We start from the raw sequence: 115,343 nt of genomic DNA on the forward strand, positions 1-115,343 counted from the left end.
AGAAATCATTAAAGCTTCAGCTGGTGATGCATCTAAAGCAGGTATTTTCAACAATGCTGCTCAAGTTTGGAACCACACTTTCTATTGGAACTGTATGGCTAAAAATGGTGGCGGTAAAGCAACTGGTGCTTTAGCTGCTAAAATTGATGAAGCATTTGGTTCTTATGAAAAATTTGCTGAAGAGTTTGCTGCTGCTGCAACAACTCAATTCGGTTCAGGTTGGGCTTGGTTAGTTGCTGACAAAGTAAATGGTAACCTTTCTATTCTTAAAACTTCAAATGCTGATACTCCACTTGCTCATGGCAAAGTTGCTGTATTAACAATTGACGTATGGGAACACGCTTACTACATCGACTTCCGTAATGCTCGTCCTAAATACATCACAACTTTCTTAGAAAGCCTTGTGAACTGGGATTATGCAAACGCTAAATATGCAGGTCTTGCTGCTGGCGTTGAAAAATAAGATCTAACGATTTTATTTTATCTCAAAAGAACCATCCTTATCGGATGGTTTTTTTATATTTGAATCGTCATGAAGTAAAATTTGATCTATTTCAAGTGTTCTACTCATCACTTCATCCTAGCTTTAAAGCATAAAAACTATCTAATTATTATTTTTCAATCATTTAATAAATTTTCATTTTTTATATTTCTCTTTTATAAATTAGTCAAAATCAATCAATATATAAACATTTTTTTAGAAATTGGCTAATAAAAAACATTTGGTTATCTTTTCTTGTATTTTTGCTTGACCAGTTCTGATTTCATCCCTAAAATGCGCTTCAGATTCTCCAATAGCTCAGTCGGTAGAGCGACGGACTGTTAATCCGCAGGTCCCTGGTTCGAGCCAGGTTGGAGAGCCATTCTTCCATAGCTCAGTCGGTAGAGCGACGGACTGTTAATCCGCAGGTCCCTGGTTCGAGCCCAGGTGGAAGAGCCAAATTCTTAAAAAACCCACTCATTGCGAAGTGGGTTTTTTATTGTCTTAATTTTATTTAGTACAAAAAAATATTTCTTAGATTCTATCCCCTTATTCTAAGACCACATACACTCTTCCTTTAGTTTATGGTTCTAGATCTTATTTCAATTTCTAAAAAACTTAGATCTATCATTTTTAGCAATATGACTAAATTTTGTTACAATTTAATCTTAATCGAATTTTATGCATCATTTAATAGAATAAAACGCTGATATTTACTTACTTTACATAGCAACTGCGTAAAAATTAACTTAGCTAATACGTCCCTCGTATCTCTAGAGTCTTATCTAATTTTATTTTGCCGATCAGCCTTAGATCAGCTTTTGGAGTGTTCAATGAAAAAATATCAATGCATCGTTTGTGGATGGATTTATGATGAGGCGGAAGGTTGGCCACAAGATGGCATCGTTGCTGAACAAAATGGGAAGATATTCCAGATGACTGGACTTGCCCTGACTGTGGCGTAACGAAAGATGATTTTGAAATGGTAGAAATCTAATTTTATAAAAGACCATCCTATATGGTCTTTTTTATGTTTTTAAAAAATTTATACGGAGAAATACACATGCATCCTATCGTCATCATTGGTTCTGGCATGGCGGGTTATACAGTCGCTCGAGAATTTCGTAAATTAAATGCGGAACAAGAACTTGTCATGATTTGTGCAGATGATGCGATAAATTATGCAAACCAACTTTATCTAATGCATTAACAGGAAAAAAAGCACCTGAACAAATTGCCTTAGGCGATGCGACTAAAATGAGCTCACAGCTCAATATGCAGATTAAAAGTAATACTTGGGTAAAAGCCATTGATTCAGTAAACCAAACGCTTACATTAGAAAATGCTGACGGACAATCAACTCAAGTATATTCAAAACTTGTATTGGCATTAGGTGCAACACCTATTCGTTTAGCTCTTGATGGTGATGCGAATAATGATATTCATGTTGTAAATAACTTATCTGATTATCAAGCTTTCCGTCTACAATTAGATGCCAAACAAGAAAAACGAGTTGTTATTTAGGTGCAGGACTCATTGGTTGTGAGTTTGCAAATGACTTAAAAAATACAGATCATCAAGTTTCTGTTATAGATTAGCTGAACAACCTTCGACGCTGCTACCAGCTCATGTAGCACATCAATTTAAACAAAACTATCCAATACAGTATTATGTTTGAACTGGTACAACTGTAGAAAAAATTACAAAAACTTCAAACAATGACTATGTTATTTCTTTAGCTAATGGTCAGTCTCTTCATGCAGATGTTGTATTATCGGCAATTGGTTTACAAGCAAATATCACTTTAGCTAAAACAGCTAACATTAATACTGGTCGTGGTATTATCACCAATAGCCTATTAGAAACAAATCAACCTCATATTTATGCAGTTGGTGATTGTGCAGAAGTGAATGGTATGCTCCTTCCATATGTCATGCCAATCATGCAACAAGCTCGTGCTTAGCAAAAACGTTGAATGGCGAGATAACTCACGTTCATTATCCAGCAATGCCTGTGGCTGTTAAAACACCATCGTCCCCTCTTACTGTATTACCCGTTCCTACTGAAATAGAAGTCAATTGGGAAACAGAAGAATTAGAAGATGGCATGATTGCAAAAGCGATTGATGCAAACCATACTTTACGTGGCTTTGTCCTACTTGGTTCTACTGCCAACAAACAAAGACTTACATTAACAAAACAAGTTCCAGACTTGATTCCTATTAAGAATTAAGGTTTTAATAGAAAGGACGCTAATACCGTCCTTTTTTAGAGACATTAAAATGAATAGTGCCTTAAAGTTTAAGGATTCTCCTTATACACCATTTATGCAAGAGACACGGATTACTCTTTCTAATGGTATAGAACTGCATGTTGAAATAGGCGGTAAAAGTACAGACCCTACAATTTGTTAATTATGGTTTAGGTGCTCAAGTGCTTTTTTGGCCTGATTTTTTTGTAAATCTCTTATAGATCAAGGTTATCGTGTTATCCGTTTGATAATCGAGACATTGGATTATCAAGTAAAATTAAACATGATGGACCTAAACTTAATGCCATTAAAATGATGGGTCGCTTTACATTAGGTCTTAAAAATGAAGGTGCACCATATACTCTATATGATATGGCTGAAGACTGGCACTCATGATTGATGCTTTGAGCTTAGAAAAAGTTCATGTAATTGGCGCTTCCATGGGCGGAATGATTGCACAAATTCTTGCTGCACAATATCCAACTAAAGTTCAAAGTTTAGGCTTATTATTTACAAGTAATATTCAACCTTTTTACCTATTCCAAGACCCAAACAACTCTTTAGTTTAATTGGAAAACCCAAATCTAGAGATGAAAATGCTATTATTGACCATACGTTAAAAGTATTCCAAACCATTGGGTCACCAGGTTTGGTAAATCCTTTGGAAACTATGCAAACTGCTAAAAACTATATGAGCGGAGCTACTATCCAAAAGGTGTACTTCAACAATTTTTAGCAATATTATGTACAGGTTCTCTGCTACAATTAGATAAGCAGATTCATCACCCCACTCTTGTTGTTCATGGGGCATGTGATCGCTTGTTACCACCTGGACATGGTAAAGCTGTTGCGAAAGCAATACCGGGCGCTAAATTTGAATTAATTGAAGGAATGGGGCATGATATCCCACCGCAATTTGTTCCATATCTTAGCGGACTTTTTGCACATCATTTTACATCATAAATATTAGGACACTATGGCTGCATTACCATCCCTAAGACAGCTGTCATATTTAGTAACACTGTCTGAAACGCTGCATTTCACCGAAGCAGCTCGCCGATCTTTTGTAACCCAGTCAACTTTGTCTGGCGGTATCATGGAATTGGAGCGACTTTTGGGTGGCGTACTCGTTGAACGTGATCGCCAAAACGTACGCTTAACTCCACTAGGTGAGCAAGTTGTTGCACGGGCCCGTGTTCTTTTAGCGGATGCTCAAGACTTGATGCGCTTAAGCCGTGAAATGAGTGAACCCCTTACAGGTGATTTACATTTAGGTATCATTCCAACAATTGCGCCTTTTATTTTGGCTCAACTCTTAGATGAAGTGCATAAACAATTACCTAAAATTCAATTGCATTTGCATGAGGCTCAAAGCGAGAAAATCGTAGAGCGCCTTGAGCACGGCAACCTAGATATGATTGTTCTTGCATTACCATTCGATACGCGTGGCTTAAAAGTTGCAGAAATCGAAAAAGAAAATTTATTCTTGGTTTGCCATAAAGCTGATCCAATTGCAATGAAAGCAAACTCATTAGATCAATTAGATCTTTCACGTTTAATGTTATTGGAAGAAGGTCACTGCTTACGTGATCATACACTTAGTGCTTGCCCAATTGGTGAACGTAAAAATGATCATCGTTTAAAAGCAAGTTCACTTCCAACATTGGTTGAGATGGTTTCTGCAAATCTTGGTTTTACTCTATTACCAGAAATTGCACTTCATACCAATATGATTAAAGCAAATCCAGATTTAGTTGTTAAGCCTATTGAGGCAGCACCAAATCGCACTTTAGCTTTAGTTACACGTAAAAGCACACCTCTTCAAAGTGAATTTGATGTTCTATTGCAAATTTTGCAAAAAATCACAAAAAAAGCTTAAGCAATAAACAAAAAAGGAGCCTAAAAAGACTCCTTTTTTTACTTTATATCAGGTAATCGTACTCAATAAAATACGTTGAGCATTATGTGGCTTCTGACCCTCATCAACCTCTGCACGAACCCACGTACCATCACCTTTCAACAACCAAGCCTGTTGATTATCTTCTAAATAATTAACTAAACCTTGCTGATAAATACGTTTTTTCAAAGCAATATCTTCAATTGGGAAACAAGCTTCAACTCGATTAAATAAATTACGATCCATCCAATCCGCACTTGAACAATAAATACGAGCATCGCCATTATTGCTAAAATAATATACACGTGTATGCTCTAAGAATCTTCCAACGATTGATCTCACGCGAATATTTTCAGATAAACCAGGTAAACCTGGACGCAAGCAACAAATTGAGCGAATAATTAAATCAATTTGCACACCAGCCTGTGATGCTTCATATAATTTATTAATTAACTGAACTTCAGTTAAAGCATTCACTTTCACAATAATTCTTGCTAATTTTCCAGCTTTTGCATTTGCAATTTCTTCATCAATGAAGTTAATAAGCTGTGCATGTAAAGTAAATGGAGCATGAAGAAGTTTCTTCAATTTCGCCATTTTACCCATACCAGTAAGCTCTTGGAAAATACGATGCACATCTTCACACAAATCTTTTTCAGTCGTTAATAAACCATAGTCTGTGTAAATACGTGCATTACCTGCATGATAATTTCCTGTTCCCAAATGCACATAACGCACTAACTTATTATTTTCACGGCGTACAACCAAAATCATTTTTGCATGTGTTTTATAGCCAACAATACCATAAACAACAACAGCGCCTGCTTCTTGCAATACGTTCGCCACTTCAATATTTGATTCTTCATCAAAACGTGCACGAAGTTCAATGACAGCTGTAACTTCTTTACCATTTCGTGCAGCTTCAGCCAAAACTTGAACAATTTCAGAATCTGGTCCACTACGATATAAAGTTTGCTTAATGGCTAAAACTTGCGGATCTCTTGCAGCTTCACGTAATAGATTAATAACAGGTGCAAAAGATTCAAATGGATGATGCAATAAAATATCCTGCTTCTTCATCGCACTAAAAATATTTTCAGACTTTTTCAATACTTTCGGAATAACAGGAATATGTGCATCATAACGTAAATGAGGTCGCTTAAAATTTGACAGTAATCGTGCAAGATTTACAGGACCATTCACCTTATAAAGCTGATCTTCATCTAACTCAAATTCATCTAATAGATATTTATAAATATGTTCAGGACAATTTTCTGTTACTTCTAAACGTACAGCTCGCCCAAAACGTCGCGAACTCAACTCACCTTTCAACGCTTTTGCTAAATCTTCCACATCTTCATTTAATGCTAAATCTGCATTACGTGTAACGCGGAATTGATAACAACCTGTTGCTTTCATTCCAGGGAATAAATCTGACACATGCTCATGAATAATGGCAGATAACATCACATGATGCTCTTTACCATCTGTTAACTCATCTGGTAAACGTACAACACGTGGTAAAGAACGTGGTGCAGGAACGACTGCTAAATCTATTTGACGTCCAAATGCATCTTTACCTTCCAAAGTCACAATAAAGTTTAAACTTTTGTTGGCAAGTCTAGGAAATGGATGTGCAGGATCTAAACTAATTGGTGTAAGTACAGGTGCAACTTGTTCTTGAAAATATTTTTTTACCCAAACAGATTGTGCAGGAGTAAGCTCCCCACGTCTTAAAAAACAAATATCCTCTTCTCGTAACTTCGGCAATATTTGTTCATTCAAAATTCGATATTGTCGTTCAATTGCAATATGTGCTTTCTTTGAAATTTTTTCTAAAATTTGTTTTGGTGTTAATCCATCAGGTGTACGACTTTCATTTCCAAGACCTAATTGCTCCATAACCCCAGCAACGCGAATTTCAAAAAACTCATCTAAATTTCTAGAAAAAATAAGTAAGAAGTTCATCCTTTCAAGAACAGGATGTAATGGATCTACGGCTTGTTCTAATACACGCAAATGGAAATTTAAAATTGATAATTCACGATTAATATAACGATCGTTATAGGTATATTCCGTTTGTGTTGGAAGTGTACTAATTGCCGTATTCATATTTCACCTATGAAAAATTCCTTATGACTTTAAGTATGCTTTAAATTTATTTAAATTTCATAAAAAAAGCTCAATTTAATGAGCTTTTTATCTTTTTTAATTTGGAATATGGCTATAACGCATATATTTTTGAATCATACGCTTTTTATAATTTAAGCGTCGATCATTTCTATTATTCTGATAATATTTAGGATTCGTCAAAATAGCTGCTAAAAATGAGGCTTGTTCACGCGTTAAGCTTTTTGCAGATTTACCGAAATAATATCGAGCGGCAGCTTCTGCACCATAAATATGATTACCAAACTCAACTGAATTTAAATAAACCTCTAAAATTCGTTGTTTAGACCACATACGCTCCATCATCCATGTCGCGATGGCTTCCTCACCTTTACGAATAAATGAACGCTTATTATATAAAAATAAGTTTTTTGCTAATTGCTGTGAAATGGTAGATCCGCCTGCAACGACTTTTCCTTTATCTTTATTTCGCTCTAAAGCAAATTGCATTCCAGCCCAATCAAAGCCTTTATGCTGTAAAAATTTTCCATCTTCAGCAGCAACCACCGCTTTTTTCAAATTATCACTAATTTGATCATAATCGAGCCATTCATGTTGAATAGGCTGAGATCGATCTGAATAGTAAGCAATACGCATAAACATTGTCGTATCTACAGGATGCGTCCGCCACCATGCTAAACTTGCAAATATCCAGATTTGAACCAAAAGGAATAAACTAACAAGTATTAATAAGACACGAACAATAAAAGCCTTCATATGGGAGACTGACCCTTAATTAATTTTTGCCTGCTCATGTTAAAATTTACACGGCAAGAAAAAAAGCATTTTCCTTTAATTTTTTAACATAAATATCTAATCAGCCCAATTATGACGAATTCAACACCCACTTTTGTAAAATCTAAATTTGATCTACAGCTATGGTGGATGACTGCCATTCTAATCGCGATTAATGTTGGATTATTTTTCTGGCAAGTTTTAAATGGTATGGATATTAGTTCTCCTAGCACTCAAGATGCCATTCGATGGGGTGCCGATTTTGCACCTTTAACATTTTTAGAAGAACCACAACGCTTATTTACTAGCATGTTTTTCCATTTTGGTTTTGTTCATCTCATGCTAAACATGTGGGCACTTTATCTTTTTGGTAGCATAGCTGAACAACTTTTTGGTCGAATTTATTTTATTTTTCTTTATATTCTTGCTGGCTTAATGGGAAGTTTACTCAGTGGCTATCTTGCCATTCAAGACAGCTATGAAATTCTTTATTTAGGGCAGGTCGAGCAACATTTACTACCTAGTGTTGGCGCTGGTGCTTCAGGTGCAGTAATGGGTTTAGGTGCAGCTTTAACTGTTTTAGCACTGCTTCCTCAGCTCCCTAACCAACATTTTTTCCTTGATCGTAAAACACTTGTGATTGTAATGGGCTTAAACCTTGCTATTGGCTTTACTATTAGTGGAATTAATAATGCCGCTCATGTTGGCGGCATTATCATGGGAATTATCTTAACGCTGATTTGGTATATTGGCGAAAAAGTAAAACTTCCTTTTATATTCAAAGTAATTGGTATTATTACAGGAATAATCACATGTTACTTTTTCTATCAATATTGCCAAAATCAAATTATTGAACTTCAACCACTTTGGCAAGAATTGGTTCAATGGATGATGTCAGACGACTAAAACCTCTAAATGGGCTTTTAAAAAGATGAATCAAGACTGATTCATCTCTCTTAAGCTCTTTAATGGTGGAATATGACTTAAGTATCCCAGACGATAACGTCCAATTAACATACACAATATGGTCATGCTTAAAGGTAAAATCAACCAAATTTCCCAATGTAATTGCATGACCAAATCCATACGTGAACTCGCAATAGCACTAACTACTTCAGCAAAAATACAAGAGACAATTCCTGCAATAAAGCCCATAAAACCAATTTCAAGAGTTAACATATTTTTTAATTGGCGCTTCGAACCTCCAAAAGAACGCAACAAAGCAACTTCTCTTTTTCGCTCATCCATTAATAAATTTAAGCAAGCAATGAGGACCAAAATACCAGAAACACTAACAAGCAATGCCAGTAAGCTAATAATTTGAATCAGTACACGTACTAAATTTTTAATTTCATCTAAAATTAAACTAACATCAATAAATACAGTATTCGAAAACTGCTGAATAATAGGAATCAGTTTTGCCTTACTTTGCTCAGGCACATAAAAACTACCTAAATAACTTCCCGCATTTTCATCCATTGTTTCAGGTGAAAAGATAAAAAAGAAATTGGGGCTAAAACTTTCCCATTCTACTGTTCTTAGATTAATTACCGTTGCATGAAGCACTCCTTCAGGCAAACTAAAACTAAGCTTATCTCCAACCTTAATACCAAGTTCTTTTGCCGTTTTAGCTTCAACAGAAACTTCATTCAATGCATTAAACTGCGAACGCCCTTCTACAATTTGATTATTTTCAGGATATCCATTCGCTTGTGTAAGATTTAATTCACGGCGTAATGAATTGTTTTCCTTCACCAATTGCTCTGAAAATGGTTGATCATTTTTCGCAATTAATCGCCCCTTTACATTTGGATATAAAGGCGTACTTTTCCAACCTTGTTGTGCAATTTGCGCTTTAAATTCAGGCATATCAAATGGTGGAAGCCCATACACAAATTGATTTGGTGTTTGCGCTGGAAGTTGTTGTTGCCAACGATCCATTAAGTCTGTGCGTAATACCATTAATACCGTAATTAGACTTAGTCCCAATGCCAAAGCCGTAATTTGAAATGCTGTTTGATATGGCACGCGAATATACGTAGATAATCGAGATTTACTCGCTCTGATTGCTTTTAAAATTACCCAAATTACAGCATATAAAGCAGTACATAACAGGATAATTGAACCAATCACCAATACGCTTAAAGTTAAATTTTCAGTCAATACCACACTAAAAACCACAAGACTTAAAGTTCCTGTAAGCAACATCCAAAGCCATGAGCTTACTGACTTTTCTTGTTGACGAATCACACGAATTGGTGGCGTATTTAAAAGTTGCAATAGACTTGGCAATACAAAACCAAGTAATACCAATGTGCTGGTGAGCATTGCAATTGGTAATGGCCCTAAAAGCAAAGCCATTGCTGAAAATTGAAGCTGTAAATGAGGGATTAACTGCAACATCAATTGCAATAAGGCATAACCCAAACCAACACCAATAACTGAACCAATCAACATTGAAATAACTAAAACAACAGCTAACAATACTAAATATGCCATCAAAATATTGGATTTTTTGGCACCAATACAACGTAGCAGTGCAATATGATCTTGGTTTTGTTGTACATATCTTTGCGCAGTTAAAGCAATTGCAATACCACACAATAAAATGGTGAGAATATTTGCCAATTGCAAGAATGTATCTAAATTAGATACAGGTTTCATTAACCGTGTATTACCTTGACTTGCATTTCTTATTTTTAAACTACTTTGCTCTTCAATATCTTGCCCTTCAACTTGAGCTGTTGGAGGATGATCCTTAATATATTGCTTAAATGCTCGCTCATATTTTTTGATTTGATCTGCTTCACCCGCAAGTAATAATCTATATTCAATACGACTTCCCACTTGAATTGCATTCGTAGCAGCGACATCATCTTGAGAAATTAAAACGGTCGGAGAAAAAGCAGAAAAACCTAATTCTTGATTTGAATCTTGCTCAATTACAGCAGCAACTTTAAATTTTCCATCAGCGATATGGATGGTATCTCCCACCTTTACATGCAACAAATCCATTGCACGCTGACTTAACCAAACATCTCCCTTTTTCACAGAAGATTGCTGCGGATTTACTGTCATTTGCCCACGTAATGGAAACGCTTGATCAACTGCTTTGACATTCACCATTACAAAGTTTTCATCTGTATGTGCCATAGAGCCAAATACAGTAACTTTAGATTGCTGTAATGATGCTTTTTTAGCTCTATTTTCCCAAGATGAATCAATAGGTTGATTATCATTTAATACCAGATCTGCTGCTAACATTTCAGAAGCTTGCAACGCAACAGCTTGCTTAATTTGTTCATTACTAAATTTCAATGCAGTCGTTGCACTAATTGCAAGTGTTAAAGCAATAATGAGTAAATAAATGCCTGTTGTTTTAAAGCTTTGTGTAAAGATCGGACGAAATAAATGATTCACTTCATCCTCCTTGTGGATGCTCAATGAGCTGACCATTGAGCAATTCAAAATGACGATGACATTGTTTTGCTAACTGCTGATCATGTGTCACCAAAACTAAAGTTGTTCCCAATTCACGATTAAGCTGAAATAATAATTGTTCAATTTCTTTTGCTGTTTCACCATCTAAATTTCCAGTAGGTTCATCTGCAAAAATAATTTGCGGCTGGCTAATCAAAGCACGTGCAATTGCAACACGTTGCTGCTCACCACCCGATAAAACTTTGGGCGTTTGATGAATTTGTCTTTCTAAGCCAACTTTTATTAATAACTCAATTGCTGCTTTTTCAGCATTTTTATATTGGAAATTTTGCTGCAACCGTAAAGGAAGCATGACATTTTCTAAAGCACTTAAATGTGGAAGTAACTGAAAAGATTGAAATACAAATCCAATATATTTTAAGCGAATAAGTGCTCTTTGCTCTTCACCTAAATCATGTACAGCTTCACCACAGACTGCTAACTGCCCACCACTAGGTTGATCTAATGTTGCTAAAATCCCCAATAATGTAGACTTCCCTGAACCAGAACGCCCAGTAATCGCAACTTGATCACCTGCTTGAATTTCTAAATTCAAATTTTCAAAAATAACTAATTCTTTATGTGCAAGTGGAATCTTTTGTGTCAATTGCTGTGCAGAAATTATTGCTTGTGGCATGATTAAGTTATCGTCATTAAATGTGGTCATAGCATCCTTATGCAAAAAAGCAATCTCATTAAAATAAAATTCGTGTGTTGTCTTTTATTCAGCATAGGTTTTTTGCCAATGCTTGCTTCAGCTAAAACTATCATGATTTTAGGTGATAGTTTAAGTGCTGGTTATGGGATTCAAAAACAACAAGGTTGGGTGAATCTTCTACAAAATAAACTAAACCAACAGTATCCCAAACAACATAAAGTGGTCAATGCAAGTGCAAGTGGTGAAACAACAAGTGGCGCCCTTGCTCGTCTACCAAAATTATTACAAACCCATCAACCCGATATTGTTGTCATTGAACTGGGAGGAAATGATGGTTTGAGAGGTCAACCGCCTCAAATGATTCAAAAAAATTTAGCGCAATTAATACAGCAAAGCCAAAAAAGTAAAGCGACTGTTATTCTTTTAGGAATGAAAATTCCACCGAATCTGGGCACAGCATACAGTAAAGCTTTTGAAAATACATATAAAACAGTAAGCCAACAATATAAAGTAAAACTACAGCCGTTCTTTTTAGATGGTGTAGCTGGAAATAAATCTTTAATGCAACAAGATCAAATTCATCCTAATGCAAAAGCACAACCTATTTTACTAAATAATACTTATCCATATATCAACAGTGCTTTATAGGCACCTTTGATTTTATAAACTAAGCTCTATATAGATATGAGCCTTACTTTAAAGTAGGTTTTTTTCGCATTGGGTACTGCTGTTCAAATGAATATGCTATTTCTAATAATTGCGGTTCACTTAAAGGCAATCCAAATATTTCAATACCAACAGGAACTCCAATCGGTGCTGTTTCTGTTTTTGGGCTAAATCCTGCAGGAACTACAATTGAAGGGAATCCCGTTACTGAACCCAATACACCATTACGTTCAATTTGAGTTTCACCAATTGGTACAACTAAGCGTTTTTGATGAGGAAAAACCAAAGCATCCAACTGATTATTTTTCATCAATTTTTCAACATCTTTTTGCAATTTTTCTCTCGCTATTAAGCGCTTCTTATATTCTTCTGAATCTTTTTTTAAAGTCACTGCTTTTTCAATATTTGCTTTAATTCCATCATCAAACTCTCCTGATTGAATTAAGTTAGCTAAATTACCAATTGGTTTTTGTTTTGGATGACTTATTAAATATGTACTTAAATCTTCATCCAAATCATATAAATGAACACTTGTATCTCTCACTAGAGCATCTGCATTAATTGGCTCATCTATCTGAATAATCGTTGCCCCACTCTTTTCCATTTGTAAAATTGCTTGGTTTACAACATCATTTGTTGTTTTATGAATATCTTCTTTTCCAAAAAAGCTATTTAGAACTCCTATTCTTTTATTTTCCAATCCATTTAATTTCAATGATTGAGTGTAATCTACGGAATAATTATTAGCTAAACTTGTTATAGAATCTGTCGGATCATATCCTACAATAACATTTAACGTTCTCGCAGCATCTGTAACCGTTCTTGTAATTGGACCTGCGGTATCTTGTGTAAATGAATATGGAATAATACCTGATCGACTCACCAAACCAATCGTTGGTCGGAGTCCTACTAAACTATTTGCTGACGCAGGTGATCGAATTGAATTAATAGTATCTGTTCCAATACCAATAATACCGAAATTTGCTGCAACACTCGCACCAGTACCACCACTAGACCCCCCTGGTGTTCTGGTTAAATCATAAGGATTATGTGTTTGCCCTTGCATTGAACTTTTTGTTTCACCCCAAACTGCAAACTCATGTAAATTAGTTTTAGCAATAACAATTGCTCCAGCATCTTTCAGCTTTTGAGCAATAAATGCATTTTCTGTTGTAATATTATTTTTTAAGCTAATAGAGCCACCTGTAGTTAATAAATTTTCAGTATCTACATTATCTTTTAATAATACAGGCACACCCTGTAATGGCTTTAATTTTCCTATTTTTTTATATTCTAAATCTGCTTGCTCAGCTGCAATTAATGCTTCTGGATTAATGACAATAATACTATTAAGATGCGCTCCCTTCTGATCATTTTTAGCAATCGCATTTAAATAATCTTGCATTGTTTCTTTAAAAGTCGTTTTATTTTCAATGATTAATTTATGCAATTGATCTACCGTCAATTCAGCTGTATCAATATTTGCATATGTACCACTTGATATCATAAGCATCAATATCGCGACTTTTAAATTAAGATTTTTCACACAATTTCCCCAAACTAAACTAGTAATTCAATATTTAGAGCAAATCACATGCCAAATTTAGCTTTAAAGCCCCTAAATACAAAAAAGCCAGCAATTTTGCTGGCTTTATACTTCAATTTTTAATTAAAAATCGTAGAATTGTACTTCACCTGTTTCAAGTGAATATTCTGCACCTACAATTTGTAGTTTACCTTGCGCAATTAAGTTTTCCAAAACAGCAGAACCATGTCGTAATTGATTCACAGATGCAAATACATTTGAACGCACAGCATGCTTAGATAATTTATCTAAATCATCTTTTAATTCAGTTTGCATTAAAATTTCAACCGAAGGTCTTACGCGATTTACAATAGACATTAAATTTGCAGATGATGGTTGTGTAGGATTCATTAATGCACTAATAGTTGAATGAATCGCACCACAATGTGTATGCCCAAGAACAACTACTATAGGGCAACCAAAACTTTCAGCCGCAAATTCAACACTGCCAACTTGAGATGGCGCAACAATATTTCCTGCTACACGAATAACAAATAAATCTCCCAAACCTTGATCGAATACCATTTCAGCTGGTACACGAGAATCTGAACAGCCCAAAACAATTGCAAACGGTTCTTGGCTTTCTGCCATTTCTGCACGTTGAGCATGAGTTAAAAGCTTTGGATGATTCGTCTGACCATTTACAAAACGTTGATTTCCATTTTTTAAACGTTCTAAAGCTTCTTCTGCTGTAAGCATTTTATTCACCATGATTTGAAGTCTGAATATTTTAATCTCTGTCTAATCGAATGTCACTTGCAAATAAATTAAGGTTTATCTCTTTTTACCAAACTAAAAGTATTGAAAACAACTCAAAATATTGTGATATAATTCACAAAATATATATTTGTGTTTAAATACAACATAAAAAGACTTAGTGACAAGTCAAATAAAATATTTAGAATAGAATCAATAACATTTGAATCAGAGACTAAGTTTTTTTTAATAAATTTAGACTTTAGATCAAAATGAATTTAAGGTAATCGGGAAAGCAAAATATGTATTCATTCACTCGAAGACTTAGTGTTTTTGGCAAAACATTATGTTTTGGACTTGCTTTATTGCTTTCCTCATCTCTTCAAGCGATTGATAAAAGTATCGATGCTTCATCAACTAATTTTTCAGTTATTCAAAATTTTATCGAACACGAAAGACAATCAGCTGGATTACAAAACAAAACTTTAAAAGTTGGTGACCTTACATGGCACTATAGTGAAGGTGGCTTGTCTCAGAAGCCTTCTATTTTATTGCTTCATGGATTAGCGGGAAATCGTGACAACTGGAATAAAGTTGCTCAATATTTAACACCGTACTATCATGTTATTATTCCTGATTTACCCACAAATTTTGATGCCCAAATTCCTAAAAAGTTTGATATTTCTGTTCCAAATGTATCTTCTGAACTTCGACAATTTATAGAAGCACTACATATTGAAAATAATTTAAATATTGCAGGACATTCTCTAGGAGGCTCTATTGCGACCTACTATGCTTCTCAATATCCATTTGATACCCAAAGTTTATTTTTATTAAGTAGTGCTGGTATTTATAAAGATGCAAAAACATCTTATGCACTAAATCCAGCGCAATTAAAATCTTTAGTCATTACTAAACCGGGCGATTTAGATCAAATCCTTTCAAAATTAATGCAATCTCCACCACCTATTCCATCAAACATTAAAATTGCTCAAGAAAATTTATTAATCTCACAGGCATTTCAGACTACACAGTTAATTGATCAAGTCATCAAACTCAATCAAATTTACACACCTGAAACTTTTGCTCGTTTAGCTCGTTCTGTAGAAGCGCCTACTTTAATTTTATGGGGCAAACAAGATCAAATTATTAACTATGAAGTAGCAACTGAATTACAACAGCTTATTAAAAGAGCCGAAACTCCTATTATTTTAAATAATGTTGGTCATATGCCAATTTTAGAAGCTGAAAATTTAGTTGCTCAATCTTATTTACCATTTCTAGCCAAAACACAAAACCTAAAAAATCCACTTGCTGATAAACTAATACCTTTAAATTAAAGTCGAGCTGATATGTTGAAAGTAGATATGATTGAGCAGCTCATAGAAGCTCACTTAAATTTTCTAGATCAAGAATTGTCTAATACAAACAATATTAAAACTGAGTTTGTTTGTTTTTATCAATGGTTTCGCAAACAAACACTACAAGATATTTGGACATTCGAACAAATTAATCAGCTATTACAACAACAAATTTTAGCAACATCTTTAAGTGATTTCTTCCTTCAGCAACTCGTTGAGCATATTCATTTTGCTCTTGTACACGATTTAAATGAAACAACTAAAATTTCGGATCTTATCCCTGTTTTAGCCGTTGATAAAATTGCGCAATATGTCTCAAGTAAAAGTGAACACCGTCAACACTTAATTAAAACTATCGTCAATAATCCTGCTTTTTCTGCAATGATTACACAATTAATTCAGCATTCAATTCAAGATTATTTAGATAATTCAGTTATGGTTAAACATGTTCCTGGTGTTTCTAAATTTATGAAAATGGGGAAATCAGTTCTAGAAACTGTCACAGATTCTAACTTAGATCAGACAATTCAAAACTATTTGCAAAAAAACATTTTAAAACTCAGCCAAATGAGTGAACATGTTTTAAATCAACATTTTGATGATCAAAAACTTTATCATTTTCAAGCAAATTTATGGCATAAAATTAAAGATTTACCTGTTTCTGTAATTAAAAACTACATTGAAATACAAGATTTACCACAAACAATAAATTTAGGTCATGAAATTTGGGATCATTTAAGACAAACAGATTATCTAAAGCAACAAATACATGATGGTATTTATACTTGGTACATCCGTAATCAGGAACGCTCTTTTGATTTATTACTTCGTGACTTAAATATTGAAGAAAGTTTAGTGCAAAATGAACTGCAAAACTTGCTTGCCCCTCTCGTTCAGCAACTTATTTCTAATCAATATTTGCATGCACGTGCACGTGTTTATCTAGAAAAATTTTATTATTCAGCACATGTGAAATCTATTTTAAATATATAAATTAAATCAAGGGAAATCAGATATATTTCTAATTTCCCTTTAAGTCCTTTTAATTTTGAATTGTTAGAAATAAAAATTTAAAAATGCATAATTGTATTATCAAGCATCTTTAAACGACTGCCTTCTTCTTGCATTTTATGATTAAATTTTTGAATTATTTTAGCATCCACCAATTTCGATTTAGTTCCGACTGGCTGTAAATAATGTTCATTCATCAATAAAAAAATCGTTTCAATTAAAAACATAGGATTCTGCTTAAAGTAATTTAATTTCAGTAAATCATAAAAATACGCTTCATTTTTTACAAATAATCCAAATACTTCAGAAATAATCTCTTTCGGTGCTTTTATTTCACCTATATTTGTATGAAAGGTGATAGCACTATTTTTAGGTACATGCGGCAGCAACTTAAATTTTAAATTACCAATTTCATGAACATGCTCAGTACTCGTTAATGCTTCAGGTTTTTTTTGAAAAATATCAACTCTTTGTTTTGAATTCCTTGCTAAATCCTTTAAATATTCTTTTAATTCAGGTGCTTGTTGATTCTGAACAATTTGTTGCATATTTCTTGGAATACTCAAACTTTCAACATTTTCAACTGGATTTGCACTTCCTATATAATTCATCTGTGTCGCGCTAAAAACTTTTTGATGCAAGTCCACACTATATAACGGTTGCCAATAATCTGTTAAAAACTCATGTACCAAATACGAATTACTATTTTCTAATGACTTTATTATTGCTTCAATTTGAGGATGATCTACAAATGTTCCAGCTTGATGCAAAGCTGAAAATAGTGTTTTACCTATTTCAATATTTTTTAAAGAAGATTCATTGTTTTGTTGATCTACCAAATGGAGTAGTTTTTGTATCGGTTGTAAGGCACTAGAACCTGGATAACACATGTAATGCAAATAAAATACCCCTAAATTTTTTAGAAATTTAGCGACTATTTGCAAAATATAATCTTGTTCTTGAGCTGAAACCCACGTAAATGTTCCATGATTCACAATAAAATCAAACTGATTCTGATTTGTTTCTAAAAAAGTTTGAAAATCACCATGTATAAATTCAATATTTTCAATCTCTAAATATGCTGCTAACCCTTTTGCTTTTTCAATATGTTGCTGATTAAAATCAACTCCTATAAATTGTCCATGAGGATTTAATATTGCACAAACCAGTAAATTAATTCCTGTTGCACAACCAAGTTCTAAATATGAAAATTTTTTATCAATATCAATAGTATTAAATCCTGAAAACTTTAATACTGTATTCAACCATAACGGCTGCATTTCCTTATAAAAAAATATGGGATAAGGTGCATCCAATACATAGCCATTTTGCTTTTTCATGTAATACCCATAATAATTTAGATTTAAATCAAATGTGAAAATGGGGCTATTCGCCCCATTTTTATTTAAAATTTAATGTTCATTGCAACACTATATCGTCTACCATCTAAAACATAGCTGTTCCCATCATCAACTACATTTTTATTGGCAACATTATAAACACCTGTAGCAAACTCCAGATTATCGGTATATTTATAAACGGCACCTAAATCAACAAAAGTATATGATGGTGTTGGTATACCATTATTACTTCCGCTTGTCTCACCTCTATAATTTAACTGTGTCCATAAAAAGATTTGATCTGTAACATCCCAATCTAAGCCAGCATTAAACATATGTTTAGGAATATCATTTAATGGCTTACCTTCATACTGACCAGATTTTTGCTCACTATGGGTATATGTGTACGACTGTCTATACTTCACCGTATCTGTAATATGATAATCGGTTGTTAATTCAATTCCACGAATTTCTGCTTTATCAACATTATAATTTGATGTATAGCCGTTCGAAATATAAGGCAAGTTAGGATTATCTAAATAGAATTGACTTCCCTCTTCTTGACTTCCTGTAATACGTGATGATCTCGTAATTTTATTTTTAAAATCTGTTTGGAAGAACATTAAGCTTCCCTCAAGCCCCCAATCTTGATTGTTATAAGCAAAACCACCTTCATATGTTAAACTTTTTTCTGGTTTTAAATCTGGGTTTGGAATAATTGCTCCCCCCATTGAATTCAACATATACTCAGGAGATGAATTTCTCAAGCTTGGAGCTTTATAACCAGAAATTACGCCACCTTTAACAATTAAATTATCCGTTGCGTTATAAACTGCATAAGCTTTGGGACTAAAATTACTACCAAAGAATTCATTATGATCATATCTTCCACTGAAAGTTAAAGCTAAATCATTTGTTGCATTCCATGTATCTTCAGCAAAAAGTGACCATTGGTATCTTTCTAAATTAGTGACTTTACCAGCCATATCTGTTTTTTGATTGGTAGTACCATCTTTAAGTTTTTCTTTTTTATAAGTTGCACCTAAAGTCAAAGTATTATTATCAAAGAAATAAGCACCTTGAGAGTTTGCTGTCAAAGTTTCAAATCTAATTCCCCCAGGATTTGTCACATCAACTTTAGTTCCATCTGGATTTGTTATCGTGATTGTTCTCCCTGTAATAGAGGTGTTTTTATCTTTGTCGTACTGTAAATATGAGTTAACTACAAGCTTGTCATATTTCCCTTCGTGCGTAAGGCTATAATTATTTTTATCTAATTTTGAATACGTTCTTGATGCTGTAGGCAATAGACTTAGGCCCGGATTATGCTCACGTTCTTGTTGAGTATTTGAATATTCCGCTGTAATTGTATTGTTTTCATTTGGCGTGAATACAAACTTTGTACCAATATCCTTTTTAGTAAATTTTGGGTCACTTTCCCCAGATTCTGTTGTTGTTCTCTGCAAATGACTTTCATCAATATTTTGAAAACCGCCTGTGACTTGTAATGATAAAAGTTTATCAATTAAAGGGGTATTAACATAAACACTTGTATTAAACTCATCACTATTGACATCATTTGAACTTGCGGCTTTTACATATTCTGTCCGAACACTTGCAGTCATTTTATCCTGATGTTTTTTAGTAATAATATTAATTACTCCTCCCATCGCATCAGAACCATATAACGATGATGCAGAACCTCGAATGACTTCAATTCGTTCAATTGCTTCTAGAGGTGGTAAGAAATTAACAGAGGCACCTTGTACTCCACCATTTGTCGTCAATAAACTCCCATCATTCATTGGTTTACCATCTACCAAATACAACGTATACGACGACCCCATTCCACGAATGGATACAGTTTGATTTGTTCCACCCCCCTGTACAAATACACCTGGTACATTTTTTAAAGCGTCAGTGACATTACTATAAGATTTTTTTGCAAGTTCTTCTGCTGTAATTACAGAAATTGTTGCGGCTGCATCTGCAATATTTTGTTCATAACCACCCGCAGTCGTTACAACAATTGTATCCAACTGCATAATAGATTCTGTTGAATTATCCGTATTCTGCTCATTTGCATATACGGAAATAGTCATTGCAGAAAGTACTGCTAAAGTGAGTGTACTTTTAAAAAATTGCTTATTCATAAGATGCTTAGCCCCAACCCCAATTGAAAACTTTGTTTAAATTTTGACGCACATTTTATATATTAATAAGAATAATGCAATAGATAATAATAACTATTCTCATTATTATTTATGAGTGATCTATGTAATAAAATTTATAACAAAAAAATAGCCTCTTAAAAGAGGCTATTTTGATCATTAAAAATATCGAATTATTTAAAGTATGCACCATCTGCTTGACTATGATCAGTTTGATCAACCACACGTTTTAATTCAGGAATATGCTGTTGAAGCGTAGTTTCAACACCCTGTTTCAACGTAACATCAATGGCAGAACACCCTTGACAACCACCACCAAATTTAAGTACAGCAGTTAGACCATGTTCAGGATCATCAAGTACTTCAACTAATGCACAATTTCCACCATGTCCAGCCAGACCTGGATTAATTTCTGATTGCAGAACATAAGTAATACGTTCTTCAATAGATGCATCTGGTCCTACACGTGGCACTTTAGAGTTTGGTGCACGGAATGTTAACTGACCACCAAAACGATCTTTGTTGTAATCAATCACTGCATCCAACAAATATGGAATTGATGGTGAATCAATAAATGCAGGAAAATCTGGATAATCTTGTTTATAGTCAGTAGGTACTACTTCGTCTGGAGCACTGTAGGCCATACAACATTCAGCACGTGGCGTACCTGGATTTTCAACAAAAACACGAACACCAATACCTGGTGTATTCTGTTTTTCCAATAAATCTTTCAAATACTCTTGTGCAGTTGGTGTAATGAGTAAGTTAGGAATTTCTCCTGCAACTGCAGTGCTGGTGTTTTCAGTCGACATAACAAATTTTCCTCAATCTGAAGTTCCTATTCTAACTGAAGATGCGTCTATATAAAAAAAAATCAACTAAATTTGTTGGAATTAATTATAAAGTTTGAAAACTATCATCAAATTAATGGCATTATTGGACACATGAATATAATTTTATGATTTCCTACTTATGCTTGATTTACCTTTTAACCATACTGTAACGATTATCATTATTACAGTTATTATTTCATTTTTAGCCTTTTCAAATCAGCGCTTAATGAATCGTTTAATATTTTGGCCACCGGCAATGCAAAAAGGCCAATATGATCGTTTTATTACTCATGGCTTTATTCATGCCGATGGTATGCATTTACTCTTTAATATGTTCACCCTTTTCTTCTTTGGAAGCATTATTGAAAGTTTCTACCGTCAGTATGCCTATGACATGGGCTTTGTACTTTTTTATTTAGGTGGGCTTATTTTTGCGATTTTACCCAGTTATTTAAAACATAAAAATGATACTCAATGGGCAAGTCTAGGAGCTTCAGGCGCTGTTTCTGCCGTTTTATTTGCATATATTCTTTTTCAGCCTTGGAAACTTATTTTTGTTTTCTTCATTCCAGTGCCTGCCATTATTTTTGCTATTTTATACGTTGCTTATAGTATTTGGTCTGGTAAAAAAGGAAATTCAAATATCAACCACAGTGCTCACTTATGGGGGGCTGCTTATGGAGTTATAATAACAATTTTAATTGAACCAAAGGTTCTGCCTCATTTCTTTAAAGCACTTTCTCAACTTCCTTTCTAAATATTTCAAAACTCAGGGCTTTAATTTCAAAGCCCTTTTAAAATACGATCAAATAATTACAATTAGACTATATTATTGATTGATCATAATTACAAATTTTGAAACACCTCTTATAAAAGTTGGTATCTATTGCCACCGCATTTCTAAAGTTTGTAGCGATAATGTATACATCTGTACATTAATTACATTTGTAGACGAGCTATTTTGCAATGACATCATCTTTAGAAGGCTTACAGTTTCCTATTCATTCAAAAACGAATAAAGCCAGCACATCACAAATGGGAAAAGATATTATAGCTGCGGCATTAGCTAATATTGATCCTGCAATAAGTTTAGAAATAAAAAATGAAAAAAACTGGCGTAAGCAATATCCCAAATACTTTAAAGCGCTGGTTAAACATGGCATTAAAGATAGCAAATACACCTTAGAAATTGCTAAAAATGGATTAACAAAGGCTCATCAATCTTTTGATTTCTATCACAATCAAAATAAACATTCCTTTTCCGATGTCATGACGCTTCCTCACAATGCTTTACATACTTTTAAATTTACTGGTAAAAATGACAAACAACCTGAATGGTACGTTCCATATCAAGGTAAAAATTTACAAGGAAGTGAGTTACTTACACAAATCCAAATTTGGGAAAATTTGGGTACGATTGAACCTAGCCATGCAGATGCTTTACGTGAAGTCATTGCACATCCTGAATGGCTTGATTTATCTGATCGAACAATGGTTTTATTTGGCGCTGCATCTGAAGCAGGGCCACTCACCTGGCTTTCAAAATGGAAAGCAAATATTGTCGCTGTAGACTTACAAAATGAACGAGTATGGGAAAAAATTCTCACAACAATTCAAAATGGTAATGCCACACTTTATGCACCTTCAAAAGAAAATGTAAATCATATAACTGATATGGCAACATTAAAAACCAAGTTAGGTGCTAATCTTTTAACACAAACACAAGATATCGCTCATTGGCTATTAGAAAATCCAAATCATTTAGATCTTGCTGCAATTGCTTATTTAGATGGTGAAAAACATGTCCGTGTCGCATTGGCAATGGACGCTATTATGGAATATATAAGCCAGCACAAAGTAAATACTAGCCTCATGTTTATGTGTACACCTACTGATGTATATGCTGTACCTGAAGAAGTCATTTCCTCAGCACATGAAAAATTCAAAAACCGCTCAGCACTAAATAAATTATTAACAAAGAGTATTTCAACAGTAAGTTTCAAACATTTCTTTAATGAAAATAATGATGCACTTATTCAATCAAATGACCAAAAATCGTATGGTATAGCAGATTGCTTAGTTGTAGAACAAGGACCTAATTATGCGCTTGCAAAACGCTTACAACAATGGCGCGCAATACTTGCACGTGCAGAAGGTCAAACGGTAAGCATCAATATCGCACCTTCAACAACAACACATTCTGTTACTAAAAACCCTCTACTTAAAGCTGCATTTAATGGTGCATCTCTATTTGATGTAGAGGCATTCAAACCAGAAACCACAAATGCGTTAATGGCTGCTCTTTGGATTCATGATTTACGTAATTCAAAATCAGTCGCGCACCCTCAAACAAAACTTAATCATCCTCTCGAACTTATGATGAGTGGTGCAAATCATGGTGGTTTGTGGCGTGTAGCATATTTAGCAAGAACTGCATTACCTTTTGCAGCACTTTATGGTTTTGCTAATGAAAAACTCCCCTTAAAGAATTTATTTTCTACAAAAAAATAAAATTCTACAGCATAAAAAACGCTGCGATTGCAGCGTTTTTTAACATCTAAGCATTAAATTTCAACATTAGAAAACTTTTAGCAGTAACCAATATAAAACACCAGATAAACAAATTGTTGCTGGCAATGTGAAAATCCAAGCAGACAAAATTGTTTTAACCATCTGTAAATTTAAACCAGATTTATTTGCAACCATCGTACCGGCAACAGCAGAGTTTAAAACATGTGTTGTTGAGACAGGCATACCGAAACCATCAGCAGCAGCGATAGTAGACATCGCAACTAGTTCAGCTGACATACCTTGACCATAAGTCATATGTTGCTTACCAATACGTTCCCCCACTGTCACTACAATACGCTTCCAACCTACCATTGTACCCAAGCCTAGAGCAAGCGCTGTCGCAACTTTAACCCATGTTGGAATATATTGAAGGAATGAATCTAAGCTATTACGATACTCCTTCACAACTTTTACATCATCCTTAGACATTGCAGGCAATTGCTCTGCTTTATCTAAACGCTTAAAAGCTGTAACACTTAAGTACATATCATTACGTAAATTTGAAACTTCATGCTCAGGAATATTTTTCAAATCACCATAATGACCAATTTTATCACCTACATGCTGAGTCAAGCTTGCTAAAGCAGGAACAACTTCTGGTGTAATGTCCTTAGTTTGAATATATTTAGTGATGATATCTCTTGCTTGAGGATCTGGCATTTCTTCATGCTTCGGATAAATAATCGTCGCGGTTTGCGCAGATAGACTCTCAAAAGTCTGCAAGTGCTGTTGATCTAGATTTTTATTTAATGAATAAGCAAGTGGCACAATACCAATCAGAATTAACATGATTAGTCCCATACCCTTTTGACCATCATTTGAACCATGTGCAAAACTTACACCCGTACAAGTAAAAATCAAAATCGCACGAATTAATGGTGGTGGTGGCTTATTCCCTTCAGGTGGCTTAAAAAGCTCTAATTGTTTCTTAAATATTTTTTTCACTAAAAGAAATAAAACAGCAGCAAAAGCAAAACCAATTAAAGGAGAAAACAATAATGCCTTACCAACTTTAATCACTTGTTCTAGGTCAACACCTGATGCACCCAAATCTGAATGCAAAATGTAATTCATAATTCCGACGCCTAAGATCGAACCTATTAAGGTATGTGAACTTGAAGCTGGAATTCCTAGAAACCAAGTTCCTAAATTCCACAGAATTGCAGCTATAAGCATTGCAAAAACCATTGCAAAGCCAGAGCCATCACCTGAACCAACCCCCATAATCAGCTCTACAGGCAATAATGCAATAATACCGTAAGCAACAGCACCACTAGCAACCATTACCCCAATAAAATTACAAAATCCTGCCCACATCACAGCAACAGGAGCAGATAATGCATTTGTATAAATAACCGTAGCTACAGCATTTGCAGTGTCATGGAAACCATTTACAAACTCAAAACCAAGAGCAATAAATAAAGCTGTTCCTAATAATACTAAAGAATACAAACTTAATGCTGGTACATGTGCTAAATCACTAGATAATTGAATACCTATATAGATTAACGTAGAGAAAATCAGTGTAAGAAACACTGGAAGAAAAAACTTTGGCGTTGGCACATGAACATTTGTCGACTTCATTTCGGTCGACTGATGCGCTGAATCAACTGGGTTTTGATTAGAATTCATGCAAGCAAAAAAAGAGGATAACGAATCCACTTATTGTTCAATTTAATTATGACAATTATATGACAATTGCACGCTTAATAAAGTATTTCCTTCTACTTCTTATCAATTTAACTACTTAATGCTTAAACATTGAGTAAAAAATCAATAAGTTTCAAATAAATAATTTTATATAAAATAATTTTTCATTATTACTTTATTTTGAAACATTACAAATTATATTTCTTCAAAAAAAGATCTAATCTATTTTCTATGACATATCATTACTTTTAATTATTACAATTTTATGAATTAAGATAAAATAGTCTGCAATTAAAATTAAACCCATGTGTTTGAAAATAGATCACATTTATTTAACTTACTGTCTTTTATATCTTTTTTGTAAAAGCAGTCGATAAATCTCTTCATTTTCATTTTGAATATTTTTGAGTTTTTCATTCATTTCAATAATCATTCTATAAAGCTTTTTTAATTCTTCTTGATTAACAGAAATTTGAGCATTTTTTTTCTCCAAATAGTCAACCATAAAAAATAACCTCTTATTTTTATTCAAAATTTATTAAAAACCAAACATCATATATTAGTGATATATCAAGTATTATTATATATTCTTACACCTTATTTAATATTTACTTATTCTTTTGTTATCTCATTTATAATATAGAAATCCCCACAAAATGTGGGGATTTTTTTATGCTTTATACTTCAGTATTACTTACCACCAAATACATAAGAAACACCTAAACGACCGCCAACTTCATTACCACCTGCAAAACCTACAGCAGCACTAAAAGATGTACGCCCATCGGCAAACACATTCGCAATACCGACAGCACCAGCACTTTCACCTTTATAATGACCAGCACCACCAAAAACTGCAAATTGCCCAGCTCCAATATTTGGAATTTGTTGCTGCGCAGCTAAAGCAATTGCAACACCACGATATGAAGTCTTCTCAACTTCATCCATACGATTATTTAATTGTGTAGCTGTTGTATTAAACTGTGTTAAACGTTGATCAACTTCTGCAATTTTATTATCCAATTGCTTCGTAGCATTTCCTACTTCTTTATTAATATTTTCAACAATACTTACACCACCAATTTGGTAGTCCGCGGCATTAATAACACCTGTTGTTGTAATTCCTGAAGCAGTAACTTCTGTTGACTCTTTTTTATCACCATCAGTTTTTACAACTTCCAAACCATATTTGTTTGACTTATCTTCATTTGTACCAATTATACCAGTTGATACGTATTGTTCAGTCGTTTTAATAGGATTTTGATTAAACTGCTGATTAAGAATTGTCGTAGAACCATCTGGATTAGTAATCGCAGCCTGAACAACTTGTTGATTTACAGTTTGTACTGACTCTTTATAAGTAACATTTTTATTAGTTACAGTATTATGGACTTTTGCAATATCATAAACACCTTCAGTATATTCTCCTGTACCTGTACGAATATGCGTACCTGCTGTTGGAGTTGTACCAGAATAAGCAGTCAATGAACCATTCGTAGCAACTTCATAATACTTAGATGCTAATTCACGACCAGCATCATCATTATAAATTTCAATGATAGTTTTACCATTGATCGTATACTCACGTGTTTTTTGAACACCACCGAGTGTACTACTGACTAACTTACGATCCACAACACTACCGTCAGTTTGTAAAACACCTTTGTTCGATAAATCTGCTAATGCAACACCATTACCAGTCATCATTACGACATTATCATTGTCTCGAGCACTAACACCATAAATATTTTTAGATGGATCTAATGCTTGACCTGCAAGGTAAGTACCTGTATTTGCTAAAATACCAGATTGTACATAACGCACATCAGTAACTGTATTTGCACCATTAACAAAATCACCAGATACTCGTGTTAATGATCCATCTGGATTTGTAATATAACCATCAACTCCACCATTAGAAGTTAAGCTTGTTCCTTGATATCCATAAAGTACATGCTCACCATTAACTACTTTGTTTTCATAGCCTGTGACTGCAGTTGCACCTGTTCTACCATCAATCTGACCACCTTTTTGTAAAGTACTAGCATCAACACTGCCAGTATATGGAACTAAATTATTTCCATCTTTTACAAAGTAACCCGTATATTCACCTGTGATCGGATTTTGAAAACGATATACATCAGTCCCATTTGGACCCGTATATCTAAAAACATCATATTTAATATTATTACCTTGCTGACCTGTTGCAACTAATTGCTGTGAGCCCAAATCAATACCAATCCAGCGAGTACCATCAGTTGTATTAATATTTGCTAATGTTGGTAAATAGTTATTTGCATAATACTGAACAGTGGTTGTTGAATTTGCTGTAGCTAGCTCACCATACACAGGAGCTTGTACTAAATTTGCAACATTATTAGCACCAACCACAGGATTATAAATAATATTTTTATTATGTAGACCTTCGGTTACTTGTACTGGATTTGCAGTTTGAACCACAACTGCTGCTTGTAAAGAAAAAGTAATAAGCCCTAAACTTATTGCCAACACTGTCTGCTGAACCTTCATAAATCACTCCAATTTTTTATATAAATACTGACTTACTCAACTAAAATGTAAATCAGCGATTTTAAAAGGACTCTTTATTTATTATTTAGATTCTCTTCAAAGTCGACCTTTTTGGTGGTTTGGCAAATAATAATCAAACAGCACTCATTAAATCAATCTAAATTTGATTTATTTTTTAATTAAACTTAACATTATATTTTTTTAACATGAAAAGTATTTAATTAATTATCAATAACTTAAATAAAAATAAAATGTAATTTAAGTTAATCATATTTTTATTTTTAATACTTCAAAATCCAAATATCATTAGATTTTATTTACAATCTATATCAACAATCACTTGCTCTTTAAGCATATTAAATAAAATTAGAACACATCATTATTTAGAAAATATTTCATATAAATCACCACCACAAAAAAATCAAACTAATTATCTTATTTAAATTATTATATAAAATAGATCACATTATTTTATTAATTTTATTTCCCAAAAAAAATCCTCACAAAAGTGAGGATTTTTACACATTAACTGTAAATATTATTTACCGCCAAATACGTAAGCAACACCTAGACGACCACCAACTTCATTACCGCCAGAGAAACCTACAGCAGCACTTACAGAAGTACGACCATCTGCAAATACACTTGCAACACCTACAGCACCAGCACTTTCACCTTTATAATGACCAGCGCCACCAAATACAGCAAATTGACCTGCACCAATATTAGGAATTTGTTGTTGTGTTGCTAATGCTACTGCGATACCACGATAAGAAGTTTTTTCAACATCATCAACACGGCGGTTTAATTCAGAAACATTATTACTTAAACCAGCAAAACCAGATTCTAAGCGATTCAAACTATCACTTACACTCTTGTTACCATTAATCACAACATCACCAGTAGTTTTAATACCAGTTGCAACAACAGTAGTCTGGTCAACAATATTACCATTTACAGTATTTGTTGCTTGTAGACCGTAAGTATTACTACCATTTTCATCAGTAGCAAGAATACCAGTAACTACATTTTTAGAAGATGAAGTTCTATCACCAACATTACCAAAATTGTATTCTTTACCAGCTTCTAAAACTGCATCTGGATCTGCGCTACCAACAGTTACTGTATTTGCATTACTGTACGAAGATTTTTCTTCACCATAAACAGTTTGAGCTGAACCTACAAATGCTTGAGTTGTAGAAGTTTCAGTTTTAGCATCATTTAAACCAGTTGCGACACCAGCACCAAGATCAACCAGTTTATCAGTTGAACCTGTGTATTCAGTTAATTGATTATTTGCATCAACTGAATAGTATTTACCGTTAAACTGAAGTACATCAATAGCAGTACTATCTTCTTTAGAACTATATGCTTTTAATTCTTTATTACCAGTAGATGTCCCACCAGTAGTTTTAGTAACAGTTACTTTACCAGTGTTGTAGTCAATCTCAGCTTGTGGATCGATTTTACCAAATAAAGTTAAACCTTTGTTAGTAAGTGCTGTACCCGAAACAATACCTGTTACTTTCTCAACACCATCTGTAATTACTTTTTCGCTAAGTATATTTGACACACCAATTTGATCATTAGCAATTAAGCCATTTTTCAAATCTGCTTGTTGTACTGTTTGAACTAATGATGCAGGTGTACTAAAACCTGCATTAATATCTTGTGCATTACCTGTTGCATTTGTGATAACACCATTAATATTTGTGTTAACAGCAGATGTTTCAGTTTGCGTACCAGTTGTTAATGTATAACCCTTGTATGAAGGATCTGCATTATTTACTGCAACACCTTCAGTAATTGTAAGTACTGAATCAATTTTTGAAGTTACTGGCTTACCATCACCTTGGATATCTGTATCCAATTGACCACCACGAACTAACTCATAACCACTTTTGCTTAAGTCAACTGTATTTGAAACTTCTACAAAAATATCTGGTTCAGCTGTATCTTCAGATTTTTCTAAAACATATTGTTTACCATTAATCGTATAGATAGTTTCAACAGTGCCATCTACTTCTTTTTGATATTGATAAACATCTGATTTTGCAGATGTACTAATTTCTGCATTTGCTGTAATTGTTGCTAATGCCAATGATACTGCTAATAAAGTTTTTTGAAACTTCATAAAATACTCCAATATTATTTTTAAGTCAGACTTACCCAACTGACTCCATAAACCTGTAAAGATTTAAATAATTCTTTATCTGACCCTGACGGATAGCAGAATCATATACAAAATTTATAGTCTAAATCAATCAATATTTGATTTAATTTATCAATTAATATTTGACGTTTTTATGTTAGATAGATAAATATCTATCATCAGCCTTTAAAAAATAGAATATTCACAAGAAAAAAAACACTCACACAAAAATATACAACAAACTAATTTTTATATATTTTTCTAAAAATAAAACTTCATTCATATTCATACTTTTATTTAAAAATAAATTTATTAAATAATGATACTCAATTTGTTATTTTGTAACTTTAATTTACCAACAAAAATAATCCACATATCAAATAAACTAAAATATAATATTTATTAAATAGTTATATTAAAAAATCACCAATCTTAAAATCACAAAAAAAAACAATTATTCACAATTCAATACTTCAACTGTCTTTTTTATCCTATCTTTACTATATATATATGATAAAATTGCGTATTTAAAGATCTGAAATTTCTTTAAATTTAGATGTTTGTAAATTAAGTATTGAGTTAAGTTATGAGTAGTCACAGAGAAGAAAAACAATTCTTTGCACAAAGGTTAAAAAGTGCATTACAAGATCGTAATCACCCCATTAGCCCAACCTACTTATCTAATGAATTTAACAATAGATATGATGGCCAACCTATTAGTGTACAATCAGCAAACAATTGGCTGTTAGGTAAAGCTATACCTAATCAAGATAAACTTAGCATATTATCTCTGTGGTTAAATGTATCTGCACAATGGCTCAGATTTGGTGAAGAAACAGAACCATCTCAGCAAATAATTGCACGGAGCAGCTCAGATCAGTTAGATCTGGATTACTTTATGAAATATAAAAGACTGCCATTATCCCAAAAAAAGTTAATTCAAAGTTTAATTGATGAATTATCTAGTTTAGATCGACACAAATAATAATTTAATTTTAAATTTTCTGCTCTTAATTGAACTAACTCTTGCTCCTTTTCTCGAATTACACGGTATAGCCTCTGTAATTTAGCTTTTGTAATTAAAACAGCCCCTCCAGGCTCTTCCAAAATATTTTTATTAACCATGCTGATCTTTTTATACCCCATTATAAATCAATCAAATTTTAATTTATTAAGTATATACTTTTAGTTGAATAATTATCAATAATTTTTAACTTCACGATAAATCAATGTTTTATTTTTCCTTTTACAAAAAAATATCCTCGCAAAAATGCGAGGATATTTTATATAAAATAAGCAGTAATTAAATTACATCATACCGCCCATACCCCCCATACCACCCATATCTGGCATCGCTGGTTTTTCTTCTGGAATTTCAGTAATCATACATTCTGTTGTAAGCATTAAACCTGCAACAGATGCTGCATGCTCAAGTGCAGAACGAGTTACTTTAGCTGGATCAAGGATACCCATTTCCAACATATCACCATATTCTGAAGTCGCAGCATTATAGCCAAAGTTGCCTTCACCATTTTTCACAGCATTGATCACTACAGATGGCTCATCACCAGAGTTAGACACAATTTGACGAAGTGGAGCTTCAATAGCACGACGTAGAATATTGATACCTACATCCTGATCATCATTCGCACCTTTAACACCATCAAGTGCTTTTGCAGCACGTACAAGTGCAACGCCACCACCAGCAACAACCCCCTCTTCAACTGCAGCACGAGTTGCATGAAGTGCATCATCTACACGGTCTTTCTTCTCTTTCATTTCAACTTCTGTTGCAGCACCAATTTTGATTACAGCAACACCGCCTGCTAATTTAGCAACACGTTCTTGAAGTTTTTCTTTGTCGTATTCAGAAGTTGATTCTTCAATTTGAGCACGAATTTGTTGAACACGTTCAGAGATTTGAGCTGCATCACCTGCACCATCAACAATCACTGTATTTTCTTTAGAAACTGTCACTTTATGTGCAGTACCTAAATGATCAAGTGTTGTTTGATCTAACTGCATGCCAATTTCTTCAGAAATAACAGTACCACCAGTTAAAATCGCAATATCTTGAAGCATCGCTTTACGGCGATCACCAAAACCTGGAGCCTTAACAGCACATACTTTAATAATGCCACGCATGTTATTTACAACAAGCGTTGCTAAAGCCTCACCTTCAACATCTTCAGAAATAATAAGAAGTGGTTTACCTGTTTTAGCAACAGCTTCTAATACTGTAATTAATTCACGAATATTGCTGATTTTCTTATCAACAAGAAGAATGAATGGGTTTTCAAGTTCAGCAGTTAAAGTATCTTGCTTATTTGCAAAATAGGGTGAAATATAACCACGATCAAACTGCATACCCTCAACAACATCAAGAGAATCTTCAAAGCCTGAGCCTTCTTCTACAGTGATTACGCCTTCTTTACCTACTTTTTCCATTGCTTGAGCAATAAGTTTACCCACAGTAGTATCTGAGTTTGCAGAAATAGAACCAACTTGTTCGATTGCTTTAAAATCTGAAGCAGGCTTTGCCGTTGCTTTAATATTTTCAACTACCGCTTTAACCGCAATATCAATACCACGTTTTAAGTCCATTGGGTTCATACCCGCTGTAACGGATTTGATACCTTCGTTCAAGATTGCTTGAGCAAGCACTGTTGCAGTTGTTGTACCATCACCAGCAATATCATTTGTTTTTGAAGAAACTTCACGAACAAGTTGAGCACCCATGTTCTCAAACTTATCTTTTAATGTGATTTCTTTTGCTACAGTTACACCATCTTTAGTAATATGTGGTGCGCCAAAAGAACGATCAATAACAACATTACGACCTTTAGGGCCTAAAGTTACTTTAACCGCATCTGCAAGAATATTCACGCCTGCAATCATTTTTGAACGAGCTGAATCACCAAATTTTACATCTTTAGCTGACATATTTAACTCCGAATAATTTTAATGTTTTCACAAAATCTGATTTAGATTGAGTAGTGATTAATTAGCCTTCTAATACTGCTAAAATATCAGACTCTTTCATGATTAAAAGCTCTTCACCATTTACTTTTACAGTTGTTCCTGCATAAGTTCCAAATAAAACTTTATCACCTACTTTTACATCTAAAGCACGTACGCCATTGTCAGTAATCTGACCATTACCTACTGCAATTACTTCACCTTGAGCAGGTTTTTCTGCAGCAGAACCTGGCAATAAAATGCCGCCAGCTGTTTTTGTTTCTTCTTCAACACGACGGATTACTACACGGTCATGTAATGGACGAATATTGCTCATAAAATTACTCCATCAGACTAAGTCTTTGTGATTAAAGATAATGACTAGTTAATCCTTATGTCACTATCAATTTTTATAGATGTCACTTTTGTGGGGATGGAAATAAATGCTTCAAGGGTGAATTGAATTTTTTTTTCATTTTTTTATCTTTATTTTCATCAAACAGATGAAATATTCACCTACTAACTTTACTTTTCAAGTTACTTTTGTACTTTTAATAAGCATGAATATTAACTTAATCCGATTTAGCCTTTTTTATAAACCTATTTCTCTAGCTAAAGTTTTTATATTTTATGTACTTAATGGAAATTTTAAAACATACTATTCATTTATTTGATAATATTTTTATGCTCAAGCCTAGCAAATAAATTCTTATTTTACATAAATATATCTTAAATAAATAGTACACATTTATTTAAAAAATACTAAAAATAAAATAATCTTACATGATATATACATGTTTTTTATAAATATTTATACAACCATATAAAAAACTAACATTATTTAGCGATATATCCTTTAGTCTTATTTTTTTCCCGAAATTATGCTTTAATACAGCCACTTTTTTTACATTATTGATCTGAGTCTAATGCTGCTCATTACTCAGATTAAACTTTGTACTTTTTGTACACATTTGAGATAGGCCTCATCATGACCCAAGTGAACGCACCAGAATTCGTTCGTCACCCAAAGCTTATTGCTTGGGTAGAAGAAATTGCAAAATTAACGAAACCAGCGAAAATTGAATGGTGTGACGGAAGCGAAGAAGAATATCAACGTTATATTGATTTAATGATCGCTAACGGCACTATGCAAGCGCTTAATCAAGAAAAACATCCTGGTTCTTACCTTGCTAATTCTGATCCTTCTGACGTTGCTCGTGTTGAAGGTCGTACTTTTATTTGTTCAGAAAACAAAGAAGATGCTGGTGCAACAAATAACTGGGAAGCACCTGCCGAAATGCGTGCTCGCCTTAATGGTTTATTTGATGGTTGCATGAAAGGTCGTACATTATATGTTGTTCCTTTCTCTATGGGTCCTTTAGGTTCTCATATTGCACATATTGGTATTGAATTAACAGATTCTCCTTACGTTGCTGTAAGCATGCGCAAAATGGCTCGTATGGGCAAAGCTGTTTATGACGTTCTTGGTACTGATGGTGAATATGTACCATGCGTACACACTGTTGGCGCACCTTTAGAAGAAGGTCAAAAAGACGTTGCTTGGCCTTGCAATCCTGAAAAATACATCGTTCATTACCCTGAGACTCGTGAAATTTGGTCTTACGGTTCTGGCTACGGTGGTAACGCATTGCTTGGTAAAAAATGCTTAGCTTTACGCATTGCATCTTATATGGGTCGTCAACAAGGCTGGTTAGCTGAACACATGCTCATCCTTGGCGTAACAAGCCCTAAAGGTGAAAAGCACTATATCGCAGCCGCATTCCCATCGGCTTGTGGTAAAACAAACTTTGCCATGTTGATTCCACCAGCAGGCTATGAAGGTTGGAAAATTGAAACTGTAGGTGATGATATTGCTTGGATTAAACCAGGTGAAGATGGTCGCTTATATGCAATTAACCCTGAAGCAGGTTTCTTCGGTGTAGCTCCTGGTACAAATACCAAGACCAACCCAAACTGTATGGCGACTCTTCACAAAGATGTTATCTATACAAACGTTGCTGTTACTGATAATGGCGAAATCTGGTGGGAAGGTCTTACTAAAGAAGCTCCTGCAAACCTTACTAACTGGAAAGGTCAACCACACACTGGCGAAGAAAAAGCAGCTCACCCGAATGCTCGTTTCACAGTTGCAGCTGGTCAATGTCCTTCTATTGACGCTGATTGGGAAAATCCAGCAGGTGTTCCAATTTCTGCGTTCATCTTCGGTGGTCGTCGTGCAGACACAGTGCCTCTAATTTCAGAAGCATTTGACTGGGTTGATGGTGTTTATAAAGCTGCAACTATGGGCTCTGAAACAACTGCTGCTGCTGTTGGTCAACAAGGTGTTGTACGTCGTGACCCATTCGCGATGCTTCCATTTGCTGGCTACAACATGGCTGACTACTTCACTCACTGGTTAGAAATGGGTAAAAAAGTTGGTGCTAAAGCAGAAGCTGCAGGCAACAAACTTCCTGGTATCTACAATGTCAACTGGTTCCGTCGTGATGCTGAAGGCAACTTCGTATGGCCTGGTTTCGGTCAAAACATGCGTGTTCTTGAGTGGATCATTGATCGTTGTGAAGGTCGTGCTACTGCTGTTGAAACTCCAATCGGTTTAGTTCCAACTTACGAACAATTAAACTGGACTGGTTCTGACTTCACTAAAGAACAATTTGATTTAGTAACTTCTCAAGATAAAGATCAATGGATCAAAGAACTTGAAAGCCACACTGAATTGTTTGAAAAACTTGGTGATCGCATGCCAGAAGCGTTGAAAAAACGCCAAGCTGAATTACTTAAAGCTGTTAAATCTGTATAATTATTGATTGAATAAAAAAGACCGCATATGCGGTCTTTTTTATTATCAATTTCAAGACTTAATTTATCTTCAAATAAGAAAAAATAAATGTTTATTTAGAACATTTAAATAACAATTAAACACAACAAAATGCTTTTATTTTAACCATACAAGTTTTTAAATAAATTCAATCATAGTTAACACATTGATTAAAACTTAATTTATCTGTTAGCATCCGGCAGAATTTTTAAGCCTATTCACAAATAGTAAATAGCAAGATTTCAAGAAAACAGAGATATATAAGTCAATTATTTAGCACAAATTAATAATTATATAAACATAATTTTCCGTGCTTTTTAATTGATATGCCTAATCCATGGAGGAAAATATGGCAAATAATGTCGTGACTCAGCCAGAGTCAACCCCTCTTGATCGTAAAACACGTGTTAAGTCTATTATTGGTGGTTCAGCAGGGAATTTAGTTGAATGGTATGACTGGTATGTCTACGCTGCCTTCACTCTTTATTTTGCTCCAAAGTTTTTCCCAGAAGGTGATAGTACAGTAAAACTATTACAGGCTGCTGCTGTCTTTGCACTTGGTTTCCTTATGCGACCAATTGGTGCATGGGTTATGGGAATTTACGCAGATCGCAAAGGTCGTAAAGCTGGCTTATCAATGTCAGTTTCATTAATGTGTGTTGGCTCACTTATAATTGCATGCACACCGACCTATGAAACAATTGGCATGTTTGCCCCAGCAATGCTTTTATTTGCTCGACTACTTCAAGGTTTAAGTGTTGGTGGTGAATATGGCTCTAGCGCAACATACCTAAGTGAAATGGCAGGTAAAAACCATCGCGGATTTTTCTCGAGCTTCCAATATGTAACCCTTATTTCAGGACAACTACTTGCACTATGTACACTTATCGTATTGCAACGCACATTGACTGAACAGGCATTAGGTGACTGGGGATGGCGTATTCCATTCTTCATTGGCGCAATTCTAGCGATAGTTGTTTTCTGGATTCGTCGCGGACTTGTTGAAAGTGAGTCTTCAAAGCAAGCCCAAAAACAAGCAAAAGAAGGCGGTCCAAAATCTGGTGCAGTTGAATTATTTACAAAACATCCTAAGGCAGCTTTCACCGTAATTATGCTTACTGCTGGTGGTACATTAGCATTTAATACATTCACAACATATTTGCAAAAGTACCTAGTAAATACTTCTGGTTTTGAAAAAACTACAGCTACCGAAATTACTACTGCTGCAATCTTCATTTTTATGCTTATTCAGCCTGCAATCGGTGCGCTATCAGATAAAATTGGTCGTAAGCCAATTATGATTGCTTTTGGTGTGCTTGGTGTAATCTTCACTATTCCAATTTTCAACCATATTGGTGCGACCAATAATGCCATGACAGCATTTATGCTTTGTATGAGTGGTATGATTATTGTTTCAGGCTATACTGCAATTAATGCTGTTGTTAAAGCAGAGTTATTCCCTGCTCATATTCGTGCACTTGGTGTCGCTTTACCATATGCAATTGCCAATACACTCTTTGGTGGTACTGCTGAGCTCGTTGCTCTCAGCTTTAAAAATGCAGGACATGAAAGCTACTTCTTCTATTACATTACTTTCATGATTGGTTTATCTCTCATAACTTATATCTTTATGAAAGATACTAAGAAAAACTCTCTAATTACTGATAATTAATCAAAATTATCATTTATAAAAAACCCATCTTATTTGATGGGTTTTTATTCAAACATAACCCATTGTTTATAATAAGTATTTTAAAACTATTAGACTAAAGTCGTATAATTTACAAATTCTCACAAGAGTATAACGGAAACATAAATTTACATTTCCCATTTACATCAAAATATATATTTTAAGTTTTGCATTTTCTTAATAAAAGCGAAGTTTAAAAGTATGTATTTTGCCAACATTCTTGCGGAGAATTGTTGTGACAAATTCAGATTCTCAAATTGCTCCAGAGCAGTTTGACAGAAAGACTCGTGTCAAATCTATCCTTGGTGGCTCAGCCGGTAACTTAGTTGAATGGTTTGACTGGTATGTTTACGCAGCTTTTACGCTTTACTTTGCACACCAATTCTTCCCGGAAGGTGATGACACTGTAAAACTATTACAAGCCGCAGCAGTTTTTGCTCTTGGTTTTTTAATGCGCCCAATCGGTGCTTGGATTATGGGAATCTATGCAGACCGAAAAGGACGTAAAGCTGGTCTTACACTTTCTGTTTCATTGATGTGTATTGGCTCTCTCACCATTGCTTTCGCACCAACTTACGATTCTGTTGGTATGCTTGCCCCCGCAATCTTACTTTTTGCTCGTCTAATTCAAGGTCTAAGTGTAGGCGGTGAATATGGATCAAGTGCAACTTACTTAACTGAAATGGCAGGAAAGAATCATCGTGGTTTCTTCTCTAGTTTCCAATATGTAACATTAATTTCAGGTCAACTCCTCGCACTTTGTACACTCATCGTATTACAACATACCCTTACAGAAGATCAACTCTATGCTTGGGGATGGCGTATTCCATTCTTTATGGGTGCTCTTTTAGCCATCGTTGTTTTTTGGATTCGTCGTGGGTTGGTTGAAACACAATCATCAAAAGAAGCACAAGAACAAGCAAAAAATGGTGGCCCAAAGTCAAGTGCATTAGCTTTATTTACCAAATATCCTAAGCAGGCATTTACAGTAATCATGCTTACTGCTGGTGGTACGCTTGCATTTAATACATTTACCACATATTTACAAAAATATTTAGTGAATACATCTGGTTTTGAAAAAACAACTGCCACAGAAATCACCACTGCTGCCATTTTTATTTTTATGCTTATTCAACCTGCTGTAGGTGCTCTATCAGATAAAATTGGCCGTAAACCTATTATGATTGCCTTTGGTGTTCTAGGTGTAATTTTCACTATTCCTATTTTTAACGGTATTGGAAATACAACCAGTCCAACAATAGCATTTATGCTTTGTATGAGTGGTATGATGATTGTAACAGGCTATACTGCAATTAATGCTGTTGTTAAAGCTGAATTATTTCCTGCACATATTCGCGCATTGGGCGTTGCTTTACCGTATGCAATTGCAAATACGCTCTTTGGTGGTACTGCTGAACTGATTGCTCTAAGCTTTAAAAATGCTGGACATGAAAACTATTTCTTCTACTACATTACTTTCATGATTGGTTTATCCCTCATTACGTATATCTTCATGAAAGATACCAAGAAAAATAGTTTAATTACAGATAATTAATTTTTTGTAAAAAGCCCTATATGGGCTTTTTTATTTTCATTAATTTACAAATCACTCTATATTTTTTTGATTTAGAGGCATATTCAACCATCGAGAAATAAAGAGCCTTATGGCATACTAAAAACACATCATGCTAGGAAGTATAGAATGAAAAATATTTATATAGTGTTAGGTGCTACAATTCTTACACTAGGCTTAACTGCTTGCCAAAGTACAGCACGCCAATACAATGGAACAGTCGGATATAAAATTGAACAGCAAACAGCAAACACAGCAACGATCTCTTACACGCTAGCAGCACGTAAAAATCAAGCTGCAAATGAAGCTAAACTTCAGCATGCATGTGGAAAAGTCTTAGGTGACAAAAAACAATATACAATTAAAATTTTAAGTATAAATGAAATCATCAATCCGAATAAAGATGTTGAATTTGGTCGCCAAATTGGGAACTCCCGCACAACTGTCGGATTATCAAATACCCCAAGTTTATATAACAGCGAAGACTATGCAACCAAACAAGCTCTAGATAGCCACCCTTCTACACTACATGTTGTTCGCTATACTTGTTCTTAAGAACATAAAAACAAAAGGGCTATTCAGCCCTTTTTATAGAAATTTGAAAATTAAAAGTAAAAACACTCACTTTCCATTCCCACTATAATGTCTTATAAAAACTCACGTTTCTGAACTCAGGTGATTCATCCAAATCTGGCCAAGTTGTTGCACTTCGCTCATCCAATTTTATATATTTAGAATGGCTAAAATTCTTTACACGGCTATCCGCAACCCACACTTCGGGAGCAAACTTTAAAAACTCATCTAAGAAAAAGCGATTAGATTGATCATAAAGCACATCTGCTGCGAGCAATACATCAACCTGCTCTGCTTTATACAAATCTTCAAGGTATTCAAGCTCTACATTATTCAATTCTGCATTAGCACGACATGCATCAAGACTTACTTTATCAATATCACAACAAATCACTCGCTTCGCACCTGCCATTTTTGCTGCAATTGCTACCACACCTGAACCTGCACCAAAATCAAGTACTACTTTATCTTTGACATGCTGAGGCTCTGCAAGTAACCACTGTGCCATCGCTAGCCCCGATGCCCAGCAAAAAATCCAATATGGCGTATCATTCCAAATACGGCGAATCACTTCATCATCCAATTTATCCGTTGGAAAAACTGGAGGAATCAACCAAAGTGAAATTGAAGTTTCAGGCAATTGCTGCGCATGTAATTCACAATATGGAATCACATCATGTAAGGCTTGAATTAAGTGTTCAGGGACTTTAGGGATTTGGAAGGTACAGCTCATTTAGATTCTTTTAATTGATATTTTTTGAAGAATTTCCCCAATCCTTCTTTAAAAAAGAGGGAAAACTAAAGTTCCCTCTTTTGAAACTGGAGGATTAAGGAGGATTAAATTAACCTAAAGCTTTCTCAGCAGCTTCAACTGTTTGACGAATTAAAGTCGTAATTGTCATTGGGCCAACACCACCTGGAACTGGTGTATATGCAGAAGCAATTTCTTCAATACCAACAAGTTGGATATCACCTACACCACCACCATCACGTGGATGGAAACCAGCATCAACAACAACAGCACCTTGCTTAATCCAATCTTTTTGAATTAACTCTGCTTTACCTACCGCACCTACAATGATGTCAGCTTGTTTTACAAAACTTGCTAAATCTTGTGTACGTGAATGGCAAATTGTTACTGTTGCATTTGCTTCAAGAAGCATTGCAGCCATAGGTTTACCCAAAATTGCAGAACGACCAACAACAACAGCATGTTTACCTGCGATTTCAATATTATTTTCTTTTAAAATCGTCATAATACCAGCTGGAGTTGCAGAACCATATGCTGCTTCACCCATTGCCATACGACCATAACCAAGGCAAGTTACACCATCTACATCTTTTGCGAGTGAAATTGCATCAAAACAAGCACGTTCATCAATTTGAGCAGGTACTGGATGCTGTAAAAGAATACCGTGAACATCAGGATTAGCATTTAATTTTTCAATTTCAGCCAATAACTCTTCAGTTGTAGTTTCTTTTGGAAGCTCTACTTTTAATGAATCCATACCGACACGGCGGCAAGCATTTCCTTTCATACGTACATAAGTTGCAGATGCACCATCGTCACCTACCAAAATAGTCGCAAGAATTGGAGTACGACCTGACTTTGCTTTTAACGCTTCTACGCGAGTCAACAAGTCAGCTTCAATTTGTTTTGCCAATGCACGACCATCTAAAACTAATGCCACGGCACATCTCCCATGTGTTGATATGAATCAATTTTGCACATTCTACATCAATATTTTAATTATTTTTCGTTATATGCTGTTTTTATGCACATACAAGCATGTTCTACTATTGTTTTTTTTTCAGAGCTTGATAATATACGCATCAACAAGACGCGGCGGGGTGGCAGAGTGGTCATGCAGCGGACTGCAACTCCGTGGACGCCGGTTCGATTCCGACCTCCGCCTCCAATCTTGTAAATGCCCGAGTGGTGAAATCGGTAGACACAGGGGATTTAAAATCCCCCGCCCACAAAGCGTGCCAGTTCGAGTCTGGCCTCGGGCACCACTTTAATACTTCTTAAAGTGGTGCAATAAAAGACCCAGCGAAAGCTGGTTTTTTTATGCCTAAAATTCACAATACCCTAAAAATACCTTTTAAATTTTTATGATTACTCAAAAACAAGCTCTTCAGTACTTGCATCAAGTAAAAGAAAATCACCCTCAAGCATTTAAAAGAAATTTTTTATTCTATGGTTTTGTTCAAACTAAAGGTGCACTAGATGAGCTCAAAGAAGTTTTCCCATGGGTTATTGCACTAACCACCTTCATCCCTCTTATCTATTTTATAAGTTTAAGCATCAATTACACATTTTCTAACCTTTCTCATTTTCAAGCTCAAGCAATAGCTATCATATGCATTATGCTTTTATTTATGCTTATTCTACCCATTGTTATCTATCAAATTCGCAATAGCTCTACCCGCCTATATACAAGCATTAAAAACCTTCCATTCAAACTTGCTCTACTCATCATCTTTCAAGCAATTAATTTAAAGTTTTTTGAAAGTGTTCTACTTCAAGGTATTTTATTCTTTTTAAGCCTGAGCTATGGTTTTATTGCATGCTATAAAGAAAATCTTTTTAGATCACACTCCACTACACATGATCAAATTTTACTTAATCAGCTACGTAAAGCATGCTTTTGGTCCCACATACAAACAGTAAAGTATTCAATAAAGCTAATACCTATTTCAAAATCATCAAAAAATTATCAAAAATTACTTAATCAAAAAAATTATTATGAATCTCTACATAAAGAACTTATGCAGTTTGAAGATAAATTTTATCAATTTACCAAGTATATTGATCTGGAAAGTTATGTTGATGAACTCATGAAATAATAATTTTTATTGAATTTAACTTATTTTTTAACCATAAAAGCAACATTTGAACGAAAAGAAAGCAAATAAATGGAAATATACTTGCCAAGTTTTTATTAGTCCTCTATTATTGCGCACATGCCCGAGTGGTGAAATCGGTAGACACAGGGGATTTAAAATCCCCCGCCCACAAAGCGTGCCAGTTCGAGTCTGGCCTCGGGCACCACTTTAATACTTCTTAAAGTGGTGCAATAAAAGATCCAGCGAAAGCTGGTTTTTTTATGTCTAAAATTTATAAATAATTAGATAAAAAAAAGAGAGTGAATTACCACTCTCTATTTGCAACCAACTCTTCCATTTCTATATCCATATAACCATGCTCCTGTACAACCATCATCATGGCTTCTGCAATATAGTCAGCGGCAGTATCATCTAAGGATGAATCTAGATCTTCAAACTGTGGCTTCATTTCATTAATTTGAGATATCAATTTATCTGCAATACGATAAATATCAGATTCAGAAACATTTTTTTCAATGCTTTTTGAAAACTTCTCTATTAATTGCTTTATTTCAGCAACCAAAATATCTGGGTAATATTCATCATCAAACATTGGAAGGAGTAAATCATTAAACATAGAAAGCAAATAACATCAAAACTACAAGCACGTGCTTATAACACAAAAGATTCATCAAACCAATAAAAAAGGCACAGCAGAATAGCTATGCCCTTCATAAACAAAATAATTATTCAATTGATTTTGATGACAAACTTTCTGCAATTTTAACAAGTTCTATAAATTCAGATTTCATTCCATAAGGATCTGGTTGTTTATTACGATTTGCTAAATTTAAAACATCTGACCATTTCATATTTCCAGTATATTGACTATTACTCAACAATTGCCCATAACTTGCAACAGCAACAGCCCACTGGGTATCACTAGATGCCTTATTTAATGCTTTATTTGAAATAAGTAATGGTTCTGTAATTAAAATACTTTCACTTGATGATGGTAATTTATATCGCAATTTCAAATAACCATATTCATTACTTTTATCAACTAAATTATTAGTATTTTGATAACGAGACTCCTCCAACCATCCTTTACGACCTGTTGGAATAACTTCATATAATGCTGTTACCGTATGACCTGCTCCAATATCTCCAGCATCCACCTTGTCATTATTAAAATCTTCTTTCTTTAAAATTCTATTTTCATATCCAACTAAACGATATTCCTTTACAGTCATCGGATTAAATTCAACTTGAATTTTTACATCCTTAGCAATCGTTGCAAGCGTCGATGATAATTGACGTTGCACAACTTTTTTAGCCTCATTTTCATTATCAATATAACTATAATTTCCATCCCCAGCGTCAGCAAGTTGCTCCATTAGTTTTTCATTATAATTTCCCGTACCAAAGCCAAGACTTGTAAATGAAATACCTGTTTTTCTTTTCTCTGCAACAATACCTTTTAGTGCATCAAAATTTGTAATACCCACATTAAAATCACCATCGGTTGCAATAATGATTCGATTTATTCCATTCTGTTTAAATGCCTTTTCTGCTTGTTCATAAGCAAGTTCAATCGCTCGTTGACCTGAAGTTGCTCCACTTGCATACAAGCTATTAATGACCTTAAGAATTTGATCCTTATTCTTTCCTGATGTTGGCTGTAATGCTACTTTCTCACCGCTTGCATAAGTCACAATTGTCACAGTATCTTGTGGTCTAAGCTGTTCTGTTAATATTCTCAATGTTGTTTTAACAAGCCCCAACTTATCATCACTATTCATACTTCCAGAAACATCTACCAAGAATACCAAATTGGCAGGTGGCAACTCTTTCATCTCAATATCATTTGCTTTAATACCAATGCGAATTAATTGTGCATCTGTTTTCCATGGTGATGAAACAATCTCTGTATTTAATGAAAATGGATGGCTATTCTTTGAGTTCGGATAATCATAATTAAAGTAATTAATCATCTCCTCCACACGCACAGCATTTACAGGAGGTAAATGACCATTTCGTTTCAAATAGCGACGAACATTGGTATAACTCCCCGTATCCACATCAATACTAAATGTGGAAACTGGCTCTATTTGCGTACTCTTTATTGAGTTTGTTTCTAGCGTTTGATATTGCTCTGTATTTACAGATGGTTGTTGATGCTCAGCACCTCTAAAGTCAAATGAATTTCCTGTAACTATAGATCTATCTGATAGCTTTCGTGGTGGCACTGCCCTTGATGGTTGCGATTTTCGTATAGCAACTTCCTTTATAATTTGATTTGGAGCCTCTACAAGTTGTATCGGCTCTTCTACCAATGGCTGCACCTGATGCTCCATTGAAGACAACTCTTGTATGCCTTTATGGGTACTACATGCAACTATCAATAAACTTAAAGAGCTATAAGCCAAGATTTTAGTTTTCATCATTTAATAACCTTCTTCATAAAATTATTTTTGTTAAATTCACATTTAATTTTTGAATAAAATTTTTCTAGATCATAAGTTTTATCTTGTATAAAAATCACTAGACTTAACTTTCGATTGATTAGTATAGTAGTTTTAATTTATTTATCATTACTTAATAAAATTCATAGATATTTTAAAAATATTTATAACCAAACTATAAATCTTAGATCTCCTAATATTAAAAAAGAGCAAATTTGCTCTTTTTTAATATCTTATTTACGCTGCAATCATCGCCTTCCAAACAGCAATAGCATCAGCCATAGCTTTTACGTCATGTGCACGCACCATACATGCTCCTTGCTGAATACTCAGCAAATGTGCAGCAACAGAACCAACTGCTCGTTGCTGAGCATCTACGCCACCTAAAGCTTCACCAATAAAACGTTTACGCGATAATGCAGATAAAATTGGATACCCCATTTCATTCAATTTATAAAATTCTTTTAATAACTTTAAATTTTGTTGTGCATTTTTTGCAAAGCCAAACCCTGGATCAATCATTATATTTTCAGGTCGCACCCCTGCACTTAATGCATCAGAAACACTTAGCTTAAGCTCAGCAATCACATCCTCCGTAACATCATTATATTGATCCAAATTATTCATTGTGGTCGGTTCACCACGCATATGCATAATAATGACTGGAATATTGAGCTCTGCAGCCGTTTTTAGCGCATTTGGACGAGTTAAAGCACGAACATCATTCCAAATATGTGCACCCGCTTTTACAGCCGCTTTAATCACTTCTGGCTGAGAAGTATCAATCGAAATAACAACATTATATTTAGATAATGCTTGCACTACAGGTACTACACGCTGAATTTCCTCCTCAACACTAACTTCTGTAGCTCCTGGACGAGTTGATTCTCCCCCAACATCAATAACGGTTGCTCCTTCCTGCATCATTTTCAAAGCATGAGCAATTGCTGCTTCTTGGCTATTATGCTTTCCTCCATCACTAAATGAATCTGGTGTTACATTTAAAATACCCATTATATGTGGCTGAGATAAATCTAAACTTAATTGCCCACACCTTAAAACTGTCTTAGGTAAATCCACTAAATTCATCTTGACCAAGCTCCTTCAAACATCAATCATATTCTAGCTTAAAGCGCTACTATATTAACCTCATATCCATGAAAATAATCTTCCATAAAAAAACCACCCGAAGGTGGTTTAGTTTTAAACTTTTGGTAAAGATGGTAATGGTGGTGGAGAAGTTGGACCCTCTTCAACCACATCAATAACAGGATTTTCTGCTACATATACTTTAGGTGGTTGTGGTTCACGACCTTCCATAATGTCACGAATTTGCTCGCGATCAATCGTTTCCCATTCCAATAAAGCTTTTACCATTGCATGAGCAATATCTTTATTATTTTCTAAGATATCTCGTGCAACACGATATTGTTCATCAATAATACGACGTACTTCTGCATCAACTTGTTGTTGAGTTGCTTCAGAAATAGTACGACTACCAATGCTACCCATGAATGATTGTTGCGAATCATCTTCGTAAACCATTACACCAAGCTTGTCAGACATACCATATTTAGTCACCATTGCTCGTGCCATTTTCGTAGCACGTTCAAAGTCATTTGAAGCACCTGTCGACATTTGATTAATGAAGACTTCTTCTGCAATACGACCACCAAACAAGATAGAAAGCTCATTGAGCATTTTATGCTTATAGTGACTAGTTTGGTCGTGCTCTGGCAATTGCCAAGTCACTCCCAATGCCCAACCGCGTGGCATGATTGTTACTTTATGAACAGGATCTGTACCTGGTAGCATTTCAGCAACAATCGCATGACCTGCTTCATGGTAAGCGGTTGCACGACGCTCTTCTTCACGAATAACCATCGATTTACGTTCAGGTCCCATGTAAAGCTTATCTTTTGCATCTTCAAAGTCATGCATATCGACCGTATTTTTGTTACGGCGTGCAGCAAATAATGCAGCTTCATTTACAAGGTTTGCAATTTGCGCACCTGAGAAACCTGGTGTACCACGAGCCAAGACTTTAACATCCACTCCCGTTGTAGAAGGTAGTTTCTTCAAGTGAACATTTAAGATTTGCTCGCGACCTTTAATATCAGGCAAACCTACCATCACTTGACGGTCAAAACGACCTGGGCGAAGTAATGCTTTATCAAGTACATCAGCACGGTTTGTAGCAGCAATGACAATAATACCCTCATTGCCTTCAAAACCATCCATCTCAACTAACATTTGGTTCAGCGTTTGCTCACGTTCATCATGACCACCACCAGTACCTGAACCACGATGACGACCAACAGCATCAATCTCATCAATAAAGATAATACATGGCGCATGACGTTTTGCCTGTTCAAACATGTCACGCACACGAGATGCACCAACACCAACAAACATTTCAACAAAGTCAGAACCAGAAATACTGAAGAATGGTACTTTTGCTTCACCAGCAATTGCTTTTGCAAGCAATGTTTTACCTGTACCTGGAGGACCAACCATTAATACGCCTTTAGGAATTGTTGCACCTAAACGCTTAAACTTAGCCGGATCCTTTAAGAAATCTACAATTTCAACAACTTCTTGTTTTGCTTCATCACAACCCGCAACATCTGTAAATGTTACTTTGATTTGGTCTTCTGAAAGCATTTTTGCTTTCGATTTACCAAAACTCATTGGGCCATTTTTACCACCTGCACCACCACCCATGTTGCGCATAAAGAACATGAATAACAAAATGATTAAGAGTACAGGGAAGCTTGCAATCAGAAGTTGCATCAACAAACCTTGACGTTGCGGTGCTGTACCTTCAACGATTACGTTATGTTTGATGAGGTTCGGCATGAGTTCAGGATCTTGAACTGCTGGACGAATACTTTCAAATGCTGTTCCATTTGCTTTTTCGCCACTAATTCTTTCGCCATCAATTGTAACTTTTTTAATCTGCCCAGCATTCACCTCTGCAACAAACTGCGAATAGTTCATTGCTGTTGGCTTATCGCTGCCATTGATGTTACTGAAGATTAAAATCAGCACACCAAGTATAATGAGCCACAATACGGCATTCTTGAAGAGATCGCTCAAAGCTTTATTCCCATATCAATCTAATTTGATCATGCCCTATTCGGGTGACCTTTTAATTCAAAAAAGCTGAAAAACCAGCTGTGCAATATATTAAAAACTTACAAAATGCACAATTTTTAACAAGTTGGCAAGTAAAGTTTATTTTGACGCTTTTTTACGCCCCTGTCCTATGAGAAAAACTTCTTTAGAACGTGCACGTGAAGCAGCAGGTTTTGCCGTCTTCAAAACATCAAAAGTATCTACAACTTGCTTGCGAAACTCATCAAACCCTGTACCTTGGAACACTTTTACAACAAATTGTCCATTTGGACCAAGTACTCGCTGTGCAAAATCTAGTGCAAGTTCACATAAATAAATCTGACGAGGTTGATCTACAGCCTTATTACCTGAAGTATTGGGGGCCATATCTGAAATTACAACGTCAACTTTACGTTCATTTAAAATATTTAACAATTTTTCGAAAACTTCTTCTTCTCGAAAATCGCCTTGCAAGAAAGTTACATCTGGAAGTGCATCCATTTCCAAAATATCTGAAGCAATAACCAAACCATTTGATCCGACTAGTTTTCCAGCAATTTGCGACCAACTTCCAGGAGCAGCGCCCAAATCAACAACTGTCATACCAGGTTTGATAATTTTATATTTTTCTTGAATTTCAAGTAATTTATAAGCAGCACGGGCACGATAACCCTCTTTTTGCGCTTTTTTTACAAATGGATCATCCAAATGCTCTCTCATCCACGCACGGCTACTTTTAGATAACTTTTGGTTAGTAATGCGTGTTGCCATAAATCTCTAATAACTTTAAACCTTATTACAGAACATTGTACGTTAAAATACACTTACATGCAGTATACAAGTGTATCTAAATCTCATCTTTATTGATGATTTTTTCAATAAATTCTATCGAATATTTGCACAGTTTTTAAAGCGTTTGAGTTCTCATTTTGCTATACTAAGCTGTTTTTAAAATTAGGTTATTTTTATGGCGGCTTTATCTATTCAGGAACGCAAGCGTTTACGTCAAATTGGACATGCGCTAAATCCAGTTGTAATGATTGGTGATAAAGGCTTTACTGAAAATGTCATTGAAGAATTAAACCGTGCACTGAACGACCACGAACTCATTAAAGTCAAAGTAGGCGGTGAAGACCGTGTTGCTCGCGCTGCCCTCATTACAGAGATTGCAGAAGTGACTGGTTCTGAAGTTGTACAAACGATTGGTAAAATTGCTTTGCTTTACAAAAAAGCTACAAAGCAAAATCAAAAATTATCAAACTTAGTTCGCCACGCACACTTATCAAATTAAGTTTAAGTAGACTTTATGGCAAGTTATGAACTCAATGCTTTTGATAGACGATTTCAATCGATTTCGCTTGTCGGAGCAATCGAACAGCAAAGCCCATATACACTTAACGTAGGATATTGGTTACGTGACCCCAACCAATACATTCTATGGCCCGACATGGTTGCCTCGCATCCTCGTCAGGATTTTTTATGGGAAAACACCTGTTTTGAAATCTTTATCGGCGTTCAAGGTGAAGATTATTATCGCGAGATAAACCTCTCCCCATCTCAAGCTTGGCAAGCATATGAGTTTGAAGAGTATCGTTATCCTGAAAATATGCCACCCAAAGTTGCATATGATATTGAGTTAAATCAATTAAAAAAAATGCACTATGGTTTAAACGTGAGCTTAGATCTCACTGAGTTTATGTTAATTCATAAACTCAAATGGACAGACTTATTTATAGGTTTGACAGCCATTCTTAAAACTTCTCAAGGCGATCACTATTTTGCAATGCAACATAGTAGCCCACATGCAGACTTTCACAATAAGCGAGATTGGTTGCATCTGTTTTAAAACAAAAAAGCAAAAGGACATCCTTTTGCTTTTTTATTATCTACTGAAACAAACCCAGCAATACTAATCAAATATTAGCTATTTATTTGAGTAGAATTTTTCGTAGGTAAAACTTTTTTACATGCCTCTAAAGTACTATCCTTAGAACGTTTAAATGTTTCACTCAAACTTTCTTTATGCTTAGTTGATAATTGACTAACATCTTCTTTTATTTCTTTTGTTAATTTAGAAAGATCTTCAATTACTAAATTCATTTCTGCTTTTACAAACTCTTTTAACTCAACATAATCTTTTTGAGAGATTCCTAGTTTCTCTTTTAATGCATCTATTTTTTGTAATAGATCCTGCTTTAGTTGTTGTAATTTACTTTGCACCTTAACATTTGTTTCTTCTGTTTCTACTTTTAATTTCTCAACCTCTTCTTTAACTTCTTGACTAAATTCAATCACTTTATTTTTAGTTTCTATTGCTGTGTGCTCTGCAGATTCTAAACTGTTTTCAACAGCTTCTTTAAAGCCTGCCTTTGCAGTTGTTTGACTTTTTCTTGTTGTCATTTTTTACACCTCTAGTTATGTCTATCAAAAAGAGATTAATCTATTTTGATAAAATTTAATTTTTGATTTGTCTAACAATTATTATCTGCTTACATTTATACACAAATATAGGCATACAAACTTTAAAGCAAAAATCAAGCCATTTATCTTATATATTCATCACATTTTTCATGGACTTTTGGCCATTGTGTGCGTATAATACTCTGTTAGTTCAAGCGAGCAGACATAAGGAGGGTGGGTTTAAATAATAGCCTTCCTTTTTTTTCGTCTTCTCGCTTTTTTACAGCCTAAATTTCAGGAGCTTTGGTTTGAGCACCCCAGCAATTTTAGCCCTAGCCGACGGTACAATCTTTAAAGGAACGTCAATCGGTGCATCGGGTAGTACGACTGGTGAAGTCGTTTTCAACACTGCCATGACTGGCTATCAAGAAATTTTGACTGACCCAAGTTATGCACAGCAACTTGTGACATTAACTTACCCACATATCGGTAATACAGGTTGCAATGATGAAGACGCTGAGTCAGGTCGAATTCACAAAGTATGGGCAAATGGACTCATTATTCGAGATCTACCTTTACTCCACAGTAACTTCCGATCAACGCAATCTTTAGGTGAATACTTAAAAGAACATAATGTCGTTGCGATTGCGGACATTGACACTCGACGATTAACACGTATTTTACGTGATAAAGGTGCACAAAACGGTTGTATTCTTGCTGGTGAAAATATCACGGAAGAAGAAGCTTTAGAAAAAGCACGTGCATTTGGTGGCTTAAACGGTCTAGATCTTGCGAAAGAATGCTGTGATCCTAACGGTTTTGAATGGACTGAAGGTTCTTGGACGCTTGGTCAAGGTTTCTCTCAACCAGAACTAAAATATCATGTTGTTGCATACGATTACGGTGTCAAAACCAACATCTTACGTATGATCGCAGACCGCGGTTGTAAATTAACTGTAGTTCCTGCACAAACTCCTGCTGAAAAAGTGCTTGCTTTGAATCCAGATGGCGTTTTCTTATCAAACGGTCCTGGCGATCCAGCAGCATGTGATTATGCAATTGAAGCTGTAAAAACAATTGTAGAAGATGCACGCAATGTACCAGTATTTGGTATTTGCTTAGGGCACCAAATTCTTGCTTTAGCATCCGGTGCTAAAACCGTAAAAATGCCTCATGGTCATCACGGTGCAAACCATCCTGTACAAAATATCGAAACTGGTACAGTGATGATTACTTCTCAGAACCATGGTTTCGCTGTAGATGCAGAAACTCTTCCTGTTCACCTTAAAGCAACGCATAAATCTTTATTCGATCAAACTCTTCAAGGGATTCATCGTACAGACAAGCCTGCGTTCAGCTTCCAAGGTCACCCTGAAGCAAGCCCTGGTCCACATGACTGCGCACCATTGTTCGATCATTTCATCGAACTTATCGAAGCATCTAAGAAGTAATTAAGGAAGCATCATGGCTAAACGTACAGACATTAAAAGCATCTTAATTCTAGGTGCTGGTCCAATTGTGATTGGTCAGGCATGTGAGTTTGACTATTCAGGCGCACAAGCGTGTAAAGCGCTTCGTGAAGAAGGCTACCGTGTTATTTTGGTAAACTCTAACCCAGCGACCATTATGACTGACCCTGCAATGGCAGATGCAACGTATATCGAACCGATTACTTGGCAGACTGTTGCAGCGATCATTGAGAAAGAACGTCCAGACGCGGTTCTTCCTACAATGGGTGGTCAAACAGCATTAAACTGTGCCCTTGCACTTGATGAACACGGTATTTTAGAAAAATACAATGTTGAATTAATCGGTGCTACAAAAGAAGCGATTGAAAAAGCCGAAGACCGTAAACTCTTCGACCAAGCAATGCGTAAAATTGGCCTTGAATGTCCTAAAGCTGACATTGCTGAGTCAATGGAAGAAGCTTTAGAAATTCAAGCTCGCTTTGGCTTCCCAGTAATCATTCGTCCATCGTTTACAATGGGTGGTTCTGGTGGCGGTATCGCTTATAACAAAGAAGAATTCATTGAAATCTGTGAACGTGGTTTCGATCTTTCTCCAACTAAACAATTATTGATCGATGAATCTTTAATTGGTTGGAAAGAGTACGAAATGGAAGTTGTTCGTGACAAAAACGACAACTGTATCATTGTATGTACAATTGAAAACTTTGACCCAATGGGCGTTCATACAGGTGACTCAATTACTGTTGCTCCTGCGCAAACGCTTACAGATAAAGAATTCCAGTTACTTCGTAACGCATCTTTAGCTGTTTTACGTGAAATTGGTGTAGAAACAGGTGGTTCTAACGTTCAGTTCGGTATTTGCCCAAAAACTGGTCGTATGGTTGTCATCGAGATGAACCCACGTGTTTCTCGTTCATCTGCGCTTGCGTCTAAAGCAACTGGTTTCCCAATTGCGAAAATTGCTGCGAAACTTGCTGTAGGTTACACGCTTGATGAATTAAAAAATGACATCACTGGCGGTACAACTCCTGCATCTTTCGAACCAGCAATCGATTACGTTGTAACTAAGATTCCTCGTTTCAACTTCGAAAAATTCCCACAAGCTGACTCAACGTTAACAACACAGATGAAATCTGTGGGTGAAGTAATGGCGATTGGTCGTAACTTCCAAGAGTCTATGCAAAAAGCACTTCGTGGTCTTGAAGTGGGTGCTTGTGGCTTTGATGAAAAAATTGAAGTTGGTACTGAAGGCGCTAAAGATAAAATCTTACAAGAGCTTAAAGTTCCAGGTCCTGAGCGTATTTGGTACGTAGGTGATGCATTCCGTCACGGCTTTACTTTAGATGAAGTATTTGCTGCAACAAACATCGACCGTTGGTTCTTGATTCAAATCGAAGACATCATCAAAACTGAAAACCAAATCAAAACTTTAGGTTTTGGTGATTTGACAGCTGAAAACATTCGTTCATTCAAACGTAAAGGTTTATCAGATCTTCGCATCGCTGGTTTGATGGGTATTTCACAAAAACAATTCCGTAAACACCGTTGGAACTTGGGCGTAACTCCAGTTTACAAACGTGTAGATACATGTGCTGCTGAATTCGAATCTGATACAGCTTATATGTACTCAACTTACGATGATGAATGTGAAGCAAATCCATCTTCTAAAGATAAAATCATGGTGATCGGTGGTGGTCCTAACCGTATTGGTCAAGGTATCGAATTCGATTACTGCTGTGTACACGCTGCCCTTGCTATGCGTGAAGACGGCTATGAAACAATCATGGTGAACTGTAACCCTGAAACTGTTTCTACAGATTACGACACATCAGATCGTTTGTACTTTGAACCAATTACACTTGAAGATGTTTTAGAAATCGTACGTATTGAGAAGCCTAAAGGCATTATCGTTCAGTACGGTGGTCAAACTCCGCTTAAATTGGCTCGAGCTTTAGAAGAAGCTGGTGCACCAATTATCGGTACATCTCCTGATGCAATTGACCGTGCAGAAGACCGTGAACGTTTCCAACAAATGATTCAACGTCTACAACTTCGTCAACCAAACAACAGCATTGTTAAATCTGCTGAAGAAGGTATGGCTGAAGCTGCGAAAGTTGGCTACCCACTTGTGGTACGTCCTTCTTACGTACTTGGTGGTCGTGCAATGGAAATCGTTTACAACGATGAAGAATTAAAACGCTACTTACGTGATGCTGTTCAAGCATCTAACGAAGCGCCTGTTCTTCTTGACCGTTTCTTAGATGATGCAATCGAAGTTGACGTAGACTGCGTATCTGACGGTAAAGATGTTGTGATTGGCGGTATCATGCAGCATATTGAACAAGCTGGTATTCACTCAGGTGATTCTGCATGTTCTATTCCTCCTTATTCTTTATCTAAAGAAGTTCAGGACGAAATGCGTCGTCAAACAATTGCTATGGCGAAAGAGCTTGGCGTAATTGGCTTAATGAACGTACAGTTTGCTGTTAAAGGCAACGACGTATATATCTTAGAAGTGAACCCACGTGCATCTCGTACAGTACCGTTCGTATCTAAATGTATTGGTGAATCTTTAGCGAAAGTAGCTGCACGTTGTATGGCAGGTCAATCTCTTGAATCTCAAGGATTCACATCAGAGATTATTCCTAAACACTTCTCTGTAAAAGAAGCTGTGTTCCCATTCAACAAGTTCCCTGGTGTTGACCCTATTCTTGGACCTGAAATGAAATCTACAGGCGAAGTAATGGGTGTGGGTAAAACATTCGGTGAAGCGTTCTATAAAGCTGTACTTGGTGCTAACGAACGCCTACCTGGTTTGCCAACTGAAGGTGAAGTAAAACATGCTTTCATCTCTGTACGTGAATCTGACAAACCACGTGCGGTAGGAATTGCAAAACAACTTATCGATTTAGGCTTCAAGATTCTTGCAACCGATGGTACATTTAAGGTAATCAGCGATGCTGGTCTTGAGTGTGAACGCGTGAACAAGGTTACTGAAGGTCGTCCTAACATTGTGGATCGTATTAAAAATGGCGAAATTCACCTTGTAATCAACACGACTGAAGGTAAAAAAGCTCAAGAAGACTCTTTCTCGATTCGTCGTTCAGCACTTCAAGGCAAAGTGTATAACACAACTACCTTGAATGGTGCTGAAGCAGTATGCCAAGCTTTAGCAATCCAATTACCTATGGATGTATACCGTTTACAAGACCTTACTAAAGGTTAAATAAACTTCCGATAAGTCCCGTCACCTTATCGGTGGCGGGCTTTTTCTTTTATAAATAGCTCATTTTTTTAATACTTAACTAGAGGGACAACAATGCAACGTTATCCTATGACTCCTGAAGGCAAAGTTGCCTTAGAGAAAGAATTACACCAATTGAAAACTGTTGATCGTCCACGTATTACTGCAGCGATTGCAGAAGCACGTGAACATGGGGACTTAAAAGAAAATGCTGAGTACCATGCAGCACGTGAGCAACAAGGTTTCTGTGAAGGTCGCATCCAAGATATCGAAGGTAAATTAGGTGCTTGTCAGGTTATTGATGTAAAAGACTTAGAACCTAATGGCCGTGTTGTTTTTGGTGTAACTGTTACCATTGAAAACTTAGATACGGAAGAACAAAAGACTTACCGTATTGTTGGTGATGATGAAGCTGATTTTAAAATCAATAAAATCTCTGTAAATTCACCAATTGCTCGTGGTCTTTTGGGTAAAAATGAAGGTGATGAAGTTAAAATCAACACACCACAAGGTGAAGTTGAATACGAAATCGTAAAAGTTGAATATCTTTAAGATTTAAAGATTCTTCTATTAAGCCCCTCAAATGAGGGGTTTTTAGTTTCTACACTTTTCTATTTCTTATACTTCCAATTAACTCAATACGGTAATTTTTATTAAGAAAGAATAAAACACTCCTTTCATAAAAAGGAATTGAGAGAATTTCTTCTAAAAATCTCACTGCCCCCTCTTTAAAAAGAGAGACTTAATTACGTTATAATACCATCACCCTATCAACACTACTTTTCCATGTCTGAAAATTTGATTAACTCTCCTGTAAAACATTGGTGTGAATTTGAATTTATTTCAAAAACTGTTAAAAATCCAAACATTCATATCAAAGGAAATTATTCATATTATTCAGCATACTGGGATCAAGGCTTTGAGCGTTGTGTCGTGCGCTATTTACATGACAAGCCTTCTACCCCAGATAAACCCATAGATCAGCTTCATATTGGCAACTTTGTATGCTTTGGTGCTGAATGCGTGATTATGATGGGTGGGAATCAATTACACCGTACAGATTGGATTTCTGCTTTTCCATTCGATACTCGTAGTTTTGTTCCTGCGGGTGATACTGTCATTGGCGATGGCTGTTGGATTGGTTCTCGTGCCATGATTATGCAAGGTGTTCGCTTAGGTGAAGGTGCTGTTGTGGCAACAGGTGCTGTTGTGACTAAAGATGTGCCACCTTATACTGTGGTGGGTGGTGTACCTGCAAAAATCATTAAATACCGTTTTCCTGAAGAAGACATAAAAAAACTGCTTTCTCTAAAACTGTATGATTTAGATGAAAAGCAGTTTTTAAAAATGCGCGAACAATTGCAGACGGATGATGTATTACTGTTATCAAACTATGTATTAAATTTTAAGGGTGAAATGGAGTAATAATTTCACTAAATTTAGAAGTTCTCTTTTCCTGTTCTGAAACAAATGAAGGCCAGTCAAAATCTGCATAAGTTAATGTCCATTGGTAATATTTTTTACCAATATCTTTAAACTGAATATTCAAAATACTTCCTGTTTCATCATGACAATGCGGTGATTTCCAATATTCTTCTTGACTAAAACAGGCTCTTATCATTTCAGATGAATAAAAAGGAATGCTTCTTATTGCAAGATCGTAGGAGTTATCATCATGTAATAACAAAAAATCCGCAAATTGTTCTACTTTTCCTCCACCAGAATAACCAGCAAACCATTCATTAATAAGAGCAATAGCATAATCTTTATTGTTTAATGGATATAATGCAGGATATATTTTCATACCATTAAATGTTATTCCTTCTTCATCTAGAGATTGATAACTATGCTGATATTTCGAAAAATTCTATACATTTAAAATATTATATTTATTCTTTATTTTTTCTATTTTTAAGAGCGTAGGACTACTATCTATTACATAATAAATAGATTCTTTTGTGCCTTTAATTTTCCATAGTCTCCCAGAGTCAGCATCACAGATTTTTTGATTTTTAACACAAATTTTTTGGAGCTCTTCTGTTGATATTTTTATTTCAATAAAAGCATTAGCTGTTATATCTTTAGCAAAGAGAATTACTGGGAAACAACAAAGAAAAAATATAATTTTTTTGTTCACCAAGCTCCCTAATATATGAAGTGAATACGTCAACATATTATTTTTAAATAAAAAAATTTAACATTAAATATATTCTTACTTCATTCCAAAAATAAGTTTTAATCCTAAAAGCGTCATTACACCACCTGCAATACGGTCAAATAAAGCCTTTGACTTCATATAAACACGGCGTGGCTTTTCGGCAGATAATGCAACTGCAACCAAAGAACACCACCCTGCATCAATAAAAAAGCATAAAATAGGCAATACAAAATAATAATAAGTTGGAAATTCTTTAGGTAATAATGCTGTAAAAATACTGGCTAATACAATTGCAAATTTAGGGTTTGATAACTGAGTAATTAAACCTGTTAAAAATGCCCGAAATAATGTCATTTGCTGAATAGTGGATGAATCAGAATGAATAGGTTCTTTGGCATGTTTAATAATTTTATATGCCATCCACAATAAATACAGACCACCACAAATTTTTAATGCTAAATAAGCAGAAGGAACTGCCAATAAAAAAGCTTGTAAACCTAGAACAGATAATAAGCCAAAAAGAGACGCTCCTAAACCTGTTCCCAATGCAGTAAACAAACCATGCTTACGTGATATAGCAATAGAATTTTTTGCGACATAAATAGATGTTGGACCAGGACTCATCGCCCCTAATAAAAGGGCAAATGCAATTGATGCTAAAATCAAAAGTGATTCCACAATGACAATCTCTATTCTATTCACTAAAAATGTTGCGCGATTTTACTCAATCTATTTAAAAAAATCTCGATTTATACACATTTCAAACAAAAAATGTGCATAAACATTTAATTAATAATTTATTTTTTCTCTTTAACTTGCCGATGATCTACAACTTTAAAATCATGATCAAAAGCAGGTTGTCCCGCAATAATTCTCGTTCGTTGCTCATTACGAGGTTGGTTAAATTGATCGACAGAATCGCACGCACCTACCCCCCATACTATAAAAATAGTAACAATGAAGGACTTCTTATCCATAACTCCCTCCATATTTATTCACATTATTTTAATTTTTAATATAGCAACATTGATTAAATATTCAACAGCAATTTTACCCTAAATTTTGTATTTGTTATGATGCATAAATACAGCGTTATTAATACTGGATAAATATTTTGTTGGAATTTCCTATTCATTTAGAAACAGAAAAACAATTTAATGAAATTGCTCAATCAATTCCATATCAAACCATTCAATATAAAGATGTTGCGATTACCATTAAACGTTTAGATCAAATTCATCCTGCTATTTCTGGGAATAAATTTTTTAAACTCAAATATAATTTTAGCCAAGCAAAAAACCTAGGCTATAAAGGAGTATTAACTTTTGGGGGAGCTTTTTCAAATCATATTGCAGCAACTGCTTTTGCTGCTCAACTTTTTGGTTTTAAAAGCTTAGGAATTATTCGTGGTGAAGAACTTCAATCTCATCCATATAACGCCACCCTCACTTTTGCACATGAATATGGCATGCAATTTTCATTTATTTCAAGAGAACAATACCGACAAAAAAACCAAGTAGATTTTATTGAACAATTAAAAACTAATTATCCTGATTATTATCTTATTCCTGAAGGTGGCACCAATGATCTGGCTATTTTAGGTTGCCAAGAAATATTAAGTCCTTCAGATCTCCAAGACTATCAAACTATCTGCTGTGCTGTTGGTACGGGTGGTACGATTTCAGGCATTATTGAATCATGCCAACCTCATCATCAAGTATTAGGATTTTCTGCTTTAAAAGGTGACTTTTTAACTAGAGAAGTTCAGCAATTTACGTCTAAAAAGAATTGGAAAATTATTGATGATTATTGCTGTGGTGGTTATGCGAAAGTTACTGCTGAACTCATCAATTTTATTCGTTCATTTGAACAAAAATATCAGATTCCATTAGAGCAAATTTATACTGGAAAATTATTGATGGGCATTTTTGACTTAGTTGATCAAGGAAAATTCCCTTCAAAGGTTTTAGTGATTCATAGTGGTGGCTTACAAGGAAGAAGCTCTATAATTTAGAGCTTCTCATTTTATTTTTATGTCGTACCCACTTCCCTATTATCAATTAAAGCATTAATGCCTACGACTAAACGATAAATTTGCCAAACAAGAACTAAAAATAGAATTAAATAACCTATTAAAACAATAGTGAGTATAGCTCCTACAATATACCCAAGCAGACACCACCAAAAGGTTTTAATTTGCCAGTTCACATGACTTTCCAACCATGTGCCACGCATTTCATCGCGCTTTACATAGTTCATAATGATCGCTATAAGCCCTGTTACACCCACGAGAAACCCCACTAGATATAAAATATATGTAATCAGATTGTATTGTTTTAAATTTTCATTTTTCGATTCTTGCATTTTCAATATTTCCTAAAATAGTACCCTCTTATTTAAATTATGAACTAAATACGCCATATTCACTTTATAATTCAATTATTTATTATGTTATTTATTGTAGTAAAAATATATTATTAATGAATAAATTCGCAGAACTCAGTATTTACAAAGTTACAGAATCTGGTCTACATCTGACTCAAATTTCGCTATAATTCTCCGCTTTTAAACTTGGAAGTACTAACATGGCTTTAAATCAATATGATGTTTTAATTATTGGTGCTGGTGCTTCTGGTTTAATGACTGCCTATATGGCTGCTCAACGTGGTCGTAAAGTTGTTGTTGTTGAAAAAGCCAATAAAGTGGGTAAAAAAATACTTATGTCGGGTGGTGGTAAATGTAACTTTACCAATCTTTATGTCGAGCCAGAAAATTATATTTCACATAATCCCCATTTTGTTATTTCTGCATTAACTCGCTATACCAATTGGGACTTTATTGGAATGGTATGCGAATATGGTATTGAGTACGAAGAGCGAAAACATGGACAACTTTTTACCTTAAAAGGCTCAAAAGAAATCTTAGCAATGCTACTTAACGAATGTGAAAAAACAGGCTTAGTCGATATAAAAACGAATTGTGATGTTAAATCCGTTAATACTGTAGATGATTTAGGTTTTCAAATTGCAACCAATATTGGTTATTTCCAAGCAGAATCAGTCGTTGTTGCTTCTGGTGGATTATCCATTCCAACATTAGGCGGCTCAGCAATTGGATATGAAATTGCAAAACAGTTTGGGCATCATGTTTATCCAACTCGTGCAGGTTTAGTGCCTTTCACTTTTTCTGATAATTTTAAAGATATTACAAATCGACTCAGTGGCAATGCGATTGAAGCAACTTTGTCTAATGATTTAAATGCTTTTACTGAAGCACTACTCTTTACCCATCGTGGTTTGAGTGGTCCAAGCTCATTACAACTTTCAAATTATTGGGATGTTGGGCAAAGCTTTCAAATTAATTTTCTTCCACAATTAGATTTAACTGAATTTTTAAAATCAAAAAAATCAGAGCAACCTAAGGTTTTAATACGAACTTTACTCAGTGAGTTTATGCCTAAAAGTGTTGTTTTAGAATTACAAACATTAATTTGGTCAGATCTTGCAGAGACATCTATTGGTAATATTAGTGATGAAAAACTTCAGCATATTGCAGATCAATTGCATGCATTTAATGTTAAACCATCTGGAACAGAAGGATACCGTACAGCAGAAGTGACGTTAGGTGGTGTAGATACGACTGAAGTATCCTCTAAAACAATGGAAAGTAAAAAACAAAAAGGCTTATATTTTATTGGTGAAATACTAGATGTCACAGGTCATTTAGGTGGATTTAACTTCCAGTGGGCTTGGTCTTCTGCCCATGCTGCATCACAATATGTCTAATTTTAAATAATAAACTTATAAAAAAAGATCAACCTTAATGGTTGATCTTTTTCTTTGAGATTATTTTATCTCATCTTCATTTTCTTTTGGAACTTCAGGTTTTGAATCCAATTGAACCTGTGATGAATCTTTAGATTGAGGGCATTGTTTTGCTTTATCAATCAAGTCAGACAAAACACGTTCCGCAGGCTGACGACCGCCTAAACCAAATGCTAAAGCAAAGGCAACCGCTACCGAACCAAGTGTTAACCCAAAGGCTAAGTTAACAATTGAGTCTGCAATACCCATTGCTTTAAGACCCATTGCAATAACGAGTCCCATAATCAAAATACGAACAAGATTACCTAACCAACGAGAATGTGCATTTTCTCCTCGAAGAATCGTATTTGACACAATATTAGCAAACCAGAAACCAACAAGTAAAATAACTGCACCAAGCAGAATATTAGCACCAAACTGAATAAATATAGCAATGAGTTCGCTAATTTGAGTAAGACCTAAACGATTCGCCGCTTCTGATATCGCAAATAGCATCGTAAAAAATATAATGAGATGACCCAATACATTTGATACTTTACTTTCACCTAAAAAACGTTGAATGCCGATTTTTTCAGGTAATGCATCAATCCCAGTACCTGCAACCAAATCTGTAACTAATTTTGCTACAAATTTAGCAATCACATAGGCAATAATTAAAATTAAAGTTGCTGCAATAATATGAGGTACAGCATTCATAATTTCTTGAAGCATCGCTGTTGCAGGCTGGGAGATCGCCTGTATACCTAAAGCTTCGAATGCAATAATAAATGATGTAATTAAAATAATAGCAAATACAAATGATCCGATTAATTTCGAAATATTTGAATTTTTAAATACTCCGAGTTTCTCCGTACACTCTTGAATTTTTAAGCTATTCATTAATCCTTCTAAAATTCCACGGACAATTTTTGCCAGAATATACCCAACAAAAATAATGACACCAGCAATAAATATATTGGGTAAATATGAAATAACTTCATTGACCATATTCTGTACTGGGAACAATAAGCCATTTAACCCTAAAATAGATAAAACAATTGGTAAGAATAACAACAGCACTAACCAATAAATAATATCGCCAATACTTTGGCTAACAGTTGTTACACCAACTTCTGCACTTAATTTTTCATCTAATGTCGTACGATCCAGTAACTTTTTAATGCCCACTTTTATCAGATTTGCCAAAATCCATCCCACAAAAGCAACAGCAATTGCGGCAATAAGTTTTGGAACAAATAATAAGAACTGCTGAATCATATTACTGAATGGACCACTAATACTTGTTAAATTAAGTACGTTTAATGCCCCAATAACTGCAATAACAAGGATAATCCAGAAAATTGTTTTAGCAATTATATTTTCAATATTAGAAAAATGACCTGTAGCTTGAGAGAGTTTCTCATTGGTATTACATTGCTTAAGAAGTTTTTTAATACCTGCAGCAATAAATAAAGCAATTACCCAGCCAATCAATAGAATTGCAATAGCGCTTAAAATGGGATGAAACTGCTCCCAATAATAAGCAAAACTCGATATATTTCCATTTGTACTGGTTAAATAATCATTCATATTTAGCCCCCTATTTGTATACGTTATTTTGGGATTTTTGCTTAAAAAAAGAACAAAATGCGTCTCTTTTTAAAATTTAACAAAAAGATTTGATCATTTATAAATCAATTATTCAATATATAAATGCAATAGTTAATGTGAATAAAACAACCGAAAAAGCAACATGAATAAACAAAAATTACGTTAAATACTTGTACTTTTATATTTTTTCCTGTTGCTAAAAAATAATAATAATTTCAAATTGAAATTAAATATGCACTTATATGCATACAATGTATTTAATTATTTATACCATTTTATAATTTGATTACCAAATAAAAATGGTATTTCTAAAATTCATACAGCTTAATAATTAAATTTTCAAGCATGAGTTCAAATTTGAGCTATAATCATGCACCCTTTTTACTATATGAAGTTTTATGGCGTATCGTCAACAAAGTGTATCGCTTGATCTTGACACTGACGTCACTCATCAATGTTCATTACACTATACACGTGATCAGCATTTGATTGGAATTATTGAATTCTCAAAACCAAGCTATGTTCTAAAATGGGGTGATCTGGAATATTTTCGTCGTCGTACCGATGAATTTTCAGTCATGCCTTTTCCAGAATGTATCAATGCAATGATCATTGATATTCGTAATATTCCAGGCTTCCTAGATGCTGAAGTACCAATTATTCCTTGGCGCTTATTGGAAGAAGAATGTCCTATTCGCCTAATTGTGCCACAAGATCGTTTAGACTATTACGCTGGGTTCTTTGAACCAACTTGGCTTTCAGCAGATATTGAGTCTGCAATTTTAGAAATTAGAGAATCTATGGATATGTTTGTTCATTAAATTCCAATAAATAAAAACCTCCACCAATGGAGGTTTTTTTGTAGCACCGATTTTAATTTTCAAAACATGATGAGAATAATATCTACTTTCAACCAGAGTAAAGTTATTTACCAGTAATTTTCCACTGCAATATTACCTTCACCACGTCTATTCATTGTTAAGCCTCGTGCTTTAAGTGCTTCTTTGGTATCTTCAACCATCTGAGGATTCCCACACAACATAATATGACTTGTTTCAGGATCAAATTTTAAATCAGCTACTTTTTCTAACTCACCATTAGCAATTAAAACAGGTAAACGATCATGTAAAGGTGCTTGCACATCACGCGTAATAATTGGAATAAATTTAAATCCATGATGACCTTCACCAAATGTTTCAATGATCTCTTGAATTTTTTCAGCATACGCCAATTCAGCTTGTGTTCTCACACTATAAATTAGATGAATATTTTTATATTTTGACCATGTTTCAAAATCTTGTAACATCGATAAAAATGGTGCTAACCCAGTACCTGTTCCTAAAAGCCATAAATCTTTAGGTAATGGCAATTGATATCTTGCTAAAGTCAGATAGCCATATGGAATTTTTTCTAAATAAATTTCATCATTGACTTGTAAATGCTGTAAATTGGATGTAAATGCACCATCTGGAACAACAATTGAGAAAAATTCTAATGTCTCATCAAACGGTGAAGACACAACAGAATAGGCACGTACCACTAATTCATCATTCACTTTAATGCCAATTCTGGCAAATTGACCAGCAGTAAATTTAAAGTGTGCTGGGCGTGTCATAGTGAAGCTAAATAAATTATCGGTCCAACGGTGTACAGATAAAACTTTTTCTAGACTAAATTTCTCAATTGACATGATTTCAACGTGGCATGAAAGACTGTGCTCATGTTAGCATGGCAATATAATTTATGAATAATTTTAATGTTAAGGCACCACTCTTATGCGCATGACATTACGCCAATTGGCTGTTTTTGTGGCAGTCGCTCAGGAAGGAACCGTAACCAAAGCAAGTGATGCAGTAAAGCTCACCCAAAGTGCAGCTAGTATGGCGTTAGCCGATCTAGAAGATGGCTTAGGTGCTCCACTGTTCGACCGTTTAGGTAAGCGTTTACAACTGAATGACTTAGGCCGCTTTCTACTCCCTCAAGCACTTGAGATTCTAGGTCGATGTGAAGCATTCGAGCAAGCAGCTAAAGGTGAACTTCAAAGTATTGATTTACGCTTAGGTGCAACGCTTACCATCAGTGACTATTTAATGCCAGACTTGATGGCAAACTTTTTACAAGTTCAACCTCAGGCACATTTACAACTTCAAGTTGGAAATACTCGCCAGATGATTGAAGCTGTTAATCAGTTCCAATTAGATTTAGCACTTATTGAAGGCTCTTGCTATTTACCGCAGCTTCAATGCATTCATTGGCGTGATGACGAACTTGCTGTTTGTTGCTCACCTGAACATCCACTTGCAAAAATTGATCGTGCATTAACTGCTAAAGATTTTGAAGGTGTAGAATGGATTCTTCGTGAAGAAGGTTCTGGTACTCGTGAAGTATTTGATAATGCAATTTTACAAGATGTTCCTGATGCGAATATTAGACTCACGCTTGGTCACAATGAAGCAATTTTAAAGATTGTTGCTGGCGGTATTGGAATGTCATGTATTTCGAAACTAGCCATTGAACCTTTACGTGAAAAAGGTCAATTGGTTATTTTAGATACTCCTTTCTGGCAACTTGCTCGCCCGTTATATATGCTTGTTCATCGTCAAAAATACCAAGGACCTGGTTTAAAAGCATTTATGAGCTTTTGTGAGGAAAAATAATTTTTACATTACAATGCTTCAATTTAAAAAAGCACCTCATGGTGCTTTTTTATTGCCATCTTGAATCATTTTCATATGGTAAACCATCTTGATCTCCGTCCATTTTAGTATTTGGACAATATCTGATGAAATATAATGTTTCTGCGTATGAATTCTTCTGACTACCATATACTCGCCCATCACATTTAAATTTTTGTTTTGCAAGTACTATACTTTCGCCTTTAAGTTGTCCCAATTTCTCTTTCTGCTACATAATTTGTAAATTCTATTTATTTTGTCGTTGTTCTAGTTTTTTATTTTTAGAGCCTTGTATCATCTGATTTTTGAAATAACTCACAGCAATTAAAATCAAAATCAGTAATCCTCCTAAAAAAAGTACATATCCATTTCTATTTTTAGAGTTTAATTTTTTTATTTTTTCTCTTGAAAGTTGGTTTGGAAATACATTTAAACGCTTTATATTTACTGCTTTTTGTTTGTCATCATAATCTATAATTTCAAATGTAACTGTTTCATCGTTTCTAGGCAAAATATGTTTATGCGGCATATCTGAAATATGAAAAAAAATATCAATGTGCTCATCCTCAGCTACAATAAAACCAAAACCACGTTCTTTATCATAAATTTTAATTTTCCCTGTTTTTAACATTTTTATCTCATTATTATTTTTTAATTTACCAATAATCATAACAAAAAAGAGGCAAAATGCCTCTTTAGAAATCAAAAAATTCAGTTATTTTTTATTTTAATAAATGCTTACCTAGCGTCTAAAGTTATCTAAAAGCACGTTTGTAATTGACTTATTATGGCTTGCGACTTTAGATTTTTTTGCTTTGGCTGAATTATCTTCTACTCTTTCAATACGTATAGCTTTAAATTTTTCACCATTTTCTACAGCAATAAACTTTACACGCTCATTGCGCTTAGGTTCACCTTCAGTAGCAGGAAAATCTGAAATATGGAAAAAGATATCGCCATTAGCAGTACCAATAAAACCAAAACCTTTTGCAGGGTCATACTGTTTAATTTTGCCCTGAAGTAATTCATCTTTCATATTCGTATCCTATTCTCTAAAACTATTTATACAGTATATAAAAAAGAGGCTGTAAAAGCCTCCTTTTGATCATATTCAAAAATTAGTCTTTTTGAACTGAACCAAAGATTTTATCACCAGCATCACCTAGACCCGGAACAATATAGCCTTGCTCATTTAGACCTTGATCAACAGATGCAGTGAAAATCGTTACATCTGGGTGTGCATCTTCTACTCTTTTAATTCCTTCTGGTGCTGCAACAAGAACCATTACACGAATATCTTTACAACCACTCGCCTTAAGCACATCAATTGCAGCAACAAGTGATGAACCAGTTGCAAGCATTGGATCAATAATCATTGCAATACGGTTTTGTACATCTGGTACAAGTTTCTTGTAATAAGTACGTGCTTCTAAAGTTTCTTCATCACGCTCTAAACCAAGTACAGATACTTTTGCGCTTGGAATAAGGTTAAGGAAACCATCAAGCATACCAATACCTGCACGTAAAATTGGTACAACTGTGATTTTTTTACCTGCAATACGATCTACAGAAACTTTACCCGCCCAACCATCAATATCATGGTCAACCATTGGTAAATCTTTAGTAGCTTCATAAGTCAATAGCATAGTGACTTCTTGAGCCAACTCACGAAAGTTTTTAGTGCTGATATCAGCACGACGAAGTAAACCTAACTTATGTCGGATAAGCGGATGACGAATTTCATGAATAGCCACGGGAGAACACCTGAAAAAAGAGAAGATAAATCGTTTCTATTATAATGCTATTTATCAAATGAAAGAATAAAAAAAGCCTCTATAAAGAGGCTTTTTTTATTACTAGGCTTAATTCATATTAATGAATTAATAAAGTTTTTTATATTATCTACTTTTTCAGCATTGTTAACCTAAAGTGATAAACATGAACGCCTTTTTAGAAATTTCAATAATTGGTTCTGGATAAATACCAATGATTAATACTAACGCAGCAGCACCAAGCACCATAAGTCCGCCCACTTTTTGTCCCCAATGATCAACAGCATCAATACGAGGAGTTTCAGGAGGAGTCATATAAAGTGTTACCATTACGCGTAGGTAATAATATAAACCAATACCAGAACCTACAATAACCATTGCAGCTAAGAACCAAGATTCACTTGCTACAGCAGTTTTAACAACTAAGAACTTACCAATGAAACCTGCAGTTAATGGAATACCCGCAAGAGAAAGCATCATCACTGTAAGTGTTGCAGTTAAAACTGGACGACGCCAGAATAAACCACGGTACTCTTCCAAGCTACCTGCTTCATCTTTATTGTTATATGGACTAGACATAAGCGTTACAACACCGAATGCACCGATTGTTGTTAATACATAAGTAATCACATAAACATTCACAGATTCTAATACAACAAGACCTGTTGTACTAATAACTGCTTCAGATGTACAAAGAATTGCAACTAAAACATAACCGAAGTGAGCAATTGAAGAATATGCAAGGATACGTTTTAAATTATCTTGGCGTACAGCAAGTAAGTTACCAGCCAAAATAGATAGAACTGCAATAATCGTTAAGATCGCTACATAACTATCTTGCATAATGCCTGAAGATATTAAATAACGGACAAATAGACCAATCATTGCTACTTTTGCAACTGTTGCTAAGAACGTTGCCATTGGAGCTGGAGCACCTTCGTAAACATCAGGTGTCCATTTATGAAATGGTGCAAGCGACAATTTAAATGCAACTGCAAAAATAATTAATGCTAAACCTAAAACAACCGCAGGTTGATTCAGTAAATTAGTTAATGTTTCAGGTGCACCAACGAAACTTAATGATCCAGTATATGCATAAATATATGCCATACCCATCAACAACATTGCAGAAGCAGTTGCTGAAAGTACGAGATATTTCACACCAGCTTCAAGTGATTGAGAGCGTTGATGTGTATAAGCCAATAAACCATAAACAGGAATTGACATTAATTCTAAACTGATAAAGAACGATGCATAGTTTGAACTTGCAACCATTAACATTGCCCCTGCAACAGAGCACAACATTAAGATATAAAGTTCTTCACGATTATCTTTATAAGTTTCGATATATGCATGTGATAGTGTGCAACAAGCAAGAGCTGCTATCAAAATCACAAATTGATATAGCATCGTAAACGGATCTACGATGAATAAATTCATGACATTAGCAGGTGTATATAGACCTGCAATGAATACAAATACAATGTAGAACGCTGCAAGGTTTAAACCCATTACAGAAACAGTTGCTACTAAATTGTGATTACGCTTAATGGCAATTAATAACATGACAACAATGGCTGTTAACGCCACGATCATCACAGGTGCCAAAGGCATGAGTTCTGAAAAAGACATTGTGAAGTTCATGACTTATTGGATCTCCACACTTTGCACTTGAGTAGTGACTTCTTGAACAACTTCAACTACTTCTTGAACTGGAATGTAGCTATTCGCTAACCACGCCATACTTGAGTTTGAAATATCAAGGAAGCTTTGTGGGTAGAGACCAAGCCATAAAAGACCAAGTGCACAAATCATTAAAAGAACAACTTCACGTGCATTTAAATCTTTCAATGGATTTGCATGGTTTTCTTTTTGTTCTTCACTTGGTACACCAAACAATGTTTTGTGTATAAGAATAAGACCATAAAGACCTGCAAATACCAAACTTACCGCTGCAATAATTGTAAATACTGGGAATTTCTCGAATGAACCCATAAGGATTAAGAATTCACCGATAAAGTTACCTAAACCAGGAATACCTACAAGCGCAGCAACAAAGAACATCAAGAAGAATGAAAGATATTGGAATTGACCACGCATACCGCCCATCAAACGCATATCACGCGTATGTAAACGTTCGTATACTTGACCACACATAATAAACAACGCAGCAGATGATAAACCATGTGCAAGCATCATAATCATCAAGCCTTGGAACGTTAACAAGTTACCTGCGTAAATTGCTAAAAGTACAAAGCCCATGTGTGAAATAGAAGTATAAGCTAATAAGCGTTTCATATCGGTTTGCTGGAATGCTAACCATGCACCGTAGAAAATACCAATTAAACCAAAAATAATCGCAATATCTGCAAATTGAGCAGAAGCTAACGGGAAGAATGGAATTACGAAACGTAATAAACCATAAGCCGCAGTTTTAATTAAGATACCAGCTAAATCTACAGAACCTGCTGTAGGCGCTTGAGCATGTGCATCTGGCAACCAACCATGTAATGGGAAAACTGGAAGTTTTACTGCGAAACCAATAAACAAACACACCATAAATGCATATGCAAGTGTTGGATTATTTGCTTCTAAATGGTGCGCAGCAACAAGTAACTCATTATAACCAAAACTAATTTGACCAGTTACAGCCGTCGCATTATAAGCTACAAGACCTAAAATACCGATGAGCATGATCAAACCTGCAACTTGCGTATAAATAAAGAATTTATTCGCTGCATATACACGTGATTTAGTTGCTGTGTTATGACCCCATAACGCAATCAAGAAGTAGATTGGTACAAGCATCATCTCCCAGAAGAAGAAGAACAAGAACAAATCAATTGCTAAGAACACACCAATTACACCACCTAAAGACCATAAAAGGTTTAAGTGGAAGAAACCAACATGCTTTTGAATTTCACCCCATGAACAGCCAATTGCTAATACACCAAGTAATGCAGTTAAGCCAATCATAAGAAGTGAAAGACCATCCACAGCTAAGTGAATGTTAATACCTAAGCTTTGAATCCAAGGTAAATTAAACTGAGCAGCCCAAGTAGGATTTGCACCGCCTAAATCATAGCTATATGTACCTGTTTGCCAAAGCACAACAGTTAATAGCAAAGTAACAAGCATACCTACCAACGCAATATAGCGTGGTAAGTGTTGGTCGAGTTTATCGACCAACCAACATGCAAAACCTGCAATGAACGGAACAAGGATCAGAGCGGGTAAAATTAAATTGTTAGGAGTATCCATTTTATTTCCCCACAACCTGAATCACGATCAAGATCATCAGTAAGACAACAGTACCTAGTGCCATACTTGATGCGTATTCACGTAATGAGCCTGTTTGACGTGAACTTGTAAAGCTATTACCGCCTCGTACAAGTGCAGGAAGAACAAGCCATAAACCATCGATAGGATCACGACCTAAAATTTTCGCAATAAGTAAATATGGTTTAACAAATACGATGTCATAAAGTTTGTCGAAACCAAGTGCATTACGGCAAATGCTTGCAAGACCTGCACCCAATGAAGTTTTAGCAAATGCTTTAACGCCATTGTAAGCAAATACAAACAATACAACTGCAACAACGATACCACCAACAGCAATTGCTGATGCAATATGTTCTGCACTATGCATACCTTCTACAAGTGCTTCTGAGATAGCCGCTGCTGGAATTTGAGCAGCAGTCAAAATGCTTTCTACAGGTGCACGTAATAACACACCTAAGCCAGTTGCTAATACTGCAAGAACTGCAAGTGGAGCCCAGTACGTTACACCTTTGATTGGATGATAAGCTGTTTTTTCTTCACCAAAGAATACCAACCAAATTAGACGGAAAGTATAAATTGCTGTAATAAATGCACCAGCTACACCAGCCCAGTATAAGTAGTCATATACATAAATTGCCTGACCTTTTACCCATACTGCACCAAGGATTGCATCTTTCGAGTAGAAACCAATTGTAATAAATGGAATTGCTGCTAATGCACCACCACCAATCGCAAAACAAGCAAATAAGAATTTATTGTGCTTGAATAAACCACCCATTTTAAGAATGTTTTGTTCATGATGATAAGCAAGAATAATTGCACCTGATGTCAAGAATAATAAAGCTTTAAAGAAAGCATGAGACAACATGTGGAATAAACCAGCTTGGTACGCTTCTGCACCCACAGCCATAAACATATAACCCAACTGACTCATTGTTGAGTAAGCAAGTACACGTTTAATGTCTGTTTGTACTAAAGCGGCAAAACCAGCAACAAGCAATGTTACAGCACCCGTAATTGAAATAAATATCATCACTTCAGGCGCTTGCTCAATCACAGCAAACATACGGCAGCATAGGTAAACACCCGCTGTTACCATTGTTGCAGCGTGGATTAATGCAGATACTGGTGTAGGACCAGCCATCGCATCTGCCAACCATGTTTGTAATGGAATTTGAGCAGATTTACCCGCAGCACCAAGGAACAACATTAACGCTGTCCAAATTGCAATAGAAGAACTCTGAGCCAAAACTGTTGGCGCAGCAGCAACAACTTCTGCAATATTTAAAGTATCGAATTGTTGATAAATCAAGAACAATGCAATAAGTAAGAATACGTCACCGATACGCGTTACAGTGAATGCCTTAATTGCTGCAAAACCATTTGATGGAGTTTGATAGTAATAACCAATCAACAAGTAAGAACATAGACCTACACCTTCCCAACCTAAGAATAATAACGCTAAGTTATCACCCAAAACGAGAAGCAACATGCTTGCTACGAATAGGTTGAAATAAGAAAAGAAACGTGCAAAGTCTTCTTCACCACGCATATACCAAGATGCGAAGATATGAATTAAGAAACCTACACCAGTAATCATTCCCATCATGAGAAGTGATAAACCATCTAAGTGTAAGGTAATTCCTGGGTTTAAGCCTGCAACATCAAACCACGTCCAAAGATTTTGAACATAAGGTAGTTTACCGTTGTTAACAAAGTCCAAACCTGCAATTAAAGCAACTAATGCAGAAAGACCAACTGCACCAACACCAATCACTGCAGCAACTTTTTCAGGAAGATTTCTACGACCTGCCGCTAAAAGGATAAAACCAATGAGCGGAAATAATACTGTTAAATATAAATAACTCATCCGCGCATCTCACTAGCAGCATCTACATCCAAGTGATGGAAGCGATGATAGTACTGAAGGACGATCGCAAGACCGATACAAGCCTCAGCCGCAGCAAGTGTCAAAATTAAGATAAACATAACTTGACCATCTGGTTGCGCCCAAGCACTTCCAGCCAATACGAATGCAAGCGCTGCTGCATTCATCATGACTTCAAGGCTCATTAAAATAAATAATAAGTTGCGTCGAACCATTACACCGTAAAAACCCAGTGCAAAAAGAATGGTTGCAACGATCAAACCATGTTCTAAAGGAATGTTGCCCATTATTCTTTATCCTCTTCTGCACTTGGTTCACGTTTGCCAAGATGGAATGCTGCAACCAATGCTGCTAACAATAACATCGCGGCAACTTCAACCAATAAGATGTACTGAGTAAAGAGTGCTTCGCCAACTGCTTTAGGACCAACCATTTCTGCACCCATAACTGCTGTTGCAGTTGAATAGTCAGAACCTAGCATCCACACCAATGTTAAGCCCATTAAAAAGCTCATTAGTGCTGGATATGCCCAAGCAGATGAAGTTAACCATTTACTTTCTTGTTCGATAGTTTGATGTCCTAAGTTCAACATCATCACCACGAACACGAATAACACCATGATTGCACCAGCATAAACAATGATTTCAAGTGCACCAGCAAATGGCGCACCTACAATCATAAACATGCCTGCAACTGCAAGTAATGACACGATTAAACTAAGTAAAGCATGTACAGGATTCGTGTTTGTTACAACACGAATCGTAGAGACGATGGCCACTAAAGCCATTAAATAAAACGGCCACATCATGGTAAGAGACTCCGTACATCAACAGGCGCACTTTCACGTTGTGCTTGACCTTTGTCTTTACCAGCTACTGCCATACCTGTTACACGGTAGAAGTTGTAGTCTGGATATTTACCAGGACCTGAGATAAGTAAGTTTTCTTTCTCATACACAAGGTCTTGACGAACGTATTCACCTAATTCGAAATCTGGTGTAAGTTGAATTGCAGTCGTTGGACATGCTTCTTCACACATACCGCAGAAAATACAACGAGAGAAGTTAATACGGAAAAATTCCGGATACCAACGACCATCTTCATGTTCTGCTTTTTGTAAAGAGATACAACCTACTGGACATGCAACCGCACAAAGGTTACATGCTACACAACGCTCTTCGCCATCTGGGTCACGCGTCAACACAATACGACCACGGAAACGTGGTGGCACGATTTCTTCGGCTGGCACTTCTGGATAAAGAATAGTGTCACGTTTACGCGTTGCGTGGCTAAACACCATCCACAACGAACGAACGATTGACCCAACTCCAGCTAGAAATTTAAACATTTTGTTCTCCCTGCTGTCTTAGGCCTGATTCATCAGAATCACAGCACCAGTCACAAGTAAGTTGACTAACGCCAATGGCAAGCAAATTTTCCAACCAAAGTTCATCACTTGGTCATAACGTGGACGCATTAATGAACCACGAGCCAATACAAACATCATCACAAAGAATGCTGTTTTGATAATGAACCAGAATGCAGGTGGAATAAACGAAATTTCTAAGTTAAATGGAGCAAGCCATCCACCAAAGAATAAAGTTACGATTAATGCAGAGATTAATACGACGTTTACGTATTCCGCAACGAAGAACATCCCCCATTTCATACCACCGTATTCTACGTGATAACCTTCTGCCAATTCTTGTTCTGCTTCAGGTTGGTCAAATGGATGACGGTGAGTTACCGCAACACCTGCAACAACGAAGATTAAGAAACCAATGAATTGAGGAACAACAAACCAAACATCTTTTTGAGCTTCAACGATTTCACGCATGTTGAATGAGCCTGCAATTGCAACCACACCCATCAATGAAATACCCAAGAAAACTTCATAAGAAATTGTTTGTGCAGCAGAACGTAAACCACCGAGTAACGCATATTTGTTATTTGATGACCAACCACCAAATAACACTGCATATACTGCAATACCAGCCATTGCCATAAAGAACAATAAGCCGATGCTCATGTCTGCAACACCTAAATAAGGTGAAACAGGAATAACCATGAACGATAGCACCGCAGTTGCCATCGCAACTGCTGGAGCCATACGGAATGTTAATTTATCTGCAAATTTAGGTGTCCAGTCTTCTTTGAACATGATTTTAAGCATGTCAGCAACGATCTGGAACATACCACCAGGACCTACACGGTTTGGGCCGTAACGGTCTTGCCATAAGCCTAGTAAACGACGTTCAATGAACGACATCAATGCGGCAACCAAAACTACAACGAGCAAGATCACAATCGCTTGGACAACAGCATACGCAATTGGCCAATCCAATGCCCAGTTCGGTACTTGACGGATTAATTCTTGATTCATGAATTACACTCCTACCGCAACTGAAACAGGCTCTGCAAGAGATACCGTTGGCGCAAGACCAATTGGGTAACCAATATAACCTGTAGGTAAATATTCAATTACGAGAACTGGTAATACCACTTCAGTATCACCTGCTTTCACAGTAATTGTTTGACCATCTTGAACATTTAGACGTGTTGCATCTTGTTCACCGACAGCAAATACCGCTTCAGGAATACGAGACTCCATTGCTGGAGTTTTCACTGTAAATTCACCTGAACCAAAAATATGGTGCATTGGAATTAAGCGGAAGCTTTCAGGATTTATCGCAACAGGTGCTGGAGCAACGAAAGTACGTACTGGACGTTTTGCTAAACGATCAAATAAACGAACACCTGCATCACCACCTTTCAAGTGACCACCCACTTTATCTTGGAATTTGTTCCAAGCTTGTGGAGAGTTCCAACCTGCAGCCCATGCAAATGGTACTAATGAAGACGCATCTTGAGGACCAACATAACCTTCCATAGAGAATGTTAATGCTGAGTCAACGTCAACAGGTTGTTTTGGTTCATGAATTGAAAGTGGCGCACGCATTGCTGTACGACCAGAATAACGACGTGGTTCACGCGCAATTTTTAAGCCGTGTACACGGTAGCCTGCATCTGGAGCAACATCTTCGATCGCTTGTAGTGCTGGAACATTTTTCGCAACATCTTCAATCACATCGTCAAGTAGAGTCCAAGAAATCGCTTTACCTTTCACACCAGTTTCAATGGCATGCAACCAGCGCCAAGACTCTTTAATCGCAAGCTCTGGTTTGTAATAGCTAGGATCGTAAACTTGATAGAAACGTTGTGCACGACCTTCTTGAGATACAACAGTACCATCACCTTCAGCAAATGAAGCAGCAGAAAGAACGATATTGGCTTTCTTCACAGTTTCAGTTTCTGAATGATCAAGCACAATTACATCTTTTGCTTTTGCTAAAGCAGCATCAATTTGTGATGCTGGTAAACGACGATATAAGTCATTTTCAATCACAACAACAGTGTCGTAATCTTGAGCAAATGCTTGTTCTAGACTTTGACCACCAAAGATTGCTAAGCCCATTGAGTTCACTTCAGGAACAGTCAATGTTAAGCCTGCATTACCTAGATTCTGTGCAACTTGTGCAGCAGCCTCCATGATTGCAGCATCTTGCAAACTTGTACCAGAGATAATTAATGGTTTTTTCGCAGCTTTTAAAGTGTCAGCAATCGTTTGTGCAAATGCTTTCGCATCTTCAGCAAGACCAGTAACAGTTTCACCTTTTACAGCAGCAGCAATAGCAAAGCCTAAACGCGCAATGTCGTTTGGAGAAGCAACAACTTCACCAGTCGCAACATCAGCTAAACGAGTTTGCGTTGCAGCTAAGATGTAAATCGGAGATTTTGCATCTTGACCAATACGTTGAACAGGTTCTGCTAACCAATCTGGTGTACGACGTTCTGCAGCCATTTCTTTCGCTTTGTTTTTCGCAGCTTGGCGAACAGACAATGCCATACGTGGCGCAGTTTGTGTTAAGTCTTCACCTAAGATCAATACGGCATCATAGCTTTCAATTTCACGCATACCTGGGTTATAAACACCCTCGGTTTGCATAATAGAAGCAGCTAATTCAACAAGATTTTGTTCTTTTTGAGACATACCTGTTGAATAGTTTTCTTGACCCACTAACTCACGAAGAGCGTAGTTAGATTCTAAAGATGCACGTGGTGAACCAATACCCAAAACTTTTTTGCCTTGGATTTTGTCAATTACTGTATCTAATGCAACATCAACTGAAACAGTTTCAACGTTAGCACCAGTACGGAATTGTGGTTGACGTGGACGATCTGCACGATTCACATAGCCTGTACCGAAACGACCTTTATCACAAAGGAAGTATTGGTTTACATCACCATTGAAACGGTTTTCTACACGACGAAGTTCGCCATAACGCTCACCCGGAGAAATGTTACAACCTGAAGAACAGCCTTGGCATACGCTTGGCGCATACTGCATGTCCCATTTACGGTTATAACGTTCAGAATGAGTTTTATCTGTAAATACACCTGTTGGACATACTTCAGTCAAGTTACCAGAGAATTCAGACTCTAAAGTACCTGATTCTGGGCGACCAAAGTAAACACGAGATGCGTTTGCATACACACCAAAGTCTGTACCACCAGCATAATCTTTGTAGTAACGAACACAACGGTAACATGCGATACAACGGTTCATTTCATGAGAAATGAATGAGCCAAGCTCTTGGTTGTAATGCGTACGTTTTGTGAAACGGTAACGACGACGATCGTGTTGAGTCATTACTGTCATATCTTGTAAATGACAGTGACCACCTTCTTCACACACTGGACAGTCGTGTGGATGGTTCGTCATCAAGAATTCAACAACAGACGCACGAAAATCTTTTGCTTCTTTGTCTTCAATCGAGATGTAGGTATTGTCAGTTGCAGGTGTCATACATGACATTACTAAGCGACCGCGAGTATCTTCTGGATTCGCGTACTGAGTAACAGCACATTGACGGCAAGAACCAACAGAACCTAAGGATGGATGCCAACAAAAGTATGGGATATCAATGCCAAGACTCAAACACGCTTGTAGCAAGTTTTCTGAGCCGTTGACTTCATACGATTTTCCATCGACATGAATTGTAGCCATAGTCGAATTCCTTAAGCTTGTTCTACGTTGCTAGTCTGAGCTGCAGCATTTGCTACTTTAGCTTCAAACTCGCCACGGAAATGTTTGAGTGCGCCCATAAGTGGTTCCATCGCACCTGGTGCGTGAGCACAGAAAGTTTTACCAATCCAAAGCTTACGAGTAAGTTCTTGTAAGTGATCGATGTCTTCTTTCTTACCTGTACCATTTTCAAGTGCTTTAAGCGCTTTAACAGCCCAAGGTAAACCATCACGACAAGGTGTACACCAGCCGCAAGATTCACGTGCAAAGAATTCTTCTAGGTTACGTGTTGCAGAAACCATACATTGAGTTTCATCAACGACCATAAGCAAACACGTACCTAAACGTGAACCTGCTTTCATGATGCTTTCCGCATCCATTGGTAAGTCAATATGTTCTGCTGCCAAGAAGTCAGTAGATGCACCACCTGGTAACCATGCTTTAAGCTTCAAGCCATCACGCATACCACCAGCATGATCTTCGATTACTTCACGTGCTGTCGTACCAAATGGAAGCTCCCAAAGACCAGGGAATTTTACTTTACCTGAAGCACCATAAATTTTAGTACCAGGATCTTTTGATTTACCAGCAGATAAACCGATATACCATTCAGGACCACGAAGCATAATTGCTGGTAAGTTATTGTAGGTCTCTACGTTGTTTACAATCGTAGGACGACCCCAAGCACCTGCAACTTGTGGGAATGGTGGTTTAGTACGTGGATTTGCACGACGACCTTCAAGCGAGTTAATTAATGCAGTTTCTTCACCACAAATATAACGACCCGCACCAGTATGTACGTGTAATTCGAAGTTCCAGCCAGTTCCTAAGATGTTTTCACCTAAGTAACCTTTCGCACGGATTTGCTCTAATGCTTCATTTAAGTATTGAGCAGCTTCAATGTACTCACCACGAATGAAGATATAACCATGAGTTGCTTCAAGCGTATAGCCAGCAATCAACATCCCTTCGATCAATTGATGTGGAAGATCTTCCATCAACAAACGGTCTTTGAATGTACCTGGTTCCATCTCATCGGCATTACAAATCAGGTAACGAGGACCTGAATTGTCATTTGGCGCCATCAAAGACCATTTAATTCCTGCTGGGAAACCTGCACCACCACGACCTTTTACAGTCGCTGCTTTAATCACATCAAGAACTTCTTTTGGTTGCATGCTAATTGCTTTTTTAAAGCCTGCATAACCTTCAAGTGCTTCATAGTCATCTGCACTACGAACGTGTTCTTGTTTACTCAAACGCCAAGTGAGCGGATGAGTTTCCGGATTACCGTCGCCATAAATTGGTTTTGGTTCAGTATTCATACATACTTCTCCAATAACTGTTGAATTGATGTCACTTCAACCAAACCGTGAGTATCTTCATCAATCATTAAGGTAGGACCTTTATCGCAGTTACCCAAACAACAAATTGGTAGTAAAGTAAAACGACCATCAGCGGTTGTTTGACCAAACGAAATACCTAATTCGCGTTGGAATACTTCTGCTAAAGTCTCTGCACCCATCAAGAAACAAGCAATTGAGTCACATAATAAAATTACATGTCGACCAACTGGCTGACGGTAAATACGGTTATAGAACGTTGCTACACCTTCAAGATCAGCAAGGCTCATTGAAAGCATTTGTGCAATTGCATTCATTTGTGCGTCATCTACCCAACCATTACGGCGTTGTACACATTTCAGCGCATCTAAGCACGCTGCACGTGGATATGGATAGTGACCAATGTGATGTTCGATATCGTGAATTTCTTCCGCAGTCAAAATTCCTTCAACATTCACACGTGGTTTTTTATCAGTCAAAATCATCATAATGCGATTACCCCTTAGCGATCCACGTCAGCCATTACGACGTCAATTGTCGCTAAATAAATGATTAAGTCAGACATTAAGCTGCCGTTAATCACCGAAGGCATTTGCTGTAAATGCGTGAAAGTTGGTGTACGAATACGGGTACGATAACTCATCGTTGACTTGTCAGAAGTCAAGTAATAGTTAGATGCACCTTTTACCACTTCCGCCATTACAGATGCTTCACCTGCAGGCATTACAGGACCCCAAGATACGCTTAAGAAGTGCGTAATTAGAGTTTCAATATCTTGTAATGTCTTATCTTTTGGTGGTGGAACAGCCAATGGATGATCCGCTTTGTATGGACCAGAAGGCATGTTATCAAGACATTGCTTGATAATTTTTAATGATTCTTCGATTTCGCGATAGTGAACCATCACGCGCGCGTAAGCATCACCTTCATACTCTACAGGTACTTCAAAGTCATAATTTTCGTAACCGCTATACGGACGATATTTACGAACGTCAAAATCAATACCTGTTGCACGTAAACCAGTACCTGTTACACCCCAAGCCAATGCAGATTTCGCATCGTATTGCGCAACATTACGGGTACGACCAATAAATACAGAGTTTTTAAGCGCTGCAGTATGGTATTCCTTCAAACGTTTTGGCATCCACTCTAAGATCTCACGGATCAAATGTTGCCAATTGTTTGGTAAGTCATGTGCTGTACCACCTATACGGAACCACGCAGGGTGCATACGGTAACCTGTGATTGCTTCAATTGCATCATAGATTTTTTGACGGTCAGCGAACATATAGAATACAGGTGTCATACCACCAGCATCTTGAATTGCAGTACCAATGAACAATAAATGGTTATTGATACGGAACAATTCAGACATCATGACACGAATACATTGCGCACGATCTGGAACAGTAATACCAGCAAGTTGCTCTACACCCAGTACATAAGGCATGTTCTGAGCACAACCACCTAAGTAGTCAACACGGTCTGTGTAAGGAATGAAAGAATGCCATGTTTGACGTTCAGCCATCTTTTCCACACCACGGTGGTGATAACCGATATCAGGCACACAGTCTTTCACTTCTTCGCCATCTAACTGCAAAATCACACGGAATGCACCATGCGCAGATGGATGGTTAGGACCCAAGTTCAAGAACATGAAGTCTTCATCAGCATTACCACGTTTTAGGCCCCAATCTTCAGGTACAAAACGTAAATGCTCTTGTTCATAATCTTGCTTCGCTTGGTTCTGCATATACGGTGTATATTCAGTCGCACGTGCAGAATACTCTTTACGAAGTGGGTGACCTTCCCAATACGTTGGCAACAAAATACGACGAAGCATCGGATGACCTTCGAAATTGATACCGAACATGTCATATGCTTCACGTTCGTACCAGTTTGCATTTGGCCAAATATTTGTTGCTGTTGGGATATTTAAATCACTTTCATTCATTGCAACTTTTACACGGATATCCGTATTACGTTCCAAAGATAACAAGTGATAAAATACTGTGAAATCAGACGCAGGCAAACCATCACGGTGTGTACGTAAACGTTCATCTACCGCAGATAAGTCAAATAGCATCACGTAAGGACGTGACACTGTACGCAAGAACATTAAAACTTCTTGCACACGTGCGCGTTCAACCCAGACCGTTGGAAAATCTTCACAAGTCGTTTGCACGTAAAAGTTCTCACCAAATTTGGTTTTGAGTTCCTCTACAATTGCAAATGCTGGGCGTGAATCAACTGGAGTTGATTCTGGCATAGCAATGTCAGTTTCAGCCATTGGCTTGGCTTCCTATTTAGTACAAATTCGGTCAACCTAAACGACAATTACACCCAAGTCGGGTGCATCAAAAAATTTGCCGTTTAAATTATTTAATCTCATCCATAGAACGTAAGTTCTTCACGGCAATACGCTGTGCATTCTTACGGTCACGTTCTGGCATCATCTTTGGCTTATACACTGGCTTAAGATCATCACCAATAACCGCTGAAAGTGGACGGCGTTCTAATTGAATTTGATCTTGCAACAACATTAATGCTTGAATTAATGCTTCAGGACGTGGTGGGCAACCTGGAATATATACATCTACAGGAATGATTTTATCCACACCTTGTACAACAGAATAAATGTCATACATACCACCTGAGTTTGCACATGCGCCCATTGAGATAACCCATTTAGGCTCTAGCATTTGCTCGTACAAACGTTGAATTACAGGTGCCATCTTCATGAAGCACGTCCCTGCAACGATCATTAAATCAGCCTGACGTGGTGAAGCACGGATCACTTCGGCACCGAAACGTGATAAGTCATGCACACCTGTTAAAGTTGTTGCATACTCTACGTAACAGCAAGATGTACCAAAGTTAAACGGCCAAACTGAGTTCTTACGCCCCCAGTTTACTGCTGTATGTGCTAAATCTTCTAAGCGAGTCATGAACACATTTTTATTCACTTCTTCTTCAAGCGGATCTGTAACGATTTGACGCTCTTGAAGTGGATATTGATCAGCATCCGGATTCGCACGGGTTAATGTATATTTCATCCCGAGTTACTCCTTGTCAGATGATGAAGTCGCAAATTTTTTCACGCGACCTGATGATTGAGCTGGGATTTGACCTGTAGGGTCTGTTACCAATTCTTCAATTGAGTTAAAGCGAGTAATCTCTGCAATATCCATATTTGGCGAGCCAATTTTTGCTTTAATACCAGCCGCTTTACGCTTATCAGATGGTGACCAATTTAATCCACCAGTAGATAACTCATAAATCAAACCAATAAGTAAAATCAAAATAAATATTGCTGCTGTTGTAAAGCCAACCCAACCTACTTCACGTACCGATGTAGACCATGCATATAGATATAATGCTTCTAAATCAAATACGACGAAGAAAATTGCAACCATATAGAATTTTGCAGACAAACGGATACGAGCTCCGCCTGCACTTACTACACCAGACTCAAACTGCTCTTGCTTAGCACGGCCCCATGATTTACCCCCTAGGAGTAACGGAACTGTGAGCATAAAGACGCATAAAAATGTAACGCCGATCACGAAGGCAATAATTGCCCATTCGTATGGAGTAATGGCACTCATGCGGGGATAACTCCTGGCAGGCCTATTTATTAACAAAGAATGTATGTATTGGCCTTCAAATACACCAAACACAAAATTAATCCCGCCAATTGTACCTGATTTATGTTTTCACTTGCTAGTTTATAAGACTTAGTCTTTCGGATGATTTATCAACAATTCGGTAAAAATCTACTTTCCAATCGCACTATTCTGCATAAAATCGTTTTAGCAGATTATAAATTTAAAAATTATTACTTTTTTCATAAAAGTTTCATCAGGGTTTAGATCTCTTTTTTACAAAATAGATTATTAATACAAAAAATGCTTAATAAGCAGGCATATTCGCAAAAACAAGACGTCTCAACCAATTATTTTTAGAAATAATTTAACTTATTTACACTTTTACAACTTCAATAAAAATAACTTGTTTATTTTCAGTATATTTTTGTGTTATTTGTATAGAGTACTCAATATAAATATGGGATTATTACATGAGTTTAGAATTCACACATAAGCCAAACTATTTTTTATATGCTCAATTAATTATTCGTCATATTGAGACTTATATCGAAAAGCATCCAGATGCTGAAAATGCGATTTTTGATATGCGTGATATTTACGATTTATTCCGTCAAGACAAAGCATCTGCTACAACAAATCTAGATGGTATTTTAAATATTGCTGATGCATATACAGTAGAAACTTTGAGTGGCGATAAAAAGTTAATTAGTAAATACTCACTCGACATTGAAAATAACTCTCTATTAATTGATTTTGATAAAGAAGCACTTCAAAGTTTAAAAGATGGAAAATCAATCAATCCACCTGATGCAACACTTGCAGAATAAACTTTATAGACAATAAAAAAGCGTGCAATGCACGCTTTTTTACTTTTTAAGAATATCTACTGTTTACGATTCAATAAAAACAATGATATTTGCTCTAATTCAGATGCATTTCCATTGAAAAATTTCAGTGCGTTAAATGCTTGATCATGGAGTTCTTTCGCATATATTACTGCTTGATCTAAGCCCATTAAAGCAGGATATGTTGATTTTTCAACTTGCTCATCTTTGCCTGCTGTTTTACCTAGTTCTTCTGTGCTTGAAGTAATATCCAAAATATCATCCTGCACTTGGAATGCCAAACCTACTGCTTGAGCAAATTCTCTCAGTTTTGGAATAGCAGGATCAACCCCATCAAAAACAGCAACTGCAGCCATCATAATTGCTGCTGAAATTAAGGCACCAGTCTTATTTTTATGAATCTTTTCTAACGTTTCTTGATCAATCTGTTTTCCTTCAGACTCTAAATCTAACATTTGACCATAAACCATTTTAGATGATGCTGTTGCTAGAATCTGCATTTGCTTAATTACAATCGACTGATCGACTGCTGCACCTTGATCAAACAATCGACTTCCTAAAATCTCAAATGCCATTGACTGTAAGACATCTCCAGCCAACAAAGCAGCTCGCTCACCAAATGCGACATGACACGTCGGCTGACCACGACGTAATAAATCATTATCCATACATGGTAAATCATCATGCACCAATGAATAACAATGAATGAGCTCAATAGCAACAGCGGCCCTGCGCACTGCTGCAAAATTTTTATTCAATTGAATATCTGCTGTGGCATAGCATAATGCTGGGCGTACTCTTTTCCCGCCTAGCATCACAGCATGATGCACTGCACCTTTTAATGGTTCTGGAATTGAAAATGCATCTAAAGCTGTGAGTAGATCTTGTTGAATTCGATGCTGAGCAGCTGCAAGTCCATTTATTTGCATGTTGGTTAATGACGACACACTTGCCTCAATATACTTTGGTCACTTTTTAAAGTTAACTTCAAAAGCTAACAGCTAGAAGAGCATTGTACCTTTTATTCTTTTTTGTTTCATGCTTTCGCACAAAATCCACTCAGAAACTTATTTAAGGCTTTATTAATAACAGTGGCTTTTTTTAGAATAACGAACATACTCATTTTTTGAGAAATAATAGACGCAGTTTTTATTATTCTTTTTAGCATAATACATAGCCTTATCCGCATATTCAAAAAAATCATTCTGTAATGGAATATCCTTACTTGATACAACACCGCACGAAATAGACACATGAATACCCAGTTGTTTAAACAACCTTTCATTTAATTGTTCAACATTTTTACGAAGATTTTCAGCCAGATGACAAGCCTCATCTAAAATGCTTTCTGTTAGTAAAATAATAAACTCTTCTCCCCCATAACGATAAGCTTGCCGCCATACAGTGGAATGATTGATTTGATGCAGCATTTTTGACAAGTGGCAAATTACCTCATCCCCCATCACATGACCAAAAACATCATTAATTTGTTTAAAATTATCAATATCTATTAAAATTAAGCTTAAACTTTTTAATTGATTATTTTTAAGTGCTTCTCGATATCTTAAATAATGATCATCATATGATCTCCTATTCATCAATCCCGTTAAATAATCATATTCTGATAATTTTTTAAGTTCCAAATTTTGCTGTTTTAAGCCATCTTCTTTATGCTTTATATGAGTAATATCCGTTCCACATACCAAAACACTGACTAATTCTTTTCTATCATTGTAATTCCCACTTAAAGACACCAAATAGCAATGTCCAAATTGTGAATATTCATAAGGCTCAATCACTTGACCTTGCTTTAACAACTCAAGATTACTCATGAAATTTGCATGTGAAGAAAAAGAGAGTTCTTTTAAAGTCTTATTTACAACACAATCGACCGTCGTTATCCAACACTGTGCATATAATTCATTTGCATACAAAATCTTACCATCTGTATTTAGCAATGCAGCAGGCATAGGTAATGCTTTTAAAATATTTTCAGTTTTTACAACGACCGGTACATCATTGCTTAAGTTTACAAACATAATATGAGTACTTTTAATTTAGCGTTGTGATCTGACCATAAGAACAATAAGTAAATTAATGGACACGTTTTAATCACATTATGATAATCTAATCACAGTTATTTTGTTAGTCATAATATGTTTTTTTACAATAAAAAACCTCAATTAAATTGAGGTCTTAAAGATTCTATTTTTACTTAGAAAATAGGAGGTATTCGAATATAACCTTCCATTAATACCCTAGCACTTCTACTCATAACGACCTTATTTACCTTCCATTTATTCTCAACCAACTCAACTTTAGCTCCAACTTTCAGTGTTCCTGAAGGATGCCCAAAAATTACATTTTCTCTAGCATTCACTCCCACTGCCAAATTCACTAGCGTTCCAGGTATTACAGCAGCCGTACCAATTGCAACAGCAGCCGTTCCCATCATTGCATGATGCAATTTCCCCATAGATAATGCGCGAACAACCAAATCAATGTCTTTTGCTAAAACGTTCTTACCACTAGAAGCAATATAATCCTGTGCCTGACTTACAAATGCAATTTTAGGCGTATGTTGCTTCTGTTTACTTTCAGTTAACTCACTAATCAACCCCATTTTTAAAGCACCGTAAGCTCGAATAATTTCAAATTTTTCTAAAGCCTGTAAGTCATTATTAATATCTTCTTGTAATTCAACCCCTAAATATCCAAGCTCTTCAGCCTTCAAAAAAATAGTTGGAATACCAGAGTTAATCATCGTCGCTTGAAATGTACCGATGTTAGGTACTTCTAGAAAATCTACAATATTACCTGTTGGGAATAATGAGTTATGTTTATCATTTGACTCAACAAATTCCAATTGAATTTCAGCAGCAGGAAATGTTACTCCATCTAGTTCAAAATCACCCATTTCTTGTACTTGCCCATTAGTTATAGGCACATGTGCAATAATTGTTTTAGATGTATTTTTCTGCCAAATATGGACAGTACAATAACCATTTTCAGGAATTTTATTAGAATCAACTAATCCCTGCTGAATTGCAAAAGCACCAACAGCAGCCGTTAAATTCCCACAATTTCCACTCCAATCAACAAAAGGCTGATCAATTGAAACCTGTCCAAATAAATAATCTATATCATGATGAGCTTCTTTACTTTTATCTAAAATAACAACCTTGCTTGTACTTGATGTCGCCCCCCCCATACCATCAATCTGCTTTCCATAAGGATCAGGACTACCAATAGCCCTTAATAATATTTGATCACGGATTTCTCCAGGCTCTTGAGCTTCTTTTGGTAAATCATTTAATTTAAAAAATAATCCCTTGCTCGTTCCTCCACGCATATAAGTTGCTGGAATTTTAATTTGTGGTGCATACAGACTCATGATTGATATTCCCTTCTCTCTTAAATTTTACTTTTTATTTCTTAAATCTACATTTTTAGCATACTGTGTTTTTGTATTTATTGTTCACAGCCATGACTTAAGTATAAAAAAGAAGCTCCCAGAAAGTTTCTTCACTTTTATTTATTTGATTGTTTTTCAACCCAATAAAATTAATCTATTGATTAAACTATACTTAATAGCCATTTATTATATAAAATAATTTCATATATATCATAATATTATTTCATTCTTAGCGTAGCTCTAGGCTATTTCTTATCTATCTATTACAATCTTCCTACTTATTCATTGTCGGGCTGAAAAACTTGAATAACAATACTGAACTTCAGCGTGGCTTAAAGAACCGTCATATCCAATTAATTGCCATGGGTGGTGCAATTGGTACAGGCTTATTCTTAGGTTCCGCTCATGTCATCCAATCCGCAGGTCCTTCTATTATTCTAGGATATGCCATTGGGGGGCTTATTGCTTTTCTATTTATGCGTCACCTTGGGGAAATGATTGTTCATGAACCTGTTGCTGGCTCATTTAGTCATTTTGCATATAAATATTGGGGTAAATTCCCAGGCTTCTTAACGGGCTGGAATTACTGGATGCTCTATATTTTAGTTGCAATGACTGAACTCACTGCAGTTGCAAAATATATTAATTATTGGTGGCCTCATATCCCTGCATGGGCATCCGTGCTCTTTTTCTTTATTGTTATTACATTACTCAATTTAGGTAACGTAAAAATATATGGTGAATCTGAGTTCTGGCTATCCATTGTTAAAGTAGCTGCTGTCATTTCAATGATTATATTTGGCTTATACCTAATTTTAACTGCAGATGCTAATTCAACAGCTTCATTTAGCAACCTTTGGAATCAGGGCGGATTTTTCCCAAATGGTTTTGATGGTTTATTCTACATGCTCGCCTTCCTCATGTTCGCCTTTGGTGGTATTGAACTAATTGGTATGGCCGCAGCTGAAGCAGATAATCCTCAAAAAACAATTCCAAAAGCAATTAATCAGGTTGTTTTTAGAATTCTAATATTCTATGTTGGCTCATTGGCTGTACTTTTATCTTTAGTCCCTTGGAATCAACTCGAACTTGGCGGCTTAGACAAAAGTCCTTTTGTAATGATTTTTAGCCAATTAGGTATTAATTGGGCAGCTCATTTACTTAACTTTATTATTCTAACTGCTGCACTCTCTGTATATAACAGTGGTATGTATGCAAATAGCCGTATGCTTTATAGTTTAGCGAAACAAGGAAATGCTCCTAAAATATTAGCAAAAACAAACAAGCAAGGCGTGCCAATTCCTGCCGTATTAATCTCTGCATTCCTTATTTTTGGTTGTGTTATTTTAAACTACTTTGCACCAGAAGAAGCACTTAGCCACTTAATTTATATCGTAGTAGGTGCTCTTGTTTTAAACTGGGCAATGATTTCATTAACACATCTACAATTTAGACGTGCGAAAAAAAGATTAAAGTTCGAAACTTCATATCCTGCTTTATGGGCACCATTTAGTAACTATGTTGTTTTAGCATTTATTGCAGTTGTACTCTTTATTATGTGGACGCAAGGTTTTAAAGAATCCGTACTCATGATTCCGATCTGGATTATTTGTATGTATATACTTTACAACGCTTTAAATCTGAAAGATAAAAAAGCTGAAAACTAATGCTCCCATATTAAGTACTAAAAAGTTATTACTTAGGTAATAACTTTTTTTGTTTTGTGTTAATTTATTCTGCGTGTGCCCTTAGCTTAACTGGATAGAGCAGTTGCCTCCTAAGCGACCGACGTGGGTTCGAGTCCCGCAGGGCGCACCATTCACCTATAAAAATATATTTATACCTTCACTTTAAAATCTTACAATTTTATAAATCTTCAAATGAATATTTTCTTATTTTTTAAATTATTTTTTTCATATCAAACTTTAAAAATTGTATTATCCACTCCCAAATGTATAGTTTTTACTCAAAAAAATAATTATTTGTAACCTCCTTAAAAATAAATAAATAGCATTATATTTCAAACACTAAGATAAATGCTTTTTAAAAAATTAGAGTTAAAATTCTAATTTGAATAAATTTTAGACTCACAATTCACATTTAGAGCATTTACTCTTATTTTAATTATGGTATTTTTGTCACATGGAGTAACAAATGTTTTCAATTAAAAAAGCATAACTCCACTGATCACATCTAAAAATATTAGCAAAAAGTGGTTACTTACTTTGTATCTCAAGGGAACATGAAGAATGAAATTAAAAACACTTAGTACAGCAATGATACTTGCAACACTGCCAATGACTGGTGTGTTTGCAGCCGCGATGGATCGCTCAGGTCAATCAATTTCAGCTTTTTTACAACCAGGTAACTATTTTGAAGCTGGTATATCTATTTTAGATCCAAATGTTTCTGGACAAGAGGCTGGAACATCTGCAACAACTCGACATATCGAAAACATGGCAAGTGATTATTACTTTCCAGCAGCAGCTTTAAAGTTTCAAGTAAATGACCAATTCTCTGTAGGTTTGTTATACGACCAACCATTTGGTGCTAAAGCTGAATATAAAGGAAATAATAATTTCGTTTCAGCAAATAGCGATACAATTCTAGCTGGTCTTCCAAATACTGGACAACTTGCAGGTGCTACAGGTACAGTTGCTCCTACTGGTGGAACTGAAGTTAAAGTAGATACTCAAAACTTCTCATTATTATTTGGTTACCAACCAACACAAAACTGGAATATCTACGGTGGTCCAGTTTACCAAACCATTAAAGGTGATGTGAAACTGCGCGGTCAAGCTTATAGTGTTTTTAATGGCTATGATGCAACAATTAAAGAAAATGGAGATTGGGGTTGGCTCTTAGGTCTTGCTTACCAAATTCCTGAAATTGCTTTAAAAGCATCTTTAACTTATCGCTCTGAAATTGACCATAAATTCACCGCTGAAGAAAATATCGGTTTAGCCAATACGCTTAATCTTGCTTTAGCAGGCACCCCATATGCACCTTTAGCAGGTGGGCTTTCTGCTGCAAATAGAGCGACAGGTGAAACTAAAATAACAACACCTCAATCAGTTAATCTTGATTTCCAAACAGGTATCATGGAAAACACTGTCGCTTTTGCAAACGTACGCTGGGTAAACTGGAAAAGTTTTTCAATTCAACCATATAAATTTGGTTTAGCATCAAATATTGTCGGTGGACAAGCTGTTCCTGCTCGTCCAAATGGATTTAATCTTGTTGAATATTCTAAAGATCAATGGAGTGCGACAGTGGGTGTGGGCCGCAAGTTCACAGAACAATGGGCTGGTAATGTTTCAGTAGGTTGGGATTCTGGTGCAGGCGATCCTGTTTCTACACTTGGACCAACAAAAGGTTATTGGAATGTTGGCTTAGGTGGCCAATTTAGTCCAGCTGAAGACTACTTCATCCAGGCTGGTGTAAAATACTTTAGACTTGGTGATGCTGACGCACAAACTGGTGCACAAGCTGGCAGTGATTACTATGTAGCAAGTTTTGATAAAAATCATGCTTGGGCATATGGTTTAAAAATCGGTTATCGCTTCTAATCATATATTTATAAAAGGCAGGTTCCCTGCCTTTTTTATTCAGAAATTATTTAATGCCTATTTTTTAAACAAACGATTAATAAATAAGAATCCAAAAAAACAAAACATTTATTTCAATTAAGTCATTAATTTTAAAATAATAAATTACTTTTTTTAGAATTATTACTCTATTTAATTTCTATATTCCCCTCAAAATTCATAATTTAACCTAAAACAGAGTATTTACTCTTTTTTTATTTATGTTAGTTTTCCACCACTTTTTTTATAAAACAGCATCAGGGAAAACCATGAAGCTTAAAAAATTATACATTGCTCTTAGTTTGAGCACTCTTTCTTTTTCTTCCATTGCTGCAGGTTTAGATCGCTCAGGTCAATCTATCTCAGCATTCTTACAACCAGGCAATTATGCTGAAGCTGGTTTTCATTTATTAGATCCAAGCGTAAAAGGTACAGATAACAACGGTAAAACAGTTGCAGACATGGGTGAAAGCTATTATTTCCCTACAGCAGCTATCAAAGTACAAGCAACCGATCAAATTTCTTTAGGCTTACTCTACGATCAACCTTATGGTGGTGATGCGACTTATCAAGTTGATGGTTCTGACTTTTCAGAAACTGCGCTTAATGAAGGCACAAAAGTAAAAGTTCGTACCAACAATATCACCGCACTTATTGGCTATCAACCAACTGAAAATTGGAATATCTATGCTGGTCCAGTTTGGCAAACAGTTGAAGCAGATATCTCATTACGTGGTGTAGCATATGGTGGATTAAGTGCACTCGGAACATATGATATTGATGTAAAACAAAAAGAAGCATATGGTTGGGTAGCGGGTTTTGCTTATCAAATTCCAGAAATTGCCTTAAAAGCATCTGTAACATATCGTTCAGAAATCAAACATAAAGCAACAGCAACTGAAACAACTCGCTTACCAGTTCCTACTTTTAGCTATATGCAAGATACACTTGAAGCTGTTACCCCACAGTCAGTCAATATCGACTTACAAACAGGTATTGCACCAAACACTTTAGCATTTACAAATGTTCGCTGGGTACATTGGGATCAATTCACTGTAAGCCCTACTCTACTTGGAAATATCTCAGAATTTGCAACACAAAATCGTCAAGATTTAATTAGCTACTCAAAAGACCAATGGTCAATTACATCAGGTATTGGTCATAAATTTTCAGATAAATGGTCTGGTACAGCTTTAGTTGCTTGGGACTCAGGTGCTGGTAATCCTATTACCGTTTTAGGACCAACAAAAGGTTACTGGGCTGTTGGAGCTGGTGGTCAATACAGCCCTGCCGAAGACTACTTCATTCAAGCAGGCATGAAATACTTCTGGTTAGGTGATGCTGATGCACAAACTGGTGGTGCTATTCGTGGTAAATTCACTAACAACCACGCATTAGGTTATAGCTTAAAAATTGGTTACCGTTTCTAACAGTTAAACCAATAAATAAAAAGGGCGTAAATTACGCCCTTTTTATTTATTAAGCCGGAATATCTCTTATAGATGCCTTACGAATTGCTTCTTTTAATGCTGCATAACCATGAATTGCAGGGAATTGTGGAAACTCAGCAATCACATTTTCTGGCGCATCAAATAAGAAGCCTGCATCTGCCTCACCAAGCATCGTTGTATCATTATAAGAATCACCTGCTGCAATTACACGAAAATTCAAACCATGTAATGCTTGAACAGCTTGACGTTTTTGATCTGGTTGGCGAAGCTTATATTCTTTAATCATACCATTTTCATCTGTTTCCAGTTTATGACAGAAAATAGTTGGCCAGCCTAATTGCTTCATCAGTGGATGAGCAAATTCATAAAAAGTGTCTGACAAAATAATCAATTGAAAATGTGTACGCACCCATTCAACAAACTCTTTTGCACCCTCAAAAGGTCCCATATCAGCAATTACAGCCTGAATATCATTTAAGCCTAATCCATGCTCTTTTAAAATATTCAAACGCTGTGTCATTAACACATCATAGTCTGGAATATCTCGAGTCGTTGCTTCCAACTCTTTAATTCCTGTTTTTTTTGCAAAGTTGATCCAAATTTCTGGAACCAAAACTCCCTCAAGATCTAGACATACAATTTCCATGGGTTCTCCCAAATGCCGATGTGATTTAAAATTGCACTATAATATCTAAGAAACTTGCTTTGTACTGCTGTTTTTTAAATCTATTTTTTTCATATCTATTTATTTTTTAGTGCTAAGCTAAATTTAGCAATTCCATTAAAATGATTATTAATTTTTTATATAGGTTTTGAAAATTCCAAGCCTATTTTGCCAGGATTATCATGAATACCATCCCAACCATCGACCTTGTTGATGCGCTTGCATCTGAATATGCAGATAAATCTCCAAATGAAATTTTAGCACTAGCACTAAACCAAGAAGGTGAAATTGCAATTTCATTTTCAGGTGCTGAAGATGTTGTATTGATTGATATGGCTTCACATTTAGGCAAGCCATTTCGTGTATTCAGCCTAGATACTGGACGTTTACATACAGAAACCTATCAATTCATTGAACAAGTTCGCAAACATTATAATATTGATATTGAAATTTGCTTTCCAGAAGCTGAAATCGTACAAAAACTTGTTACAGAAAAAGGTTTTTTTAGCTTTTATCAAGATGATCATAAAGAATGTTGTGGTATTCGAAAAGTACAACCTTTACGAAAAAAACTTGCAACATTAGATGGTTGGATTACTGGACAACGTAAAGATCAAAGTCCAGGCACACGCAATGAAATTCCTGTGATTCAACATGATGTTGGTTTCTCTGGTGAAGCTAAACAATTAATCAAATACAATCCTCTTGCCAACTGGTCAAGCGCAGATGTATGGAACTATATTCGTTTAATGGAAATTCCTTACAATCCATTACATGAAAAAGGTTTTATCTCTATTGGTTGTGAACCATGTACCCGACCTGTCTTACCCAATCAACATGAACGTGAAGGACGCTGGTGGTGGGAAGAAGCCACCCATAAAGAATGCGGTTTACACGCAGGCAATATAAAATAATTCCTTATAAATTAAAGATCTCTTAATGAGATCTTTTTTTTATTATTTGAAAACTCATGTACCGATATATTTATTTAATAAAGTCGTTATAATTCAGATGAAACATCAATTTCATATAACTCGTAAACACATGGCCGCTCATTAAAGGAGTAGCAACATTTTGCAGTGAGGCAATTAATACTATGCGTCCATTACACCCAATTGATTTCATTTTCCTCTCCTTAGAAAAAAGACAACAACCTATGCATGTGGGTGGACTATTTTTATTCCAAATCCCAGATAATGCTTCCCCAACATTTATTCAAGACCTTGTCTTAGACATTAGAAAATCTAAATCTATTCCAATTCCTCCTTTCAATAATAAATTAAATGGCTTATTTTGGGATGAAGATGAAGAGTTCGATTTAGACCATCACTTTCGCCATATTGCACTACCAAAGCCTGGGCGAATTCGTGAATTACTTACGTATATTTCTCAAGAACATAGTGCACTAATCGATCGTGCAAAACCTTTATGGACTTGCAATATTATTGAAGGTATTGAAGGTAATCGTTTTGCCATGTATTTCAAAATACATCATGCAATGGTTGATGGCGTTGCTGGTATGCGTTTACTTGAAAAATCTCTTTCACATGATCCTAATGCAAAAAGTATTGTTCCACCCTGGTGTGTTGAAGGTGAGCGAGCAAAACGATTAAAACAACCGAGTACTAGCAAATTAAAACGTATTATTAGCGGAATAAAAAATCAATTAAATGCAACACCAGGTGTTATTTACGAGTTATCTCAAACACTTACAAAAGATATTGGTCGCAATCCAAATTATGTTTCAAGTTTTCAAGCACCAGCAAGCATTCTCAATCAACGTGTAAGTTCATCACGTCGTTTTGCTGCTCAATCCTTTCAGTTCTCAAGACTGACTCATATTGCTAAATCATTAGATGTCACTATCAATGATATTATTTTAGCTGTGTGTTCTGGTGCATTACGTGAATATCTTATTTCTCAAAATGCTTTACCTAAAAAACCACTTATCGCAATGGTTCCTGCATCTATTCGCGATGATGATTCTGAGGTTTCCAATAGAATCACCATGATTCTTGCAAATTTAGGCACACACAAAGAAGATCCTCTTGAGCGACTAAAAATCATTCGTCGCAGTGTTTTAAATTCCAAACAAAAGTTTAAACGTATGACTTCCGATCAAATTTTAAATTATAGTGCTTTTGTATATAGCGCTGCTGGTTTAAATATTATTTCGGGTCTTATGCCTAAGCGACAAGCATTTAATCTGGTGATTTCAAATGTGCCTGGTCCACGAGAACCGTTATATTGGAATGGTGCAAAATTAGATGCCTTATATCCTGCATCAATCGTACTTGATGGGCAAGCTTTAAATATCACAATGACAAGCTACTTAGATAAATTAGAAGTTGGACTAACAGCTTGTAGAAATGCTTTACCTAAAATGCAAAACTTACTCATTCATTTAGAAGATGAAATTCAAAAGTTTGAGGCATTGATTGAGAAAGAAAAAGAACCATTAAAAGAAGTGGGTTAATCGATTTAATAATAGATTATTAAGAAAATTAAAGGGCTTGATCAAGCCCTTTAATTTTTGATATTTCTACACTGTTTTAACAGTTGTTGACATACTGTTCTCACCATTGCTGTAGTGATTTGAACTTCTTTACCTTCTGCATCAAGCATATAACCACGGTGTGTATTTTTGCTTTCCAACACATTTAAACTTTGTTTCACAACTGTATTACTTACATTCATAATCCTACCCCTTTGGCTGAAAGACTTCTACAGCGAGTCTTTTGTTAGCTATTTAGGCGTAGTATCAAGAATTTAAATATAAAAGTAAAATTTCAGATGTAACAACTATTTAATGATATTTTGTTACAAATTTAGCTTAAAATGATATCGTATTGCTCTTGCGTGTATAAATTTTCAACTTGAAATTTTATGACACGATTCAAAAAATGTTCTAAATCAGCGACTGAAGTCGCCTCAGCAGTCAATAATCGATCTACAACTTGTGGGTGAGCAACAACAGTAAAGCCACTCTGAGACTCATATGCACGTGCATATCTCATAATTTCTCGAAAGATTTCGTAACAAATTGACTCTGCTGTTTTAACAAATCCACGCCCTTGACACGTTTGACATGCTTCACACAATAAATGCTCTAATGATTCACGTGTTCTTTTACGTGTCATTTCTACCAAACCAAGTTCAGATACCTGAGTAATCTTCGTTTTTGAGTAATCACGTTCAAGCATACGCTCAAACTGGCTAAGCACTTCATCTCTATGCACTAACTCCTGCATATCAATAAAGTCAATAATAATAATGCCACCCAAGTTTCGTAAACGTAATTGACGTGCAATAACTTGTGTAGCTTCCATATTGGTTTTAAACACTGTATCTTCAAGTGAACGTCCACCAACATAAGAACCTGTATTAACATCAATTGTTGTCATTGCTTCTGTTTGATCAATCATCAAATATCCGCCTGACTTTAATGCAACTCTGGTCTGCAATGCTTTTTGAATATCTTCTTCTACATTATATAAATCAAAGATTGGGCGTTCACCCGGATAATGCTCCAAACGATTTTTCATCATCGGAACAAATTCATCTACAAACTCTTTAAGCTTGGCATGAACTTCGCGAGAATCCACATAAATTTTTGATGTATTTTCATTAGCTAAATCACGAATCACACGTTGTGGTAACGGCAATTCTTCAAAAATTAATGATGGAACACTCACCATTTTTTGCTTACGCTGAATATGCTCCCAAAGGCGTGCTAAATACGCCATATCCTGAGCAATCGCTTCTTCTTCTACACCCTCTGCTGCTGTACGCACAATGACTGAACCAGGCAATTTATGAACTTCTTGCACACGTTCAATAATATTTCTTAGACGTTCACGTTCTTCATCAGACTCAATACGCTGAGACACACCAATGTGGTTACCATAAGGCATTAACACCAAATAACGTGAAGGAATTGAAAGATCAGTACTAAGTCTTGCACCTTTTGTCCCCAACATATCTTTCATTACCTGAACAGCTAAAACCTGCCCAGGCTGTAAAAGCTCAAAGACACTTGGTGTAGCTTGATTACGAGGCCATACCATATCATTGATATGTAAAAAAGCTGTCCGAGATAATCCAATATCTACAAATGCAGCTTGCATTCCCGGAAGAACACGCACAACTTTACCTTTGTAGATATTTCCTACTAAACCACGCTTCGCTGAACGTTCAACAAAAAGCTCATTGACTGTTCCATTTTGTATTAATGCAACCCGACACTCCATGGGGGTGACATTAATCAGTAATTCATCTGACATAATAAAACTCAAAACATTATAAAATTATAAAAAATTTTGCTCAGCAATTAATGTAAGGTCTTAATTGTCTGTAATAATTTTGCTGTTTCAAATAACGGTAAGCCTACAACATTCGTGTAACTTCCCACAATACGAGGAATATAACGTGCTGCTATTCCTTGAATTGCATAAGCACCTGCTTTTCCAAGTGGCTCGCCTGTTGCCCAATAGTTTTCCATGTCTTCTAAACTTAGGCATTGAAATTCAACTTCTGTCTGCACCACTATACTTAATTTTTGTTCTTTTGTCCGTACACAAACACCTGAAAAAACATGATGCTTTCGTCCAGAAATCAAAGACCATATTTCAAAAGCATGTTGTTTAGACTCAGGTTTTCCTAATATTTTATCATCCACACCTAAACTGGTATCTGCTGCAATAATAACGGACTCTGGAAATTTTTCTAATACTGCATCAGCTTTATCACAAGCCAAGCGTTCGACATATTGTTGAATATTTTCTTGAGGATATATAGATTCATCTATATTTGGACTAAAAACTTCAAACTCTAAGCCCAATTGTAATAAAAGCTCACGACGTCGTGGTGAGCTTGAAGCAAGAACTATATGCGCCATCTTTTAAGTACATAATAAATTAATGGCCATATTACAATCGTAGGTAATAATGGAGCCCAATGCCTTGTAAATACAAAATCTGTACCACTTAAAATCAGAACCAAAAATACGAAAGTTAAATATGCAACAACTGATAATATTGTGATAATCCACAAATTCATAAATGTCATAATACGGCGTTCACGCGTAAAATAACGTGCGATAAATGTGATTAAAACAAAGCTTAAGGCATTTAAACCTAGTGGAGCATCCAACAATAAATCAGTGAACAATCCAGTAGCAAAAGCAAACCAAACACCACACCATGTTGGCTGACACATTACCCAAAACAGCATAATGGCCAACATAAATGTTGGACGCCATGCAGATAATGCATATGACAACGGATAAACCATCAATACAGATGCCGCCAATACCGAAATAATGATAGGTAAAAGCGGATCTCTAGAATGTGAATGACCTATTTTAGCGATCCGCATAAGGTTGCTCCATCGCTAAAGAGTTTGAGTACAACACTACCACATGGTGTCCACTCGCGAGCTGTGCAGCAGGTGTAATATCAATTTGTGCAAATTCACTTGCATTGTGTCGATTCACGCGTGCAACTGTACCTACTAAATATCCAGCAGGAAAATGTTCACCCAATCCAGAGCTATATACTTTTTCACCGACTTTAATATCTGCACTTGTCGGTACATATTCCATTTTCAGTAATCCTAAATCACCTGTACCAGAAACAATCCCTCGCATACCACTACGCTCTAAACGCACAGATAAAGAATGCTCTTTATCTGACAACAGCATCACTCTACTGCTTCGTGGTGATACAGAAATAATTTGTCCAATAATTCCCTTATCATCCAGTACGGTTTGTCCAACCTTAAGCTGATTCATAGACCCACGATTAATCACGATAATATGACGTAATGGATCTGCATCTGTACCAATAACTTCAGCAATTTCCATACGTCCATCAATAATTAATGGTGTATCTAACAAGCCACGTAAGCGTGTATTTTCAGCAGATAATTCAGACAATTTTTGCAAACGCACATTAGCTTGCAATAATTCTGCTCGCATAGCTGTATTTTCACGGCGCAATTGCGCTTCGGATTTACTTTGTTGACTCAGCCACTCTCGCGAAAGTACTGGATAACTTGCTAGGGTATATATTGGATTATAAGCCGTGTACAAGACATCTCTTGCAGGTTGAATTACATGTGGCATACGGTAGTTAAAGAACAGTATGACCAAACACGTAATCACTGCAATAATAAATGAGCGAAAAGATGGCGGTTGTCTAGAGAACAAATTTGCTTGCACCCGCCTTGTCCTTTAGTTATCCAACAAATAGCATGTCATGATTTGGGTTGTCGAAAAACTCAAGAACTTTACCACCACCACGTGTTACGCAAGTTAATGGATCATCAGCGACAACTACAGGTAAGCCAGTTTCTTGCGCCAATAATTTATCTAAATTACGTAATAAAGCCCCACCGCCTGTCAAGACAATACCGCGCTCTGCGATATCAGAAGATAATTCTGGTGGAGTTTGCTCAAGTGCAGATTTAACCGCTTGAACAATACTTTGTAATGGATCAGAAATCGCTTGAGCAATTTCGTCTGAAGTTACAGTAATCGCACGAGGTACACCTTCTGCTAAATTACGTCCACGAACTTCAATTTCAAGTGTTTCTGAGTCTGGATCTGGCAATGCCATACCTACTTCTTTTTTAATGTTTTCTGCAGTTGTTTCACCAATCACACAACCATGTGCTTTACGTACATAGTTAATGATTTGTTCATCAAACACATCACCACCTATGCGAAGTGAATCTGCATACACACAGCCTTGTAATGAAATAATTGCAATTTCAGTGGTACCACCACCAACATCAACAACCATAGAACCACATGCTTGTTCAACTGGCATACCCGCACCAATTGCTGCCGCCATAGGCTCTTCAATCAAACGTACATCTCGTGCACCTGCATTATATACAGCCTCACGAATTGCACGACGTTCTACAAGTGTAGATTTACATGGCACACACACTACAACACGAGGTGCAGGTGGAAATAAACGTTTTTCATGTACTTTCCCAATAAATTGGTTCAACATGGTCTCGGTTACTTCAAAATCTGCGATGACACCATCTTTCATTGGGCGAATTGCAGAAATATTTGCTGGCGTACGACCAAGCATTTGTTTTGCATCAAGACCAACAGCAGCGACGATTTTTTGTGAACCACTGTGGCGAATTGCCACAACAGTTGGTTCATTTAATATAATACCTCTGCCTGGCGCATAAATAAGTGTATTTGCTGTACCTAAGTCAATGGCTAAATCTGGTGAAAACAAGCCAATTAGTCGTTTTAGAATCACGGAGTCGTTCTCTATTAATCTTTATGTAAGACGCAAACGGTAACTTTAACCAAATGTGATGATTTGAACAAGTCAATCGCTTATTATAACGCACGATATTTTAATTTTTTTACACTAAATTTAGGTGATGTTATGTCTACATCAGATGCACAGCATTCTGAAGATTTAAATGCACAAACCGTATCACAGATCGCACATCTGGCTCGTTTGTCTTTAGATGATACGCAATCTACTGAATATGCTCAAAGTTTAAATAAAATTTTAGGCATGATGGAAACCTTGAAAGGGATTGACACTGAAGGTGTTGAGCCACTTAAAAGCCCATTTGATCATCCTCAACCATTACGTGAAGATGTCGTGAGTGAACAAAATCATCGTGAAGAATATCAAGCTGTTGCACCAGCTGTACAAGACGGTTTGTACCTCGTACCTCGCGTAATTGAATAATTTTTGTTCATTTAAACTATTTTCTTCATATAAAACGTAAAGAATACTTCATATGTCAGATTTACATCGCTTATCGATTCGTGAACTTTCAGAGGGTTTAGCTGGGGCTAAATTCTCATCACGAGAACTTACTGAACATTACTTGAAACGTATCGAAAAAATCGATGCTAAAGTTCAGTCATATATTACTGTTACTGCCGAGCAAGCATTAGCTCAAGCTGATGCTGCTGATGCTGCAATTAAAGCTGGTCAAGCAACTGTGCTTACTGGTCTGCCAATTGCACATAAAGATATTTTCTGTACGCAAGGCATTAAAACGACTGCGGGCTCTAAAATGCTCGACAACTTTATCTCTCCTTACGATGCAACTGTGGTTGCTAAAGGTAAAGCAGCAGGTTTAGTGACTTTAGGTAAAGTGAACATGGACGAATTTGCCATGGGCTCTACCTCAGAAAACCCATATTTTGGTTCAACTAAAAACCCTTGGAACTTAGAACACGTTCCTGGCGGTTCTTCAGGTGGTTCTGCTGCCGTTGTTGCTGCCGATTTAGCTCCGTTTGCTACAGGTACAGATACAGGTGGTTCAATTCGCCAACCTGCATCATTCTGTGGTCTTACAGGCTTAAAACCAACATATGGTCGTGTTTCTCGTTTTGGTATGATCGCTTATGCATCGTCTATGGACCAAGGTGGTCCAATGGCTCGCTCTGCTGAAGACTGTGCATACCTGATGAACGTTATGGCAGGTCATGATGCAAAAGACTCGACTTCTGTAGAAAAAGAAGTTGATGATTATGTTGCAAACTTAAATGGTACATCTGTTAAAGGTTTACGCATTGGTATTCCTAAACAATACTTTAATGTTGCAGGTTTAGATGCAGACGTTAAAGCACGTGTTGAAGAATCACTTAAAAAGTTAGAAGAAATGGGCGCAATTCTTGTTGAGATTGATCTCAACATGACAGATTCATACGTTCCAACTTATTACTTAATCGCTCCTGCTGAAGCATCTTCTAACTTACAACGTTTTGATGGCGTACGTTACGGCTACCGTTGTGAAAATCCTGTTGATTTAATGGATTTATACAAGCGTTCACGTTCAGAAGGTTTTGGTAAAGAAGTTCAGCAACGTATTTTAATTGGTACATACGCACTTTCTGCGGGTTACTACGATGCTTACTACGTAAAAGCACAAAAAGTACGTCGTTTAATTCAGCAAGATTTCTTAAAAGCATTTGAATCTGTAGATGTGATTGCTGCTCCTGCTGCACCAACTACGGCTTATAAAATTGGTGCAAACTTGTCACCTGTTGAAATGTACTTAGGTGATATTTATACCATCGCAGTGAACTTAGCAGGTCTTCCTGCAATTAACGCGCCTGTTGGTTTTGACAAAAACAACTTACCTGTTGGCTTACAGTTGATTGGTAATTACTGGTCAGAATCTCAGTTATTGTCTGTGGTACATCAGTATCAGCAAGCAACAGACTGGCATACAAAACGCGCTGCAATTGCTGAGGAGAACGCATAATGGCGAAGAACGCTGCTAAACCAAAATCTAACCTGATTGATGGTTGGGAAGTTGTTATTGGTATCGAGATTCATACTCAGCTTGCAACCAATACTAAAATTTTCTCAGGTTCATCAACTATTTTTGGTAATGATCCAAACACGCAAGCAAGCCTTGTCGATTTAGCAATGCCGGGCGTACTTCCTGTGTTGAACAAAGAAGTGGTTGATCTTGCAATTCGTTTTGGTTTGGGTATCGATGCGTATATCGACCAAGCTTCTGTATTTGCACGTAAAAACTATTTTTACCCTGACTCTCCAAAAGGCTACCAAATTAGCCAAATGGACAACCCGATTGTAGGCTTGGGTCATATCGACATTCAACTTGAAGATGGCACTGTAAAACGCATTGGCGTAACACGTGCACATTTAGAAGAAGATGCAGGTAAATCAATCCATGACCAATTTGAAGGTCAATCAGGTATTGACTTAAACCGTGCAGGTACTCCACTTCTTGAAATCGTATCTGAACCAGATATGCGTTCTGTAGAAGAAGCTGTTGCCTACATTAAAGCAATTCACACACTTGTGCGTTGGTTAGGTATTTCTGACGGTAACATGGCGGAAGGTTCATTCCGTGCTGACTGTAACGTGTCACTGCGTCGTCCAGGTCAACCGTTTGGTACACGTTGTGAATTGAAAAACCTCAACTCATTCCGTTTCATTGAACAAGCGATCAATGTTGAAATTGAACGTCAAATGGAAATCTTGGATTGGGATGGCACAATTGACCAAGAAACTCGTTTGTTCGACCCTGTGAAAATGGAAACTCGTTCAATGCGTTCCAAAGAGGAAGCGAACGATTACCGCTACTTCCCAGACCCTGACTTGTTGCCTGTAATCATTGCAGACGCACAAATTGAAGCGGCACGTGCTGCCCTTCCTGAGCTTCCTGCTGCACGTCGTGCACGCTTTGTGGCTGACTTTGGCGTAACTGAGTACGATGCTCACGTTTTAACGCTGACTCGTGAAATGTCAGAATTTTATGAAGACGTGGTTAAAGCTGCTGGTGGCGCTGCACAAGGTAAAATTGCAGCAAACTGGGTGATGGGTGAATTCTCAGGTGCTTTAAACAAAGCAGGTTTAGAATTGTCTGATTCTCCTGTAACAGCAGAAAAACTTGGTGGCATGATTGCACGTATTGTAGACAATACAATTAACGGTAAGATTGCGAAACAAGTGTTTGGCTTTATGTGGGAAGAAGGTAAAACTGCGGACGAGATCATTGCTGAAAAAGGCTTGAAACAGGAAACTGATACAGGCGCAATTGAAGCGATTATTAAGGACGTACTTGCAGCAAACGAGAAGATGGTTGAAGAGTATAAATCTGGTAAAGAGAAAGCCTTTAACGGTCTTGTTGGTCAAGTCATGAAAGCAGCGAAAGGTAAAGCTAACCCTGCACAAGTAAATGAATTGATGAAGAACTTGATTGGTTAATCTGATTTTTTCTTTAAAAGAAAACCCGCTTTAGAGCGGGTTTTTGTTTAACCGAAATCCTAGGTTAAAAGTTATTAGCAATTCAAATGAAAGCAACATCATGAGTGCCATAACTATATTATTTGTCTTCAATAAGTATTCTGTATAGGAAATTGTAATTTTTTCAGAGCTAGAACCAGATATCGGGTAGGTTATAATTTGTGTAGATTCATCATATTTCAACCATTTATGATGAGATGCATTTCTTAATTTACTATCGTATTCACGACCAAAAATGTTAAAGATAGTTGTATTTCCCTCAAAACATTTCATCTTTGCTGCCTTATCAGCAGTTAAGTATTTTTGATATGTTAATTTTTCACTTTGGAATTCATCATATTTTCTTTGGTTTTCAATATTATTTAAAAAAGCTATCGTGTTTATATTGGAACCTAGAATCTCAAACACTTCACCATATATCATTTTTGTGCGTTTAAAATTAGTTGAAGAAACCTTCGAATTCTTAAACGTTTCAACCTCTAAACGCGCTTGCAAATTCATTTGTTTAAATTCTTGATAATTTGAAAAGAAAGTATCAAAAATTTCCATATAGTCATTAATTTTTTCTTCTAGTTTAGGAAGTAAATCATTTTTGGCAAACCTATGAAATTCTGACTTATTTTTAAAAAAAATCTTTCTAGAAAAATCTCCGAGTATATCCATATCCCTAGTTAACCGATCACCACCCACAAACATCCCAATAAAACTAAACATTAACTCAGTTAACTCTTGTCCTTGAATGATTTTATCTCTCTGAAGTAAATTTCCTTTAATATTAAATTTGTATGCCTTATATAAATCTTTCCAAAGTTCTTCAATGTTTGAAACTCCCATTACCCCCTCTATTTTTTCAGGATTATAATTTTCCCCAAAAGCATCTTTAATAATTTCATTCATTTGATATAAAAATGGAGAATATAATTCCTTATTACTTTGTTCATCAGGTATCGTAAAATCTATACTTAGATTAATTACTTTTGCCTGAACCTCATCTACTAAGCTTCTTTCAACATATTCTAGATTCTCTAACTCATTAAATGACACTTTTACAATAGGTGGTTCATCTAATAATAGAACTAATCTTGATGTGTGCTGAAATAACAGGACACTTCTACTTGGGAAATTCTAGGCAGCCATCCTGTAAAAGTCTTCTGCCATTTGATTTGGTGTCTTAAAGTCCAATCCTTTCTGAATTCTCTGCTGATTATAAAATAGCTCTATGTATTTTGTAATATCTGCTTTAGCTTCTTCCCTTGTTTTATAATTGCGATGATGAACCAATTCATTTTTTAATATTCCCCAGAAGCTCTCAATAGGAGCATTATCGAAGCAATCACCGCGTTTACTCATTGATCCCTGAAATCCATATTTTTCAAGTATCTTTCGATATTCATGACTACAGTATTGGCTGCCCCTGTCAGAGTGAATAATCAAGTCTTGAGAGGGTTTATGATTTCGAATCGCCATGCTCAGTGCATTGCAAACGAGCTGTGACGTCATCCGTTCACTCAAGCTATACCCAACTACTTGTTTGCTGCAAAGATCTTTTAAAGCCGCTAAATACAGCCATCCTTCAGCTGTCCACACGTATGTAATGTCACTTACCCATGCAATGTTTGGAGCAGTCACTGTAAAATTTTGCTCTAACAAATTATTGTAAACCGTACGTTGATGGTCGCTATGAGTTGTTTTTTTGAAACGCCTATGCCGCTTACAATACAGCTGATTAAGTTTTTTAATACAACGAACTGCATACTCGCTAATTTCTATTCCTTGTGCCTGTAAGTACTTGGTTAAACGAATATAACCATAGCTTTCATTGGTTTCTTGGTGAGCAATTTTAACCAATATTGTTTGATGATTTCTCTGAATAACCCGCTTACTTAAGCCATATTTTAACCATTCATAAAATCCAGAAACTGAAACGTGGAGTAACCGAGCCATCATAGTGACTGAGTATGCATGTTTTTGCTGTTTCATATGTACGTACTTTACTGACTTTCTTTGGCAAAGTACGCTGCTGCTTTTTTTAGAAATTCTCTTTCCATTTCAGCGGTTTTAAGTTGCTGCTTCAGTTTTTTATTTTCCTCGAGAAGAGCAACGAGATCAGGTGAATATTGTTGTGTGCCTACTAATTTTCCAGCTTTTGCTTTATTGTACCAATTTGAAAGGGTTTGCATTGAAATGCCAAGCAGTCGTGCTGTTTCTGAAACATTGCCATTGTTTGAATCAATAGCTTTGATTGCTTCAGCTTTGAATTCTGCTGTATAAATCTTTTGTTTTTTGCTCATGGTAAACTCCTGATGAGTATGTGTAGTTTACCAAGTTAAAGTCTCCGTTTTTTTCAGCACACATCATCTTGAATCAGTTTCACAATGTGGGCATGCAAAATTTACTTCTTGTCTCAATCCATGCGAAATTTGAGTTCTTGTAATAATAAATTCATTACATGTTAAACATTTAAAATATATTCTAGAAATCATAGAACCCTTGTTATCAAAAAAAATTTAAAAAAAAATCAAACAAATAGAATTATATTTCATACCTATAATATCTTTCATTCAATTACAACATGACCATCAAAAAAGTATCATCCATCGCCAAACTTGAAGACTTAGGCCGTATCCAATTTTCAAAGTCTTTCTTTATGCGTGACTTCTGAAGCCCTCATCCCCCGCCTTCTCCCAAAAGGAGAAGGAGCTTTCATTGCTAATTAAATATCTTCATAAATTTTGTAATAAATATTCCCTCTCCTTTTAGGAGATGAGAAGCACTGCTTCGCAAGGGAGAGGTTTTTATTAATTTCACGAGCAGGTTTTAAAGAACTACTTTAAAACAAAGTGCAAGTATGGATGAGAAGAAATCTTAAAAATTACGATCAGCTATTTTTCATAGCACTCGCAACGAAGAAGTTTTCAAACTACTTAAAAACCCCCAAATTACTTAATAGACTTGGCGATAAAAATGTAGTCGCAACCTTGCCCACATCTATATAACGAATCACACCTTTTAACTGCTGTTTTACTTCAGGATTCTTTAAAATAGCATCGCCTGTTGTACGTCCAAGTTCTTGAAAACTATTTCCAACCGCTTCAATACCTTCAGTTTGAATAACAGCTTTAGTTTCAGCAGCACATTGCTCAATCATAATACGCTGTAACACTTGAGCTAGATTTTTATCTAATTGTTGTTTTTGATCTGTACTCACCTGACTAAAGGCTTGCAAATCTGGATGTGAAGATAACGCCACAAATGTCCATTGCAACACAGTAGTTTTATCTGCTTCAGTGGTCGATTTCATTAAACAATCACTTAACTGATCTACCGTTTGCCCTGCCATTGTCATTTGAGTAAAACCAGTAACAGCAGCAGCCATTAAAAATGTTTTTCCCATTTGCATTATTGTTTTACGTTGTTGAGAAAAAGAGAGATTTAACATTGTTATCAATCCAATTGGTCATTTTCGGTTATCATATCTTGTATTATAGGATGCATCATGAATTTTTATATGCATTTCCTTATTTATAATACATCTCTAAAAAAGAATTAAAAAATGACAGCACTACACATCATTCTTTCAATTATTGGCATTCTTTTTGTAATTTGGCTATATGCACTTGTATTATCTGAAAATATGCCTCGCCCCAATTTAAGTAAATTGTACTTATGGTGGCATGAGTATCGGCAGAAATCATTTTTTCAAAAAATAAGAAGTTTAATACATGCTTTTTTTAATTTTTTACAGTTATGTCTTCGTACCATAAAAGGCATCTTCAAATTTATTTTAGAAGTAATTGTTGAATCACTTTTCTATATTATCGTAAGAATAATATGGGCTGGTATTAAGTTGATTTTTCATTTCATTGGTAGAATTTTTGATTAACCCTAAAATGATGCTTACGCTTAACTTTGCGCAAGCATTAAAAATTGTTCAGGTACCCAACCTTCATCACCATCACTTTTGCGTACACACCAAGCACGACCATTCATAATTTTGGTCATTTTTAATTTATCACCAGAATTTACTTCTAGTTCTTTGGCTGTGTAGTCTTCTAAAGCGCGTCCGTAGTTCTCATCTATACGTTCAATGAGTTGTTCGGGCACCCAACCACCTTTATCGCCATCTAAAGTACAAAAGTACCAATATTCCATTTCATCATCACAATAATACTCACCCAGTTTTAAGGTTGCGCCTTGAGTAAATGAAATTGGATTTGGACATTCACTTCGATGTTGTCGAATCGCAATAAATTTCAATATATATCCCATAAAATATTTAAATATGATTTGAGCATAATCTTGAATGATGATGAAAACTATAGAAAAAAAGTTAACAAATTTTGCAAAAAAAATCAAATATATGATTTTAAAAGTAAAATAAATCACATTTATTTTTTAATATATAAATAAAAAAGCCTGCATAAAAGCAGGCTTTTTTATTAAATATTAGGACTCATCAAGTTCAGATTCAAAAGCACGTAAACGCTTATAAATAGATAACAATTCAATAATTGTTGTCCATGATGAAATTAAATATTGGAAAGATTCTCGGACTTTTCCAAAGACATTATTAATTTGCATCATTAAACCTAAAGTTAATGCACCTGCTGCAATACTCGGAAATAATATGAATAAACCATATAAATTATCTAGTTGTATGTACCAAATACGTACCACGTTAAAATAGGTATAGTGAAAATATAAGCGGAAATAATTCAGTCGTACTTTACTAAATAATTCTTTTAAAACTAAAGGTTCTGCGCGTGTTTCATGGTCTTCACCGTAAACCAATTCTTTACGGTAAGCGGCTTCTACTTTTTGGTTATTAAATTCTAAGCCCGGTAATTTATAGCCTACAATCATTAAAATAACTGTTCCTAAAATAGACCACACAACAGCAGCCCACATTAGTGCATGTGAAATTTCACCAATTACAGGTAAACTTTTGACATGAACAGATAATTGATAAAGTACAGGTAAAAAGGCAATTAAAACCATAATCGCTTTAATAAAGTTAACACCAAGCCCTTCTAAAGTACTCGCAAACCTCATTGTATCTTCTTGAATACGCTGTGATGCACCTTCTATATGGCGTAATTTTTTCCAATTTTCTGTATAGTAATTATTCATTGCTGTACGCCAGCGGAAAATAAAATGGCTAACAAAGAATAAGTTAAATACAGATAAAGTTACAGCAACCATTGCAATGTACAAGAACGTTAATGTTTCAGCATAAAGCAGATTAACATCGCCCCCACCACTACTCAGCATTTTCTGAATTAAGTCATAAAATGGGTTATACCAAGCATTAATAACCACATTCACCTGAACATTAAACCAAATGTTAAACAAAATAAATGCAGATCCCCAAACAGACCACTTTTGCCAAGGGTTATCTGAACGCCAACGCCAAAATAATGCAAAAATGATGGTAGAAACTAAGAACCAGATATAAAACCATAAAAAGTTGGTTGACCAAAAACGACTAATTCCTATTGGTAATTGATCATTTGCAAGCGCTGTTAAACCAATATATTGCCCCCAAGAGTCTCCACCTGAAAACCACAGTGCAATATTAATAATAAACCACAGTAGTAAGGAGCTAAAAAACCATTTAGGGTTTGGAAAAAACGACTTAAACACTCTTATTTCTCAGTATTGTTATCAAGATAGGAAATAATAAACCAATTTAGTTTATAAAATATTGTTTCATTATTATTTTTTTATCATTTATACACTTTTTAATAAAACAAAAAAAATATTAAACCCAAAATTCATAATGTGTCTAAATTCACAAAATCATTTTTAGCTAAGTGATTTTTCAATAAAAAAAGAAGGTGATTACACCTTCTTTTTTGATACAAACAAAACAAAAGTTTTAGAAGTTTTTAGGGTTTTCTAAACGTTTTACTTCCTGTGCTTTATCAGGATGATGCATTGCCGCAACTCCATCATCTGTTTTCACATCAACTATTTTTTCTGGCTCATAAACAGTAATTGTCTCCTTACCATTTGCATCTTCCCCAACAATGTATTTAAAACCTTGACGGTTCATTTTATTACACATACGTTGATACCAGCCTTTAAAGCCAGTTTTTTCTTCGTGTGGATTGTAATAAAAGGCATTCATGACCGCAGGCAAGCCCAAACCACACACTAAGCCAGACAATAATACGACAATAAATGTATAACCAATTAGAATACTACTGTATTCACGAAGTTCTGGAATATTCGCAACAGCAAGAATCAAAGCAAGTGAAATACCACCACGTACTCCCCCCAAGATAAAATAGCTAAACTACCGTTATAGCTGTTTTTTCTAAACATCGGGAAGAATGAAAATGACAGATAATTTGCTGCAAATCGTGCCAAGTGAAGAATAATAAAGGCAACAATACCACCTAGAACAAGTTGTACACTTAAATCAATAATAAATAATTCTAGACCAATTAACGTGAATAAGAATGAGTTAATAATTCCTTCAACAGTATGCCAAAAGTGATTAACCTCTCGGACTTCACGCTCTGCTAAAATTTCATTCCATTTATTACCAACAACTAAACCACCAATCACACAAGCAATTGGTGCAGAAGCATGTGCATATAAAGCAATTAAATACGAACCACACGCCAACAATGCTGTCGTAAGAATAAGTGATTCCATTTCATGTTTACCACGAAGTAAACGTAAAATTGCTGCACCAACAGTCCAACCAATAATAACTGCAACAACAATCTCATAAAGCAGTGTTTCTAGTACACCAAGAACAGTGAAGTTTTGACCTTTTAAAACATTTAATAATGTCATAAACAATGCAATACACATTGCATCATTAAATAATGATTCACCTTCTAACTTCACCATAAGATGATGAGGTGCTTTTACTGAACTAAGTACACCTTTAATCCCAATTGGGTCAGTTGCACCAAGTGCAGCACCAAGCAATAACAAGACTAATAAGTCAACATGTCCACCAATTAAAAATTGATAGCCATATAGTGCCAAACCAAAGAATACAGCACATAAAACTAAAGCAATACTGGCTAAAATACTAATCGGTTTCCAATAATTCGTTAAATCCGAAACCTGAAACTTCAATGCTGAAGATGTTAAAATAAAGCAAATAACGCCGTTAATTAAAAAATTATAAAAATCGATATGCCTTACAGCTTCTTCAATATTATGAATATTAATCGTTAAAAATTGATTTCCACTAAGTAGACTTGCACCCCACTGCAATAAAAATACAAAAATTGCAGAAACAATAGGAACACCTATCGCTTGCGGAAAACCTAAAATACGCTTATTAAAGATTGTAGTTGCAATTGAAAGTGCGAAAATCACTGTAAAAATCTGTAAAAATAAATAACTACCCATTGCACTACCATTTTAAGAATAGAAGACATAGAAATTATGTGACTTATATTATGTTTTAAAGCCTTTTTTCTAAGTCCGTAATAATATCTTTTTTTTTCGGCATATGAAGTTTTATTAAACTTTTTTAAACAAAAACTAGCCGAAAAAATTTCTTTTTATTTAAATTTCTTGTGCAAACGTATCACAAGCTGCAATTTTTCCGGTTTGAAAACCTGTTTGAAACCACTTCATACGTTGTGCACTTGTTCCGTGCGTAAAACTATCAGGAACAACTTGACCCATCGCACGTTTCTGTAAGTAGTCATCCCCTATTTTATGTGCAGCATCCATCGCTTCTTCTAGATCCCCATTATCTAAAAACTGAGTTCTTTTTTGATTATGATGTGCCCAAATACCAGCAAAACAATCTGCTTGAAGCTCTTGTCTAACAGATAACTGATTTGCTTTCGTTTGAGAAATACGAGATCTCATTTTATAAACTTGATCAGAAATACCCAAGAGATTTTGTACATGATGTCCCACTTCATGAGCAATCACATAAGCTTGTGCAAAATCACCTGCTAAATCATTTCGAGATAACTCGGTTTGATTCCTTTCTCCAGAAATTCCCATCTGAATTTTCATGTCTTTAAAAAAAGAAGTGTCAATATATACCTTATAATCTGCTGGGCAATAAAATGGTCCCATAGATGATTGAGCTATACCACAACTAGACTGAACCTCTCGATTAAATAAAACCAATTTAGGTGCACGATATTCCGCTTGTAATTGTATTTTAAAAATATTAGCCCATGTATCTTCCGTATCTGCTAATACCGTTCCGACAAATGTCATTGCCTCCTTTTGATCTTGAGTAGGTTGATCTAAACCATCAGTTTCAGCAGGTTGTATCTGAGCAGTCATGTGTTTAGTTGCTTGATAAGCTTGTTGTGGATCAGTACCAAAGAATTTCCATGCAATAAAAGCCACAATTAAACCTAAAATGCTAACACCACCAACTTTAGCACCACCACGACGATCCTCTACATTTTGACTGACTCTGCGACCTTTCCAACGCATATTAGCACCATATATTTTTATACTTATTTTAGATGTGTTTACACCTGCTTCATACTTTTTATATCAAGGAATACCAATCTACTTATTCATCAAAAAATTATTCAAAATAATTACACAGTTTTAATGGCATACCAAATTTTTTGAAAACTACTCACAACTAGAATAACAATAACTCCAGCCAAAAAACCAAAGATAAGATTAAATATTGTTGGTGCAACTATATTCATAACTTGTTCCATCATTGGAGTATTGATCAGCAAATTCAGTAAATTTTCATTCCAGTGATGAACAAAAGGTAAAACATGACTAATAATGCCACCTCCAACAAGAAACATTGCAATAGTTCCAACGACAGATAATGTCTTCATTAGTTTTGGAGCAAATGCCAATAAACCTCGCCCTAAGATTTGTTGAATAGATGATTTTTTCTGAACACAATATAAGCCTAGATCATCAATTTTAACAATCATTGCAACCAAACCATACACACCTATTGTCATTGCTATTGCAATAATACTGAGAACTGAAATTTTCGTTAAAAGTGTTGCTGTTGCAACTGTACCCAAGGAAATCACAATAATTTCTGCGGATAAAATAAAATCAGTTCGAATTGCACCTTTTATTTTTTCTTTTTCAAATGTAGCTAAGTCTTCAACTGTTTCTATCTTTAGTTCAGTTTGTTCTTCTTCAGAATGAATTTTATTCTTTTTTAAGGAATGTATAACTTTTTCAACTCCTTCATAACATAAGAACAGACCACCAATCATCAATAGAGGATTGATCAACCAAGGGGCAATCACACTAATTAATAACGCCAAAGGTACAAGTATTAACTTATTTATAAATGAACCTTTTGCAACTCCCCACACCACGGGTATTTCACGTTCAGCTCTTACACCCGTGACTTGCTGGGCATTCAAAGCTAAATCATCCCCTAGCACACCAGCTGTTTTTTTTGCAGCAACTTTACTCATCACAGCCACATCATCAAGTACTGCTGCTATATCATCTAATAATAGTAATAAACTACTTGCCATTTTTATTGTCCTCAATTTTTAAATCATTTTATCATTTGCAAATTTTTAACATTCTTTTTTAGTTCTACACTATTAGCACTCATAAAATATAAAAATAATCATAAATAAAAAGTTCATTTTAAAACCAGTTATATTTCTTTAATTCATTTTCAACCTAACTTAATTTTATTATTTTGCTCTCCATTCTTTCTGACATTAAAAATTTTTTGCCGTACAATGTACCTACTTCGTATAAAGCTACATGTAGCATTGACTACTGTTTTGGAATAGATCATGAGCAATCAAGACAACCGTCCAGTGATTTTAACTGGCGACCGTCCAACAGGACAACTTCACCTCGGTCACTTTGTAGGTTCTTTACGTTCACGTGTAGGTTTACAAGACTCACATCATCAACATCTTCTTTTAGCTGATGCTCAAGCATTAACAGACAATGCTGATAACTTCGAAAAAGTACGTCGCAATATTATTGAAGTTGCTACAGATTATTTAGCTGTTGGCATTGACCCAACTAAAACAACAATTTGTGTTCAGTCATGCTTACCTGCATTAAATGAACTCACAATGTTGTACTTAAACTTTGTCACAGTATCTCGTTTAGAACGAAATCCTACAATTAAATCTGAAATTCAGATGCGTGGTTTTGAACGTGATATTCCAGCAGGTTTCTTATGCTACCCAGTAGCACAAGCAGCAGATATTACTGCATTTAAGGCTTCAATTGTACCTGTTGGTGAAGACCAAATTCCAATGATTGAGCAAACAAATGAAATTGTTCGTCGTTTGAATCGTCAAATTGGTCATGATTTACTTCCTGAATGCAAAGCATTACTTTCAAATGTAGGTCGTTTACCTGGTTTTGATGGTAAAGCAAAAATGTCTAAATCTTTGGGTAATACCATTGTGCTTGATGCAACAGATAAAGACATTAAAAAAGCTGTAAACGCGATGTATACAGATCCAAACCACCTTCGTATTGAAGATCCAGGTCAAGTTGAAGGTAACGTTGTATTTACTTACCTCGATGCTTTTGATCCAGATAAAGAAGCTGTTGCTGAACTTAAAGAACACTATCGTCGTGGTGGTTTAGGTGATGGTGCAGTTAAAAAACGTCTTGAAGGTGTTCTTAAAGAATTAATTACACCTATTCGTGAACGTCGTATTGAGTTGGCAAAAGATCCTGATTACATCATGGATATTTTAAAAACTGGTACTGAAAAATGTCGTGACATTACTCAACAAACGCTTGATGAAGTTAAATCAGGCCTTGGTGTTTTCCACTTCTAAATAAATACCAAAGAACCTGAGAAAATCTCAGGTTCTTCACAAAAAAACAAATAAGTCACACTAATTTAAACAAAAATAATAAAATATGCATTTTTTTAAACAAAACTGTTCCATTTATCAATTTTATTGTATATAATTTGATTCATATCATAAAAATGATTAAATATGTTATCTGCTTACCCTTCAAGATAACATATCGGTTTTTATCGAATATAGCGAAATCTATATTCGTTTTCTACGCAATGATCACCCCAATCATTGCGTTTTTTTTATGTTTTTTTACTTTATATAAAAAAATCCCTGCAAATATGCAGGGATTTTTACATTTAATCGATATTTAGATTAAACCTTTGTCTTTTAATACTTGATACATTGTTGAACCAAGTTCAGCAGGACTACGTGTATAAGCCATTCCCGCTTTTTCAAATGCAGAGAATTTTTCTTCAGCAGTACCTTTACCACCTGAAATAATTGCACCTGCATGTCCCATACGCTTACCTTTAGGTGCAGTTACACCCGCAATATAACCAACTACAGGCTTAGTTACATGTGACTGAATATATTCAGCAGCTTCTTCTTCTGCAGTACCACCAATTTCACCAATCATAATAATGGCTTCAGTTTGTGGATCTTCTTGGAATAACTTCAAGCAATCAATCTGATTCATGCCAGGAATTGGATCACCACCAATACCAATACACGTTGATTGACCTAAACCAAGCTTCGTTGTTTGTGCAACAGCTTCATAAGTCAGTGTACCTGAACGCGAGATAATTCCAATTTTCCCTGGTTGATGAATATGACCCGGCATAATTCCGATTTTACATTCACCTGGTGTAATAATACCTGGGCAGTTTGGACCAATTAAGCGTGTACCATTACCATTTGTTTCCAAATAGCGCTTAGCTTTTAGCATATCTAATGTTGGAACACCTTCCGTGATCACAACAATAAGTTCAATCCCAGAATCTACTGCTTCAACAATAGAATCCAAAACAAATGGTGCTGGTACATAAATAACAGAAGCATCCGCACCTGTTTCACGTACTGCATCCTTCATTGTATTAAATACAGGTAAATCTAAATGTGTAGAACCACCCTTACCTGGTGTAACACCACCAACAACCTTCGTACCATAGTCCAAAGCTTGTGCTGAATGAAAAGTACCATTTTTACCAGTAAAACCTTGTACTAATACTTTTGTATCTTTATTAACTAATACGCTCATGACA

At 35.7% G+C, this 115,343-nt stretch carries 97 protein-coding genes, 6 tRNA genes and 5 pseudogenes; 43 read left to right on the forward strand and 65 right to left on the reverse strand.

Annotated features, from left to right (window positions below; translation table 11 throughout):
• Position 1: 1 nt before the first annotated feature.
• The 7 genes and pseudogenes from AOY20_RS00005 to oxyR all read left to right on the forward strand — a co-directional run.
• Positions 2–463: pseudogene (locus AOY20_RS00005) on the forward strand (superoxide dismutase); the annotation flags it as partial.
• A gap of 325 nt (positions 464–788) precedes the next feature.
• Positions 789–863 (forward strand) — tRNA-Asn (locus tag AOY20_RS00010).
• A gap of 1 nt (position 864) precedes the next feature.
• Positions 865–940, forward strand: a tRNA-Asn gene (locus tag AOY20_RS00015).
• A gap of 374 nt (positions 941–1,314) precedes the next feature.
• Positions 1,315–1,478: pseudogene (gene rubA, locus AOY20_RS00020) on the forward strand (rubredoxin RubA).
• Positions 1,479–1,544: 66 nt separating this feature from the next.
• Positions 1,545–2,713 (forward strand): annotated as a pseudogene (locus AOY20_RS00025) (NAD(P)/FAD-dependent oxidoreductase).
• 49 nt (positions 2,714–2,762) lie between these two features.
• Positions 2,763–3,694, forward strand: a pseudogene (locus AOY20_RS00030) (alpha/beta fold hydrolase).
• Positions 3,695–3,707: 13 nt separating this feature from the next.
• Positions 3,708–4,610 carry a LysR family transcriptional regulator OxyR gene (gene oxyR / locus AOY20_RS00035; RefSeq protein WP_054579973.1) on the forward strand — a complete coding sequence of 301 codons (903 nt, stop codon included), beginning with the start codon at positions 3,708–3,710 and terminating at the stop codon, positions 4,608–4,610.
• Between the two features lie 48 nt (positions 4,611–4,658).
• On the opposite strand, the gene ppk1 is transcribed toward oxyR, so the two are convergent.
• Positions 4,659–6,740, reverse strand: a complete 2,082-nt coding sequence (gene ppk1, locus AOY20_RS00040) for a polyphosphate kinase 1 (protein ID WP_054579974.1) — start codon at positions 6,738–6,740, stop codon at positions 4,659–4,661.
• Between the two features lie 96 nt (positions 6,741–6,836).
• Positions 6,837–7,514, reverse strand: a complete 678-nt coding sequence (gene mtgA / locus AOY20_RS00045; RefSeq protein WP_054579975.1) for a monofunctional biosynthetic peptidoglycan transglycosylase — start codon at positions 7,512–7,514, stop codon at positions 6,837–6,839.
• Positions 7,515–7,625: 111 nt separating this feature from the next.
• Between mtgA and AOY20_RS00050 the strand changes: the two genes are divergently transcribed.
• Positions 7,626–8,438, forward strand: coding sequence for a rhomboid family intramembrane serine protease (locus tag AOY20_RS00050; protein WP_054579976.1), 813 nt, complete (start codon positions 7,626–7,628; stop codon positions 8,436–8,438).
• A 30-nt stretch (positions 8,439–8,468) separates the two neighbouring features.
• On the opposite strand, the gene AOY20_RS00055 is transcribed toward AOY20_RS00050, so the two are convergent.
• Positions 8,469–10,952 (reverse strand): ABC transporter permease, encoded by a 2,484-nt coding sequence (locus AOY20_RS00055; protein ID WP_054579977.1) that lies wholly within the window; start codon positions 10,950–10,952, stop codon positions 8,469–8,471.
• 1 nt (position 10,953) lies between these two features.
• Entirely contained in the window at positions 10,954–11,679 is a 726-nt protein-coding gene (locus tag AOY20_RS00060; protein ID WP_054582499.1) for an ABC transporter ATP-binding protein, read from the reverse strand.
• A gap of 9 nt (positions 11,680–11,688) precedes the next feature.
• Between AOY20_RS00060 and AOY20_RS00065 the strand changes: the two genes are divergently transcribed.
• Complete coding sequence (locus AOY20_RS00065; RefSeq protein ID WP_054579978.1) at positions 11,689–12,318, forward strand: arylesterase; 630 nt, start codon at positions 11,689–11,691, stop codon at positions 12,316–12,318.
• A 43-nt stretch (positions 12,319–12,361) separates the two neighbouring features.
• Here AOY20_RS00065 and AOY20_RS00070 read toward each other — a convergent pair whose 3' ends face one another.
• Both AOY20_RS00070 and AOY20_RS00075 read right to left on the reverse strand, forming a co-directional pair.
• A complete protein-coding gene (locus tag AOY20_RS00070; protein WP_227510342.1) occupies positions 12,362–13,882 on the reverse strand; it encodes an amidase family protein in 1,521 nt (506 codons plus the stop codon).
• Positions 13,883–14,005: 123 nt separating this feature from the next.
• A complete protein-coding gene (locus AOY20_RS00075; RefSeq protein ID WP_054579979.1) occupies positions 14,006–14,620 on the reverse strand; it encodes a carbonic anhydrase in 615 nt (204 codons plus the stop codon).
• 299 nt (positions 14,621–14,919) lie between these two features.
• Here AOY20_RS00075 and AOY20_RS00080 point away from each other — a divergent pair, with 299 nt between their 5' ends.
• Positions 14,920–15,957 (forward strand): alpha/beta fold hydrolase, encoded by a 1,038-nt coding sequence (locus AOY20_RS00080; protein ID WP_054579980.1) that lies wholly within the window; start codon positions 14,920–14,922, stop codon positions 15,955–15,957.
• Positions 15,958–15,969: 12 nt separating this feature from the next.
• Positions 15,970–16,971, forward strand: coding sequence for a hypothetical protein (locus AOY20_RS00085; RefSeq protein ID WP_054579981.1), 1,002 nt, complete (start codon positions 15,970–15,972; stop codon positions 16,969–16,971).
• A gap of 77 nt (positions 16,972–17,048) precedes the next feature.
• Here the strand turns inward: AOY20_RS00085 and AOY20_RS00090 are convergent, their stop codons facing one another.
• The 3 genes from AOY20_RS00090 to nfuA all read right to left on the reverse strand — a co-directional run bounded on the left by AOY20_RS00090 (position 17,049) and on the right by nfuA (position 21,312).
• On the reverse strand, positions 17,049–18,329 hold the full coding sequence (locus tag AOY20_RS00090; protein ID WP_054579982.1) for a class I SAM-dependent methyltransferase: 1,281 nt from the start codon (positions 18,327–18,329) through the stop codon (positions 17,049–17,051).
• A gap of 65 nt (positions 18,330–18,394) precedes the next feature.
• Entirely contained in the window at positions 18,395–20,482 is a 2,088-nt protein-coding gene (locus AOY20_RS00095; RefSeq protein WP_169780611.1) for a TonB-dependent receptor domain-containing protein, read from the reverse strand.
• Between the two features lie 191 nt (positions 20,483–20,673).
• Entirely contained in the window at positions 20,674–21,312 is a 639-nt protein-coding gene (gene nfuA, locus AOY20_RS00100) for a Fe-S biogenesis protein NfuA (protein ID WP_054579983.1), read from the reverse strand.
• A gap of 160 nt (positions 21,313–21,472) precedes the next feature.
• Between nfuA and AOY20_RS00105 the strand changes: the two genes are divergently transcribed.
• Together AOY20_RS00105 and AOY20_RS00110 are read left to right on the forward strand one after the other, a co-directional pair.
• Positions 21,473–22,090 carry a rhomboid family intramembrane serine protease gene (locus AOY20_RS00105; RefSeq protein WP_054579984.1) on the forward strand — a complete coding sequence of 206 codons (618 nt, stop codon included), beginning with the start codon at positions 21,473–21,475 and terminating at the stop codon, positions 22,088–22,090.
• 209 nt (positions 22,091–22,299) lie between these two features.
• On the forward strand, positions 22,300–23,844 hold the full coding sequence (locus tag AOY20_RS00110; RefSeq protein WP_054579985.1) for a hypothetical protein: 1,545 nt from the start codon (positions 22,300–22,302) through the stop codon (positions 23,842–23,844).
• Positions 23,845–23,910: 66 nt separating this feature from the next.
• Here AOY20_RS00110 and AOY20_RS00115 read toward each other — a convergent pair whose 3' ends face one another.
• The 4 genes from AOY20_RS00115 to AOY20_RS00125 form a co-directional block, all read right to left on the reverse strand.
• Positions 23,911–25,536 (reverse strand): inorganic phosphate transporter, encoded by a 1,626-nt coding sequence (locus AOY20_RS00115; protein ID WP_054579986.1) that lies wholly within the window; start codon positions 25,534–25,536, stop codon positions 23,911–23,913.
• 355 nt (positions 25,537–25,891) lie between these two features.
• A complete protein-coding gene (locus AOY20_RS14705; RefSeq protein ID WP_158319982.1) occupies positions 25,892–26,059 on the reverse strand; it encodes a hypothetical protein in 168 nt (55 codons plus the stop codon).
• 185 nt (positions 26,060–26,244) lie between these two features.
• Positions 26,245–28,083 (reverse strand): YadA C-terminal domain-containing protein, encoded by a 1,839-nt coding sequence (locus tag AOY20_RS14880; protein WP_054579987.1) that lies wholly within the window; start codon positions 28,081–28,083, stop codon positions 26,245–26,247.
• A 538-nt stretch (positions 28,084–28,621) separates the two neighbouring features.
• Positions 28,622–30,217, reverse strand: a complete 1,596-nt coding sequence (locus tag AOY20_RS00125; protein ID WP_054579988.1) for a YadA-like family protein — start codon at positions 30,215–30,217, stop codon at positions 28,622–28,624.
• Positions 30,218–30,821: 604 nt separating this feature from the next.
• Here AOY20_RS00125 and AOY20_RS00130 point away from each other — a divergent pair.
• Positions 30,822–31,220, forward strand: coding sequence for a hypothetical protein (locus AOY20_RS00130; RefSeq protein WP_054579989.1), 399 nt, complete (start codon positions 30,822–30,824; stop codon positions 31,218–31,220).
• Between the two features lie 323 nt (positions 31,221–31,543).
• Here the strand turns inward: AOY20_RS00130 and groL are convergent, their stop codons facing one another.
• Together groL and AOY20_RS00145 are read right to left on the reverse strand one after the other, a co-directional pair.
• Complete coding sequence (gene groL, locus AOY20_RS00140; protein ID WP_054579991.1) at positions 31,544–33,178, reverse strand: chaperonin GroEL; 1,635 nt, start codon at positions 33,176–33,178, stop codon at positions 31,544–31,546.
• A gap of 61 nt (positions 33,179–33,239) precedes the next feature.
• Complete coding sequence (locus AOY20_RS00145) at positions 33,240–33,530, reverse strand: co-chaperone GroES (protein ID WP_054579992.1); 291 nt, start codon at positions 33,528–33,530, stop codon at positions 33,240–33,242.
• Positions 33,531–34,181: 651 nt separating this feature from the next.
• Between AOY20_RS00145 and AOY20_RS00150 the strand changes: the two genes are divergently transcribed.
• From AOY20_RS00150 to AOY20_RS00165, 4 genes are all read left to right on the forward strand, one after another.
• A complete protein-coding gene (locus AOY20_RS00150; protein WP_054579993.1) occupies positions 34,182–36,011 on the forward strand; it encodes a phosphoenolpyruvate carboxykinase (GTP) in 1,830 nt (609 codons plus the stop codon).
• 367 nt (positions 36,012–36,378) lie between these two features.
• The gene (locus AOY20_RS00155) at positions 36,379–37,701 is read left to right on the forward strand and encodes an MFS transporter (RefSeq protein WP_144424743.1); all 1,323 of its coding nucleotides are present in this window, start codon (positions 36,379–36,381) and stop codon (positions 37,699–37,701) included.
• A 253-nt stretch (positions 37,702–37,954) separates the two neighbouring features.
• Positions 37,955–39,274: an MFS transporter gene (locus AOY20_RS00160; protein ID WP_054579995.1), complete on the forward strand. Its 1,320-nt coding sequence runs from the start codon at positions 37,955–37,957 to the stop codon at positions 39,272–39,274.
• 147 nt (positions 39,275–39,421) lie between these two features.
• Positions 39,422–39,847, forward strand: coding sequence for a hypothetical protein (locus tag AOY20_RS00165; protein ID WP_054579996.1), 426 nt, complete (start codon positions 39,422–39,424; stop codon positions 39,845–39,847).
• Positions 39,848–39,929: 82 nt separating this feature from the next.
• On the opposite strand, the gene AOY20_RS00170 is transcribed toward AOY20_RS00165, so the two are convergent.
• Both AOY20_RS00170 and folD read right to left on the reverse strand, forming a co-directional pair.
• Positions 39,930–40,598, reverse strand: a complete 669-nt coding sequence (locus tag AOY20_RS00170; protein ID WP_054579997.1) for a class I SAM-dependent methyltransferase — start codon at positions 40,596–40,598, stop codon at positions 39,930–39,932.
• A 109-nt stretch (positions 40,599–40,707) separates the two neighbouring features.
• Positions 40,708–41,556, reverse strand: a complete 849-nt coding sequence (gene folD / locus AOY20_RS00175; protein ID WP_054579998.1) for a bifunctional methylenetetrahydrofolate dehydrogenase/methenyltetrahydrofolate cyclohydrolase FolD — start codon at positions 41,554–41,556, stop codon at positions 40,708–40,710.
• 154 nt (positions 41,557–41,710) lie between these two features.
• Here folD and AOY20_RS00180 point away from each other — a divergent pair.
• The 4 genes from AOY20_RS00180 to AOY20_RS00195 all read left to right on the forward strand — a co-directional run bounded on the left by AOY20_RS00180 (position 41,711) and on the right by AOY20_RS00195 (position 42,920).
• Positions 41,711–41,784 (forward strand) — tRNA-Cys (locus tag AOY20_RS00180).
• Positions 41,785–41,795: 11 nt separating this feature from the next.
• Positions 41,796–41,881, forward strand: a tRNA-Leu gene (locus AOY20_RS00185).
• Positions 41,882–41,980: 99 nt separating this feature from the next.
• On the forward strand, positions 41,981–42,715 hold the full coding sequence (locus AOY20_RS00190) for a hypothetical protein (RefSeq protein WP_054579999.1): 735 nt from the start codon (positions 41,981–41,983) through the stop codon (positions 42,713–42,715).
• Positions 42,716–42,834: 119 nt separating this feature from the next.
• Positions 42,835–42,920: transfer RNA gene (locus tag AOY20_RS00195), tRNA-Leu, on the forward strand.
• Positions 42,921–43,019: 99 nt separating this feature from the next.
• Here the strand turns inward: AOY20_RS00195 and AOY20_RS00200 are convergent.
• The 5 genes from AOY20_RS00200 to rlmE form a co-directional block, all read right to left on the reverse strand.
• Entirely contained in the window at positions 43,020–43,331 is a 312-nt protein-coding gene (locus AOY20_RS00200) for a DUF5713 family protein (protein ID WP_054580000.1), read from the reverse strand.
• A gap of 109 nt (positions 43,332–43,440) precedes the next feature.
• Complete coding sequence (locus AOY20_RS00205) at positions 43,441–45,141, reverse strand: vWA domain-containing protein (protein WP_227510347.1); 1,701 nt, start codon at positions 45,139–45,141, stop codon at positions 43,441–43,443.
• A 255-nt stretch (positions 45,142–45,396) separates the two neighbouring features.
• The gene (folP, locus tag AOY20_RS00210; protein WP_054580001.1) at positions 45,397–46,248 is read right to left on the reverse strand and encodes a dihydropteroate synthase; all 852 of its coding nucleotides are present in this window, start codon (positions 46,246–46,248) and stop codon (positions 45,397–45,399) included.
• Positions 46,249–46,362: 114 nt separating this feature from the next.
• The gene (ftsH, locus tag AOY20_RS00215; RefSeq protein ID WP_054580002.1) at positions 46,363–48,258 is read right to left on the reverse strand and encodes an ATP-dependent zinc metalloprotease FtsH; all 1,896 of its coding nucleotides are present in this window, start codon (positions 48,256–48,258) and stop codon (positions 46,363–46,365) included.
• A gap of 138 nt (positions 48,259–48,396) precedes the next feature.
• Complete coding sequence (gene rlmE / locus AOY20_RS00220; RefSeq protein ID WP_054580003.1) at positions 48,397–49,047, reverse strand: 23S rRNA (uridine(2552)-2'-O)-methyltransferase RlmE; 651 nt, start codon at positions 49,045–49,047, stop codon at positions 48,397–48,399.
• A 196-nt stretch (positions 49,048–49,243) separates the two neighbouring features.
• Between rlmE and AOY20_RS00225 the strand changes: the two genes are divergently transcribed.
• Entirely contained in the window at positions 49,244–49,567 is a 324-nt protein-coding gene (locus AOY20_RS00225; protein WP_054580004.1) for a YhbY family RNA-binding protein, read from the forward strand.
• Positions 49,568–49,582: 15 nt separating this feature from the next.
• Entirely contained in the window at positions 49,583–50,122 is a 540-nt protein-coding gene (locus tag AOY20_RS00230) for a DOMON-like domain-containing protein (RefSeq protein ID WP_054580005.1), read from the forward strand.
• A 74-nt stretch (positions 50,123–50,196) separates the two neighbouring features.
• Here the strand turns inward: AOY20_RS00230 and AOY20_RS00235 are convergent, their stop codons facing one another.
• Positions 50,197–50,676, reverse strand: a complete 480-nt coding sequence (locus AOY20_RS00235; protein ID WP_054580006.1) for a hypothetical protein — start codon at positions 50,674–50,676, stop codon at positions 50,197–50,199.
• A gap of 308 nt (positions 50,677–50,984) precedes the next feature.
• Here AOY20_RS00235 and carA point away from each other — a divergent pair, with 308 nt between their 5' ends.
• From carA to AOY20_RS00255, 4 genes are all read left to right on the forward strand, one after another.
• Complete coding sequence (carA, locus tag AOY20_RS00240; protein WP_054580007.1) at positions 50,985–52,127, forward strand: glutamine-hydrolyzing carbamoyl-phosphate synthase small subunit; 1,143 nt, start codon at positions 50,985–50,987, stop codon at positions 52,125–52,127.
• A gap of 13 nt (positions 52,128–52,140) precedes the next feature.
• A complete protein-coding gene (gene carB / locus AOY20_RS00245; protein WP_054580008.1) occupies positions 52,141–55,371 on the forward strand; it encodes a carbamoyl-phosphate synthase large subunit in 3,231 nt (1,076 codons plus the stop codon).
• A gap of 93 nt (positions 55,372–55,464) precedes the next feature.
• Complete coding sequence (gene greA / locus AOY20_RS00250; RefSeq protein WP_054580009.1) at positions 55,465–55,941, forward strand: transcription elongation factor GreA; 477 nt, start codon at positions 55,465–55,467, stop codon at positions 55,939–55,941.
• A 234-nt stretch (positions 55,942–56,175) separates the two neighbouring features.
• Complete coding sequence (locus AOY20_RS00255) at positions 56,176–56,814, forward strand: CatB-related O-acetyltransferase (RefSeq protein ID WP_054580010.1); 639 nt, start codon at positions 56,176–56,178, stop codon at positions 56,812–56,814.
• On the opposite strand, the gene AOY20_RS00260 is transcribed toward AOY20_RS00255, so the two are convergent.
• From AOY20_RS00260 to AOY20_RS00275, 4 genes are all read right to left on the reverse strand, one after another.
• Positions 56,795–57,193 (reverse strand): hypothetical protein, encoded by a 399-nt coding sequence (locus AOY20_RS00260; protein ID WP_054580011.1) that lies wholly within the window; start codon positions 57,191–57,193, stop codon positions 56,795–56,797. The genes AOY20_RS00255 and AOY20_RS00260 overlap by 20 nt on opposite strands.
• Positions 57,194–57,256: 63 nt before the next feature.
• A complete protein-coding gene (locus AOY20_RS00265; protein WP_054580012.1) occupies positions 57,257–57,526 on the reverse strand; it encodes a hypothetical protein in 270 nt (89 codons plus the stop codon).
• Between the two features lie 75 nt (positions 57,527–57,601).
• The gene (locus tag AOY20_RS00270) at positions 57,602–58,225 is read right to left on the reverse strand and encodes a LysE family translocator (RefSeq protein WP_054580013.1); all 624 of its coding nucleotides are present in this window, start codon (positions 58,223–58,225) and stop codon (positions 57,602–57,604) included.
• A gap of 119 nt (positions 58,226–58,344) precedes the next feature.
• The gene (locus AOY20_RS00275) at positions 58,345–58,524 is read right to left on the reverse strand and encodes an NF038215 family lipoprotein (RefSeq protein ID WP_054580014.1); all 180 of its coding nucleotides are present in this window, start codon (positions 58,522–58,524) and stop codon (positions 58,345–58,347) included.
• Between the two features lie 137 nt (positions 58,525–58,661).
• On the opposite strand from AOY20_RS00275, the gene AOY20_RS00280 reads away from it, so the two are divergent.
• Positions 58,662–59,561: a 1-aminocyclopropane-1-carboxylate deaminase/D-cysteine desulfhydrase gene (locus AOY20_RS00280; protein ID WP_227510348.1), complete on the forward strand. Its 900-nt coding sequence runs from the start codon at positions 58,662–58,664 to the stop codon at positions 59,559–59,561.
• Positions 59,562–59,578: 17 nt separating this feature from the next.
• On the opposite strand, the gene AOY20_RS00285 is transcribed toward AOY20_RS00280, so the two are convergent.
• Positions 59,579–59,911, reverse strand: a complete 333-nt coding sequence (locus AOY20_RS00285; RefSeq protein ID WP_054580015.1) for a DUF4870 family protein — start codon at positions 59,909–59,911, stop codon at positions 59,579–59,581.
• Positions 59,912–60,132: 221 nt separating this feature from the next.
• Between AOY20_RS00285 and AOY20_RS00290 the strand changes: the two genes are divergently transcribed.
• Positions 60,133–61,332, forward strand: coding sequence for a BaiN/RdsA family NAD(P)/FAD-dependent oxidoreductase (locus tag AOY20_RS00290; protein ID WP_054580016.1), 1,200 nt, complete (start codon positions 60,133–60,135; stop codon positions 61,330–61,332).
• A gap of 60 nt (positions 61,333–61,392) precedes the next feature.
• Here AOY20_RS00290 and AOY20_RS00295 read toward each other — a convergent pair whose 3' ends face one another.
• Positions 61,393–62,940: a mechanosensitive ion channel gene (locus AOY20_RS00295; RefSeq protein WP_054580017.1), complete on the reverse strand. Its 1,548-nt coding sequence runs from the start codon at positions 62,938–62,940 to the stop codon at positions 61,393–61,395.
• A gap of 419 nt (positions 62,941–63,359) precedes the next feature.
• Between AOY20_RS00295 and AOY20_RS00300 the strand changes: the two genes are divergently transcribed.
• Positions 63,360–63,782: a hypothetical protein gene (locus AOY20_RS00300; RefSeq protein WP_054580018.1), complete on the forward strand. Its 423-nt coding sequence runs from the start codon at positions 63,360–63,362 to the stop codon at positions 63,780–63,782.
• 107 nt (positions 63,783–63,889) lie between these two features.
• On the opposite strand, the gene AOY20_RS00305 is transcribed toward AOY20_RS00300, so the two are convergent.
• Positions 63,890–64,651 (reverse strand): ferredoxin--NADP reductase, encoded by a 762-nt coding sequence (locus AOY20_RS00305; RefSeq protein WP_054580019.1) that lies wholly within the window; start codon positions 64,649–64,651, stop codon positions 63,890–63,892.
• 85 nt (positions 64,652–64,736) lie between these two features.
• Between AOY20_RS00305 and gigC the strand changes: the two genes are divergently transcribed.
• Positions 64,737–65,618, forward strand: a complete 882-nt coding sequence (gigC, locus tag AOY20_RS00310; RefSeq protein ID WP_054580020.1) for a LysR family transcriptional regulator GigC — start codon at positions 64,737–64,739, stop codon at positions 65,616–65,618.
• A gap of 265 nt (positions 65,619–65,883) precedes the next feature.
• On the opposite strand, the gene AOY20_RS00320 is transcribed toward gigC, so the two are convergent.
• From AOY20_RS00320 to ndhC, 16 genes are all read right to left on the reverse strand, one after another.
• On the reverse strand, positions 65,884–66,306 hold the full coding sequence (locus AOY20_RS00320; protein ID WP_054580022.1) for a cold-shock protein: 423 nt from the start codon (positions 66,304–66,306) through the stop codon (positions 65,884–65,886).
• A gap of 72 nt (positions 66,307–66,378) precedes the next feature.
• Positions 66,379–66,672, reverse strand: a complete 294-nt coding sequence (locus tag AOY20_RS00325) for a cold shock domain-containing protein (protein ID WP_054580023.1) — start codon at positions 66,670–66,672, stop codon at positions 66,379–66,381.
• A gap of 82 nt (positions 66,673–66,754) precedes the next feature.
• Complete coding sequence (gene upp / locus AOY20_RS00330; protein WP_054580024.1) at positions 66,755–67,390, reverse strand: uracil phosphoribosyltransferase; 636 nt, start codon at positions 67,388–67,390, stop codon at positions 66,755–66,757.
• Between the two features lie 165 nt (positions 67,391–67,555).
• Complete coding sequence (nuoN, locus tag AOY20_RS00335; RefSeq protein WP_054580025.1) at positions 67,556–69,052, reverse strand: NADH-quinone oxidoreductase subunit NuoN; 1,497 nt, start codon at positions 69,050–69,052, stop codon at positions 67,556–67,558.
• 3 nt (positions 69,053–69,055) lie between these two features.
• A complete protein-coding gene (gene nuoM, locus AOY20_RS00340) occupies positions 69,056–70,669 on the reverse strand; it encodes an NADH-quinone oxidoreductase subunit M (RefSeq protein ID WP_054580026.1) in 1,614 nt (537 codons plus the stop codon).
• Between the two features lies 1 nt (position 70,670).
• Positions 70,671–72,560, reverse strand: coding sequence for an NADH-quinone oxidoreductase subunit L (gene nuoL, locus AOY20_RS00345; protein ID WP_054580027.1), 1,890 nt, complete (start codon positions 72,558–72,560; stop codon positions 70,671–70,673).
• Positions 72,557–72,865 (reverse strand): NADH-quinone oxidoreductase subunit NuoK, encoded by a 309-nt coding sequence (gene nuoK, locus AOY20_RS00350; RefSeq protein WP_054580028.1) that lies wholly within the window; start codon positions 72,863–72,865, stop codon positions 72,557–72,559. The genes nuoL and nuoK overlap by 4 nt, the downstream gene beginning before the upstream one ends.
• The gene (gene nuoJ / locus AOY20_RS00355; RefSeq protein WP_171250424.1) at positions 72,865–73,383 is read right to left on the reverse strand and encodes an NADH-quinone oxidoreductase subunit J; all 519 of its coding nucleotides are present in this window, start codon (positions 73,381–73,383) and stop codon (positions 72,865–72,867) included. The genes nuoK and nuoJ overlap by 1 nt, the downstream gene beginning before the upstream one ends.
• Positions 73,383–73,925, reverse strand: coding sequence for an NADH-quinone oxidoreductase subunit NuoI (gene nuoI, locus AOY20_RS00360; protein ID WP_054580030.1), 543 nt, complete (start codon positions 73,923–73,925; stop codon positions 73,383–73,385). The genes nuoJ and nuoI overlap by 1 nt, the downstream gene beginning before the upstream one ends.
• An 18-nt stretch (positions 73,926–73,943) precedes the next feature.
• The gene (nuoH, locus tag AOY20_RS00365; protein WP_054580031.1) at positions 73,944–74,960 is read right to left on the reverse strand and encodes an NADH-quinone oxidoreductase subunit NuoH; all 1,017 of its coding nucleotides are present in this window, start codon (positions 74,958–74,960) and stop codon (positions 73,944–73,946) included.
• A gap of 3 nt (positions 74,961–74,963) precedes the next feature.
• Entirely contained in the window at positions 74,964–77,645 is a 2,682-nt protein-coding gene (gene nuoG / locus AOY20_RS00370; RefSeq protein ID WP_054580032.1) for an NADH-quinone oxidoreductase subunit NuoG, read from the reverse strand.
• A gap of 11 nt (positions 77,646–77,656) precedes the next feature.
• A complete protein-coding gene (gene nuoF, locus AOY20_RS00375) occupies positions 77,657–78,988 on the reverse strand; it encodes an NADH-quinone oxidoreductase subunit NuoF (protein WP_054580033.1) in 1,332 nt (443 codons plus the stop codon).
• Positions 78,985–79,494 carry an NADH-quinone oxidoreductase subunit NuoE gene (gene nuoE / locus AOY20_RS00380; protein WP_054580034.1) on the reverse strand — a complete coding sequence of 170 codons (510 nt, stop codon included), beginning with the start codon at positions 79,492–79,494 and terminating at the stop codon, positions 78,985–78,987. The genes nuoF and nuoE overlap by 4 nt, the downstream gene beginning before the upstream one ends.
• A 14-nt stretch (positions 79,495–79,508) precedes the next feature.
• Positions 79,509–81,296: an NADH-quinone oxidoreductase subunit C/D gene (gene nuoC / locus AOY20_RS00385; RefSeq protein ID WP_054580035.1), complete on the reverse strand. Its 1,788-nt coding sequence runs from the start codon at positions 81,294–81,296 to the stop codon at positions 79,509–79,511.
• An 88-nt stretch (positions 81,297–81,384) separates the two neighbouring features.
• Positions 81,385–82,062 (reverse strand): NuoB/complex I 20 kDa subunit family protein, encoded by a 678-nt coding sequence (locus AOY20_RS00390; RefSeq protein ID WP_054580036.1) that lies wholly within the window; start codon positions 82,060–82,062, stop codon positions 81,385–81,387.
• A 6-nt stretch (positions 82,063–82,068) separates the two neighbouring features.
• Positions 82,069–82,614 carry an NADH-quinone oxidoreductase subunit A gene (gene ndhC, locus AOY20_RS00395; RefSeq protein ID WP_054580037.1) on the reverse strand — a complete coding sequence of 182 codons (546 nt, stop codon included), beginning with the start codon at positions 82,612–82,614 and terminating at the stop codon, positions 82,069–82,071.
• Between the two features lie 470 nt (positions 82,615–83,084).
• Here ndhC and AOY20_RS00400 point away from each other — a divergent pair, with 470 nt between their 5' ends.
• Positions 83,085–83,441 (forward strand): hypothetical protein, encoded by a 357-nt coding sequence (locus tag AOY20_RS00400; RefSeq protein ID WP_054580038.1) that lies wholly within the window; start codon positions 83,085–83,087, stop codon positions 83,439–83,441.
• A gap of 56 nt (positions 83,442–83,497) precedes the next feature.
• Here AOY20_RS00400 and AOY20_RS00405 read toward each other — a convergent pair whose 3' ends face one another.
• From AOY20_RS00405 to prpF, 3 genes are all read right to left on the reverse strand, one after another.
• Positions 83,498–84,388: a polyprenyl synthetase family protein gene (locus AOY20_RS00405; protein WP_417855929.1), complete on the reverse strand. Its 891-nt coding sequence runs from the start codon at positions 84,386–84,388 to the stop codon at positions 83,498–83,500.
• Positions 84,389–84,541: 153 nt separating this feature from the next.
• Positions 84,542–85,498, reverse strand: a complete 957-nt coding sequence (locus AOY20_RS00410) for a sensor domain-containing diguanylate cyclase (RefSeq protein WP_054580040.1) — start codon at positions 85,496–85,498, stop codon at positions 84,542–84,544.
• A gap of 176 nt (positions 85,499–85,674) precedes the next feature.
• On the reverse strand, positions 85,675–86,853 hold the full coding sequence (gene prpF, locus AOY20_RS00415) for a 2-methylaconitate cis-trans isomerase PrpF (RefSeq protein ID WP_054580041.1): 1,179 nt from the start codon (positions 86,851–86,853) through the stop codon (positions 85,675–85,677).
• 323 nt (positions 86,854–87,176) lie between these two features.
• Here prpF and AOY20_RS00420 point away from each other — a divergent pair, with 323 nt between their 5' ends.
• The 4 genes from AOY20_RS00420 to AOY20_RS00435 all read left to right on the forward strand — a co-directional run bounded on the left by AOY20_RS00420 (position 87,177) and on the right by AOY20_RS00435 (position 91,891).
• Positions 87,177–88,541, forward strand: a complete 1,365-nt coding sequence (locus tag AOY20_RS00420) for an amino acid permease (protein ID WP_054580042.1) — start codon at positions 87,177–87,179, stop codon at positions 88,539–88,541.
• Positions 88,542–88,616: 75 nt separating this feature from the next.
• Positions 88,617–88,692: transfer RNA gene (locus AOY20_RS00425), tRNA-Arg, on the forward strand.
• Between the two features lie 431 nt (positions 88,693–89,123).
• Positions 89,124–90,443, forward strand: coding sequence for an OmpP1/FadL family transporter (locus AOY20_RS00430; protein WP_054580043.1), 1,320 nt, complete (start codon positions 89,124–89,126; stop codon positions 90,441–90,443).
• A 287-nt stretch (positions 90,444–90,730) separates the two neighbouring features.
• Positions 90,731–91,891 carry an OmpP1/FadL family transporter gene (locus AOY20_RS00435; protein ID WP_054580044.1) on the forward strand — a complete coding sequence of 387 codons (1,161 nt, stop codon included), beginning with the start codon at positions 90,731–90,733 and terminating at the stop codon, positions 91,889–91,891.
• A gap of 49 nt (positions 91,892–91,940) precedes the next feature.
• Here the strand turns inward: AOY20_RS00435 and thrH are convergent, their stop codons facing one another.
• Positions 91,941–92,558, reverse strand: coding sequence for a bifunctional phosphoserine phosphatase/homoserine phosphotransferase ThrH (gene thrH, locus AOY20_RS00440; RefSeq protein ID WP_054580045.1), 618 nt, complete (start codon positions 92,556–92,558; stop codon positions 91,941–91,943).
• Positions 92,559–92,758: 200 nt separating this feature from the next.
• Between thrH and AOY20_RS00445 the strand changes: the two genes are divergently transcribed.
• Both AOY20_RS00445 and AOY20_RS00450 read left to right on the forward strand, forming a co-directional pair.
• Positions 92,759–93,490 (forward strand): phosphoadenylyl-sulfate reductase, encoded by a 732-nt coding sequence (locus AOY20_RS00445; protein ID WP_054580046.1) that lies wholly within the window; start codon positions 92,759–92,761, stop codon positions 93,488–93,490.
• A 182-nt stretch (positions 93,491–93,672) separates the two neighbouring features.
• Positions 93,673–95,052 carry a WS/DGAT/MGAT family O-acyltransferase gene (locus AOY20_RS00450; RefSeq protein WP_054580047.1) on the forward strand — a complete coding sequence of 460 codons (1,380 nt, stop codon included), beginning with the start codon at positions 93,673–93,675 and terminating at the stop codon, positions 95,050–95,052.
• A gap of 50 nt (positions 95,053–95,102) precedes the next feature.
• Here the strand turns inward: AOY20_RS00450 and AOY20_RS14800 are convergent, their stop codons facing one another.
• From AOY20_RS14800 to AOY20_RS00475, 6 genes are all read right to left on the reverse strand, one after another.
• Positions 95,103–95,273 (reverse strand): PA1571 family protein, encoded by a 171-nt coding sequence (locus AOY20_RS14800; RefSeq protein ID WP_169780612.1) that lies wholly within the window; start codon positions 95,271–95,273, stop codon positions 95,103–95,105.
• A gap of 131 nt (positions 95,274–95,404) precedes the next feature.
• A complete protein-coding gene (rng, locus tag AOY20_RS00455) occupies positions 95,405–96,859 on the reverse strand; it encodes a ribonuclease G (protein WP_054580048.1) in 1,455 nt (484 codons plus the stop codon).
• 47 nt (positions 96,860–96,906) lie between these two features.
• Positions 96,907–97,473 (reverse strand): Maf family nucleotide pyrophosphatase, encoded by a 567-nt coding sequence (locus tag AOY20_RS00460; RefSeq protein ID WP_054580049.1) that lies wholly within the window; start codon positions 97,471–97,473, stop codon positions 96,907–96,909.
• Positions 97,461–97,952: a rod shape-determining protein MreD gene (gene mreD / locus AOY20_RS00465; protein WP_054580050.1), complete on the reverse strand. Its 492-nt coding sequence runs from the start codon at positions 97,950–97,952 to the stop codon at positions 97,461–97,463. The genes AOY20_RS00460 and mreD overlap by 13 nt, the downstream gene beginning before the upstream one ends.
• Positions 97,939–98,796 (reverse strand): rod shape-determining protein MreC, encoded by an 858-nt coding sequence (gene mreC / locus AOY20_RS00470; RefSeq protein ID WP_054580051.1) that lies wholly within the window; start codon positions 98,794–98,796, stop codon positions 97,939–97,941. Before mreC ends, mreD begins: the two co-directional genes overlap by 14 nt.
• Before the next feature lie 16 nt (positions 98,797–98,812).
• A complete protein-coding gene (locus AOY20_RS00475; RefSeq protein ID WP_054580052.1) occupies positions 98,813–99,859 on the reverse strand; it encodes a rod shape-determining protein in 1,047 nt (348 codons plus the stop codon).
• A gap of 132 nt (positions 99,860–99,991) precedes the next feature.
• Here AOY20_RS00475 and gatC point away from each other — a divergent pair, with 132 nt between their 5' ends.
• From gatC to gatB, 3 genes are read left to right on the forward strand one after another with little or no spacing between them, the layout of a single operon-like run.
• On the forward strand, positions 99,992–100,306 hold the full coding sequence (gene gatC / locus AOY20_RS00480) for an Asp-tRNA(Asn)/Glu-tRNA(Gln) amidotransferase subunit GatC (RefSeq protein ID WP_054580053.1): 315 nt from the start codon (positions 99,992–99,994) through the stop codon (positions 100,304–100,306).
• 52 nt (positions 100,307–100,358) lie between these two features.
• The gene (gene gatA / locus AOY20_RS00485; protein ID WP_054580054.1) at positions 100,359–101,837 is read left to right on the forward strand and encodes an Asp-tRNA(Asn)/Glu-tRNA(Gln) amidotransferase subunit GatA; all 1,479 of its coding nucleotides are present in this window, start codon (positions 100,359–100,361) and stop codon (positions 101,835–101,837) included.
• Positions 101,837–103,312 carry an Asp-tRNA(Asn)/Glu-tRNA(Gln) amidotransferase subunit GatB gene (gene gatB, locus AOY20_RS00490; RefSeq protein ID WP_054580055.1) on the forward strand — a complete coding sequence of 492 codons (1,476 nt, stop codon included), beginning with the start codon at positions 101,837–101,839 and terminating at the stop codon, positions 103,310–103,312. The genes gatA and gatB overlap by 1 nt, the downstream gene beginning before the upstream one ends.
• Before the next feature lie 30 nt (positions 103,313–103,342).
• Here the strand turns inward: gatB and AOY20_RS00495 are convergent, their stop codons facing one another.
• The 8 genes and pseudogenes from AOY20_RS00495 to AOY20_RS00540 form a co-directional block, all read right to left on the reverse strand.
• Complete coding sequence (locus tag AOY20_RS00495) at positions 103,343–104,395, reverse strand: hypothetical protein (RefSeq protein ID WP_054580056.1); 1,053 nt, start codon at positions 104,393–104,395, stop codon at positions 103,343–103,345.
• A gap of 81 nt (positions 104,396–104,476) precedes the next feature.
• Positions 104,477–105,642 (reverse strand): IS3 family transposase gene (locus tag AOY20_RS00500; RefSeq protein ID WP_144424744.1). Its coding sequence is split into 2 segments (ribosomal slippage): positions 104,477–105,375 and positions 105,375–105,642, totalling 1,167 coding nucleotides; the frame shifts between segments, so codons are not numbered across the junction.
• A 629-nt stretch (positions 105,643–106,271) separates the two neighbouring features.
• Complete coding sequence (locus AOY20_RS00510; protein WP_054580059.1) at positions 106,272–106,790, reverse strand: hypothetical protein; 519 nt, start codon at positions 106,788–106,790, stop codon at positions 106,272–106,274.
• Positions 106,791–107,254: 464 nt separating this feature from the next.
• Positions 107,255–107,608, reverse strand: coding sequence for an SH3 domain-containing protein (locus tag AOY20_RS00520; RefSeq protein WP_054580061.1), 354 nt, complete (start codon positions 107,606–107,608; stop codon positions 107,255–107,257).
• Between the two features lie 189 nt (positions 107,609–107,797).
• On the reverse strand, positions 107,798–108,994 hold the full coding sequence (gene sbmA, locus AOY20_RS00525) for a peptide antibiotic transporter SbmA (protein WP_054580062.1): 1,197 nt from the start codon (positions 108,992–108,994) through the stop codon (positions 107,798–107,800).
• Between the two features lie 235 nt (positions 108,995–109,229).
• Positions 109,230–110,728: pseudogene (locus AOY20_RS00530) on the reverse strand (cation:proton antiporter).
• A 159-nt stretch (positions 110,729–110,887) separates the two neighbouring features.
• Positions 110,888–111,787, reverse strand: a complete 900-nt coding sequence (gene ypfJ, locus AOY20_RS00535) for a KPN_02809 family neutral zinc metallopeptidase (RefSeq protein WP_054580063.1) — start codon at positions 111,785–111,787, stop codon at positions 110,888–110,890.
• A gap of 110 nt (positions 111,788–111,897) precedes the next feature.
• Positions 111,898–112,824 (reverse strand): DUF808 domain-containing protein, encoded by a 927-nt coding sequence (locus tag AOY20_RS00540; protein WP_054580064.1) that lies wholly within the window; start codon positions 112,822–112,824, stop codon positions 111,898–111,900.
• Between the two features lie 273 nt (positions 112,825–113,097).
• On the opposite strand from AOY20_RS00540, the gene trpS reads away from it, so the two are divergent.
• Positions 113,098–114,111, forward strand: a complete 1,014-nt coding sequence (trpS, locus tag AOY20_RS00545; protein ID WP_054580065.1) for a tryptophan--tRNA ligase — start codon at positions 113,098–113,100, stop codon at positions 114,109–114,111.
• Positions 114,112–114,448: 337 nt separating this feature from the next.
• Here the strand turns inward: trpS and sucD are convergent, their stop codons facing one another.
• Complete coding sequence (gene sucD / locus AOY20_RS00550) at positions 114,449–115,339, reverse strand: succinate--CoA ligase subunit alpha (protein ID WP_054580066.1); 891 nt, start codon at positions 115,337–115,339, stop codon at positions 114,449–114,451.
• Between the last annotated feature and the right edge of the window lie 4 nt (positions 115,340–115,343).

The organism is Acinetobacter equi (assembly GCF_001307195.1).
Taxonomy (GTDB): Bacteria; Pseudomonadota; Gammaproteobacteria; order Pseudomonadales; family Moraxellaceae; genus Acinetobacter; species Acinetobacter equi.

What these genes read in the sequence shown, in the direction of transcription:
- oxyR (WP_054579973.1), top strand. Translation starts at nt 3,708, where the DNA reads ATGGCTGCATTACCATCCCTAAGACAGCTGTCATATTTAGTAACACTG.
- ppk1 (WP_054579974.1), bottom strand. Translation starts at nt 6,740, where the DNA reads ATGAATACGGCAATTAGTACACTTCCAACACAAACGGAATATACCTAT.
- mtgA (WP_054579975.1), bottom strand. Translation starts at nt 7,514, where the DNA reads ATGAAGGCTTTTATTGTTCGTGTCTTATTAATACTTGTTAGTTTATTC.
- AOY20_RS00050 (WP_054579976.1), top strand. Translation starts at nt 7,626, where the DNA reads ATGACGAATTCAACACCCACTTTTGTAAAATCTAAATTTGATCTACAG.
- AOY20_RS00060 (WP_054582499.1), bottom strand. Translation starts at nt 11,679, where the DNA reads ATGACCACATTTAATGACGATAACTTAATCATGCCACAAGCAATAATT.
- AOY20_RS00065 (WP_054579978.1), top strand. Translation starts at nt 11,689, where the DNA reads ATGCAAAAAAGCAATCTCATTAAAATAAAATTCGTGTGTTGTCTTTTA.
- AOY20_RS00075 (WP_054579979.1), bottom strand. Translation starts at nt 14,620, where the DNA reads ATGCTTACAGCAGAAGAAGCTTTAGAACGTTTAAAAAATGGAAATCAA.
- AOY20_RS00080 (WP_054579980.1), top strand. Translation starts at nt 14,920, where the DNA reads ATGTATTCATTCACTCGAAGACTTAGTGTTTTTGGCAAAACATTATGT.
- AOY20_RS00085 (WP_054579981.1), top strand. Translation starts at nt 15,970, where the DNA reads ATGTTGAAAGTAGATATGATTGAGCAGCTCATAGAAGCTCACTTAAAT.
- AOY20_RS00090 (WP_054579982.1), bottom strand. Translation starts at nt 18,329, where the DNA reads ATGAAAAAGCAAAATGGCTATGTATTGGATGCACCTTATCCCATATTT.
- AOY20_RS00095 (WP_169780611.1), bottom strand. Translation starts at nt 20,482, where the DNA reads ATGAATAAGCAATTTTTTAAAAGTACACTCACTTTAGCAGTACTTTCT.
- nfuA (WP_054579983.1), bottom strand. Translation starts at nt 21,312, where the DNA reads ATGTCGACTGAAAACACCAGCACTGCAGTTGCAGGAGAAATTCCTAAC.
- AOY20_RS00105 (WP_054579984.1), top strand. Translation starts at nt 21,473, where the DNA reads ATGCTTGATTTACCTTTTAACCATACTGTAACGATTATCATTATTACA.
- AOY20_RS00110 (WP_054579985.1), top strand. Translation starts at nt 22,300, where the DNA reads ATGACATCATCTTTAGAAGGCTTACAGTTTCCTATTCATTCAAAAACG.
- AOY20_RS00115 (WP_054579986.1), bottom strand. Translation starts at nt 25,536, where the DNA reads ATGAATTCTAATCAAAACCCAGTTGATTCAGCGCATCAGTCGACCGAA.
- AOY20_RS14705 (WP_158319982.1), bottom strand. Translation starts at nt 26,059, where the DNA reads ATGGTTGACTATTTGGAGAAAAAAAATGCTCAAATTTCTGTTAATCAA.
- AOY20_RS14880 (WP_054579987.1), bottom strand. Translation starts at nt 28,083, where the DNA reads ATGAAGGTTCAGCAGACAGTGTTGGCAATAAGTTTAGGGCTTATTACT.
- AOY20_RS00125 (WP_054579988.1), bottom strand. Translation starts at nt 30,217, where the DNA reads ATGAAGTTTCAAAAAACTTTATTAGCAGTATCATTGGCATTAGCAACA.
- AOY20_RS00130 (WP_054579989.1), top strand. Translation starts at nt 30,822, where the DNA reads ATGAGTAGTCACAGAGAAGAAAAACAATTCTTTGCACAAAGGTTAAAA.
- groL (WP_054579991.1), bottom strand. Translation starts at nt 33,178, where the DNA reads ATGTCAGCTAAAGATGTAAAATTTGGTGATTCAGCTCGTTCAAAAATG.
- AOY20_RS00145 (WP_054579992.1), bottom strand. Translation starts at nt 33,530, where the DNA reads ATGAGCAATATTCGTCCATTACATGACCGTGTAGTAATCCGTCGTGTT.
- AOY20_RS00150 (WP_054579993.1), top strand. Translation starts at nt 34,182, where the DNA reads ATGACCCAAGTGAACGCACCAGAATTCGTTCGTCACCCAAAGCTTATT.
- AOY20_RS00155 (WP_144424743.1), top strand. Translation starts at nt 36,379, where the DNA reads ATGGCAAATAATGTCGTGACTCAGCCAGAGTCAACCCCTCTTGATCGT.
- AOY20_RS00165 (WP_054579996.1), top strand. Translation starts at nt 39,422, where the DNA reads ATGAAAAATATTTATATAGTGTTAGGTGCTACAATTCTTACACTAGGC.
- AOY20_RS00170 (WP_054579997.1), bottom strand. Translation starts at nt 40,598, where the DNA reads ATGAGCTGTACCTTCCAAATCCCTAAAGTCCCTGAACACTTAATTCAA.
- AOY20_RS00190 (WP_054579999.1), top strand. Translation starts at nt 41,981, where the DNA reads ATGATTACTCAAAAACAAGCTCTTCAGTACTTGCATCAAGTAAAAGAA.
- AOY20_RS00200 (WP_054580000.1), bottom strand. Translation starts at nt 43,331, where the DNA reads ATGTTTAATGATTTACTCCTTCCAATGTTTGATGATGAATATTACCCA.
- AOY20_RS00205 (WP_227510347.1), bottom strand. Translation starts at nt 45,141, where the DNA reads ATGATGAAAACTAAAATCTTGGCTTATAGCTCTTTAAGTTTATTGATA.
- folP (WP_054580001.1), bottom strand. Translation starts at nt 46,248, where the DNA reads ATGAATTTAGTGGATTTACCTAAGACAGTTTTAAGGTGTGGGCAATTA.
- rlmE (WP_054580003.1), bottom strand. Translation starts at nt 49,047, where the DNA reads ATGGCAACACGCATTACTAACCAAAAGTTATCTAAAAGTAGCCGTGCG.
- AOY20_RS00225 (WP_054580004.1), top strand. Translation starts at nt 49,244, where the DNA reads ATGGCGGCTTTATCTATTCAGGAACGCAAGCGTTTACGTCAAATTGGA.
- AOY20_RS00230 (WP_054580005.1), top strand. Translation starts at nt 49,583, where the DNA reads ATGGCAAGTTATGAACTCAATGCTTTTGATAGACGATTTCAATCGATT.
- AOY20_RS00235 (WP_054580006.1), bottom strand. Translation starts at nt 50,676, where the DNA reads ATGACAACAAGAAAAAGTCAAACAACTGCAAAGGCAGGCTTTAAAGAA.
- carB (WP_054580008.1), top strand. Translation starts at nt 52,141, where the DNA reads ATGGCTAAACGTACAGACATTAAAAGCATCTTAATTCTAGGTGCTGGT.
- greA (WP_054580009.1), top strand. Translation starts at nt 55,465, where the DNA reads ATGCAACGTTATCCTATGACTCCTGAAGGCAAAGTTGCCTTAGAGAAA.
- AOY20_RS00255 (WP_054580010.1), top strand. Translation starts at nt 56,176, where the DNA reads ATGTCTGAAAATTTGATTAACTCTCCTGTAAAACATTGGTGTGAATTT.
- AOY20_RS00260 (WP_054580011.1), bottom strand. Translation starts at nt 57,193, where the DNA reads ATGAAAATATATCCTGCATTATATCCATTAAACAATAAAGATTATGCT.
- AOY20_RS00275 (WP_054580014.1), bottom strand. Translation starts at nt 58,524, where the DNA reads ATGGATAAGAAGTCCTTCATTGTTACTATTTTTATAGTATGGGGGGTA.
- AOY20_RS00285 (WP_054580015.1), bottom strand. Translation starts at nt 59,911, where the DNA reads ATGCAAGAATCGAAAAATGAAAATTTAAAACAATACAATCTGATTACA.
- AOY20_RS00290 (WP_054580016.1), top strand. Translation starts at nt 60,133, where the DNA reads ATGGCTTTAAATCAATATGATGTTTTAATTATTGGTGCTGGTGCTTCT.
- AOY20_RS00295 (WP_054580017.1), bottom strand. Translation starts at nt 62,940, where the DNA reads ATGAATGATTATTTAACCAGTACAAATGGAAATATATCGAGTTTTGCT.
- AOY20_RS00300 (WP_054580018.1), top strand. Translation starts at nt 63,360, where the DNA reads ATGGCGTATCGTCAACAAAGTGTATCGCTTGATCTTGACACTGACGTC.
- AOY20_RS00305 (WP_054580019.1), bottom strand. Translation starts at nt 64,651, where the DNA reads ATGTCAATTGAGAAATTTAGTCTAGAAAAAGTTTTATCTGTACACCGT.
- gigC (WP_054580020.1), top strand. Translation starts at nt 64,737, where the DNA reads ATGCGCATGACATTACGCCAATTGGCTGTTTTTGTGGCAGTCGCTCAG.
- AOY20_RS00320 (WP_054580022.1), bottom strand. Translation starts at nt 66,306, where the DNA reads ATGATTATTGGTAAATTAAAAAATAATAATGAGATAAAAATGTTAAAA.
- AOY20_RS00325 (WP_054580023.1), bottom strand. Translation starts at nt 66,672, where the DNA reads ATGAAAGATGAATTACTTCAGGGCAAAATTAAACAGTATGACCCTGCA.
- nuoN (WP_054580025.1), bottom strand. Translation starts at nt 69,052, where the DNA reads ATGAACTTCACAATGTCTTTTTCAGAACTCATGCCTTTGGCACCTGTG.
- nuoM (WP_054580026.1), bottom strand. Translation starts at nt 70,669, where the DNA reads ATGGATACTCCTAACAATTTAATTTTACCCGCTCTGATCCTTGTTCCG.
- nuoL (WP_054580027.1), bottom strand. Translation starts at nt 72,560, where the DNA reads ATGAGTTATTTATATTTAACAGTATTATTTCCGCTCATTGGTTTTATC.
- nuoK (WP_054580028.1), bottom strand. Translation starts at nt 72,865, where the DNA reads ATGGGCAACATTCCTTTAGAACATGGTTTGATCGTTGCAACCATTCTT.
- nuoJ (WP_171250424.1), bottom strand. Translation starts at nt 73,383, where the DNA reads ATGTGGCCGTTTTATTTAATGGCTTTAGTGGCCATCGTCTCTACGATT.
- nuoI (WP_054580030.1), bottom strand. Translation starts at nt 73,925, where the DNA reads ATGTTTAAATTTCTAGCTGGAGTTGGGTCAATCGTTCGTTCGTTGTGG.
- nuoH (WP_054580031.1), bottom strand. Translation starts at nt 74,960, where the DNA reads ATGAATCAAGAATTAATCCGTCAAGTACCGAACTGGGCATTGGATTGG.
- nuoG (WP_054580032.1), bottom strand. Translation starts at nt 77,645, where the DNA reads ATGGCTACAATTCATGTCGATGGAAAATCGTATGAAGTCAACGGCTCA.
- nuoF (WP_054580033.1), bottom strand. Translation starts at nt 78,988, where the DNA reads ATGAATACTGAACCAAAACCAATTTATGGCGACGGTAATCCGGAAACT.
- nuoE (WP_054580034.1), bottom strand. Translation starts at nt 79,494, where the DNA reads ATGATGATTTTGACTGATAAAAAACCACGTGTGAATGTTGAAGGAATT.
- nuoC (WP_054580035.1), bottom strand. Translation starts at nt 81,296, where the DNA reads ATGGCTGAAACTGACATTGCTATGCCAGAATCAACTCCAGTTGATTCA.
- AOY20_RS00390 (WP_054580036.1), bottom strand. Translation starts at nt 82,062, where the DNA reads ATGAAATATACATTAACCCGTGCGAATCCGGATGCTGATCAATATCCA.
- ndhC (WP_054580037.1), bottom strand. Translation starts at nt 82,614, where the DNA reads ATGAGTGCCATTACTCCATACGAATGGGCAATTATTGCCTTCGTGATC.
- AOY20_RS00400 (WP_054580038.1), top strand. Translation starts at nt 83,085, where the DNA reads ATGAGTTTAGAATTCACACATAAGCCAAACTATTTTTTATATGCTCAA.
- AOY20_RS00405 (WP_417855929.1), bottom strand. Translation starts at nt 84,388, where the DNA reads ATGCAAATAAATGGACTTGCAGCTGCTCAGCATCGAATTCAACAAGAT.
- AOY20_RS00410 (WP_054580040.1), bottom strand. Translation starts at nt 85,498, where the DNA reads ATGTTTGTAAACTTAAGCAATGATGTACCGGTCGTTGTAAAAACTGAA.
- prpF (WP_054580041.1), bottom strand. Translation starts at nt 86,853, where the DNA reads ATGAGTCTGTATGCACCACAAATTAAAATTCCAGCAACTTATATGCGT.
- AOY20_RS00430 (WP_054580043.1), top strand. Translation starts at nt 89,124, where the DNA reads ATGAAATTAAAAACACTTAGTACAGCAATGATACTTGCAACACTGCCA.
- AOY20_RS00435 (WP_054580044.1), top strand. Translation starts at nt 90,731, where the DNA reads ATGAAGCTTAAAAAATTATACATTGCTCTTAGTTTGAGCACTCTTTCT.
- thrH (WP_054580045.1), bottom strand. Translation starts at nt 92,558, where the DNA reads ATGGAAATTGTATGTCTAGATCTTGAGGGAGTTTTGGTTCCAGAAATT.
- AOY20_RS00445 (WP_054580046.1), top strand. Translation starts at nt 92,759, where the DNA reads ATGAATACCATCCCAACCATCGACCTTGTTGATGCGCTTGCATCTGAA.
- AOY20_RS00450 (WP_054580047.1), top strand. Translation starts at nt 93,673, where the DNA reads ATGCGTCCATTACACCCAATTGATTTCATTTTCCTCTCCTTAGAAAAA.
- AOY20_RS14800 (WP_169780612.1), bottom strand. Translation starts at nt 95,273, where the DNA reads ATGAATGTAAGTAATACAGTTGTGAAACAAAGTTTAAATGTGTTGGAA.
- rng (WP_054580048.1), bottom strand. Translation starts at nt 96,859, where the DNA reads ATGTCAGATGAATTACTGATTAATGTCACCCCCATGGAGTGTCGGGTT.
- AOY20_RS00460 (WP_054580049.1), bottom strand. Translation starts at nt 97,473, where the DNA reads ATGGCGCATATAGTTCTTGCTTCAAGCTCACCACGACGTCGTGAGCTT.
- mreD (WP_054580050.1), bottom strand. Translation starts at nt 97,952, where the DNA reads ATGCGGATCGCTAAAATAGGTCATTCACATTCTAGAGATCCGCTTTTA.
- gatC (WP_054580053.1), top strand. Translation starts at nt 99,992, where the DNA reads ATGTCTACATCAGATGCACAGCATTCTGAAGATTTAAATGCACAAACC.
- gatA (WP_054580054.1), top strand. Translation starts at nt 100,359, where the DNA reads ATGTCAGATTTACATCGCTTATCGATTCGTGAACTTTCAGAGGGTTTA.
- gatB (WP_054580055.1), top strand. Translation starts at nt 101,837, where the DNA reads ATGGCGAAGAACGCTGCTAAACCAAAATCTAACCTGATTGATGGTTGG.
- AOY20_RS00510 (WP_054580059.1), bottom strand. Translation starts at nt 106,790, where the DNA reads ATGTTAAATCTCTCTTTTTCTCAACAACGTAAAACAATAATGCAAATG.
- ypfJ (WP_054580063.1), bottom strand. Translation starts at nt 111,787, where the DNA reads ATGCGTTGGAAAGGTCGCAGAGTCAGTCAAAATGTAGAGGATCGTCGT.
- AOY20_RS00540 (WP_054580064.1), bottom strand. Translation starts at nt 112,824, where the DNA reads ATGGCAAGTAGTTTATTACTATTATTAGATGATATAGCAGCAGTACTT.
- trpS (WP_054580065.1), top strand. Translation starts at nt 113,098, where the DNA reads ATGAGCAATCAAGACAACCGTCCAGTGATTTTAACTGGCGACCGTCCA.
- sucD (WP_054580066.1), bottom strand. Translation starts at nt 115,339, where the DNA reads ATGAGCGTATTAGTTAATAAAGATACAAAAGTATTAGTACAAGGTTTT.